General features: G+C 55.5%; 106 protein-coding genes (1 of these 106 running past the window's edge). 61 read left to right on the top strand and 45 right to left on the bottom strand.

The genetic code is table 11. The annotated features are described in order from the left end of the window. A protein-coding gene (locus HZS80_RS05275) for a GNAT family N-acetyltransferase (protein WP_035564928.1) crosses the window boundary here: on the top strand, positions 1–447 show its 3' portion. The gene continues 30 nt to the left of window position 1, outside the view; 447 of the gene's 477 nt are visible here — the last part of the coding sequence; its start codon lies beyond the left edge, outside the window; the stop codon is at positions 445–447. Positions 448–485: 38 nt separating this feature from the next. On the opposite strand, the gene zapB is transcribed toward HZS80_RS05275, so the two are convergent. Both zapB and rsmD read right to left on the bottom strand, forming a co-directional pair. Beyond that, positions 486–680, bottom strand: a complete 195-nt coding sequence (zapB, locus tag HZS80_RS05270) for a cell division protein ZapB (RefSeq protein WP_035564924.1) — start codon at positions 678–680, stop codon at positions 486–488. Positions 681–815: 135 nt separating this feature from the next. Continuing rightward, entirely contained in the window at positions 816–1,448 is a 633-nt protein-coding gene (rsmD, locus tag HZS80_RS05265) for a 16S rRNA (guanine(966)-N(2))-methyltransferase RsmD (RefSeq protein WP_035564922.1), read from the bottom strand. Between the two features lie 90 nt (positions 1,449–1,538). Here rsmD and ftsY point away from each other — a divergent pair, with 90 nt between their 5' ends. From ftsY to rpoH, 4 genes are all read left to right on the top strand, one after another. After that, entirely contained in the window at positions 1,539–2,873 is a 1,335-nt protein-coding gene (gene ftsY / locus HZS80_RS05260) for a signal recognition particle-docking protein FtsY (protein ID WP_179915364.1), read from the top strand. Further along, positions 2,870–3,538 carry a cell division ATP-binding protein FtsE gene (gene ftsE / locus HZS80_RS05255; protein WP_035564792.1) on the top strand — a complete coding sequence of 223 codons (669 nt, stop codon included), beginning with the start codon at positions 2,870–2,872 and terminating at the stop codon, positions 3,536–3,538. Before ftsY ends, ftsE begins: the two co-directional genes overlap by 4 nt. Next, on the top strand, positions 3,535–4,578 hold the full coding sequence (gene ftsX / locus HZS80_RS05250; protein WP_179915363.1) for a permease-like cell division protein FtsX: 1,044 nt from the start codon (positions 3,535–3,537) through the stop codon (positions 4,576–4,578). The genes ftsE and ftsX overlap by 4 nt, the downstream gene beginning before the upstream one ends. A gap of 133 nt (positions 4,579–4,711) precedes the next feature. Next, positions 4,712–5,578 (top strand): RNA polymerase sigma factor RpoH, encoded by an 867-nt coding sequence (gene rpoH / locus HZS80_RS05245; protein WP_035564787.1) that lies wholly within the window; start codon positions 4,712–4,714, stop codon positions 5,576–5,578. A gap of 129 nt (positions 5,579–5,707) precedes the next feature. Here the strand turns inward: rpoH and slmA are convergent, their stop codons facing one another. The 5 genes from slmA to coaBC all read right to left on the bottom strand — a co-directional run bounded on the left by slmA (position 5,708) and on the right by coaBC (position 10,654). Continuing rightward, complete coding sequence (gene slmA, locus HZS80_RS05240) at positions 5,708–6,316, bottom strand: nucleoid occlusion factor SlmA (RefSeq protein ID WP_035564785.1); 609 nt, start codon at positions 6,314–6,316, stop codon at positions 5,708–5,710. A gap of 18 nt (positions 6,317–6,334) precedes the next feature. Further along, entirely contained in the window at positions 6,335–7,234 is a 900-nt protein-coding gene (gene argB / locus HZS80_RS05235; protein ID WP_035564783.1) for an acetylglutamate kinase, read from the bottom strand. Between the two features lie 167 nt (positions 7,235–7,401). Next, entirely contained in the window at positions 7,402–8,787 is a 1,386-nt protein-coding gene (locus HZS80_RS05230) for a phosphomannomutase/phosphoglucomutase (RefSeq protein ID WP_179915362.1), read from the bottom strand. 74 nt (positions 8,788–8,861) lie between these two features. Further along, entirely contained in the window at positions 8,862–9,320 is a 459-nt protein-coding gene (gene dut / locus HZS80_RS05225) for a dUTP diphosphatase (RefSeq protein WP_101147431.1), read from the bottom strand. Continuing rightward, complete coding sequence (coaBC, locus tag HZS80_RS05220) at positions 9,317–10,654, bottom strand: bifunctional phosphopantothenoylcysteine decarboxylase/phosphopantothenate--cysteine ligase CoaBC (protein ID WP_179915361.1); 1,338 nt, start codon at positions 10,652–10,654, stop codon at positions 9,317–9,319. The genes dut and coaBC overlap by 4 nt, the downstream gene beginning before the upstream one ends. Positions 10,655–10,826: 172 nt before the next feature. Between coaBC and radC the strand changes: the two genes are divergently transcribed. From radC to ald, 7 genes are all read left to right on the top strand, one after another. Beyond that, positions 10,827–11,501: a RadC family protein gene (gene radC / locus HZS80_RS05215; RefSeq protein WP_035564777.1), complete on the top strand. Its 675-nt coding sequence runs from the start codon at positions 10,827–10,829 to the stop codon at positions 11,499–11,501. A 258-nt stretch (positions 11,502–11,759) separates the two neighbouring features. Beyond that, entirely contained in the window at positions 11,760–11,996 is a 237-nt protein-coding gene (gene rpmB, locus HZS80_RS05210) for a 50S ribosomal protein L28 (RefSeq protein WP_008959893.1), read from the top strand. Positions 11,997–12,047: 51 nt separating this feature from the next. Continuing rightward, entirely contained in the window at positions 12,048–12,203 is a 156-nt protein-coding gene (gene rpmG, locus HZS80_RS05205; protein WP_007111734.1) for a 50S ribosomal protein L33, read from the top strand. Positions 12,204–12,360: 157 nt separating this feature from the next. Further along, the gene (mutM, locus tag HZS80_RS05200) at positions 12,361–13,203 is read left to right on the top strand and encodes a bifunctional DNA-formamidopyrimidine glycosylase/DNA-(apurinic or apyrimidinic site) lyase (protein WP_179915360.1); all 843 of its coding nucleotides are present in this window, start codon (positions 12,361–12,363) and stop codon (positions 13,201–13,203) included. A 142-nt stretch (positions 13,204–13,345) separates the two neighbouring features. After that, the gene (locus tag HZS80_RS05195) at positions 13,346–14,536 is read left to right on the top strand and encodes a class I SAM-dependent rRNA methyltransferase (RefSeq protein WP_008959891.1); all 1,191 of its coding nucleotides are present in this window, start codon (positions 13,346–13,348) and stop codon (positions 14,534–14,536) included. A 32-nt stretch (positions 14,537–14,568) separates the two neighbouring features. Continuing rightward, a complete protein-coding gene (locus HZS80_RS05190) occupies positions 14,569–15,048 on the top strand; it encodes an acyl-CoA thioesterase (RefSeq protein ID WP_179915359.1) in 480 nt (159 codons plus the stop codon). A 130-nt stretch (positions 15,049–15,178) separates the two neighbouring features. Next, positions 15,179–16,297, top strand: coding sequence for an alanine dehydrogenase (gene ald, locus HZS80_RS05185; RefSeq protein ID WP_179915358.1), 1,119 nt, complete (start codon positions 15,179–15,181; stop codon positions 16,295–16,297). Between the two features lie 31 nt (positions 16,298–16,328). Here the strand turns inward: ald and HZS80_RS05180 are convergent, their stop codons facing one another. Continuing rightward, the gene (locus tag HZS80_RS05180; RefSeq protein ID WP_179915357.1) at positions 16,329–16,577 is read right to left on the bottom strand and encodes a SlyX family protein; all 249 of its coding nucleotides are present in this window, start codon (positions 16,575–16,577) and stop codon (positions 16,329–16,331) included. A 112-nt stretch (positions 16,578–16,689) separates the two neighbouring features. On the opposite strand from HZS80_RS05180, the gene HZS80_RS23815 reads away from it, so the two are divergent. Continuing rightward, complete coding sequence (locus HZS80_RS23815; protein ID WP_035564769.1) at positions 16,690–17,235, top strand: cold-shock protein; 546 nt, start codon at positions 16,690–16,692, stop codon at positions 17,233–17,235. A 78-nt stretch (positions 17,236–17,313) separates the two neighbouring features. Here the strand turns inward: HZS80_RS23815 and HZS80_RS05170 are convergent, their stop codons facing one another. From HZS80_RS05170 to map, 7 genes are all read right to left on the bottom strand, one after another. Next, positions 17,314–17,703, bottom strand: a complete 390-nt coding sequence (locus HZS80_RS05170; protein ID WP_179915356.1) for a hypothetical protein — start codon at positions 17,701–17,703, stop codon at positions 17,314–17,316. After that, positions 17,700–18,872, bottom strand: coding sequence for a succinyl-diaminopimelate desuccinylase (gene dapE / locus HZS80_RS05165; RefSeq protein ID WP_035564765.1), 1,173 nt, complete (start codon positions 18,870–18,872; stop codon positions 17,700–17,702). The genes HZS80_RS05170 and dapE overlap by 4 nt, the downstream gene beginning before the upstream one ends. Next, positions 18,859–19,884 (bottom strand): 2,3,4,5-tetrahydropyridine-2,6-dicarboxylate N-succinyltransferase, encoded by a 1,026-nt coding sequence (gene dapD, locus HZS80_RS05160; protein WP_179915355.1) that lies wholly within the window; start codon positions 19,882–19,884, stop codon positions 18,859–18,861. Before dapD ends, dapE begins: the two co-directional genes overlap by 14 nt. 57 nt (positions 19,885–19,941) lie before the next feature. Next, a complete protein-coding gene (locus HZS80_RS05155) occupies positions 19,942–20,286 on the bottom strand; it encodes a Spx/MgsR family RNA polymerase-binding regulatory protein (RefSeq protein ID WP_179915354.1) in 345 nt (114 codons plus the stop codon). Positions 20,287–20,317: 31 nt separating this feature from the next. Further along, positions 20,318–21,514 carry a succinyldiaminopimelate transaminase gene (dapC, locus tag HZS80_RS05150; protein ID WP_179915353.1) on the bottom strand — a complete coding sequence of 399 codons (1,197 nt, stop codon included), beginning with the start codon at positions 21,512–21,514 and terminating at the stop codon, positions 20,318–20,320. A gap of 274 nt (positions 21,515–21,788) precedes the next feature. After that, on the bottom strand, positions 21,789–24,464 hold the full coding sequence (locus HZS80_RS05145) for a [protein-PII] uridylyltransferase (protein WP_179915352.1): 2,676 nt from the start codon (positions 24,462–24,464) through the stop codon (positions 21,789–21,791). Beyond that, the gene (gene map / locus HZS80_RS05140) at positions 24,464–25,255 is read right to left on the bottom strand and encodes a type I methionyl aminopeptidase (RefSeq protein WP_179915351.1); all 792 of its coding nucleotides are present in this window, start codon (positions 25,253–25,255) and stop codon (positions 24,464–24,466) included. Before map ends, HZS80_RS05145 begins: the two co-directional genes overlap by 1 nt. 333 nt (positions 25,256–25,588) lie before the next feature. Between map and rpsB the strand changes: the two genes are divergently transcribed. The 18 genes from rpsB (at position 25,589) to tilS (ending at position 46,481) form a co-directional block, all read left to right on the top strand. Then, complete coding sequence (gene rpsB, locus HZS80_RS05135) at positions 25,589–26,338, top strand: 30S ribosomal protein S2 (RefSeq protein WP_179915350.1); 750 nt, start codon at positions 25,589–25,591, stop codon at positions 26,336–26,338. A gap of 228 nt (positions 26,339–26,566) precedes the next feature. Continuing rightward, positions 26,567–27,436 carry a translation elongation factor Ts gene (gene tsf, locus HZS80_RS05130; RefSeq protein ID WP_179915349.1) on the top strand — a complete coding sequence of 290 codons (870 nt, stop codon included), beginning with the start codon at positions 26,567–26,569 and terminating at the stop codon, positions 27,434–27,436. A 178-nt stretch (positions 27,437–27,614) separates the two neighbouring features. Beyond that, positions 27,615–28,394 carry a UMP kinase gene (gene pyrH / locus HZS80_RS05125; protein ID WP_176302523.1) on the top strand — a complete coding sequence of 260 codons (780 nt, stop codon included), beginning with the start codon at positions 27,615–27,617 and terminating at the stop codon, positions 28,392–28,394. 4 nt (positions 28,395–28,398) lie between these two features. Then, complete coding sequence (gene frr / locus HZS80_RS05120; protein ID WP_008959876.1) at positions 28,399–28,956, top strand: ribosome recycling factor; 558 nt, start codon at positions 28,399–28,401, stop codon at positions 28,954–28,956. 93 nt (positions 28,957–29,049) lie between these two features. Beyond that, entirely contained in the window at positions 29,050–29,838 is a 789-nt protein-coding gene (gene uppS / locus HZS80_RS05115; RefSeq protein ID WP_179915348.1) for a polyprenyl diphosphate synthase, read from the top strand. Next, entirely contained in the window at positions 29,831–30,661 is an 831-nt protein-coding gene (locus HZS80_RS05110) for a phosphatidate cytidylyltransferase (RefSeq protein ID WP_179915347.1), read from the top strand. The genes uppS and HZS80_RS05110 overlap by 8 nt, the downstream gene beginning before the upstream one ends. Continuing rightward, positions 30,658–31,875 (top strand): 1-deoxy-D-xylulose-5-phosphate reductoisomerase, encoded by a 1,218-nt coding sequence (gene ispC, locus HZS80_RS05105; RefSeq protein ID WP_179915346.1) that lies wholly within the window; start codon positions 30,658–30,660, stop codon positions 31,873–31,875. Before HZS80_RS05110 ends, ispC begins: the two co-directional genes overlap by 4 nt. Before the next feature lie 47 nt (positions 31,876–31,922). Further along, positions 31,923–33,281, top strand: a complete 1,359-nt coding sequence (gene rseP / locus HZS80_RS05100) for an RIP metalloprotease RseP (RefSeq protein ID WP_035564742.1) — start codon at positions 31,923–31,925, stop codon at positions 33,279–33,281. A 100-nt stretch (positions 33,282–33,381) separates the two neighbouring features. Then, positions 33,382–35,733 (top strand): outer membrane protein assembly factor BamA, encoded by a 2,352-nt coding sequence (gene bamA, locus HZS80_RS05095; protein ID WP_374730584.1) that lies wholly within the window; start codon positions 33,382–33,384, stop codon positions 35,731–35,733. 59 nt (positions 35,734–35,792) lie between these two features. After that, the gene (locus tag HZS80_RS05090) at positions 35,793–36,293 is read left to right on the top strand and encodes an OmpH/Skp family outer membrane protein (protein WP_133731095.1); all 501 of its coding nucleotides are present in this window, start codon (positions 35,793–35,795) and stop codon (positions 36,291–36,293) included. Positions 36,294–36,346: 53 nt separating this feature from the next. Next, on the top strand, positions 36,347–37,381 hold the full coding sequence (gene lpxD / locus HZS80_RS05085; protein WP_179915345.1) for a UDP-3-O-(3-hydroxymyristoyl)glucosamine N-acyltransferase: 1,035 nt from the start codon (positions 36,347–36,349) through the stop codon (positions 37,379–37,381). A gap of 139 nt (positions 37,382–37,520) precedes the next feature. Beyond that, positions 37,521–37,964, top strand: coding sequence for a 3-hydroxyacyl-ACP dehydratase FabZ (gene fabZ / locus HZS80_RS05080; RefSeq protein ID WP_133730950.1), 444 nt, complete (start codon positions 37,521–37,523; stop codon positions 37,962–37,964). After that, positions 37,961–38,728, top strand: coding sequence for an acyl-ACP--UDP-N-acetylglucosamine O-acyltransferase (gene lpxA, locus HZS80_RS05075; RefSeq protein ID WP_179915344.1), 768 nt, complete (start codon positions 37,961–37,963; stop codon positions 38,726–38,728). The genes fabZ and lpxA overlap by 4 nt, the downstream gene beginning before the upstream one ends. 17 nt (positions 38,729–38,745) lie before the next feature. Continuing rightward, the gene (gene lpxB / locus HZS80_RS05070) at positions 38,746–39,918 is read left to right on the top strand and encodes a lipid-A-disaccharide synthase (RefSeq protein ID WP_179915343.1); all 1,173 of its coding nucleotides are present in this window, start codon (positions 38,746–38,748) and stop codon (positions 39,916–39,918) included. After that, positions 39,908–40,540 carry a ribonuclease HII gene (rnhB, locus tag HZS80_RS05065; protein WP_179915342.1) on the top strand — a complete coding sequence of 211 codons (633 nt, stop codon included), beginning with the start codon at positions 39,908–39,910 and terminating at the stop codon, positions 40,538–40,540. The genes lpxB and rnhB overlap by 11 nt, the downstream gene beginning before the upstream one ends. 38 nt (positions 40,541–40,578) lie before the next feature. Continuing rightward, positions 40,579–44,085, top strand: a complete 3,507-nt coding sequence (gene dnaE / locus HZS80_RS05060; protein WP_179915341.1) for a DNA polymerase III subunit alpha — start codon at positions 40,579–40,581, stop codon at positions 44,083–44,085. A gap of 118 nt (positions 44,086–44,203) precedes the next feature. Continuing rightward, the gene (gene accA / locus HZS80_RS05055; protein ID WP_179915340.1) at positions 44,204–45,160 is read left to right on the top strand and encodes an acetyl-CoA carboxylase carboxyl transferase subunit alpha; all 957 of its coding nucleotides are present in this window, start codon (positions 44,204–44,206) and stop codon (positions 45,158–45,160) included. Further along, complete coding sequence (gene tilS, locus HZS80_RS05050) at positions 45,141–46,481, top strand: tRNA lysidine(34) synthetase TilS (RefSeq protein ID WP_179915339.1); 1,341 nt, start codon at positions 45,141–45,143, stop codon at positions 46,479–46,481. The genes accA and tilS overlap by 20 nt, the downstream gene beginning before the upstream one ends. On the opposite strand, the gene ppx is transcribed toward tilS, so the two are convergent. After that, positions 46,444–47,997: an exopolyphosphatase gene (gene ppx, locus HZS80_RS05045; RefSeq protein WP_179915338.1), complete on the bottom strand. Its 1,554-nt coding sequence runs from the start codon at positions 47,995–47,997 to the stop codon at positions 46,444–46,446. The two genes, tilS and ppx, sit on opposite strands and share 38 nt — an antisense overlap. A gap of 547 nt (positions 47,998–48,544) precedes the next feature. Here ppx and rho point away from each other — a divergent pair. The 8 genes from rho to HZS80_RS05010 all read left to right on the top strand — a co-directional run bounded on the left by rho (position 48,545) and on the right by HZS80_RS05010 (position 55,343). Continuing rightward, entirely contained in the window at positions 48,545–49,804 is a 1,260-nt protein-coding gene (rho, locus tag HZS80_RS05040; protein WP_008959860.1) for a transcription termination factor Rho, read from the top strand. Positions 49,805–49,861: 57 nt separating this feature from the next. Then, the gene (ubiD, locus tag HZS80_RS05035; RefSeq protein ID WP_035564725.1) at positions 49,862–51,352 is read left to right on the top strand and encodes a 4-hydroxy-3-polyprenylbenzoate decarboxylase; all 1,491 of its coding nucleotides are present in this window, start codon (positions 49,862–49,864) and stop codon (positions 51,350–51,352) included. Positions 51,353–51,413: 61 nt separating this feature from the next. Further along, complete coding sequence (locus HZS80_RS05030; protein ID WP_035564723.1) at positions 51,414–52,154, top strand: FAD-binding oxidoreductase; 741 nt, start codon at positions 51,414–51,416, stop codon at positions 52,152–52,154. Between the two features lie 59 nt (positions 52,155–52,213). Continuing rightward, the gene (locus HZS80_RS23810; RefSeq protein ID WP_008959857.1) at positions 52,214–52,342 is read left to right on the top strand and encodes a hypothetical protein; all 129 of its coding nucleotides are present in this window, start codon (positions 52,214–52,216) and stop codon (positions 52,340–52,342) included. Between the two features lie 387 nt (positions 52,343–52,729). Further along, entirely contained in the window at positions 52,730–52,888 is a 159-nt protein-coding gene (locus tag HZS80_RS05025; protein ID WP_179915337.1) for a hypothetical protein, read from the top strand. A 2-nt stretch (positions 52,889–52,890) separates the two neighbouring features. Continuing rightward, the gene (locus HZS80_RS05020) at positions 52,891–53,976 is read left to right on the top strand and encodes a 3-deoxy-7-phosphoheptulonate synthase (protein WP_179915336.1); all 1,086 of its coding nucleotides are present in this window, start codon (positions 52,891–52,893) and stop codon (positions 53,974–53,976) included. Between the two features lie 77 nt (positions 53,977–54,053). After that, complete coding sequence (locus tag HZS80_RS05015; RefSeq protein WP_035564719.1) at positions 54,054–54,566, top strand: DUF3087 family protein; 513 nt, start codon at positions 54,054–54,056, stop codon at positions 54,564–54,566. A gap of 45 nt (positions 54,567–54,611) precedes the next feature. Continuing rightward, complete coding sequence (locus HZS80_RS05010; protein ID WP_035564717.1) at positions 54,612–55,343, top strand: MliC family protein; 732 nt, start codon at positions 54,612–54,614, stop codon at positions 55,341–55,343. Positions 55,344–55,361: 18 nt separating this feature from the next. Here HZS80_RS05010 and HZS80_RS05005 read toward each other — a convergent pair whose 3' ends face one another. Further along, positions 55,362–56,432, bottom strand: coding sequence for a metal-dependent hydrolase (locus HZS80_RS05005; protein WP_179915335.1), 1,071 nt, complete (start codon positions 56,430–56,432; stop codon positions 55,362–55,364). A gap of 127 nt (positions 56,433–56,559) precedes the next feature. On the opposite strand from HZS80_RS05005, the gene gloA reads away from it, so the two are divergent. Beyond that, a complete protein-coding gene (gloA, locus tag HZS80_RS05000; RefSeq protein ID WP_008959851.1) occupies positions 56,560–57,000 on the top strand; it encodes a lactoylglutathione lyase in 441 nt (146 codons plus the stop codon). 37 nt (positions 57,001–57,037) lie between these two features. Continuing rightward, complete coding sequence (locus HZS80_RS04995; RefSeq protein WP_035564714.1) at positions 57,038–57,499, top strand: META domain-containing protein; 462 nt, start codon at positions 57,038–57,040, stop codon at positions 57,497–57,499. A gap of 9 nt (positions 57,500–57,508) precedes the next feature. Here HZS80_RS04995 and HZS80_RS04990 read toward each other — a convergent pair whose 3' ends face one another. Then, positions 57,509–58,648 (bottom strand): FAD-dependent oxidoreductase, encoded by a 1,140-nt coding sequence (locus HZS80_RS04990; RefSeq protein ID WP_035564713.1) that lies wholly within the window; start codon positions 58,646–58,648, stop codon positions 57,509–57,511. 40 nt (positions 58,649–58,688) lie between these two features. Further along, entirely contained in the window at positions 58,689–60,086 is a 1,398-nt protein-coding gene (locus HZS80_RS04985; protein WP_246361724.1) for a GGDEF domain-containing protein, read from the bottom strand. A 138-nt stretch (positions 60,087–60,224) separates the two neighbouring features. On the opposite strand from HZS80_RS04985, the gene HZS80_RS04980 reads away from it, so the two are divergent. After that, positions 60,225–60,629, top strand: a complete 405-nt coding sequence (locus HZS80_RS04980; RefSeq protein ID WP_179915334.1) for a transcriptional regulator — start codon at positions 60,225–60,227, stop codon at positions 60,627–60,629. Here the strand turns inward: HZS80_RS04980 and HZS80_RS04975 are convergent. The 12 genes from HZS80_RS04975 to HZS80_RS04920 all read right to left on the bottom strand — a co-directional run bounded on the left by HZS80_RS04975 (position 60,626) and on the right by HZS80_RS04920 (position 76,547). Next, positions 60,626–62,770 (bottom strand): FAD-dependent oxidoreductase, encoded by a 2,145-nt coding sequence (locus HZS80_RS04975; protein WP_179915333.1) that lies wholly within the window; start codon positions 62,768–62,770, stop codon positions 60,626–60,628. The two genes, HZS80_RS04980 and HZS80_RS04975, sit on opposite strands and share 4 nt — an antisense overlap. 66 nt (positions 62,771–62,836) lie before the next feature. Continuing rightward, the gene (locus tag HZS80_RS04970; RefSeq protein ID WP_179915332.1) at positions 62,837–63,451 is read right to left on the bottom strand and encodes a TIGR04282 family arsenosugar biosynthesis glycosyltransferase; all 615 of its coding nucleotides are present in this window, start codon (positions 63,449–63,451) and stop codon (positions 62,837–62,839) included. After that, positions 63,441–64,163: a TIGR04283 family arsenosugar biosynthesis glycosyltransferase gene (locus HZS80_RS04965; protein WP_246361722.1), complete on the bottom strand. Its 723-nt coding sequence runs from the start codon at positions 64,161–64,163 to the stop codon at positions 63,441–63,443. The genes HZS80_RS04970 and HZS80_RS04965 overlap by 11 nt, the downstream gene beginning before the upstream one ends. Continuing rightward, a complete protein-coding gene (locus HZS80_RS04960; protein ID WP_179915330.1) occupies positions 64,150–64,788 on the bottom strand; it encodes an ATP-binding cassette domain-containing protein in 639 nt (212 codons plus the stop codon). Before HZS80_RS04960 ends, HZS80_RS04965 begins: the two co-directional genes overlap by 14 nt. 10 nt (positions 64,789–64,798) lie before the next feature. Further along, the gene (locus tag HZS80_RS04955) at positions 64,799–66,472 is read right to left on the bottom strand and encodes an ABC transporter permease (RefSeq protein ID WP_035564706.1); all 1,674 of its coding nucleotides are present in this window, start codon (positions 66,470–66,472) and stop codon (positions 64,799–64,801) included. Between the two features lie 3 nt (positions 66,473–66,475). After that, a complete protein-coding gene (locus HZS80_RS04950; RefSeq protein WP_179915329.1) occupies positions 66,476–67,696 on the bottom strand; it encodes an ABC transporter substrate-binding protein in 1,221 nt (406 codons plus the stop codon). A 30-nt stretch (positions 67,697–67,726) separates the two neighbouring features. Further along, on the bottom strand, positions 67,727–68,770 hold the full coding sequence (locus HZS80_RS04945; RefSeq protein ID WP_179915328.1) for an aminoglycoside phosphotransferase family protein: 1,044 nt from the start codon (positions 68,768–68,770) through the stop codon (positions 67,727–67,729). A gap of 232 nt (positions 68,771–69,002) precedes the next feature. Beyond that, a complete protein-coding gene (locus HZS80_RS04940) occupies positions 69,003–71,849 on the bottom strand; it encodes a valine--tRNA ligase (RefSeq protein WP_179915327.1) in 2,847 nt (948 codons plus the stop codon). Between the two features lie 104 nt (positions 71,850–71,953). Then, the gene (locus tag HZS80_RS04935; protein WP_035564698.1) at positions 71,954–73,165 is read right to left on the bottom strand and encodes an MFS transporter; all 1,212 of its coding nucleotides are present in this window, start codon (positions 73,163–73,165) and stop codon (positions 71,954–71,956) included. 41 nt (positions 73,166–73,206) lie between these two features. Further along, positions 73,207–73,638, bottom strand: a complete 432-nt coding sequence (locus HZS80_RS04930) for a DNA polymerase III subunit chi (protein ID WP_179915326.1) — start codon at positions 73,636–73,638, stop codon at positions 73,207–73,209. Between the two features lie 100 nt (positions 73,639–73,738). Next, entirely contained in the window at positions 73,739–74,860 is a 1,122-nt protein-coding gene (locus HZS80_RS04925; protein ID WP_035564695.1) for a branched-chain amino acid aminotransferase, read from the bottom strand. Between the two features lie 166 nt (positions 74,861–75,026). After that, entirely contained in the window at positions 75,027–76,547 is a 1,521-nt protein-coding gene (locus tag HZS80_RS04920; RefSeq protein ID WP_179915325.1) for a leucyl aminopeptidase, read from the bottom strand. A gap of 146 nt (positions 76,548–76,693) precedes the next feature. On the opposite strand from HZS80_RS04920, the gene lptF reads away from it, so the two are divergent. The 6 genes from lptF to HZS80_RS04890 all read left to right on the top strand — a co-directional run bounded on the left by lptF (position 76,694) and on the right by HZS80_RS04890 (position 82,961). Further along, on the top strand, positions 76,694–77,773 hold the full coding sequence (lptF, locus tag HZS80_RS04915) for an LPS export ABC transporter permease LptF (protein WP_179915324.1): 1,080 nt from the start codon (positions 76,694–76,696) through the stop codon (positions 77,771–77,773). Then, complete coding sequence (lptG, locus tag HZS80_RS04910; RefSeq protein WP_035564690.1) at positions 77,773–78,837, top strand: LPS export ABC transporter permease LptG; 1,065 nt, start codon at positions 77,773–77,775, stop codon at positions 78,835–78,837. Before lptF ends, lptG begins: the two co-directional genes overlap by 1 nt. A gap of 85 nt (positions 78,838–78,922) precedes the next feature. Next, complete coding sequence (locus HZS80_RS04905) at positions 78,923–79,396, top strand: RDD family protein (RefSeq protein ID WP_035564688.1); 474 nt, start codon at positions 78,923–78,925, stop codon at positions 79,394–79,396. Between the two features lie 169 nt (positions 79,397–79,565). Next, positions 79,566–79,772 carry a (2Fe-2S)-binding protein gene (locus HZS80_RS04900; protein WP_035564686.1) on the top strand — a complete coding sequence of 69 codons (207 nt, stop codon included), beginning with the start codon at positions 79,566–79,568 and terminating at the stop codon, positions 79,770–79,772. Between the two features lie 191 nt (positions 79,773–79,963). Continuing rightward, positions 79,964–80,446, top strand: coding sequence for a bacterioferritin (bfr, locus tag HZS80_RS04895; protein ID WP_009288515.1), 483 nt, complete (start codon positions 79,964–79,966; stop codon positions 80,444–80,446). 343 nt (positions 80,447–80,789) lie between these two features. After that, the gene (locus HZS80_RS04890; protein WP_179915323.1) at positions 80,790–82,961 is read left to right on the top strand and encodes an esterase-like activity of phytase family protein; all 2,172 of its coding nucleotides are present in this window, start codon (positions 80,790–80,792) and stop codon (positions 82,959–82,961) included. Positions 82,962–83,173: 212 nt separating this feature from the next. On the opposite strand, the gene HZS80_RS04885 is transcribed toward HZS80_RS04890, so the two are convergent. The 9 genes from HZS80_RS04885 to HZS80_RS04845 all read right to left on the bottom strand — a co-directional run bounded on the left by HZS80_RS04885 (position 83,174) and on the right by HZS80_RS04845 (position 93,608). Beyond that, positions 83,174–84,643, bottom strand: coding sequence for a carbon starvation CstA family protein (locus HZS80_RS04885; protein WP_179915322.1), 1,470 nt, complete (start codon positions 84,641–84,643; stop codon positions 83,174–83,176). Between the two features lie 188 nt (positions 84,644–84,831). After that, positions 84,832–85,377, bottom strand: coding sequence for a superoxide dismutase family protein (gene sodC, locus HZS80_RS04880; protein ID WP_179915321.1), 546 nt, complete (start codon positions 85,375–85,377; stop codon positions 84,832–84,834). A 154-nt stretch (positions 85,378–85,531) separates the two neighbouring features. After that, the gene (locus tag HZS80_RS04875) at positions 85,532–86,689 is read right to left on the bottom strand and encodes a M20 family metallopeptidase (protein ID WP_179915320.1); all 1,158 of its coding nucleotides are present in this window, start codon (positions 86,687–86,689) and stop codon (positions 85,532–85,534) included. Next, positions 86,674–88,095 carry a M20 family metallopeptidase gene (locus HZS80_RS04870; protein ID WP_179915319.1) on the bottom strand — a complete coding sequence of 474 codons (1,422 nt, stop codon included), beginning with the start codon at positions 88,093–88,095 and terminating at the stop codon, positions 86,674–86,676. Before HZS80_RS04870 ends, HZS80_RS04875 begins: the two co-directional genes overlap by 16 nt. Positions 88,096–88,133: 38 nt before the next feature. After that, positions 88,134–89,138: an ABC transporter ATP-binding protein gene (locus HZS80_RS04865; RefSeq protein WP_179915318.1), complete on the bottom strand. Its 1,005-nt coding sequence runs from the start codon at positions 89,136–89,138 to the stop codon at positions 88,134–88,136. Next, positions 89,135–90,184 (bottom strand): ABC transporter ATP-binding protein, encoded by a 1,050-nt coding sequence (locus HZS80_RS04860; protein ID WP_179915317.1) that lies wholly within the window; start codon positions 90,182–90,184, stop codon positions 89,135–89,137. Before HZS80_RS04860 ends, HZS80_RS04865 begins: the two co-directional genes overlap by 4 nt. Continuing rightward, entirely contained in the window at positions 90,177–91,085 is a 909-nt protein-coding gene (locus HZS80_RS04855) for an ABC transporter permease (protein WP_179915316.1), read from the bottom strand. Before HZS80_RS04855 ends, HZS80_RS04860 begins: the two co-directional genes overlap by 8 nt. A gap of 11 nt (positions 91,086–91,096) precedes the next feature. Continuing rightward, complete coding sequence (locus HZS80_RS04850) at positions 91,097–92,014, bottom strand: ABC transporter permease (RefSeq protein WP_179915315.1); 918 nt, start codon at positions 92,012–92,014, stop codon at positions 91,097–91,099. A 76-nt stretch (positions 92,015–92,090) separates the two neighbouring features. Then, positions 92,091–93,608, bottom strand: a complete 1,518-nt coding sequence (locus HZS80_RS04845) for an ABC transporter substrate-binding protein (protein ID WP_179915314.1) — start codon at positions 93,606–93,608, stop codon at positions 92,091–92,093. Between the two features lie 182 nt (positions 93,609–93,790). Between HZS80_RS04845 and HZS80_RS04840 the strand changes: the two genes are divergently transcribed. The 5 genes from HZS80_RS04840 to HZS80_RS04820 all read left to right on the top strand — a co-directional run bounded on the left by HZS80_RS04840 (position 93,791) and on the right by HZS80_RS04820 (position 98,805). Further along, on the top strand, positions 93,791–94,756 hold the full coding sequence (locus HZS80_RS04840; RefSeq protein ID WP_179915313.1) for a LysR family transcriptional regulator: 966 nt from the start codon (positions 93,791–93,793) through the stop codon (positions 94,754–94,756). Positions 94,757–94,871: 115 nt separating this feature from the next. Next, complete coding sequence (locus HZS80_RS04835; protein WP_179915312.1) at positions 94,872–95,645, top strand: pseudouridine synthase; 774 nt, start codon at positions 94,872–94,874, stop codon at positions 95,643–95,645. A gap of 10 nt (positions 95,646–95,655) precedes the next feature. After that, complete coding sequence (gene tcdA / locus HZS80_RS04830) at positions 95,656–96,546, top strand: tRNA cyclic N6-threonylcarbamoyladenosine(37) synthase TcdA (protein ID WP_218927584.1); 891 nt, start codon at positions 95,656–95,658, stop codon at positions 96,544–96,546. After that, positions 96,543–96,761, top strand: a complete 219-nt coding sequence (locus tag HZS80_RS04825; RefSeq protein WP_179915311.1) for a DUF1653 domain-containing protein — start codon at positions 96,543–96,545, stop codon at positions 96,759–96,761. The genes tcdA and HZS80_RS04825 overlap by 4 nt, the downstream gene beginning before the upstream one ends. A gap of 28 nt (positions 96,762–96,789) precedes the next feature. Further along, complete coding sequence (locus HZS80_RS04820) at positions 96,790–98,805, top strand: RecQ family ATP-dependent DNA helicase (protein WP_179915310.1); 2,016 nt, start codon at positions 96,790–96,792, stop codon at positions 98,803–98,805. A 38-nt stretch (positions 98,806–98,843) separates the two neighbouring features. Here the strand turns inward: HZS80_RS04820 and zigA are convergent, their stop codons facing one another. Next, a complete protein-coding gene (gene zigA / locus HZS80_RS04815; protein ID WP_179915309.1) occupies positions 98,844–100,070 on the bottom strand; it encodes a zinc metallochaperone GTPase ZigA in 1,227 nt (408 codons plus the stop codon). 314 nt (positions 100,071–100,384) lie between these two features. On the opposite strand from zigA, the gene HZS80_RS04810 reads away from it, so the two are divergent. The 7 genes from HZS80_RS04810 (at position 100,385) to HZS80_RS04780 (ending at position 111,207) form a co-directional block, all read left to right on the top strand. Then, entirely contained in the window at positions 100,385–103,129 is a 2,745-nt protein-coding gene (locus tag HZS80_RS04810; protein ID WP_179915308.1) for a type I restriction-modification system subunit M, read from the top strand. Continuing rightward, the gene (locus HZS80_RS04805) at positions 103,122–104,468 is read left to right on the top strand and encodes a restriction endonuclease subunit S (RefSeq protein ID WP_179915307.1); all 1,347 of its coding nucleotides are present in this window, start codon (positions 103,122–103,124) and stop codon (positions 104,466–104,468) included. Before HZS80_RS04810 ends, HZS80_RS04805 begins: the two co-directional genes overlap by 8 nt. 114 nt (positions 104,469–104,582) lie before the next feature. After that, positions 104,583–105,044 (top strand): type II toxin-antitoxin system antitoxin DNA ADP-ribosyl glycohydrolase DarG, encoded by a 462-nt coding sequence (gene darG, locus HZS80_RS04800; RefSeq protein ID WP_179915306.1) that lies wholly within the window; start codon positions 104,583–104,585, stop codon positions 105,042–105,044. A 195-nt stretch (positions 105,045–105,239) separates the two neighbouring features. Beyond that, on the top strand, positions 105,240–106,511 hold the full coding sequence (locus HZS80_RS04795; protein WP_179915305.1) for an AAA family ATPase: 1,272 nt from the start codon (positions 105,240–105,242) through the stop codon (positions 106,509–106,511). Next, the gene (locus tag HZS80_RS04790; protein WP_179915304.1) at positions 106,511–107,182 is read left to right on the top strand and encodes an RloB family protein; all 672 of its coding nucleotides are present in this window, start codon (positions 106,511–106,513) and stop codon (positions 107,180–107,182) included. The genes HZS80_RS04795 and HZS80_RS04790 overlap by 1 nt, the downstream gene beginning before the upstream one ends. Positions 107,183–107,218: 36 nt before the next feature. Next, positions 107,219–110,503 carry a type I restriction endonuclease subunit R gene (locus tag HZS80_RS04785; protein WP_179915303.1) on the top strand — a complete coding sequence of 1,095 codons (3,285 nt, stop codon included), beginning with the start codon at positions 107,219–107,221 and terminating at the stop codon, positions 110,501–110,503. Then, a complete protein-coding gene (locus tag HZS80_RS04780) occupies positions 110,500–111,207 on the top strand; it encodes a M48 family metallopeptidase (protein WP_179915302.1) in 708 nt (235 codons plus the stop codon). Before HZS80_RS04785 ends, HZS80_RS04780 begins: the two co-directional genes overlap by 4 nt. 98 nt (positions 111,208–111,305) lie before the next feature. Here the strand turns inward: HZS80_RS04780 and HZS80_RS04775 are convergent, their stop codons facing one another. The 4 genes from HZS80_RS04775 to HZS80_RS04760 all read right to left on the bottom strand — a co-directional run bounded on the left by HZS80_RS04775 (position 111,306) and on the right by HZS80_RS04760 (position 114,334). Next, positions 111,306–111,581: a TIGR03643 family protein gene (locus HZS80_RS04775; RefSeq protein WP_179915301.1), complete on the bottom strand. Its 276-nt coding sequence runs from the start codon at positions 111,579–111,581 to the stop codon at positions 111,306–111,308. Positions 111,582–111,584: 3 nt separating this feature from the next. Next, positions 111,585–112,973, bottom strand: coding sequence for a PepSY-associated TM helix domain-containing protein (locus HZS80_RS04770; RefSeq protein WP_179915300.1), 1,389 nt, complete (start codon positions 112,971–112,973; stop codon positions 111,585–111,587). Positions 112,974–113,069: 96 nt separating this feature from the next. Then, positions 113,070–113,702 carry a class I SAM-dependent methyltransferase gene (locus HZS80_RS04765; protein WP_179915299.1) on the bottom strand — a complete coding sequence of 211 codons (633 nt, stop codon included), beginning with the start codon at positions 113,700–113,702 and terminating at the stop codon, positions 113,070–113,072. A gap of 284 nt (positions 113,703–113,986) precedes the next feature. Beyond that, the gene (locus HZS80_RS04760; protein WP_179915298.1) at positions 113,987–114,334 is read right to left on the bottom strand and encodes a helix-turn-helix domain-containing protein; all 348 of its coding nucleotides are present in this window, start codon (positions 114,332–114,334) and stop codon (positions 113,987–113,989) included. A 488-nt stretch (positions 114,335–114,822) separates the two neighbouring features. Here HZS80_RS04760 and HZS80_RS04755 point away from each other — a divergent pair, with 488 nt between their 5' ends. Further along, positions 114,823–115,242: a GAF domain-containing protein gene (locus HZS80_RS04755; RefSeq protein WP_246361720.1), complete on the top strand. Its 420-nt coding sequence runs from the start codon at positions 114,823–114,825 to the stop codon at positions 115,240–115,242. Positions 115,243–115,343: the final 101 nt, after the last annotated feature.

The raw sequence follows: 115,343 nt of genomic DNA, 5'->3' as shown, positions 1-115,343 counted from the left end.
GCCTTATTGAAGGCACTGGAGGGTCAGGCACAAAGCGGTACCTCCGACTCGCAAATGCTGGAAGCGCTGGGCAGCCAAGACACCTGTGTAGTGGGCTGGTGGCAGGATGAAAAGCTGCTGGGTTACGCCATCGTGGCGCGACTGCCGTTTGAGGCGGAACTTCAAACGATAGGGGTTGTGCCTGAGTGCCGCCGAAGTGGGGCGGGCTTTGCATTAATGGAAGCCGTTTTAACGCAGGCTAAGCGCTGGTCAAGTGAGCGTCTGCTGCTGGAAGTGCGAGTGGGAAATCTAAACGCTATTCGGCTCTATCAGCGCATGGGGCTTACCGAAGACGGGTACCGGAAAGGATACTACCCGGCTCAGGCCGCTCATTCGGCCCAAAGCGACCCGGCGGCACAAAGTACCGCCGGGCGCGAGGATGCACTGCTGATGTCGCGAACCCTCTAAGCTGGTCGTGAGACTCTGTCGGTCGCGAGTGGCGTCGATTAAGAGGCGCTGGCCGTGTCGAGACTATCGAATTTGCTGAGTAGGCTATTGAGGCGACGCTCCCACTCTTCGCGCTCCTCTTTCAGCTTGTCGTTTTCGCCACGCAGTTCTTCATTTTCCAGTTTCATCATTTCCAGCGCGTCAACAGTATCGGTGACTTTCTGTTCAAGCTGATTAAATAGTTCCAAACTCATGTATATCTCCCTAGCGTAAAAACGAGAACCCAAAAAAAGGTAGTCAAAAAGTACCCAAAAAAACAAGCGGAAAGCTTGTCTGCAGGGACGAATGAAGCGAGCGTAACGCCACCACCGCGCGGCGGCAAGCGCTGTTTACCGCTGTTGACGTTGATAAAGCCGTGCGGTGCTTTCACCCGCCTGGGTTTCGCGGTGTAACTGCCAGTTGGCGGGGACCTCTGGGGCAAGCGATGTCTCGGTTTCAAGGTAAATCATTGCCCCGTCACTCAGCCAGCCGCCACTCTCCAACGCCTTACAGCACGGTTCGGCCAACTGCTGATGAAAGGGTGGGTCGAGGAACACCAGTGAATAGGGCTGTGCAGGGCGTGTCAGGTAGGCCTGAACATCGTTAATATGCACCGTGCTTGAGGTAATATGCAGAGAGGCCAGATTAGTCGACAGCTGCGCTGCCACGCGTGGGTCGCGCTCGACAAAATCGACACAGGCCGCACCGCGAGAGACCGCTTCAATACCGAGTGCGCCGGTACCGGCGAAGAGGTCGAGCACCTGCTGACTATAAAGCTGCTGTCCTAGCCAATTGAACAGCGTTTCACGCACGCGGTCAGGTGTTGGACGCAGGCCTGGGCTATCCAATATGGGCAGCTGACGGCGGCGAAACTCACCACCGATAATGCGCAGTTTGCCAAGTGATTTACCAAGCGGCTTGCCACCTCGCTGAGCAGGCGTGCGGCGGGAGGCGGATGAGCGAGAGGAGCGTTGTCGTGTCATGAGGCGGATTGTAGCGGGCTGCTTATCCAAAGTCTCGGGTTAGGGTGTTAGCATAACCTTAATGTTCACTATTTATATCGAGTAACACACATGTTTGGTTTTTTTAAGCGTAAGAATAAGCAAGACCCGCAGCAGGCGCCCCAAGACTCGCAGCAGGCGCCAGAGGAAGAGCAGCGTCTAAAAGATCAGCCTCAAGAGCGAGCTGATGAGGGGGACATTGAGGCTCCAGATACCTCTTCGGAAGCCGTTGAAGAGACTCCGCCCGTGCCGGAAACTTTGCCAGAGCCAGAGCCAGAGCCAGAGCCAGAGCCAGAGCCAGAGCCAGAGCCAGAGCCAGAGCCAGAGCCAGAGCCAGAGCCAGAGCCAGAGCCAGAGCCAGAGCCAGAGCCAGAGCCAGAGCCAGAGCCCGTTCGTGAAACGGCGCAACGTCCTGCTTTACAGGAAAAGCCAGTCGCCGAAAAAAGTGAACAGCAAGGCGAACAGAAAGGCTGGTTTGCACGTATCAAATCAGGCCTGGGGAAAACCCGTGCCAATCTAACCGACGGCATCGCCGATCTGTTTTTAGGCAAAAAACAGATTGATGACGAGCTGCTGGAAGATCTGGAAACGCAGCTGCTAATGGCCGATGTCGGTATTGACGCGACGACCGAGATTATTGGGCGCCTGGAAGCGCGCGTCTCACGTAAAGAGCTAAATAACCCTGAGGCGCTTTACCGTGGCTTGCAGGAAGAGCTGTCCACCATGCTGGCGCCGGTCGCCAAGCCGCTGGTGCTGGAGAAGGCGGGCAAGGGGCCGTTTGTTATTTTAGTGGTAGGCGTTAACGGCGTGGGTAAAACCACCACCATTGGCAAACTTACCCAGCGTTTTCAGCGCGAAGGCAAAAGCGTCATGTTGGCCGCCGGTGACACCTTCCGTGCCGCCGCTGTCGAACAGCTTAAAGTCTGGGGTGAACGCAACCGTGTGCCGGTGATCGCCCAACACACCGGTGCGGACAGCGCCTCGGTGATTTACGATGCGGTAGCGGCTGCCACTGCGCGAGGTGTTGATGTGCTGATCGCCGACACTGCCGGGCGGCTGCACAACAAAAGCCACCTGATGGAAGAGCTGAAAAAAGTCCATCGGGTGATGCAGAAGCTAGATGACACCGCGCCACACGAGGTGATGCTGGTGTTGGATGCAGGCACCGGACAAAACGCTATTTCCCAGGCCAGCACCTTTAATGATGCCGTGCCAGTTAGCGGGATCACGCTAACCAAACTGGATGGCACCGCCAAAGGTGGCATTATCTTTGCACTGGCCAAACAGTTGGAAACACCCATTCGCTTTATCGGCGTAGGGGAGGGTATCGACGATCTGCGCCCCTTCGAGGCTAATGATTTTGTCCACGCGCTGTTTGACCGCCAAGGGGACGATGCCAACGCATGATCGCCTTTGAGCATGTGGGAAAACGCTACGGCGGTCGTTTCGAAGCCCTGGCGCATCTCAACTTTCGGGTCGCTCGGGGCGAGATGGTGTTTCTGACTGGCCACTCCGGCGCGGGTAAAAGCTCGCTACTACGCTTAGTGATGCGTCTTGAGAAACCTAGTCGCGGGCGCGTCGTCGTTGCGGGTCATGATATTGCCCAACTGCATGCCAGCCAGGTGCCGTTCTATCGGCGTCAGATTGGCGTGGTCTTTCAGGATCACCAGCTGCTATTTGATCGCAGTATTTTCCACAATGTTTCGCTGCCACTGGAGATCCAGGGGGTTGAGCCCCGTGAAGCCGCCCGTCGCGTGCGCGCAGCGTTAGATAAAGTGGGGCTGCTGCACCGTGAAAAGGCTTTGCCGATAGAGCTGTCGGGTGGCGAGCAGCAGCGCGTCGGCATTGCCCGGGCGGTGGTCAACAAGCCTGCGCTACTGCTTGCCGATGAGCCTACGGGTAATCTGGATCCACAGCTTTCAGCGGACATTATGGCGCTATTTGAGGATTTTAACCGAATTGGTACCACGGTAATGATCGCCAGCCACGACTTGGCCCTGATTGCCCGGTTGCGCCACCGCATCCTGCGTTTAAGCGATGGTCGTTTGGTGGCCGACGAGGGGGCAGCATGAAGTCCTCCGCGACGCCAAGGCGTCAGCAGGGAGCGGCATTAAAAACGCCGCGTAAAGCTGCTGCTAAACCACCGGCCGATAAACCCTCACAGCGAGGTGCACGTTCCCAACAAACGCGCTTTTCCAGCCGTCTGCGGGCCTGGGGACGCCACCATCGCAGCATGGCGTGGGATAGTTTTCAGCGCTTGGTACGTTATCCCTTGGGTAATCTGCTAACGATGTTAGCCATCGCCATTGCCCTGGTGCTGCCCGCTGCGCTGTGGTTGACCCTGGACAGTGCGCGTCTGCTGGATGCCGAGCTTGATGAAAGCGCCACGCTCACCGTTTATCTGGAATTGAGCACCGATGATGCCCAGGCGCAGCGTATCGAAGAGGCGGTCAACGCTGAGCAGAGCGTGCTTGAGACGCAGTTGATCAGCGCTGAACAGGGCATGGCGGAGTTTCAGGAGTCGCTGGGGCTGGATAATGCCTTGGCGGGTTTGGAGAGCAACCCGCTGCCCATCAGTATCGTGGTGCACCCGTCAAGCATCGAACCGGCCGCCATGCAGCAGTTAGCTGCTACGCTTGAAGCCTTTTCCGGGGTTGATGAGGTGCGTCTTGATCTGGCCTGGGTGGAGCGGCTGAGAAACCTGGCTGAACTGGGAAGGCGCGTTGCGCTGGCGCTGGGAGCGCTGTTTGGCCTGGGCGTTTTGCTGGTGGTTGGTAACACTATTCGCCTGTCGGTGGAAAGTCGCCGCCGCGAGATCGAAGTGGTGATGCTGATTGGTGCCACTCACGCCTTTGTCAGACGCCCATTCCTATACAGTGGGGCTTGGTACGGTATTGGTGGTGGGTTGTTAGCGCTCGGGTTGCTGGGCGTGGGGAACCACTGGCTGTCACTGCCGGTGGCCGCCCTGGCGGCGAGCTACGGTGCCAGCTTCTCGTTACCTCAACTCGACGTGACAGGCTCTACAATTCTGCTATCTTGCAGTACACTACTAGGCTGGTTGGGTGCTTGGTTGGCGGTAACTCGCCATCTCTCAAGTATCCGCCCAAAATGATTCAGCAGGCCGATTCAATAGCGCGTGAACCTTATTCTTGCGATAAGGTCTTTGTAAGACAGAATCATGGTAATGAGTTATTAATAAACGTGCTACGTCAACCACGATGGGTTACAGGGGAGACCACCTGCACATGAGCACTAGTCTTATACCGGTGGGGCAGCTTTCACCCGGCGGTGATTTGGGCGGTTATATCCGCGCAGTCAATGGAATTTCGGTTTTAACCGCCGATGAAGAGCGAGAGCTCGCCTATCGTCTTTACGATGACGGTGATCTAGAAGCTGCTCGGCGTTTAGTGATGTCACATCTGCGCTTTGTGGTGCACATTGCGCGTAGTTATTCTGGCTATGGGTTACCGCAGGCGGATTTAATTCAAGAAGGTAACGTCGGCTTAATGAAAGCCGTCAAGCGCTTCGATCCTAATCAAGGCGTTCGTTTGGTCTCTTTTGCCGTGCATTGGATCAAAGCGGAAATTCACGAATTTGTGCTGCGTAACTGGCGCATCGTCAAGATTGCCACCACCAAAGCGCAACGTAAGTTGTTCTTCAACCTGCGTAGCGCGAAGAAGCGCTTGGCGTGGCTGAGCAACGACGAAGTGTCCGCCATCGCCAAGGATCTCGACGTCAAGCCTGAGATCGTGCGCGATATGGAAGGGCGTCTCTCCTCTTACGATGCCGGTTTCGATGCGCCCGCAGGCGATGATGAAGAGAGTACCTATCAGGCGCCGGTGTACTTTCTGGATGACGCAGCATCAGACCCTGCCACGCAGTTGGAAGATAGTAACTTCGAGGAAGACTCGACGCGTCGGTTGCAGGTCGCTCTTGAGGGGCTTGATGAGCGCTCGCGGGATATCCTACAGCGCCGCTGGTTAGCCGATAGTAAAGAGACACTGCACGACCTGGCCGATGTCTATGGGGTCAGCGCTGAGCGTATTCGTCAGCTTGAAAAGAATGCGATGAAAAAGCTGCGCCAGAAAATGGGCGAGCCGATGGTAGCCTAACGACGTACTTGCTTATGCACTGATAAATAGTGTTGCCGCATGATCTTTCGTTTTGTTAGATGTTAAAAAACCGGCTCCTTTGTTAGGAGCCGGTTTTTTTATCGCCACCACTGCAACCGTTATTGTTGCCTAAGCAGGCTGCACCGAAGCGCGCAGTAATTGCGCAGAAAGTAGTGACCACTGATCTTCCCAGTGTTCGGTTGGCAGACGCTTGAAGTCGCTACGCACATACTGTGAAATGCGCCCCTCGGCCTGGGCTGCAAGCAGGTTTGCTGCGGCAGAAGCAGGGATGGTGGGACGCAGTCCTTCCCGTAGTTCGGCTTCGCGCAGTATCTGCTTGAGCTGCATCTCCAGGCGTTCAAAAAGCTGATTTATCCGCTGGCGTAGCCTTGCTGTTTCGCCGGTGAGTACGTCGCCTCCCATCACCCGGGCTAGCCCAGGATTTTTCTCGGCGAAGCCCAGCAGCAGCGCGAGGATTGTGCCGCAGCGGGTAGTGGCGTCGGGTACGTCGTCTAAAATGCGCGTAATGCGTTCAAAGATGCTCTCTTCAATAAAATCAATCAGCCCCTCAAACATGCGTGCTTTGCTTGGGAAATGACGGTAGAGCGCTGCTTCTGAAACACCTACCTGACGAGCGAGAGCGGCGGTCGTAATGCGTTTGCCACTGTCTTCTTCAAGCATTAATGCCAGTGCTTGGAGTATCTGCTCGCGGCGTCGAGGTTTTTGATCTTCGCTCATGATGTGCCTCCGTCGCGGTTAGCTCGCGTCCGTGATTAGGGTGCCCACCCCAGCATTGGTGAAAATTTCCAGCAATACCGCGTGGGGGACACGGCCATCAATAATGTGCGAGCTATTTACACCGCCTTTCACCGCATCCAGCGCGCAGCGAATTTTGGGCAGCATGCCGCCATAAATAGTGCCATCTTCGATCAGGGCATCGACTTGTATGGTGGTTAAGCCGGTGAGCACCTCGCCTTCAGCGTTCATTAAGCCGGCAACGTTAGTGAGCAGCATCAGCTTTTCAGCGTTAAGCGCTTCGGCAATCTTGCCCGCTACCAGGTCAGCATTGATGTTGTAGCTATGGCCCGCAGCGTCGACGCCAATCGGGGCGATCACCGGGATAAAGTCGCGCGCCGCCAGCATCTCAATCAGCTCGGTTGAGATTGACTCCACTTCGCCCACGTGGCCGATATCGATAATTTCCGGGGCCGTCATTTCAGGGCTTTGGTGCTCGACCTTGAGTTGGCGGGCACGAATTTGCGCGCCGTCCTTGCCGGTCAGGCCGATCGCCTTGCCGCCGCTCTGGTTGATCAGGTTGACGATGCTTTTATTAACCAAACCGCCCAGCACCATCTCAACCACGTCCATGGTTTGCGAGTCGGTGACCCGCATGCCGTTGACGAAGCGCGACTCGATGTTGAGCTTTTTGAGTAGGTCACCTATTTGCGGTCCGCCGCCGTGCACCACTACCGGGTTGATGCCGACTTCCTTCATTAACACGATGTCGCGGGCAAAGGAGTCAATCAGGGTGCTTTCGGTCATGGCATTACCGCCGTACTTGACCACCACCGTTTTGCCTGAAAACTGCTGAATGTAGGGGAGGGCTTCGGAAAGCACCTCCACAACGACCTGCGGGTCGCGACTGGTTGAACTCATGAGGTTGTCCCTTGCGAACGTTTATTATGCAGCTAACGTTTATGCTAATTGAGTAGTGAGGGTCGCACTTTCTAAGCGCGCGATCCCTTCAGCGCCTGACTTTGTGAAGAGCTATGTGAAAAGCTATTTGAATAGCTATTTCAAGAGCTATCTATCCAGCAATTTGCTTACTGGGGCAGCTCAATATCTGGCGCGACGCGCTGTAGCGCGTTATTAAAAACTGTTTTAATGCGCGCTAGCGCGGCATCGGTCTTACCTTCAAAGCGCATAACCAGAGCTGGTGTGGTGTTAGAGGCGCGACATAATCCCCAGCCATCCGGGTAATCAACGCGAATACCGTCCAGCGTAGTTTTGATACCTTCGCCGAAGTCGCCCTCGCGAGCAAGCTTATCCATTAGAGAAAATTTGTTAGCGTCGGTAACCGCAATATTAATCTCTGGGGTACCAACGTCTTGGGGAAATGTGGCGAAAAAAGTATCCGCATCGTCAGGCTGGTTGGCGAGAATTTCTACCAGCCTAGCGGCGGCATAGAGGCCATCGTCAAAACCGTACCAGCGCTCTTGGAAAAAAATATGCCCGCTCATCTCTCCACCCAGTTGTGCGCCCGTCTCCTTCATACGTGCCTTGATGAGCGAGTGGCCGGTACGCCACATCTCAGGCTCGCCTCCAGCCTCACTAATCACTTTAACTAGATTGCCGGTGCACTTGATATCAAAAATAACCTTGGCGCCGGGCTGGCGGGCGAGCAGGTCGGTGGCAAATACCATCAGCAGGTGGTCAGGATAAATCAGCTTGCCGGTGGGTGTGACCACGCCTACTCGGTCGCCATCGCCATCAAAGGCAAGCCCAATGTCAGCGCCCGTTTCTTGCACCTTGCGCATCAGGTCCTGCATGTTTTCCGGCTTGCCAGGATCCGGGTGGTGATTGGGAAAGTGGCCATCGATCTCATCGAACAGCGCAGTCGTATCAATGCCGAGGCGGGTTAGTAGCTGCGGGCCAAGCTCCCCGGCTACGCCATTGCCGCAGTCAACCACCGCTTTGATTGGTCGATTGATCTTAACGTCAGCTAAGATGCGCGCTAAATACGTTTCGCGGAGATCCTGCTGGCTGACACTGCCTTGACCGCTCTCCAGATCGCCGGACTGAATGCGCTCAAACAGAGCGGTAATCGCGGCACCAGAGAGTGTTTCGCCGCTCAGCACGATTTTAAAGCCGTTGTAGTCAGGCGGGTTGTGGCTGCCGGTAACCATCACACCTGACTGGGTGTTTGGCAAGATGTGGGTGGCGAAGTACAGCACCGGCGTGGGCACCATGCCGATATCAATAACGTCTCGTCCTGCAGCATTTAGGCCACGCATAAGCGCTGCTTGCAGCCGAGCGCCTGAAAGGCGACCGTCGCGTGCGACTACCACGCTGGATTCTCCCCGGGCGGCGGCTTCAGAGCCCACGGCGCGTCCGATCATTTCTACCGTCTCTTCGGTGAGCGTGTCGTCAACGATACCGCGGATATCGTAGGCGCGAAAAATCGAAGCGGGTACGGTCTGTGCGTTCATAAGCTTCCCAGCTAAACAGAAATTGCCTTGCAAAGGTTTCTTAACCACATCCTGCCAATCGCTACTGCTAATGGCTACTGACTGCCGGTGCTGCCAAACCCGCCGCTGCCCCGCAGGGAGTCTTCAAACGCGTCCACAAGAGCGAGTTCGGCTTGCACAACAGGCACAAGCACGTACTGTGCCAGGCGGTCGAAGGGAGCAAGGGTAAAGTCGCTCTGGCCCCGGTTCCAGACCGAAATCATCAGCTCGCCCTGGTAATCGGAGTCGATCAAGCCCACCAAGTTGCCCAGTACAATACCGTGCTTATGCCCCAAACCGGAGCGCGGCAGAATCATGCCCGCAAGGCTGGGGTCTTCAATATAGATGGCAATGCCCGTGCGCACGAGCTGGCAGTCGCCGGGCGCCAAGGTCAGTGGCGCGTCCAGCAGTGCCCGTAGATCCATGCCGGCAGAGCCTGCCGTTGCATAGGTGGGGAGATAATCGTGCAAGCGCTCATCTAACACTTTGCACTGCAGGCGGGGGCGGGCACTCATTGGGATTCTCCAGAAGCGTTAGTAGAGGTTGTTTCAGGTGCTGTCGTCGATAGCAGGGCGAGCGCCTGATGAATGATCGTAGCGGCCAGCTGGGTTTTTGGCTGGGGTGCTTCCGCCCGGCTTTCAACGCCTTCCGCGGTGCGCCACAGTAACCAGGCGGCATTCTGGTCGCTGCCAAACCCTAGGCCCGCCTGGGAAACATCGTTAGCCACGATCATGTCCAGCCCTTTACGTTGCAGTTTATCCTGCGCGTAGCGCTCTATTTCTTGGGTTTCGGCGGCAAAGCCAACTACCAGCGGGCGCTGCCCAGCGGGAAGCGCCGCTATGCTGGCGATAATGTCAGGATTTTTCACCAGGGTCAGGGTGAGAGTGTCGCTATCGTCCTGCTTCTTGAGCTTGTGCTCGGCGGGGGCTGGCGCACGATAGTCAGCAACCGCCGCGCAGCCGATAAATAGCGCCGCTTGGGGCGCTAACCGCTGTGCTTCACGGTGCATCTGCTCGGCTGACTCAACGTCAATTCGTGTAGCGCCCGGCGGGGTGGGTAAATTAACTGGCCCGCTGATCAACGTCACTTTAGCGCCTTGCGCCACTGCCGCTGCAGCTAAAGCAAAGCCCATTTTCCCCGAACTGTGATTGGAAATATAGCGCACCGGGTCCAGCGGCTCGCGAGTTGGGCCAGCGGTGATCACTACATGAGGGGCGCTGGCGGAGGAGTTGTAATAAGGAGAAGGTGGCGCTGCAAACAGTGCCATCACAGCGCTAAATATCTCTTCAGGCTCACTCATGCGGCCAGGCCCCACATCGCCACAAGCCTGATCACCCGCGTCCGGGCCTATTTGCTGCCAGCCATCTTGCTGCAGCTGCGTCACATTGCGCTGAGTGGCAGGGTGGCGCCACATCGCCTGGTTCATGGCTGGGGCAATTAGTTTAGGCGCTTCTGACGCCAGACAAAGCGTGGTGAGCAAATCATCAGCCATGCCGTGCACCAAGCGGGCGATTAAGTCGGCGGTGGCGGGGGCGATCAGCACCGCATCCGCCCAGCGGGCTAGTTCAATATGGCCCATGCCCGCTTCGGCTTCCGGGTCGAGTAAGGAGGTGCGCACCGGCTCGCCGGAGAGCGCCTGCAGAGTGAGCGGCGTAATAAAGGCCTGAGCCCCATCGGTCATCACCACTCGCACCTCGCAGCCCGCTTGTTTGAGCAGGCGCACAAGCAATGCGCTCTTGTAAGCAGCAATACCTGCGCTAACCCCGAGTAGCACCCGTTTGCCGGCGAGTGTTGAGGCAGTGGTGAAAGCGTTTATCTGGGTGCTTGTTGTGTCAGCAACAGAAGCCATGTTCAGTCATCCACATCAGCGTTCGTGAGGAGGCTTACCATACCACTGGCACCACCAATTTGGCATATTGAGGGGAAACAAGGGTAAGCTAGGTTTACTGAGGCTGATCGCGTGATTGGGTTTGAAGGCGGTTTGCGTTAATTACCAAGGGCGGACAACGCGGGAAGGTGCGATGGGAATCAATCACTGGCCAGAGGGTGAGCGGCCGCGGGAGAAGTTATTAAACACAGGCGCTCAGGCGCTTTCAGATGCGGAGTTGCTGGCGATTTTTTTGCGCGTCGGCGTGCAGGGGCGCTCAGCGGTTGATTTAGCGCGGGATTTGCTCACAAGCTTTGGTGGCTTACGCCAACTGCTCGAGGCTGATCAAGCAAGCTTCTGCGCTGCCCATGGGCTAGGTACCGCTAAGTATGCCCAACTACAGGCTACGCTTGAGTTGTCACGGCGCCATTTGGCTAGCCAGTTGGCGCGTGGCAATGCACTGACATCGCCTGCCTTGGTGCGCCACTATCTGAGCTCCCAGCTGCGTCATTTAGGCCATGAAGAGTTTGCGGTGCTTTTTTTGGATACGCAGCACCGAATTATTCGCTATGAATCGCTGTTTCGCGGTACCCTAGACAGCGCATCTGTTTACCCCCGCGAAGTTGCCAAGCGCGCTTTAGAACTTAGCGCTGGCGCTGTTATCCTGGCTCACAATCACCCATCGGGTGTAGCAGAGCCAAGCGATGCTGATCGACGAATCACCGAACGCTTGAAAGACGCGCTCGCACTGTTTGAAGTGCGCGTGTTGGATCATTTCGTGGTGGGAGATGGAGAAGTGGTCTCTTTTGCCGAGCGTGGCTGGCTATAAACAGAATCGACGCGCAGTACATTGCGCGACATTGTCTAAGTTAAGTGAGCAAAAAGGCGCTTATTTAACCTTTTTAGTGGGTTTTGCTTGCTGCTAGTCGGGTGCTCTGGTATAAAGTGCCACCTTTAAACTTGGGTTGAATAACGGATTTGGATAAAGCTTGGCGGTTAACGGCGCCGACACCTTCCCTGCTCCGGTTTGCCCGACAGTTTTGAACACTCAGGTTCTTATATCCTGGCCAAGCAGTTGGAGGCTCTAATGTCCAAAGTATGTCAGGTTACCGGCAAGCGTCCGGTAACTGGAAATAACGTTTCACACTCAATGCGTAAGACACGTCGTCGTTTCTTGCCGAACCTGCATACCCATCGTTTTTGGGTTGAGTCTGAAAACCGCTTCGTCAAGCTGCGCGTTTCCACTAAAGGAATGCGCATTATTGATAAAAACGGTATCGACGCAGTGTTGGTTGATATTCGTAAGCGCGGCGACGCTATCTAAGCCAGCTTTTGGCCAAGCGTTTCGGACCAAGCATTTTGGAAGGATTAAACCATGCGCGATAAAATCAAGCTGGTGTCTAGTGCCGGTACAGGTCACTTCTACACTACTGATAAGAACAAGCGGAATACCCCGGATAAGTTCGAATTCAAGAAATTCGACCCGGTTGTCCGTAAGCACGTTATCTACAAGGAAGCCAAGATCAAGTAATCGCGTAAGCGATGATGATCGGCTTTCTCTGCAGGCGAGCGTCTGTTCAAAAACCCGGCCTCAAGCCGGGTTTTTGCATGCATGCTTTTTATGCGCAGCATGCCTAGCGAACCCATCTTCATTAGGCTGTCATCACAAGCCGTTACGATGCTTAAATATGCCCGAACTCCCCGAAGTTGAAACCACCCGCCGCGGGATTGCGCCTTATATTGAAGGTCAGGAAGTCACCGAAGTACTGGTGCGTCAGCCGCGGCTGCGTGTTCCCGTGCCGGATGACTTGGCTGAACGGTTGGTGGGCGCGCGCATTGGCGTATTGAAGCGGCGGGCCAAATACCTGCAAATACCCATTCACTCTACACCGCCATCCGGTGGTAGTGCTGATGCTACGCTGCTGTGGCATTTGGGCATGTCGGGTAGCCTGCGTATTGCCCAGGTGGGGGATTTGCCTAAAAAGCATGACCATGTCGATGTGGTCACCGCTAACGGCTATGTATTGCGCTATCACGACCCTCGTCGGTTTGGCTTTGTGGATTGGCAGGCCGAGGACGAAGCGCAGGATAAGCGTCTTGCGCATTTGGGCCCCGAGCCATTGTCTGATGCGTTTAATGGCAAGTGGCTTTACACTCGCTCGCGCAATAAACGCGTGGCGGTAAAGCCATTTCTGATGGACAACCAGATAGTGGTGGGGGCCGGTAATATCTATGCTGCGGAAGCGCTGTTTATGGCGGGCATTGATCCGCGCCGTGCGGCAGGGAGAGTTTCCCGAGCCCGCTATGACGCCTTAGCCCTTGCCGTGAAAGAGGTATTGGCAGCAGCGATTACCCAGGGCGGCACTACGCTGAGAGACTTTGTTAGCGGCCAGGGCGAGCCCGGCTACTTTGCTCAGCGGCTAAATGTTTACGGCCGCCACGGTCAGCCCTGTTTGCGCTGCGGCGCGGAGCTTCGCCGCATTACGCTTGGCCAGCGCGCCAGTGTGTTTTGTCCCGGTTGCCAACGCTAATGCCTGCCTAATAAGTGCTAACGTTTTACTTAATTTTTACCTTGCCTTATTTTTGCTTTGTCCATGTTTTTAAGACCATGTTTTTTTGAGGCAAAGTTTTTAAAGACAAGGTTTTGAAAGACTAAGCTTTTTGGAGATTGCTGTGACCCAACGCCTGCGCCTGAATAAAAATGCTGACCGCCGCCTGAAAGCGGGCCATCTCTGGATCTACTCCAATGAAGTAGATATCAAAGAGACGCCGCTGAAAAACTTTGCGGCAGGCGAAACCGCCCTGGTAGAAGCCTCCAACGGAAAAGTCATGGCGGTGGCTTACGTTAATCCCCATTCGTTAATCGCGGCCCGGGTCATGTCGCGTGACCCTGAAATGCGCTTGGATCGTTCGCTGTTTGTGCACCGCTTTAACCAAGCGCTAGCGCTACGTCAGCGTCTTTATGAGCAGCCGTATTACCGCTTGATTCACGGTGAAGGCGATTTGCTGCCAGGCTTGGTGATTGATCGTTTTGGCGATGTTCTCGTCGTGCAGCTCAATACGGCTGGCATGCAGGCGTTGGCTGATGAGATTGTTGATGCGCTTGAAAAAGTCGTCAAGCCTGAAGTGATCGTTTTCCGTAACGACACTGGCGGTCGTCGTCAGGAGGGTCTCGAGGCCCACGTTGATGTTATCAAGGGCACATTGCCTGACGAAGTGGTGCTGGAAGAGAACGGCGCCCGCTTTGTCGTGCCGGTACTTAATGGCCAGAAAACCGGCTGGTTCTTCGATCACCGCGTTAATCGCGAATGGCTCAATCGCCAAGTGGCCGGTAAACGCGTGCTGGATGTCTTCAGCTACGTGGGCGGCTGGGGCGTACAGGCAGCCGTTCACGGCGCGAAAGAGGTGATTTGCCTAGACTCTTCGGGTCCAGCGCTAGATCAGGTCGCACGTAACGCCGAGCTCAATGGCGTTCAGGAAAAAGTGGCTGTTAGTGAAGGCGATGCATTTGAAGCCTTAGCAGCACTGAAGGCAGAGGGCGAGGAGTTCGACGTAGTCATTTTGGACCCGCCAGCGTTTATCAAAAAGCGCAAGGATATCCCTAACGGCGAGCGTGCCTATGCCCGCTTGAACCGCGAAGCTATGCGCTTGCTGGGTCGCGACGGCCTGTTGATGTCCGCCTCCTGCTCAATGCACCTAGCGCCCGAGCGGTTGATGGATGTGGTGCGTGGCGCTGTTCGCCACCAGGATCGTCATGGTCAGGTGATTTTTCAAGGCCATCAAGGTCCTGATCACCCAGTACACCCAGCCATTCCTGAAACGTCTTACCTGAAAGCGTTGGGTGTGCGCGTGTTCCGCGACTAGTCGACGGGAGCCAGGGTGCAGGGAGTTAGTCGATGGAGTGGGCGTTGCCCGATCCTTTTGTGATCGATATCCGTGTCGCTGATGAGGCAATTGATGCTTATCAGCACGTTAACAACAGCGAGTACCTGCGCTGGGTTGAGCAGATTAGCTGGGCGCACTCGGTTGCGCTTGGCCTCTCGCTTGAGCGTTACCGAGAGCTTGACCGTGCGATGGTGGTTCACCGTCATGAGCTAGATTACCTCGCGCCTGCTTTTGCAGGGGATGAGCTACAGTTGGCGACCTGGATTGTCGATTGCGATGAGCGCTTCAGCCTGACGCGGCGTTTTCAGCTAGCGCGCACTAGCGATTCCAAAACACTGCTCTATGCCCGCACGCGCTTTGCCTGCGTGGCGCTCTCAACGGGGCGGCCCAAACGCTTGCCCGAGGAGTATCGGCGCATCTATGGCGGCGCCGTTATCGTTGAGTGTTTGAAAGAAGAGTGGAATTTTTCGTGCAGAACCGGCAATCGTTAGATTTTTCTCCTAAAAAACGCCTTAACCGGCGTTTTTTTTGTTTTGCTTTGCTGGGGTGGTGGTCAACGTTAGCTGTGCTGTAATTTGCTTAACAAGACGACTGACCTTTAAAAGCACAGGGAAAAAACCAATGAAAATCGCCGTCCCCAAAGAGATCAAAAATCACGAGTATCGTGTCGCGTTGACGCCCACTGGTGCGCGTGAGTTAGCCGGTCGTGGTCACCAGGTCAGCGTTCAAGCTAGTGCCGGTGAAGGCGCTGGCTTTACCGATGCCGATTACCAGGCCGCCGGTGCTCAGATCGAAGCCGATGTGGACACACTGTGGTGCAATGCCGAGCTAATCCTCAAGGTGAAAGAGCCCCAGCCTGACGAGGTGGCGCGGCTCACTCCGCAGCATACCCTGTTCACCTATCTTCATCTGGCCGCCGAAGAGCCCCTTACCCGTGGGTTGATGAAAAGCGGCGCCACCTGCATCGCCTATGAGACGATTACCGATGCCCGTGGCGGCTTGCCACTACTCGCGCCGATGAGCACCGTAGCAGGGCGAATGGCCGTTCAAGCCGGTGCCCATAGCCTGGAAAAAGCCCAGGGCGGTGCAGGCGTGCTGCTGCCCGGTGTGCCCGGTGTGGCGCCGGGGAAAGTGACGGTCATCGGTGGTGGCGTCGTCGGTGAAAACGCTGCTCGCATGGCATTGGGGTTAGGCGCAGAAGTCACCATTCTGGATAAATCTCTGGCGCGGCTGGAAGTGCTGGATGACCGCTATCAAGGACGCATCAAAACGGTTTATTCCACCGCCGATGCACTTGAAACGGCCACCCGTGAGTCGGATATGATCATTGGCGCGGTGCTAGTGCCCGGCGCCGCTGCGCCAAAGCTGATCACCCGCCGCATGCTGGCCGATATGAAGCCTGGTAGCGTGTTGGTCGATGTGGCGATTGATCAGGGCGGCTGCTTTGAAACCAGTAAGCCCACCACCCACGCCGAACCGACCTATATCGTTGATGGCATTGTTCACTACTGTGTCGCCAATATGCCCGGCGCCGTGGCCCGTACCTCTACCCAGGGGCTGACTAACGCCACGCTGCCCTTCGTGCTTGCCCTGGCGGATAAAGGCTGGCAGCAGGCGCTACGTGACGACCCGCACTTCCTGCCCGGTCTTAATGTGCATGCTGGTCAAGTTACTTATCAAGCCGTGGCAGACGCCTTTGGGCTGGAAAGTAGTAATCCCGCGAGTGTTGTTGGAAGCTAATAAATACGCAGTCGTTGGCGCTACCATTGGCTTAATAGTGTGGCGGAAGTTCATCCTCGGGGCGTTGGCCGCTCTGGGGTTCGCTTGCTTGAAGTGCTTGATGCTGCTCGCGCAGGCGTTCGCGCATCAGCCCACTCAACTGCTCCAGTTTTTCCAGGCGGCGCTCCTGCTGAATCACCGCTTGGTCCAGCGTGTCCAGCCAGTGTTCTTGATGCGCTAAGCGGCTTTCTAAAGATTCCACAAGCTGGGTTAGCTCGGCAGGCGATAATTCGTGGGTCATGATAACATTGCAACCTTATGTAGTAGTATGCCAGTACTATTGGGAATGGGCCTGATAGTGCGGGTATTGTCCTTCGTCTGTTACCCATACAACAAGAGAGCTTTTTTTTTCTATGAACCCAAAAGTTGTGTTTCGCTGTTTCTTAATCAGTGTATTACTTGCCGCCCCCACGCCACTTTTGCTGGCGGGGATTGTTCATTTAACCGATAGTGCCCTCGCCGAGCTGTGGATGGCCGAGCTGGCAATCAGTGGAGTTAGCGGTGTCTATATTGCCGTTGCCATAGGTAGTTTTATTGTTCTGTGTATTGGCACATTAGCGTCTGCCGCTTTTGCGCCCTCAATCGTGGTGGCGTCCGATGCTGTGGTTCGTCCCAAGCCAGCACCGCGCCAACCTCAAGCGGCTGCTCCCATGGACGATGATGAGGAAGAAGATATTATTGACCCCAATGATGGCCGTGAAGAGGGGGAAGTGAAGTGGTTCAATACTAACAAAGGCTATGGTTTTATTACCCGCGATAATGGTGAAGATGTCTTTGTACACTTTCGCGCCATTCGTGGCCGTGGCCCGCGTATGTTAGCTGAAGGCCAAATTGTGCGTTATCACGTGATTAAAAATGAGCGTGGTTTGCAGGCCGACGATGTGAGCATTATTGAGTAAGCTTAACGGCTAGCTAAATTGATCTTAGTATCGTAAACGACCCCGCTTCGGCGGGGTCGTTTACGTTTATAGGGTCTGTTAACGGCCAGAATCAGGCCACTCGATGGCTCCCTCTTTACCGCCTGGAAGCACTTGCCAGAAGCGGTCAGGGTCATCGCCGGGGTTCCAGCCGCCCAATGAGCATCGCACCTCGGTCTGAAGCGCCTCTGCGGCTTGTTGGGCGCACTCTTGGTCGGTCATCCAAGGGGTGTGGTTGCTATCAATCCATAGGCTGGCAAAGCCATCGGCGGCTTTGTCTACTAATAATACCGGCACGCAGTCGCCCTGATACTGACCTCGGGTTTGCCATTTGCCTTTGCCTGCCGGGCTGAGCGGCGGTGCGATTAGCGTGCTTTTTAGCCACTCATTGAGTGCCTCCAGCGAGACGCTAGCCAGGTAGATTTCTATATCGGGGTAACGCTCCATCATACGTTTACCTCGCCGGAGATAAGCAGCGCTTGCAGCGTCGCTTCGTAAATCCGGCTTAAGTCGTCGAGGTCGCTAGCGCGAACGCGCTCATTGACCTTGTGGATGGTGTCGTTCAGCGGGCCTAGCTCGACCACCTGAGCGCCCAGGGTAGCAATGAAGCGGCCATCCGAGGTGCCACCGCTGGTAGAAAGCGCTGGGCGCTCGCCAGTCACCGCTTTAACGCCTTTGATGGCGGCATCGACAAGCTCGCCTTCGGCGGTCAAGAAAGGCTCGCCGTTAAGCGTCCAGTCTATCTGATACTCCAGGCCATGCTGAGTGAGAATGGTTTCCGTGCGCGCTTTGAGCTCATCAGAGGTCACCTCGGTGGAGAAGCGAAAGTTAAACACCACTTCCACATCGCCAGGGATCACGTTGGTGGCCCCGGTGCCTGCGCGCAGATTGGAAATCTGAAAGCTGGTAGCGGGAAAAAAGTCGTTGCCCGCGTCCCAGTGCTCGTTGACCAGTGCATCCAGCGCTGGCATCGCCTGGTGAATGGGGTTGCGCGCTAAATGCGGATAGGCCACGTGACCCTGCACGCCTTTAATGTGCAACGTAGCTCCCAGTGAGCCGCGGCGACCGTTTTTGATCACATCGCCCAGGCGCGTGGTCGAGGATGGCTCGCCGACAATACAGTAATCGAGGCGTTCATTGCGCTCGCGCAGATGCTCAACCACCGCGCGGGTGCCGTCGACCGCCGGGCCCTCTTCATCGGAAGTGATCAGAAAGGCAATGCGGCCGTCGTGCTCTGGATAATTCGCGACAAAGCGTTCAACGGCGGTCAGCATGGAAGCGAGGCTGCCTTTCATATCGGCAGCGCCACGCCCGCACAGCATTCCCTCTGCGTCGATGCAGGGCTCGAACGGTGGGTACTGCCAGTTGATATAGGGGCCGCTGGGCACCACATCGGTGTGGCCCGCGAAAGCCACGACGGGGCCGTGATGACCGCGCACTGCCCAAAAATTCTTTACATCGCCAAATGGCAGCCGCTCAACATTGAAACCGAGCGCTGTTAAACGCTCGATCATGAGTTCCTGGCAACCTTCGTCGTCCGGCGTTACCGAGGCTCGGCTGAGCAGCTCAAAGGCAAGTTGCAGCGTCGGCGACAGCGCTTCAGGCTCAGTTGTGGGCATGCAACGCCTCGTTCAGGGCGATGGCACTTTTGTTGGTCAGGCACTCAATGCGACCGTTCTGCGAGTTGCGGCGCCACAGCTGATCGTCCTGGCTTGCCAGCTCGCGGGCAGAAACGGTTTTTACTTCCTGGCCCTGATCATCCAGCAGCGTTACTTTGGAGCCAGCAGTAATATAGAGACCCGCTTCTACCGTGCAGCGGTCACCCAGGGGAATGCCGATGCCAGCGTTGGCGCCGATTAAGCAGCCTTCGCCGACTTTAATGACGATATTGCCGCCGCCGGAGAGGGTGCCCATGGTCGAGCAGCCGCCACCGAGGTCTGAACCTTTGCCGACCATCACACCCGCCGAAATGCGGCCTTCGATCATGCCGGGGCCTTCGGCGCCTGCATTGAAGTTGACGAAGCCTTCGTGCATCACGGTGGTGCCTTCGCCCAAGTAAGCACCCAGGCGCACGCGGGCAGTGTCGCCGATGCGGATACCGGTAGGCACCACGTAGTCGGTCATTTTGGGGAATTTGTCCACGCAGTCCACGGAGAGCGCGCGCCCCGCCATGCGCGCCTTCAAACGGCGTGCAGGTAGCTCTTCGACATCAATCGCGCCTTCGCTGGTCCAGGCTATGTTACGTAGCAGGCCAAACATGCCGGTCAGATCCAATCCATGGGGCTTCACCAGGCGGTGGGAAAGCAGATGGAGTTTGAGGTAGACCTCGGGAGCGGTCTGCGGCGGCTGATCGGCGTCCAGAAACATGGCAACCAGTGGGCGCTGGCTAGCGGAAAGCGCTTCAGCAAGCTCTGCCTGGGCGGAGTGGCCAGCGGCCTCTAAGGCTTTTGCCAGGCGTGTGCAGTCTTCAGGCAAAAAGCTAATCGCAGCGTTGCCTTGCGGTGCATCCAGCGCTTGCTGAGCAGCGGTTACCAAGCTCGCATCGGGGTTGAACAGCGGTGCCGGGTAGTAGATTTCCAGCCAATCGCCCTGAGTGTTTTGGGTGCCAATTCCAAGCGCAAAGCTCAGCATAAGAGAGTGTCCTGTAGTGATGGGTAGTGGAGAATGAAGAATGAGTGCGGCTAGCGACTAACCACTCAGCTTGTCGTAATCGCCGTCGCGGTAGCCAACCAACATGGTTGAGTCGTCTACTTCTAGTAGCGGCCGCTTCAGTAGCGTGGGATGTTTCACCAGCATCTGGCGGGCTGACGTATCAAAGGCGTCTTTCTCTTCCTGAGGGAGGTCGCGCCAGGTTTTACTGCGCTTATTGACGACATCGACAAGCGGTACACGCTCTAAAATATGCTCAAGCAGGCCCGCCGAAAGGCCATCTTTGCGCAGGTCGTAGGTCTTGAACGCAATCCCTTTGCCTTCCAAGGCTTTGCGCGCCTTACGGCAGGTGTCGCAGGTATTAATCATATAGAGCGTCAGCATACAGCCTCCTTTAAGCAAAGCGTCAACGCGGTTAGCCGCGCTCAATAAGATGACGAATACGCTGCGCCGCTTCCAGCGTAGGTGTCAACTCAGCTACCAGTGCTAATCGCACACGTCCTGCGCCAGGGTTAGTGCCGTTTCCCCCCGTGCGCCCCATTAAGCTGCCGGGTAGTACGCTTACATGCTGCTCGGCAAACAGACGCTGGGTGAAAGCAATGTCGTCGCCGCCCGGTACCGCAGGCCAGAGATAGAAACTGGCTTGAGGAACTGGGAAGCTCATGACAGGCGCAAGCACATCGGTCACCGCGCTAAATTTTTCCCGGTAGGCATCGCGGTTAGCACGCACGTGGTGCTCATCCTGCCAGGCGGCAATAGAGGCGTGCTGGAGGGGCAGCGACATGGCGCAGCCATGATAGGTGCGGTAGCGCTTGAAGGGGGTTAGCAGGGCTGCATCGCCCGCCACAAAACCCGAACGCAGGCCGGGCAAGTTAGAGCGCTTGGAGAGCGAGTGAAATACTACGCAACGCCGATAATCGTTACGGCCCAGTTCGGCGCAGGCTTGTAATAGGCCGGGCGGTGGGGCGGTCTCGTCCAGATAAAGTTCCGAATAGCACTCGTCTGAGGCGATGATGAAGTCGTGCTCATCGGCCAGTGCAATGAGTTGCTTGAACTCCTCAATGGGAGTGACTGCCCCGGTGGGGTTGCCCGGTGAACAGATAAACACCATCTGCACCTCGCGCCACATAGCGGCAGGCACCGCACTAAAGTCCGGCCGAAAATTGTTCTCAGCGGTGCAGTCTAAGTAGAGCGGTTCACCGCCTGCCAGCAGCGTCGCGCCTTCGTAAATCTGATAAAACGGGTTGGGTACCGCGACTTTCGCAGGGCGCGTGCGATCCAGGGCTGCCTGCACAAAGGCAAAAATTGCTTCCCGAGTGCCGTTGACCGGAACGATATGTTGTTCGCTGTCGAGGTTGCGTAGCTGAAAGCGCTGTGTTGCCCAATTAGCGATGGCTTCACGAAGCGCTGGCAGGCCGTTGGTGGCCGGGTAGCGGGCCATTTCCAATTGGTGCGCTACTAGGGCATCAAGCGCTGCTGGGTAGGGCGCGTGCTGAGGTTCGCCAATGGTCAGCGGTATATGGGCGAGCTCGGTGGGCGGGGTGAGCGTCGCCTTTAGCGCCGCCAGCTTTTCAAACGGGTAGGGATGCAGGGCGTCGAGGTCGGCGTTCATGATGTGTCCGTTAGTGGCTGGCTGGCGTAAGACGACGATTATAGGCAAGCCCCGGTGCAGGCTCAAACCTAACGAGGGTGTGATTTTGCAATGAATGCTTTTACAGACACCTGATAGACGGGAGCGAGGGTAGGTTGGAGCGAGGGTCTTTCGCCATGGATGGCGAAAGTAGCGCCCATGGAGGGGTTCACAGCGCCCTCGCGGAAACCTACCCTCGCCCCCAGGCTTGGCACTACAATCTCTGCGTCAGCCTCGGGGTTCGGTGTATTACCTTTTAAACCCCTAACACTTCAATCAGCCGCTCGCGTAGCTGCTGTTGGCGTTCAGGGTCGGTCAGTGGTTCGCCAGCCTTGGTGGTAATGAAAAAGACGTCTTCCACCCGCTCGCCGAGGGTGGCGATTTTCGCCGCTGAAAGGGAAATATCCTGCTCCATAAAGATTCGACCCACGCGAGCCAACAGGCCGGGGCGGTCGGGGGCGGTTAGCTCCAGCAGCGTGCGTTCGTTGGCCGGGTCCTGCTCAATCAACACTTCCGTGGGTACCTTGAAATGCTTGAGCTGGCGCGGCGTGTGACGTGTCACGATAGTGGGGTAGTCGTCGGGGTCATCCAGCTCTTCGACCAAGTGCTGGCGCATCTCTTCGATGTGGTTCGGGTCACGAATGGGCTGGCCGTGACTATCGAGCACAATAAAGGTATTCAGCGTCCAGTCGTTGTGGGAAGTGGCGATGCGTGCGTCGTGGATCGACAGACCCAGCTGCTCCATGGCGGCTGCCGTTGCGGCGAACAGGTCATCCACCGAGCGAGTGTGGATAAACACCTTGGTGCCGCCTTCGGCCATGTCGGCGGTGGGCGCGCTGATCAGTACCAGCGGCAGCGGCGACTGGTTGTGATTGAGGATGCCTTGGGTCTGCCAGACAATCTCGCTGGGCGCATACTGGAGAAAGTAGTCCTCTCCTAACGATTCCCAGAGCTGATCGATTTGGGCCCGATTAATCCCGATAGTTTGTAGCAGCGAGCGCGCTTCGGTGCGTGTTTCGCGTACCCAGTCATCTCTGTCAGGGGGGTTGTTCAGGCCACGGCGCAAAGCGCGCTTGGTCTCAGCATGCAGTTGGCGCAGCAGTGTCGCCCGCCAGCCGTTCCACAGCGTTGGGTTGGTCGCGTTGATATCGGCAACGGTGAGCACATAAAGGTAATCCAGGCGGGTTTCATTACGCACCACCAGGGCAAAGTCGCGAATCACATCGGGGTCGCTGATATCGCGCTTTTGTGCGGTCATCGACATCAGCAGGTGGTGCTCCACCAGCCAGCTGACCAGGTTTGTATCGTGAGGCGAGACGTGATGCCGCTGGCAGAACTGTTCTACGTCCCGGGCGCCAATTTCCGAGTGGTCGCCGCCACGGCCCTTGCCGATATCGTGAAATAGCCCGGCAATCCACAGTAGGTCCAGCTTGGGAAGCTGCTGCATGAGCGCTGCCGCCACGGGAAAGTCGCCTTTCGCTTCCGGCTTACGGAAACCGTGCAGAAACTTGAGCAGCCGCAGAGTGTGGGCGTCAACGGTATAGATATGAAACAGGTCGTGCTGCATCAGCCCCACGGCACGGCCAAACTCGGGCAGGTACTTGCCCAAAATGCCGTAGCGGTTCATACGCCGCAACTGGCGCGGTACGTTGCCTGGGGCGCGCATAATGGCCATAAACAGCCGCTGGTGGCGCGGGTCTTCCCGGTAGTGGTCGTCAATCTGGTGGCGGTGATCGCGGATCAGCCGGATGGTGTCGGCGCGTACCCCTTCAATTTCGGGGTGCTTGGCCATCAGCAAAAACAGCTCGAGCATGGCGGCAGGCCGTTCGCGGAACAGGTTGCGTGAGCGAACCTGAATATAGCCGCCTTTGGTCTCGAAGCGCTCATTCAGCTTGACGGTTTCCAGTGCCTCTTTGCCGCGCAAAATCACTTCGTCGAAATGCTGCAGCAGCATATCGTTAAGGCCCGCGAGCGCGGTGACGTGGCGGTAGTAGCGCTTCATAAACTGCTCGACCGCGAGGCGCTCAGGCGTATCGCGGAAGCCAAACATCTCGGCAATCGTGCGCTGATGGTCAAACAGCAGGCGGTCTTCGGCGCGGTCGGTGAGCATATGCAGGGCGTAGCGCACTTGCCATAAAAATGCCTGCCCCTGGCTCAAAATGCGCAGTTCGGCGTCATTCATAAAGCCGTTAGCGACGATGTCGGTGTACTGTTCGGTGCCAAAGTGGCGTTTGGCTACCCAGCCGATCATCTGAATATCGCGCAACCCACCGGGGGAACTTTTGAGATTTGGCTCCAGGTGGTACTCAGAGTTGTTGTAACGGTAGTGGCGGGAGATCTGCTCCTGCCACTTGGCCTCAAAGAAGCGGTCGGCGGGCCAAATGTGCTCGGCGCTGAGGCGCTCGCGCATGGATTCACGCAATGCCTCCGGCCCCGCGATCAAACGTGATTCGAGCAGGTTGGTAATCACGGTCACGTCCGCTTCGGCTTCCCGTTCGCAGTCGTTGAGCGAGCGCACGCTGTGCCCGATCTCCAGGCCAATATCCCACAAAAACGTGATAAAGGCGGTGAGCGGTTCACGGTAGGCGGTGTCGTCGTCCTGCTTTAGCAACAGCAGCAGGTCAATGTCGGAGTGTGGGTGCAGCTCGCCCCGGCCATAGCCGCCAACTGCGACCAGCGCGATGCCATCATCGGGCCACTCATGCTGCGCCCAGGCAATAGCGAGTAGCTGGTCAAGATACCAAGCGCGGCCGCGCACCAGATCACGGATATCCGCTCCGGCGCGAAACTGGTCATCGAAGCGTGCCTGCAGTTCGCGCAGCGCGGCTTTGAAAGGGGCGACCGGGGAGCGCGAGCCTGCAAGCTCGGTGCGAAACAGGTCTAAATCGAAAAGCGAGGTGTCCGGTTCAAACCGGTAGTGGTGAAGAAGCATCAGTTGTTCAAAAAACTGAAGTCTTCGTCGCGACGCGCGGTCAGCACTTCAACACCGGATTCAGTGACCAGTAGCGTGTGTTCCCACTGGGCGGAGAGACTGCGGTCCTTGGTGACGGCGGTCCAGCCATCGCGCAGTACCTTGGTTTTATAGTCACCGACATTAATCATCGGTTCGATGGTGAAGCACATACCGGCAGCAAGCTTGATGTCGGCGTCCGGCGCGTAGCCGTCGTAGTGCAAAAACTGCGGCTCCTCATGGAAATCAGCACCGATACCATGGCCGCAGAAGTCGCGCACCACCGAGTAACCGTGCTCTTCGGCGTGCTTTTGGATCACTCGAGCCAGTTCGGAAAGGCGTACGCCAGGTTTCACCAGTTCAATGCTCTTGTACAGGCACTCCTGGGTGATGCGGCACAGCCGTTCGCCCTGAATAGTCTCGCCGACCACAAACATCACGCTGGAGTCGCCGTGGTAGCCGTCCTTGGTCTTGACGGTGATATCCAGGTTCATGATGTCGCCGTTTTTGAGCTTCTTGGCATCGTCAGGAATGCCGTGGCACACCACATGATTAATGGAGGTGCAGGTTGCCTTGGGAAAGCCGTGGTAGTTCAGCGGTGCCGGGGCCGACCCCAGTTCGTTAACGATATAGTCGTGGCAAAGACGGTCGATTTCCCCCGTACTGACCCCTACCTGGACATGAGGGGTGATCATTTCGATAACGCTAGCCGCTTGGCGCCCGGCTTCGCGCATGTGTTCGATTTCAGAAGGCGTCTTGATAGGAACGTTCATGAATACTCGATATGAATTCAGAATGGAAAAATTGAATGGCGCAATTTAAGACCGTCAAACGGGGTGCGACTTCATCTTGGCAATGATCTATGGTATAAAGCCGCGCGCTTTCCTGCAATCGTGATTCCGAGCTTCTTGGCTGGGAAAGACGGCAGTAGGGCAGGGCGATGAATCCGCAGCGAGCCCGTTAAAGGGCACACTGCTTACTATCAAGCCTTAAAAACACACATGCACCGGCACATGGTCCCGGGTGCCGCTGGCAGCGTTTTACGCAGTCAACGGTCGGATCCATGGGGTGCGTGGAGGCCTAACCCGAGTTTGAGGAGTTTTACCATGTCTCACGTTAATATGCGTGACCTGCTGAAAGCAGGCGCTCACTTTGGTCACCAGACCAAGTACTGGAACCCGAAGATGAGCAAGTTTATCTTCGGCGCGCGCAACAAGATTCACATCATCAACCTTGAGCACACCCTTCCGGCGCTGAATGAAGCGATCGATGTGGTCGAGAAGATGGCGGCATCCAACAACAAAATTTTGTTTGTTGGCACCAAGCGCAGCGCTAGCAAGGTAATTAAAGAAGAAGCAAACCGTGCAGGTCAGCACTTCGTCAACCATCGCTGGTTGGGCGGCATGTTGACTAACTTCAAGACCATCCGTCAGTCGATTAAGCGTCTGCGCGATCTTGAAACCATGCGCGAAGACGGCACGTTCGAGAAGCTGACCAAGAAAGAAGTTTTGGTTGCAACTCGCGAGCAAGAAAAGCTTGAGCGTTCTATCGGCGGTATCAAGAACATGGGCGGCCTGCCGGACGCACTGTTCGTGATCGACGTTGACCACGAGCGTATCGCGATCAACGAAGCCAACAAGCTGGGTATCCCGGTTATCGGCGTGGTGGACACTAACTCCAACCCCGATGGCGTTGATTACGTAATCCCAGGCAACGATGACTCCATTCGCGCTATCCAGATTTACGTTAAAGCGATTGCGGATGCGTGTGGTCGTGCCAAAGAAGGCAACGCGCAAGAGTTTGTTGAAGTGACCGAAGAGGCCGCTGCAGCTGAAGACAAGACTGCCGCCGAGTAATCGCAGCAGTGGGTGCGGTAAGCAGATGTGCCGCATCAAGATAAAGGGGGCTATGCCCCCTTTTTCCCGCGACAGATGAACTGTCTGAGCGGACGAATTTGCCGGCGCTCAATACCGGCCCCGTAATACAGAGAGACATAGGGCAGTGTGATACATGATGGTCATTTATCATGCCTATACTCTGTGTTGCGTTTAACTCTCATAGAACCATTTCAGAGGTGAATTCTCATGGCAGCTATCAGCGCCTCTCAGGTCAAGGAACTTCGCGAACGTACCGGTCTCGGCATGATGGAGTGTAAAAAAGCACTCACCGAATCCGACGGCGACATCGAAGTTGCGATTGAAAACCTGCGCAAAAACTCAGGTCTAAAAGCGGCTAAGAAAGCCGACCGCATCGCCGCCGAAGGTGTTGTGGTAACGCGTGTAGCGGAAGACGGCAGCTACGGCGTAATGGTCGAAATCAACTCCGAGACTGACTTTGTTGCTCGTGATGACAACTTCATCACGTTTGCCGACAAGATCGCCGGTGCTTTCTTCACTGCGAAAAGTGAAGATGTCGCCGCTGTTATGGCGGGCGAGCTGGAAACTGCTCGTGAGCAGTTGGTTCAGAAAATCGGTGAAAACATCGGCGTACGTCGTGCCGTGGTTGTTAACGCTGCAGACAGTGGTTTAGTAGGTGAATACGTCCACGGTGGCCGCATTGGCGTTCTAACCGTACTGACCGGTGGCACTTCGCAAGTCGCTAAAGACGTTGCGATGCACGTAGCCGCGATCAATCCTGCGGTTGCGCACCCTGCTGATATGCCCCAAGAGCAGCTGGATCAGGAAAAAGCGATTATTCTGGCGCAGCCGGATATGGCCGGTAAACCGGAGCAGATCGCTGAGAAGATGGTCCAGGGTCGCTTGAAAAAGTACCTGGCGGAAAACAGCCTAACCGAACAGCCGTTTGTTAAAGACCCGAACCAAACCGTTGCTGAGTTCGTCAAAGCGGCAGGCGGCGAAGTGGTTGGCTTTACGCGCTTTGAAGTTGGCGAAGGCATCGAGAAAGAAGAAGTCGACTTTGCTAAAGAAGTTATGGAACAGGCTGGCCGTCGCTGAGGTCAGAGGTTTCAGAAAGAAGATGGCGTGCGCGCGAGCGCACGCCTTCGCGTATCCGGCCTCTGTATAATTGATGCTAGTATGACCGGCTCTTTTTTATCGGTTTTATACGTTATCAGTTTTATACATAGGGGCTGCACCGCCTGCCTGTGTTCAGGTCTGCCTCAGGAGAGATGCCATGTCACGTGATGTTCAAGAGCCTACCCCCCACGTAGCACCCAGCAAAGGCACTGCTGAGAGTTCGAAGTCAAAATACAAACGTATTTTGCTCAAGCTTTCTGGCGAAGCGTTGATGGGTGAACACGATTTTGGGATTGACCCCAAGGTGCTTGACCGCATGGCGCTGGAAATAGGTCAGCTAGTCGGCATTGGGGTGCAAGTCGGTATCGTGATTGGCGGTGGTAACTTGTTCCGCGGCGCGGCGCTCAATGAAGCCGGTATGGATCGCGTCACGGGTGACCACATGGGCATGTTAGCCACCGTGATGAACGCGTTGGCTATGCGCGACGCCTTAGAGCGCTCTAATATCCGTTCGCGGGTGATGTCTGCTATCCCGATGAGCGGTGTGGTAGAGCATTATGACCGCCGAACCGCTATTCGTTATTTAACCTCCGGGGACGTAGTGCTGTTCTCTGCAGGGACGGGTAATCCCTTCTTCACCACCGATTCGGCTGCTTGCTTACGCGGCATTGAAGTGGACGCAGATGTGGTCATTAAAGCGACCAAAGTGGATGGCGTCTACAATAAAGACCCGGTAAAACACCCAGATGCTGTGAAGTATGACCAGCTCTCTTACGATGACGCCTTGGATCAAAAGTTGGGCGTGATGGATTTGACCGCAATCTGCCTGGTACGTGACCATAATATGCCGGTGCGGGTATTTGATATGAATAAGCCTGGTGCTCTACTGAATATGGTTGTAGGGGGCAAGGAAGGCACGCTGATATACAGAGGTTAATGACGTGATTAACGATATTAAGAAAGATGCCGAATCGCGCATGAAAAAAAGCGTTGAGGCGCTGAATAGTAACTTCAACAAGATTCGTACCGGCCGTGCTCACCCGAGTATTTTAGACGCCGTTACGGTGGAGTATTACGGCAGCCAGGTGCCGCTTAGCCAAGTGGCGTCGGTTAACGTTGAAGATGCTCGCACGCTGAGTATTGTACCGTGGGAGCAGGGCATGGTGCCGAAAATTGAAAAGGCCATCATGACCTCTGACCTTGGCTTGAACCCGGCCAGCGCCGGTACGGTGATTCGGGTGCCGATGCCGATGCTCACCGAAGAAACCCGCAAAGGTTACATTAAGCAAGCACGTAGCGAAGCCGAAAATGCTCGCGTTGCGGTGCGCAATGTACGTCGTGATGCCAACGGTGATTTTAAGTCGTTATTGAAAGATAAAGACATTACCGAAGATGATCAGCGTGAAGGCGAAGACGCCATCCAAAAGCTGACCGACAAGTATATCGCTGAGATCGATAAAGCGCTGACTGCAAAAGAGCAGGATTTGATGCAGGTATAAACCTGTGTTTTATGCAGCCACGGGCAGCTTATGCTGCCCGTTTTGCCACACTCTGGCTGGTTTTTTTATGACTGATCTTTGGTGCGAGAAACCATGACGTCACCGCAGTTTCCTGAAGAACAGCAGGACGAGACCGGTGCACTTTCTCAGGCCGGGGAGGCGCCGCCGGCACACGTTGCTATCATTATGGATGGCAATAATCGCTGGGCGCGCGCGCGTGGGCTTTCAGGCGTACGTGGGCACCGCGCGGGGGTAGAAACGGTGCGTGCAGTGATACAGCGGGCCGCCGAGCGCGAGGTGAAAACGCTGAGTCTGTTTGCCTTCTCCAGCGAAAACTGGAAGCGCCCCGCCGCAGAAGTTAATGCCTTGATGGAGCTGTTTTTGATGGCGCTCAAGCGTGAAGTCAAAAAGCTCAACGAGCGCAATGTTCGCCTCTCGATTATTGGTGAACAGCGTGGTTTCTCCCATGCGATACAAAAGCATATTCAGCGTGCTGAAGTGTTAACTGCACAGAATACCGGCATGCACTTGGTGATTGCCGCTAACTATGGTGGCCAATGGGACATCGCCCGCGCGGCGCGCTCCCTGGCCGAGCAAGTCGCGGCAGGCGATTTAGCGCCCTCGGATATTGACGAGGTCTGCTTTGATAAAGCGATGGGGGTTGATAATGTGCCGCCCATCGATCTGTGTATTCGCACCAGTGGTGAGCAGCGACTATCTAATTTTATGCTTTGGCAAATGGCCTATGCCGAGCTGCATTTTTCACCGCTGCTATGGCCTGATTTCGGTGCTGATGCATTCGATGGGGCATTAAACGACTTCTGTCAGCGCCGTCGTCGCTTTGGGATGACGGATGAACAAATAGAGGCGCAAGGTGCTTAAACAGCGGATTATCACCGCAGCCTGGCTAGCGCCGCTGGTGCTAGCTGGCCTGTTTGGATTGGACGGTGGCGCCTTTGCGCTGTTTACGGCGCTGATTGTGCTACTCGGCACCTGGGAGTGGGCCAATTTAGCCGGTATCACCCGCACAGCGCAGCGTGCTCAGTTAGTGGTCGTGATGGCCGCGTTAATGCTGGTGATGTGGCTAATAGATGCCGCAACCTCGGCATGGCCGCTTTGGCTGGCCGCAGCAGGCTGGCTGATAAATCTTTATTGGGTTACCCGCTACCCTGCCGCTGGTCAGCAATGGCAAGCTACCCCGCGACGATTGGTGATGGGCTTGTGGGTGCTATTGCCTTGCTGGGTCGGTTTTAACGTGCTGCGTGAGAGCGGTATGACGTGGCTGTTGTTTGTGCTGTTGCTGGTGTGGTGTGCTGATATCGGCGCCTACTTTGTGGGCCGCAACTGGGGCAAGCGCAAGCTAGCGCCTAATGTAAGCCCAGGCAAATCCTGGGAGGGCGTGTACGGCGGTTTAGCAGCAACGGCTATGCTGGCCATTGTGTTTGCCGTGTGGCTTTCACTGGGTATGGCCAGTAGCCTCATGCTTATCCTCGTGACAGCAGTCGTCACATTGACCTCTGTGCTTGGGGATCTGCTGGAGAGCATGCTCAAACGTCACCGCAATATCAAAGATTCAAGCCAGCTGCTGCCAGGCCACGGCGGGGTGATGGATCGCATTGATAGTCTGACGGCGGCGATTCCGCTATTTGCGCTGTTTTATCTTGAAGTGCTTATGCCGATGCTGGTTCAGGGGCAGTCGCTATGAGTCAACGGCAGCATCCGCAAACTAAACCACCTACGCAGCGTGTGACGGTGCTTGGATCAACAGGATCCATCGGCACTAGCACGCTGGATGTGATTGGTCGTCATCCCGACCGCTATAGCGTCCATGCGCTTACCGCGCATACTTCAAAAGAGTCCCTGTTAGCTCAGTGTTTAACGCACCGTCCTGCAGTGGCCGTGCTGGATGATGATGTTGATGCTGCTTGGCTACGCCAAGAGCTCAAACTTGCAGGCCTGCCAACCGAAGTGAACGCGGGGCGAGAGGCGCTGTGTGAGGTTGCCCGTGACGCTAGTGTAGATTGCGTGATGGCGGCTATCGTGGGTGCCGCAGGCTTGCTGCCTGCACTGGCCGCCGCCGAAGCGGGCAAACGCGTGTTGCTGGCCAATAAAGAGGCACTGGTGATGAGCGGCGCACTGTTTATGGACGCTGTTTTGCGTTCGGGTGCGACGCTATTACCGATTGATTCCGAACATAATGCCATTTACCAGTGTCTACCTGCAGAGCATCGCGGCGGCTTGGCGCGCCACGGCATTAGCCAACTGCTGCTGACGGCCTCCGGCGGGCCGTTTCGTACCTGGAGCCAGGCTGATATTAATAACGTCACACCCGAGCAAGCCTGCGCTCATCCAAACTGGTCAATGGGGCGTAAAATCTCCGTTGATAGCGCCACGCTGATGAACAAAGGGCTAGAACTCATTGAAGCTTGCTGGCTGTTTGATGCGACGCCTGAGCAGATCCAGGTGGTGGTGCACCCACAAAGCGTGATTCACTCCATGGCGGCGTATCATGATGGCTCGGTGATTGCGCAGCTAGGTAATCCCGATATGCGCACGCCCATCGCCTATGGGTTAGCGTGGCCTGAACGTATTGATGCTGGGGTCGAAACGCTGGATCTTTTTCAGGTGGCGCGGCTAGATTTTGAAGCACCTGATGAATTTCGTTTCCCGTGTTTGGGACTTGCCCGTGAAGCGATGCAGCAGGGTGGTATGGCGCCAGTAGTACTGAACGCGGCTAATGAAATAGCGGTTGATGCTTTTCTACAGCGTAAGCTCAGTTTTACGGCGATTGGACAACTGGTGGCCGAGGTCTTATCGCGCCCCTATGAAGGCCGGGTCGACAGCCTTGAAAGCGTTTTAGCAACCGATCAATGGGCGCGACAACAGGCGTTGGAACTGGTAACAAGGTGGTCCGCTTAAGCATTCGCTGGGCTGGTCGTTAAGCGCGGGTCGTTAAGGAGTGCAGTGTGGGCCTGATACAGAATATTTTAGCGGTCATTGTGGTGCTGGGCCTGTTGGTAACCTTCCATGAGTTTGGCCACTTTTGGGTGGCGAGACGCTGTGGCGTCAAAGTACTGCGTTTTTCGGTAGGGTTTGGCAAGCCGCTATGGTCTCGTGTTGACCGTCAAGGCACGGAATATGCGATAGCCGCTATTCCGCTGGGCGGCTATGTCAAAATGCTCGATGAGCGTGAGGCGCCGGTACCCGAAGATCAACTCGACCAGGCATTTAATCGTAAGACTGTATGGCAGCGCATTGCTATTGTAGCCGCGGGGCCAATCGCTAACTTTCTGCTGGCGATTGTTGCCTACTGGGCACTGTTTGTGGCGGGTACCACGGTGGTTTCGCCGATGGTGGGCAGCATCGTGCCTGACTCGCCAGCCGCCGAGGCCGGGCTTGCCAATGGCGATGAGATTATTGCCATTCAGGGCGATGAAATGCGCTCTTGGGAAGATGTTAATCTGAAGCTAGTGTCTATTATTGGCTTCAGTGGTGAGTTGGCTATCGACGCACGTTCTGAGGGTGCCACTGACATACAGCGCTTTGAACTACCTGTTACCGATTTTTTGGTGCGCCAAGATCCGCCCCAGCCGCTGCAAACATTGGGTATTACGCCTTGGCAGCCAGAATTTCCGGCTATTTTGGGCCAAGTCGTCAGTGGGGAGGCCGCCGAACAAGCGGGCCTCATGGCTGGCGACACCATGGTCGCCATTAACGGCGAGCCAGTGGATGATTGGATGCACTTCGTTAATATTGTGCGAGGTAATCCTAACGAAACGCTGGAGCTCACCTACGAGCGTGATGGCGAGCGAGCAACCGTAGATTTAACGCCCGGGCGTAACAGCTTAGATACTGGGGTGGAAATTGGTTATATCGGTGCTGGTGCCGAGCAAGTTGAGTGGCCGGCTGCGTTTCAGCGTGAGATTCGCTATGGTCCTATCGAAGCGGTAGGCCAAGCGTTATCACGTACCGGTGAGATGACGTTACTGACCGTTGACGCCATTCGAAAGATGTTGGTGGGGCTTATTTCGCCTTCCAATCTCTCGGGGCCCATTACTATTGCTCAGATCTCTGGCGATTCGGCTCGTGCTGGGATAGAAGCGTTTATTGGCTTTCTAGCGTATCTTTCTATCAGTCTTGGGGTGCTTAACTTACTGCCTATCCCGGTGCTCGATGGTGGTCACTTGCTTTATTATTTTATGGAGGTCGTGCGTGGACGACCAGTATCTGAAAAAACACAAGCTGTAGGATTGCGCATTGGGCTTGCCATGGTCGGCACCCTGATGTTGATGGCCCTCTATTTTGATCTGATGCGCCTGTGGTAATGACGCGTGTAGCGCGCAGGATGCCTTGTCATCTGCCTGCACAAATGTATATGGTGCCTTTCTGGAATGAACGGCAGACCAACGCGAGCGAATTGACTGCATGAAAATCAAGACCCTTGGAATGGCGGCACTCTTGCTGGCAGGCGCCAGCGGCGCCCAAGCACAATCCTTTGATGTTTCTGACATTCGAGTGGAAGGACTGCAGCGGGTATCCGCCGCCTCGGTCTTCAATGCATTTCCGGTGAGCGCCAATGAGCGTGTCAGTGAGGCGCAGTTGGCCGCCGCTGCCCGTGACTTATTTGCCACAGGGCTCTTTGACGACGTCTCCTTGGCACGCGAGGGTGATGTACTGGTTATTCAGGTCGTCGAGCGCCCGACCATTGCCCGACTACAGATCAGTGGCAACGATCAGATCTCCGAAGAAGATTTGCGCAATGGTTTGCGTGAATCAGGGCTCTCGGAAGGCCAGGTACTGGAGCTTTCCACGCTGGAAGAGATTCAGCGTGAACTGGAAGGCGTTTACCAGTCACAGGGCCGCTACAGCGCCAGCATCGATACCGAAGTTGAAGAGGTTGATGAGGGGCGGGTACAGGTCAATATCAATATCAACGAAGGCGAAGTCGCTAAGATTCGTCAAATCAATATCGTTGGTAACGAAGCTTTTGATGACGAAACGCTGCGCGAGGTGTTTGAGCTCAATGATCGGCCAGGACGCCTTTTCGGCTGGTTCTCAAGCGATGAGTACTCCCGTGAAGCGCTTGCCGGTGATATTGAGCGGCTACGTTCGTTCTACCTCGATCGCGGCTACGTCAACTTCGATGTCACCTCGACCCAGGTGTCGATTGGCCCGGAAAAATCCGAAATCTTTATCACCCTCAACGTCGATGAAGGCGCCCAGTACCGGGTAGGTGATATTCGTTTCGCGGGTGACCTACAGATCAGCGAGAACGAAGCTCGCCAGCTGCTCACCGTTAAAGAGGGAGAGATTTTCTCCCGCGGCGATGTGAATGCCTCCACCGAAGCCTTGCGCCAGCGTTTGGGTGCCGAAGGCTTCGCATTTGCTGATATTCAAGGCGTGCCTGAAATGGCAGAGGACGGGGAAACGGTCGATCTGGTGATTGCCGTCAATCCCGGTGAACGTGCCTACGTTCGCCGTATCGAGTTCTACGGTAATACCACTACCCAGGATGAAGTGCTGCGACGTGAAATGATTCAGTTGGAGGGCGCACCCGCTTCCACCGACGCCATTACGCAATCGCGTCAGCGTCTTGAACGCCTGGGCTTCTTTAGCCAAGTAGAGGTGGATACTCAGCCTGTGCCCGGTGAGCCGGATTTGCTCGACGTTACTTATAATGTCGAAGAGCAGCCTTCAGGCTCGGTCTCGGCAAGCGTTGGTTTCTCCCAGAGTGCCGGGGTTATTTACGGGGTAGGGCTGTCGCAGAATAACTTCCTGGGTACGGGCAATCGCGTCAACGTAGGTGCTCAGCGCAGCGACACTTTCACCAGCGTTAACTTTGGCTTCACAGATCCTTACTGGACCTTGGATGGTATTTCCCGCGGCTATAACCTGTTCTACCGCGAAACCGACTATGCCGATTCGGATATTTCGACGTTCTCGACAGATGCCTACGGTGCAGGGATTAACTTTGGTTATCCCGTCAGTGAGCTGTCGCGGCTTAACTTTGGGGCCAGCGTTGAAGACCTAACGGTGAAAACCTACTTCGACACGGCCTCAGAAATTCGTCGCTACGTGGAAGATCAGGGCGAAGATGCGCAAAGCCTGAAGCTGACCGCCAGCTGGACACGCAATAATCTTAACCGCGGTATTATGCCTACCGATGGCAGCTATCAGCGCCTGTCGCTGGAAACCGGCGTGCCGGGCAGTGATTCGGAGTACTACAAGCTGCGCGCGCGAGCTCAACAGCTCTTCCCGATTAACGATGACGAGTCCTGGGCGTTCAAATTTACCGGCAACGTCGGCTATGCCGATACGCTGGGCGGCAACGATCCTTACCCCTTCTATGAAAACTTCTACGCCGGCGGTCTAGGCTCGGTACGTGGCTTCACCTCGAATACGCTTGGGCAGCGCACTACGCCAGCAACAGAAGGCGGCCGTGACCGCACCCTGGGCGGTAACGTTTCAGTAGAAGGTAGCGCCGAGATCATTTTCCCGCTGCCCTTTGTTGAAGATCAGCGTGCGCTGCAAACATCGCTATTCCTGGATGGCGGTAATACCTTCCTGACCTCTTGCTACGATGTGCTTGCAGAAGACGCAGGACGTCAGCAGTGCAACTCCGGCGTTGATCTAGGCGATTTGCGCTACAGTGCCGGTATCGGCCTTTCTTGGCTAACGCCGGTGGGGCCGCTGACCTTCAGCGTTGCCGAACCATTGAACGATGAGAGCGGTGACGATACCCAATTCTTCCAGTTCTCACTCGGCCAATCGTTCTAATTTTGCTAGACCGCGTGCCATGGCGGCGCGCGGCTGGCGTGACCTAAGGAGATAACATGATGCGTAGACTAACAGCGGTGGTATGCCTGTTGGGCGCGATGATTTTGCCCGCTCATGCGGCAGAAGTAGCGGTATTAGACTGGCGAGCAGCATTGATGAATACCCAGTCGGCACAGGCCTCAATGAGTACTCTGGAAGGGCAGATCGGCAATCAGCAGCGTGAAGCACAGAACCTGGGTAATGAGCTACAGCAATTACAGCAGCGTTTGCAGAACGAAGGCGAAACCATGGCCCAGTCTCAGCGTGAGTCGCTGATTAGCGAACTACAAGAGAAGGGCAGTCGTTTTGAGCAGCTTCGCCGGGAAGTCATGCAGGCCCAGCAGAGCTCTGAGCAGCAGTTTTTAGAAAGCGCTGAACCGAAGTTGGAGCAAGCCGTCGCACAGGTACTGGAACGCCACGGTATTGATGTACTGGTTGAGCCCCAGGGCGTACTGCACTCAGGTGTGGATCTGCCCAATGTGACCGACGAAGTCACGCAGATTTTTGATACCCTGAACTAAATTTAAACGATGATTGGTGTGGCTTGACCACACCAAAGCTTCCCTGGGCTCCCATGACGCACGCTTCTCATCACCTAACCCTCGCAGACATTGCGCGCCAATTGGACATTGCCGTTAGCGGCAACGCCCAGCAGCCGATACGTGGCTTGGCGACGTTAAAAGAAGCGCAGCCGGATCAAGTCGCTTTTCTGGCCAATCGCGCCTATCTGAAAGATCTGGCGACGACCAAGGCGGCCGCTGTATTACTGCACCCTGAGCACGGTAAACACTGCCCGGTAGCGCGTCTGGAAATTGATAATCCTTACCTAGGCTATGCCAAGCTATCGCAGCTGTTTGACCCATTGCCCGCCCGCGATATTGTTGGTATTCACCCTACCGCAGTCGTAGCGGAAGATGCTCAGATAGGCGCCGATGTCTGTATTCAGGCTCACGCTGTGATTGAAGCGGGTGTGGTGCTGGGCGACCGCGTAGCGATTGGAGCAGGGAGCGTGGTTGGGGCCGACAGCATTATCGGCGAAGCAACACGACTGCATGCCAATGTCACGGTGTGTCATGGTGTGGTGGTAGGTAAGCGAGTCATCCTGCAAAGTGGTTGTGTTATCGGCGGTGACGGATTTGGTTTTGCCCACGACGGTGCTGGCTGGCATAAAATTGCCCAGCTGGGAGGCGTTGTGCTGGGCGATGACGTTGAGGTGGGCAGTTGCTCCAGCATCGATCGGGGCGCACTGGGTGATACGGTGATTGGTGATGACGTCAAAATCGATAGTCAGGTACAAATTGCTCATAACGTCATCATTGGCGATCACAGCGCCTTAGCGGGCTGTGTGGGCATTGCCGGCTCTACCAAGGTCGGTAAACACTGCATGCTGGGTGGCGGCGTTGGTTTGTCCGGCCATCTAACGATTTGCGATGGCGTTCAGGTGACGGGAATGAGCTTGGTGACAAACTCAATCCATGAACCGGGGGTCTACTCCTCAGGTACCGGCGCTATGGCCAATACCCAGTGGCGTAAAAACGCGGTGCGTTTTAAACAGCTCGATGATATCGCTAAGCGCCTAGCAAGATTGGAAAAAAAACAGCGTGATTGATTTATGCTGAATGAAATTTACCTGCCACTGACTTGAGGCTGAATAGCAGCAGGTTATAATCCACTGCTTTTTGGCCAGCAGGGGTGCTGGTATTTGCCTGAGAGTCATTAGGCGTTTTGTTATTTTAGAGGTCGCTACGATGGTTATGGATATCAATGAAATTCGCGAGTACTTGCCCCACCGCTACCCTTTTTTGCTGGTGGATCGAGTAACGGAACTAGCCATCGGTGAATCCATCGTTGCGTACAAGAATGTCAGCATCAACGAGCCGTTTTTCAACGGCCATTTTCCGCATCACCCGATTATGCCTGGTGTGCTGGTGATTGAAGCACTGGCCCAAGTTTGCGGTATTCTCGGCTTTAAAACGGTCAATAAACTGCCCGCCGATGGCTATGTATACTACCTGGTAGGCAGTGACAAGGTGCGCTTTAAGCGCCCGGTAATGCCGGGTGACAAGCTCACCTTAGAGGCCGACGTGATTAAAGGTAAACGCGGTATTTGGAAATTTGCATGCCGTGCCTCGGTTGACGGTGAGCTGGCCTGCGAAGCGGAAATTATTTGTGCCGAGAGGAAGGTGGCTTGATACATCCTACTGCACTGGTCGACCCGACGGCGCGCCTTGCCGACGACGTTGAGGTAGGCCCTTTTAGCATTATCGGCCCCGGCGTCACGATCGGCGCGGGCTCGGTAATTGGCCCCCATGTGGTGGTTAAAGGCCCCACCACGCTGGGTGAGCGCACGCGTATCTTTCAGTTCGCCTCGGTAGGCGAAGACTGCCAGGACAAGAAATACGCAGGCGAGCCGACACGTTTAGTGATGGGTGACGATAATGTCATTCGTGAAGGTGCCACCATTCACCGTGGCACCGTTCAGGATCGTAGTGAAACCACCATTGGTTCGCGTAACCTGTTAATGGCCTACGTTCATGTCGGCCATGACTGCGTTATTGGTAATGACTGTATTTTGGCCAACCAGGTCACCTTGGCGGGGCATGTCACCGTCGGCAACCATGTAATTCTGGGTGGTTTGGCGGCAGTACACCAGTTCTGCCATTTTGGCGATCACGCCATGGCGGGTGGAGGCTCGATTATCACCAAAGACACCCCCGCCTATATCATGATTAATGGCAACCCTGCCGAAGCACGTGGCCTTAACCTGGTGGGCTTAAAGCGCCGTGGCTTTAGCCGCGAAGCGATTAATGCTTTAACCGCCGCCTATAAGATGGTCTATCGCCAAGGGTTGACCACTGAGCAGGCACTTGCCGAAATGCGTAACCGCTTTGAGCTACCCGAAGTCGAGCATTTTGCCGCCTCTATTGAGCGTTCGACCCGCGGCATTACCCGCTAACCCATGCTGATCTGCCTATGACCCTGCAACGCGTCTACCTCGTGGCCGGAGAGCTATCTGGCGATATTCTTGGTGCTGGGCTGATGCGCGAACTGAAAGCACGCCATCCCGACGTCGAGTTTCGTGGTATTGGTGGGCCGCGCATGCAAGCAGAAGGCATGGAGAGCCGCTTCCCTTTAGAGACCCTCGCGGTAATGGGGTTGGTTGAAGTGCTCAAGCACCTCCCCGAACTGATCCGCGTGCGTCGAACCCTAAAAGCCGAAGCCTTGGCCTGGCAGCCAGATATTATGCTCGGTATTGATGCCCCTGACTTCAATTTAGGTCTGGAACGCCAGCTCCGCGAAGCGGGTATTACCACCGCCCACTACGTGAGTCCTTCCGTATGGGCGTGGCGCCAGGGGCGGGTAAAAGGCATCGCTAAATCGGTAAACGGCATGCTAACACTGCTCCCTTTTGAAGCCGCCTTCTATCGCGAACACCGTGTCCCCGTCGCCTTTGTGGGCCATCCTCTGGCCGACGAGATGCCGCTGGAAAATGACCGTGTTGCCACCCGTCAAGCGCTGGAGCTAGCGCCTGATAGCCAAGTGTTGGCGCTGTTGCCCGGTTCCCGGGCCAATGAAATTCGCTTTTTGGGTGATACTTTTCTTAACGCTGCCGAACAGCTGTGCCAGCGCCACCCGGCGCTGCAGGTGTTGATTCCTGCGGCCACTGCTGATCGCCGCCGGGAAATCAGCGCACTGCTGGCTAATTACCCGCTACTGGCTGAGCGTACTGCGTTGCTCGATGGCCAGGCCCGTGAAGCCATGGTGGCGAGCGATGTGGTACTGCTGGCCTCGGGTACCGCCGCGTTGGAAGCCATGCTGTGTCACCGCAGCATGCTAGTGGCCTACAAAATGGCCCCCGCCACCCACTGGCTGGCTAAACGAATGGTAAAAACCCAGTGGGTGTCGCTGCCCAATTTGATTGCCCAGGCCACGCTGGTGCCCGAACTGATTCAAGAGGCCGCCTCACCCGAGGCGATTGCCGACCAGCTTAGTGCCATGCTGTCAGATGAGGCAGGCCGCCATGCGTTGGAAGCGCGCTTTGCCGAGATGCACGCTACGCTCCAGCGCAACGCCAGCCGTCGCGCCGCCGAGGCAATTAGCCAGCTAGCAGCAGGCCAGCCACTGGAGACTGTTGATGGCAATTGAGCATTGGTTGATCGAGCACAAGGATTTTCAACCGCTAAAAATTGCCTACCGTGGTGAGCGTCTGGCAGGGGTTGATGAGGTGGGACGTGGGCCGCTGATAGGCAGTGTGGTAGCCGCTGCGGTAATTCTTGACCCCGCTCAGCCGATTGACGGTCTTACCGACTCTAAAAAATTGACGGCGCGCAAGCGTGAAGCGCTGGACAGTCAGATTCGCGAGCGGGCGTTAGCCTTTGCCGTGGCAGAAGCCAGCGCTGCCGAAGTGGATGCACTGAATATTTACCACGCTACCCACTTAGCCATGCGTCGAGCCATTGATGCATTGGCACCGGCGGCGGAATATCTACTTGTCGATGGCAATAAATTACCTGGCCATCTGCTGCCTGGGCAGGCCGTGGTGAAGGGCGATGCGCGTCACGCGGCCATCGCCGCCGCATCGATTCTGGCCAAGGTTGCCCGGGATGCCCAAATGGTTGCCTTGGATGAGTGCTATCCTGAGTATGGTTTTGCGCGCCATAAAGGCTACCCGACCAAAGAACACCTGACGGCGCTTGCAGCTCACGGGCCACTGGCCGACCATCGTCGTAGCTTTGCGCCGGTGCAGCGTCAGTTGGCGCTGCTTTAACGTATTTCTTCTTCATCTAGCGTATTTCTGAGAGTCTCATGACGGTCCCGTTCGTTCATTTACGTTTGCACAGTGAATACTCCCTGGTCGACGGCCTGGTTAAGCTCAAATCACTGGTCAGCACAACCGCTGAGCGGGCGATGCCAGCGCTGGCCTTGACTGATGAGACCAACCTGTTTGGTTTGGTCAAGTTTTATAAAGCCGCCCAGGGGGCGGGGTTGAAGCCGATCATCGGCAGCGATTTATGGCTGCAAAACCCCCACGACGAATCGCACCCCTATCGGCTAACGCTGCTGGCCATGAATGACGTTGGCTATCGCAACCTTACCGAGTTGATCTCTAAAGGCTGGACCCATGGCCAGCGCCAGGGGCGGGCCATTCTCGATAAACAGTGGGTGTTAGAGCAGAGCGAAGGGCTGATAGCGCTTTCCGGTGCGCGGGAGGGTGAGATTGGCCGACACCTGCTCTCTGATCATGAGCCTGAAGCACGCCAGTTACTTGAAGAGTGGCAGGCAGCGTTTCCCGAACGTTTTTATTTAGAGCTAGTGCGCACCGGGCGCCCATTGGAAGAGGCCTGCGTTCACGCCAGCGTCAAGCTGGCCATTGAGACAGGCACACCGGTGGTGGCGACCAACGACGTTCGCTTTTTAGAGCGCGACGATTACTGGGCCCACGAAACCCGCGTCGCTATCGGCGAAGGTAAAGCGCTGGATGACCCACGTCGTGAACGCCGCTACACCGAAGAGCAGTACCTAAAAAGCCCTGACGAGATGGCGGCGCTGTTTGCGGATATTCCCGAAGCGCTGGAAAACAGCGTTATGATCGCCGAGCGCTGCAGCGTGAACGTGCGTTTGGGTGAGATTTTCCTACCCGAATTCGAAATTCCTGAGGGCATGACCCAGGATGAGTTCTTCCGCAAGGTCTCTCACGATGGCCTGACGGATCGACTCGATTTTCTTTTCCCTGCTGAGCGCTATCCCCGCGACAGCGACGAGTACAAGGCGATCGACCAGCGCTACCGCGATCGGCTGGAGTTTGAGCTCAACGTTATTATCCAGATGGGCTTTCCTGGCTACTTCCTGATCGTAATGGACTTTATCCAGTGGGCAAAAGATAACAGCGTCCCTGTAGGCCCAGGGCGCGGCTCGGGTGCTGGTTCGCTGGTGGCCTATGCGCAAAAGATCACCGATCTGGATCCAATTGGTTACGATCTGCTGTTTGAGCGCTTCCTGAACCCGGAACGTGTCTCCATGCCCGACTTTGACGTCGATTTCTGTATGGAGAAACGCGATAAGGTCATTGAGTACGTGGCCGAGCGTTACGGACGCAATGCGGTATCTCAGATCGTGACGTTTGGCACCATGGCCGCCAAGGCCGTGGTGCGTGATGTTGCCCGCGCTCAGGGGCGGCCCTACTCTCTTGGGGATAAGCTCTCCAAGTTGATTCCCTTTGAAGTGGGCATGACCCTGGCCAAAGCCATCGAGCAGGAACCCGCGCTCAAAGAGTTTATCGGTAACGATGAAGAAGCTGAGGAAATCTGGGAGATGGCCCTCAAGCTCGAGGGCACCACCCGGGGTACCGGTAAGCACGCCGGGGGCGTGGTCATTGCGCCGACCAAACTGACGGACTTCTCGCCGCTGTTGTGCGACGAAGACGGCTCAGGCTTGGTCGTTCAGTTCGATAAAAACGATATCGAAGAGGCGGGGCTGGTCAAGTTTGACTTCCTGGGCCTACGCACGCTGACGATTATCGACTGGGCGCTGGAGATGGTCGATAAGGTGCGCAGCGTTAACGGTCAGGGACCGCTCAGTATCGAGAGCATCCCACTGGACGACGCGCCGACCTTTGAAATGCTCAAGCGCGCCGAAACCACCGCGGTGTTCCAGCTTGAATCCCGCGGCATGAAAGAGCTGATCAAGCGTCTGCTGCCCGACTCGCTGGACGATATGATCGCCCTGGTGGCGCTGTTCCGCCCCGGCCCGCTGCAGTCGGGCATGGTTGATGACTTTATCAATCGTAAGCACGGCCGAGCCGAAGTCTCTTATCCACACCCGGATTACCAACACGAACTGTTGAAGCCGGTGCTGGCGCCTACCTACGGCATCATTCTTTACCAAGAGCAGGTCATGCAGATCGCTCAGGTAATGGCAGGCTATAGCCTCGGCCAAGCCGATATGTTGCGCCGGGCCATGGGTAAGAAAAAGCCTGAAGAAATGGCCAAACAGCGCGACGGCTTTATGGAAGGTTGTGCCGCCAACGGTATCGATAAAGACCTCGCCGGTAACATCTTTGACTTGGTGGAAAAATTCGCCGGTTACGGTTTTAACAAGTCGCACTCGGCCGCCTACGCCTTGGTTTCCTATCAAACGGCGTGGCTAAAAGCCCACTATCCAGGGCCTTTCATGGCCGCGGTGATGTCCACAGAGATGGACAACCTGGATAAGGTGGTACCGCTGATTGAGGAGTGTCGCAACCTCAAACTCACGGTGACCCCACCGAACGTTAACGTCGGTGGCTATAAATTCACCGTCGATACCGATGCGCGGGTGGTTTATGGCCTGGGCGCGATTCGTGGCGTGGGCGAAGGACCGATTGGTGCCATTGTTGAAGCCCGTGAGGCAGACGGTCCGTTTAAGGATATCTTCGACTTCTGTCGCCGCATGGATCCCAAACGGATGAATAAGCGCACCCTGGAAGCACTGATTCGCTCCGGCGCGCTGGATACCATCGGTCCCAACCGCGCGGTGCTATTCGCTGCCATGGAAGACGCGCTGAAAGCCGCCGCCCAGAACCATACCAATCAAAACCTGGGTATGCTGGATATGTTCGGCGACGCCTTCGTTGAAGCCGACGACAGTGATAGCAACGTTTACGCCGAATATATCAACGCCCGAGAGTGGACCGATCGCGAGCGCCTCTCGGGGGAGAAAGATACCCTGGGGCTTTATCTGACGGGGCACCCGATTGATGAGTACGAGCGCGAATTAAAGCGCTTCGTGTCTACGCGAATCAGCGATTTAAAGCCCTCCCGCGACCCCCAGCGTGTGGCAGGTCTCGTGGTCGGCGTGCGTACCATGAAGTCCAAACGCGGCGATACCATGGCGTTTATTACCCTGGACGACCGCACCGGGCGCATTGAAGCCTCGCTGTTTGGGGAGTTATTCGAGCAGTTGCGCGGTCAGATTGAGGCCGACCAAGTGCTCATCGTAGAGGGCGAGGTTTCCAGCGATGAATTCTCTGGCGGCCTGCGCCTGCGCGGTAAAGACGTCACACCGATGGTGACAGCACGTATTCGCTACGGCCAAGCGGTGGAGCTGGCGCTGGACGCCGCCCAAATCAATGGTCGCTTAATTGAAACCCTGCGCGACAGCCTGACGCCGTATCGCGATCAAGAGGGCTTGCCGGTGCGCCTACAGTATCGACACCCGGCAGCTGTCGCGTGGCTGGAACTTGCCGATGAGTGGAAAGTCGCGCCAAGCGACGATTTACTGCTGGCGCTGCGGGATGTGCAGGGCCAGGCAGGCGTTCAGCTACGTTATCGTTAAAAGTATCGTTAACGGGTAAACGGGCGAACACCCACCTTGCGCAGCAGGGTCAGGGTGCGATAATGCTCTTTATACTCTCTACACACATATGCATGCTTATTTTGACCAGGCAGAGCCGATGAATCCTAATTATCTCGATTTTGAACAGCCCATTGCCGAACTTCAGGCAAAAATTGAAGAGCTGCGTTTGGTCAGCTCTGATAGCCAAGTGAACCTTTCTGACGAGATCTCTCGGCTGGAAGAGAAAAGCCGTAAGCTGACGGAATCGATCTTCAAGGATTTGACTCCCTGGCAGGTTTCTCAAATATCTCGTCACCCCCAGCGCCCCTATACGTTGGACTATCTCGAACACATCTTCACCGACTTTGACGAGTTACACGGCGATCGTAATTTCGCCGATGATGCGGCGCTAGTGGGTGGCATTGCACGGTTGAACGATGCGCCGGTGATGGTGATTGGTCATCAAAAAGGCCGCGATGTAAAAGAGAAGGTGCGCCGTAACTTCGGTATGCCGCGCCCAGAAGGCTACCGCAAAGCGTGCCGCCTGATGGAAATGGCTGAGCGCTTCAAGATGCCGATTCTGACCTTTATCGATACGCCTGGGGCTTATCCCGGCATCGACGCGGAAGAGCGCGGCCAGTCAGAGGCCATCGCCTATAATCTGGCCGTTATGTCGCGACTGAAAACACCGATTATCTCCACCGTGGTGGGCGAGGGCGGCTCCGGTGGCGCGTTGGCCATCGGTGTATGCGATGAACTGCAAATGCTGCAGTACTCCACCTACTCGGTGATCTCACCGGAAGGCTGCGCCTCGATTCTATGGAAGAGTGCCACCAAGGCTTCTGATGCCGCGCAGGCCATGGGGATCACAGCCGAGCGCTTGAAGGAGCTGGGTTTTGTCGATTCGCTGATCAAAGAGCCGTTAGGCGGCTCTCATCGCCATCCTCTCTCTACCGCCGAGCGCGTCAAGGAAGCGCTCACCGCGAGCCTGGAGCGTTTGCAGGCGATGGATACCGATGCGCTGCTAGAGCGCCGCTATAAGCGGTTAATGAGCTATGGCGCCCCAGCCGCATAATTTACTGCAAGGCTTGCTCAACGACGCCCTGGCGGAAACCCCGTCGGGGCGCTCTATTTGGGTGGCACTCTCGGGCGGTTTGGACTCTTGTCTGCTGCTCGCGTTAGCCGCACAGGTCTGTGAACAAGCAGAACGTCCCCTGCGAGCCATTCATGTCAATCATGGCCTGCAAGCGGCAGCATCGACATTTGAAGCTCACTGTCGGGGGCTTTGTGAGCGTGCCAACGTTCCCCTCACAGTCGCCGAGGTGGCAGTGGATACCCAAGGCGAGGGCATTGAAGGGGCGGCGCGCAACGCTCGTTATGAGGCTTTCTTCGCCACTCTTCCCGCCGGTGACACGCTTTGGCTCGCCCAGCATCAGGACGATCAGGCGGAAACCTTCCTGCTTGCTGCCCTGCGCGGCAGTGGCGTACGCGGCCTGGCGGGTATGCCCTATCGGCGTGATGCCCACGATATTACGCTGCTGCGCCCGTGGCTTACGGTAGGGCGGGCCGCGCTTGAGAAAGCCGCGCAGTCACTTGATCTCTGCTGGTGCGAAGACCCTACCAACAGGGATATCAGCCTTGATCGCAACCGCCTGCGCCACCGGGTGCTGCCGACGCTTCGCGAACGTTGGCCAGGGGCAGATGAGGCCTTGGCGAGTAGCGCCCAACATGCCAGCGAAGCCGACAACTTGCTGAGTGAGTATGCCCAGCAAGAGCTGCAAGCGTTACTTACCATTGATGACCAATGCGTCGATAACCAATACTTGAACGCCGCAGCGCTAAGCGCGCGTTCGCGCCCCCGTCAGCGGCTGTTGGTGCGTACGCTCTGCCAGCAGCAAGGGTTGCCGACGCCGCCGCAAAAGCGCCTAGAGAGCCTGCTGGATCAATTAACAGCGAAGGTGGATGCCAAGGTATGCGTCGAGTGGCAGGGCGCTCAAGCGCGCCTGTGGCGTCAGCGGCTCTATCTGATGGCACCTCTTGAGCCGCTACCGGCGTGGGAGGCTAATTGGGATGGTCAAGCGCCCCTGGAAACGCCCATCGGTCCGCTGGGCTGGCAAGTATCTTCGTTACCAGCGTCCTCCCAGCCGTCGTCTCAACCGCTTAGGGTCACTTGGCGACAGGGAGGCGAGGTCATTCAACTACTAGCGCGGGGTAGGCGCGATGTAAAGCGGCTTCTTCAGGAGGCAGAGGTACCGCCCTGGGAGCGCGAACGGTTGGTGGTGATCATGCAGGCATCAGCGTGTATCGGAGTAATTGCCCCCCCTGGCAAGCTGCTATGGCAAGCCGAGGGGGCGCGCTTCATCCGTCAGACTTTCCCTGCTGTATCAAAAGCTTGAAACCGGCGGCTTCCATAAATGCCTGCTCCTGCTCCAAGTCGGTACTCAGCAGGGTGGGTTCATCACTGGCAGGCAGCGTAATTGTCAGGCTATCGCTGTCAGCGCTTATCTCCGGCAGCGAGGGAGCGGTTTCAGGGCGCGAATGGTTGAGCAGTACGGCTAAACGTAGCAGCCGGGCGAGCTTCTGCGTCACTCCCTGTTGCGCGTCGGGCAAAGCCTGCCACTCTTTAAGCGGAAATTTGCGTCGATGAGCGCGCACTAAAAACGCCAGCCGACGCTGTTCAGGGCGGGAGAAGCCGGCGAGATCGGAGTGCTCCAGCAGATATGCACCGTGACGATGGAACTGGCTGTGGGAAATCGCCAAGCCGATTTCATGCACATGGCTAGCCCACTGCAAATAGCGCTCTTGATCGGGGTTGAGCGACCACGCTTGGCGTATCTGATGAAATAAGCGCTCAGCGGTGTCGGCGACATTAAGTCCCTGGCGAGTATCGACATCGTAGGTGCGTTGCAGCGACTCCAGGCTTTTCGAGCGTGAATCTTCTGCGGTATTACGCCCGGCCATATCGTAAAGAACGCCTTCGCGCAGAGCGCCATCGGCAAAGCGCATCTGGGTTAAATCAAAGGCTTCAAAGATCGCACCAAGGATGGCAATACCCGCCGGAAAGACTTTAGCGCGGTCAGCTTTTAGGCCATCCAGCGCGACTTTATCCAGCTGCTTGCACTTTAGCAGCCGTTCGCGCAGCTTCTTCAAACCACCACGCGTAATCACACCTTCGTGGGGCGTATCGCCATAGGCATGCAGTACGCTGGCGGCGGCCTTGATTGTACCGCTTGAACCGACGGGGTCATCCCAGCCCAGGCGCTGGTAAGGACGCTGAATATTGGCAAGCTCCGAAAGGGCGGCTAGCTCGGCGCGGCGCATACGTTTTTCGTTTAACTCGCCGTCGGGGAAGAAGCGCCGGGAAAAAGTGACGCAGCCCATGCGTAGGCTTTCCAACGCCTTGGGTTCAAACGCCTCGCCGATGATAAATTCGGTCGAGCCGCCGCCAATATCGACGATTAATCGACGGCCACTTTCGGCCAGGGCGTGGGCGGCGCCCAAATAAATCAGCCGAGCCTCTTCGCGCCCAGCAATAATTTCGATGGCGTGACCTAATTGGGCCTCGGCGCGCTCTATAAACGCTTGGCTATTATGTGCATCGCGTAACGCGTTAGTGCCCACAATACGCAAATTGGCGTTGGTAATATCGCTTAAAAAGGGCGCGAAGCGGCCTAAGCAGTCTAGCGCGCGCTGCATAGCGGCCTCGCTCAGCATGCCGTCATCGTCTACGCCTGCGGCGAGCTGCACTTTTTCACCCAAGCGGGCCACCACCTGGAGGCGTTCATGCTGGTAGTTGGCCACCAGTAGATGAAAGCTGTTAGAGCCCAGGTCAATGGCGGCGAAGCGCTGTGGCGCACCGCTGTCTGCCACGGTGTTAGAGGCGGCAATGGGGAGCGAAATGTCCTTGGGCATGAGCTTTCCTTCGTGTTGGCTGTGCCAAGGTTGCGGTGACCTTTATCTATTGTCAATTGCAAAGACTTGCGTTTGTCGCGAGGCTTGACTACCATCGACCTACTGGCTTGATCTGACCTGGTTAGTTAGTGTGTCCACAAGTACTTCGTTGTTAAGATAGTTTGGCTAGACCGTTTAGATAGACGGCTTAAATAGACAGTTTAGATAAATCATCTTGCATGCGTCGTTCAAGTACGGCACCTTGGTCGCCCCAGACGTTATTCATTGTTTATCCCGTTAGCGTCAGCCAGAATTCCAAGTCGTCAGATAGCCCACTGGTTCAAACTCTTCCTGTGTGAACCAGAGTAGACAAGTGTTAGCACCCTCGAGTTGAGTCTTAATAACAACTAGTAGCAGCGTTGTTAGTTAAGTCCAACGCCGTTCCTTTCATCTTCGAGCGCGTGCCTTTACCGGGGTCTGAACGCATCACACGGCGTCACTTTCACGCCTCCTGTCTTACTCCCGGCGCCTGGCGCCCAGCTTCCATGAGCAACTTTCTAACACACCGATGAATCTCACTGAACTCAAGCAAAAAACCGTTCCCGAGCTCCTCGATATCGCCCGTGAAATGGGTATTGATAACTTGGCCCGTTCGCGCAAGCAGGACATCATTTTCGCCATCCTCAAGAAACACGCCAAAAGTGGCGAGGATATTTACGGCGACGGTGTGCTGGAAATTCTTCAGGATGGCTTCGGCTTCCTGCGTAGCGCTGACAGCTCCTATCTCGCCGGTCCCGACGATATCTACATATCGCCTTCGCAGATTCGCCGTTTCAATCTGCGTAAGGGTGACTCCATTTCCGGCAAAATCCGTCCGCCGAAGGAGGGTGAGCGTTATTTCGCCCTGCTGAAGGTCAGTCAAATCAACTTTGACCGTCCGGAGAATGCCAAGCACAAGATCCTGTTTGAGAACTTAACACCGCTGTTCCCAGACGATCGTATGCGTATGGAGATCGGTAACGGCTCCACGGAAGACCTTACCGCGCGGATCATCGATCTGACCGCGCCGATCGGTAAAGGCCAACGTGGTTTGCTGGTATCGCCGCCCAAGGCGGGTAAAACGCTGATGTTGCAAAACATCGCGACCTCCATCACGCGCAACAACCCAGAGTGTCATCTGATCGTACTGCTGATCGATGAGCGCCCTGAGGAAGTCACCGAAATGTCGCGCACCGTGCGTGGCGAAGTAGTGGCGTCAACCTTCGATGAGCCGCCGGCGCGTCACGTGCAAGTGGCTGAAATGGTTATCGAGAAAGCCAAGCGTTTGGTTGAGCACAAGAAAGATGTGGTCATCCTGCTCGACTCGATTACCCGTCTGGCGCGTGCCTACAACACCGTGGTGCCCAGCTCCGGCAAAGTGCTCACCGGTGGTGTCGATGCCCATGCGCTTGAGAAGCCGAAGCGCTTCTTTGGTGCGGCGCGTAATATCGAAGAGGGTGGCAGCCTGACGATTATCGCCACGGCGCTGGTCGACACCGGCTCCAAGATGGACGAAGTCATCTTCGAAGAGTTCAAGGGTACCGGCAACATGGAAGCCCACCTGGACCGCAAACTGGCCGAGCGTCGCGTATTCCCGGCGATCAACATCCGCCGCAGCGGCACCCGTCGTGAAGACCTGTTGGCATCCGAGGAAGAAATGCAGCGCATGTGGATTCTGCGCAAGCTGCTCAACCCGATGGAAGACACCGCCGCGACTGAATTCCTGATTGACCGTCTGAAAGATACCAAGACCAATCTTGAGTTCTTTGAAGCAATGAAGCGCCGCTAGCTTGTAGTCCAAAAGAGCGCCGCTAACGCGGCGCATTCGCCAGTCAGGGAGCGTGCCTTGAAGTACAAAGACTTGCGCGAGTTCATCGCGGCGCTTGAAGCGCAGGGTGAACTCAAGCGTATCCATGTCGAAGTCGATCCTTACCTGGAAATCACCGAAATTTGCGACCGCACGCTGCGTGCCGGTGGCCCGGCGTTGCTGTTTGAGAACGTCAAAGGCCACGACATGCCGCTGTTGGGCAACCTGTTTGGCACGCCCAAACGGGTTGCGCTGGGCATGGGGCAGGATTCGGTAGAAGCACTGCGCGAAGTCGGTAAGCTGCTGGCGTTTTTAAAAGAGCCTGATCCACCTAAAGGCTTGAAAGATGCCTGGGACAAGCTGCCGATCTTTAAGCAGGTGCTCAGTATGGGCCCCAAAAACGTCAAGCATGCACCGGTGCAAGAGGTGGTGTATGAAGGTGACGAGGTCGATCTTGGCCTGCTGCCGATTCAGCACTGCTGGCCGGGCGATGCAGGGCCGCTGGTGACTTGGCCATTGGTCATTACCAAGGGACCGAATAAGAAACGCCAAAATTTGGGTATCTATCGTCAGCAGAAAATCGGCAAAAACCGCCTGATTATGCGCTGGCTTTCCCATCGTGGTGGCGCCTTGGATTTTCTGGAGTTTCAAAAGGCTCACCCTGGCGAACCTTTTCCCGTGGCGGTAGCGCTAGGCGCCGACCCAGCGACGATTTTGGGCGCCGTGACGCCGGTGCCAGATTCACTTTCAGAATATGCTTTTGCAGGGCTGCTGCGCGGTTCACGGACGGAGTTGGTGAAGTGCGGTCATGCGGATCTTGATGTGCCTGCATCAAGCGAGATTATCCTCGAAGGCTTTATTTACCCCGATGATATGGCCGCGGAAGGCCCCTTTGGTGACCATACCGGTTATTACAATGAGGTCGATCACTTTCCAGTATTTACCGTCACCCGCATGACCATGCGCCGTGATGCGATTTACCACTCGACCTACACCGGGCGCCCGCCGGACGAACCGGCCATTCTGGGCGTTGCCCTGAACGAAGTGTTTGTGCCCATTCTATGCAAGCAGTTTCCCGAAATTGTCGACTTCTATCTACCTCCGGAAGGCTGCTCTTATCGTATGGCGGTCGTGACGATGAAGAAGCAGTACCCAGGACACGCCAAGCGCGTAATGATGGGTGTCTGGAGTTTCCTCCGCCAGTTTATGTACACCAAGTTTGTGATCGTGCTGGATGATGATGTGGATGCGCGTAACTGGGAAGATGTGATCTGGGCGATCACCACGCGGATGGACCCCGCACGGGACACCGTGATGGTCGAAAATACGCCGATCGATTACCTCGATTTCGCCTCGCCGGTCTCAGGCCTTGGCTCGAAAATGGGGCTTGATGCTACCAACAAGTGGCCGGGAGAGACCGACCGCGAATGGGGCACCCCCATTGTGATGGACGAAGCGGTTAAAGCGCGGGTAGATGAACGCTGGGAAGCACTGGGCATTGGCCTGGAGTTACCGCCCTCTCGCCTTTGATAGACTGAAGACAGCCGTTGATCATGCGTATCGCTGACCAAATTTGTAAAAAGAGGCTTTCATGAGTGCAAGGACGTTGACTTGCCAAGTCACCGAGGTTGAGAACTTAAACCCCGATGTGTTTGGCGTAACGCTAGCCGGGCGCGCCGAGGCCATGCAGCATGCGCCGGGGCAATATTTAGAACTGAAGATAGACGACACAACCTGGGTACCGTTTTCGATTGCCAGTGCCGATCGCAGCGATGGTGTTATCGAGCTGCATATTCAGCACTGGCCGGAGCGGGATAACTCCGCGCGGCTGCGTGAGCTGCTTCAGGTGGCCAACCAGCTCACCTTGCGTTTGCCGGGTGGAGATTGCGTGTTGGATCGTCAGAGCGAGCGGCCGCTAATGCTGGTAGCCGCTGGCACCGGTTTCTCGCAGATGAAAGCGATTATTGAAGCAGCACTCCACGAGCAGCCTGAGCGTGAAATTTCGCTATGGTGGGCAGCGCGTGAACATCGCGACCTGTACTTGGAGCAATTGGCGAGTTCATGGGCGCAAACCCATGCCAACGTTTCGTTTCATGCAGTGACCGAGCTTGCGTTAGAAGAGCCGATGGCAGTGGGTGAGCGGATCAACCACCACCAGGGGCGTATTGACCAGGTCTTGAAAGACGCAGAGATAACGCCGGACACCCATGATGTATATATCTCGGGTTCACCAGGCATGGTATATGCCTGCTTGGATGTGCTCGACACGAAAGGCGTGAAGCTTGAGCGAGTGTTTTCGGATGTGTTTGCCTACGCCCCTCGAACTACTTAATATGGCCGCAGGTTTTTTGAGACTCCCCTGATATAGCGTTGATAAAAAAGGAGGCTAACATGGCCCATCACGACGAAGACTATAAAGACGAATCTGGCTTTTTATCCATTTTTCTCGGCATAGTGGTATTGGTTAGCATGGCAGCACTGCCCGCGACGATTGGCTGGGTACAAGCTTTTAGCGGTTGAGTGTTGCCATTTGCAGCGCTTGCAGGCAGGATAAAAACCACAACATCATTGCGGCAGCCTTAGCGGACGATTCTCTCGGGCGAGCTATTACTAACGGAAAATAAAGACATGCAGCGACTCACCACGCCACACACGATGAAACCACTGCCAGACATGGCTGATGGCGTGTGTGCGCTCATGAGTAGCGCAGGCTCTTATTGGTATTGGTTTAGCCACGGAGTGCCCTTGGCCGACGCCTAACGTCGCGCCACCAGGCACACCACACGGTTGCCTGCCGCAAGCACAGAAGCCCCGGTCGGTAACCCCGCCGGGGCTTTTGGCGTTTTTAGTCCCTGCTACTGACGGGGTCGGTTAACTTTCATCACTATTTCATCGAGGAGCAGCATCATGATTTATCGTGCACTGACTAACGCGTTCGCTACCGGCTATGTGGGCTATGGCTATGGTTGGCGATTTAGCGACGCGTGGTCGGTGCTAGCTGCCACCTCCGACCGCGTGCGCCTGGGTGGTCACCTAGTCAAACGATGTACGATTGCGGAGAATTAATCATGAATGCGCCCATCAGCTCTGTTGTAAATAAACCAGCCGTCAATACTACCCAGGTCACTTCGCGGCTTACGCCTACCACCCCCAAAAGGCTGCCTACCCCCGCCGAACTGCGTCAGCGTATCTCGTTAAGCGACCCGCTAAGCGAGCAAATTGCCCGCCAGCGTCACGCTATACAGCAAATTCTAAGCGGTCACGATGACCGTCTACTCGTGGTGGTCGGCCCCTGCTCGGTGCACGACCCTGATGCCGCGCTTGAATACGCCGACCGCTTGGCAGCACTCAGTGAAGAAGTGAGCGGGCAGATATTAACTGTGATGCGTGTCTACATTGAAAAACCCCGCACCACCGTGGGCTGGAAAGGGCTGGCCTATGATCCTGGTTTAGATGGCAGTGGCGATATGCCCCGCGGCCTGGCGCTCTCCCGTGAACTAATGCACGCCGTGGCGGCGCGTGGCCTGCCGGTGGCCACCGAGCTTCTGCAGCCGATGCTGGCACCTTACCTGGACGATTTGCTGAGCTGGGTCGCCATAGGCGCGCGCACCACTGAATCGCAGCTGCACCGGGAACTTGCCAGTGATTTAGCCGCGGCGGTGGGGTTCAAGAATGCTACCAGTGGCGATGTTCAAGTCGCGATTGATGCCATGAGTGCCGCAGCCCACCCGCATCAGCGTTTCGCCGTCGATTCTCAAGGCCATCCGATCGTCCAGCAAACCACGGGCAACCCACACACCCACGTAGTACTACGCGGTGGTCACGGTGAACCCAACTACCAGACTCAGCACGTACGTGCAGCTACCACTGCGCTACGTAACGCGGGCCAAAACCCACGGCTGATGGTTGATTGCAGCCACGCTAACGCACGTAAGGATCACCGTCGCCAGAGCGAAGTGATGCTGGATGTGCTCGCCCAGCGCCAGTCGGGGGAAGCCAATCTGGTGGCATTGATGTTGGAAAGCCATCTATTCGAAGGCAAGCAGCCGCTCAAGCCAGGTGCCATGCGCTACGGTGTTTCGGTGACCGATGCCTGCGTGGGCTGGGAAACCACCGAACACTTACTCAAAATGGCGGCGGAGCGTTTGAGTTAAGCCTCGCTAACACTAGTACTTGTTTGCCATGGCCAGCCCCGTATCATAAGAAACTTATTTTGATGATGAGGCTGGCCATGGTATTTGCCCTAGAAGATCACGACCCTGAGACTTACCGCCGTAAAGCCCGCATGATCAGTTTTGCCATGGCAGGGCAACTGATTATTTTTGGCCTGCTGTTCTCCATGCTGCTCACGACCACCTTTGGCAGCAGTCTTTGGCTCAACGCCCTTGGCGTACTACTTGGGTTACTGGCCACCAGTGCACTTTTTGCCGTGCTGCGTGAGCGCCCGTGGATGACCGAAGTACGCTATGTCTGGCAGCTCAAACATCACTTGTCGCAAGTCAGCGGCTACCTTTCCCAGCTACGTAAAGCAGTGGAAGAGAATAATCGCACAGCCTTGGACCTGCTCACCTTCTACCACCAAGGCATGGCGCAGTTGGCAGAGCTTAACGGGCGTACCACCGACGACGACTCGGAGCGGCTGGCTGAAAAAATGCAGGTTAAGATTAAACGCGAAGAGCTGGGGATGCCCCCGCAGGTGGAGAGTATCGATACCCATGACCTGCAGGCGTTCAAGCGCGGATAAACACTATAGACAGCAAGAGCACCTGACACAAAGGGAGCGCGGTGTATGAAGAGATTAAAAGCATGGGGTGGCGCCATTGCCGCAGCAGGCATAACGGTTGTCATTGGCGGCTGTGCAGCGACGCCTTCCGCCGAAACGACGACAGCCAATCAAGCCACACTGGATAACCGAGCCCCCTTTTTACCATCGGCACTTTTTCCCGGCTCGGCGCAGGGCTTTGATGCGTGGCATTGTAGCCCAGCGCGTCAGAATTTAATCACCGCTGTCGACGGCGAAACGCTGCGTCTTTGGTCGCTGCATGGCGCCTGGCACTTGCCGCAAGCGGTGGTGGCCAGCGGTGCTCGCTATCAAGACGGTGAAATCAGCTTCTGGAATCGCGGTGAGCAGGCATTGGTCGAAACGCCCCGTGGTCAACTCAAATGCGCGCTGGCCGCTAGCCGTGATGCCTCAACCCGGAAGGATCACCCTGGGGTCATGTTCCGCGGGCAGGGCAATGAACCCGGCTGGTCGGTTGCCTTGGCGAACGATACGCCAACGCTGACGATGGAACTCAACTATGGGGAAGAACGTGTCCAACAACCCTATATGATCAGCGTGATGGACAACGAAGCAGGCAGAGTCGTCATTGAAAACGCGGATGTGGAACCTTTCTTCCGCGTTCGCATTGAAGCTGGCGCCTGCTTTGACGGCATGAGCGGCAAGCCTTTCCCTGCCAGGGTCACACTAACCTACGGTGGGGAGCAATATAGTGGCTGTGGCCAAGGCATTGCTCCCTAATGGGTTGAGTAGCTTAGTTTAGCAGCGATAGATAACACGCTCGGCCCGCCACTCTTGTGTCACAAAGTCGCTGGCGCATAGTGCCGAGGTGTTGCCAGCGGCACGAGCGGCAAGCCGGGAGAGCGTTGTCATCTGAATGCCGCGCGAACTTTCCACTTGTTCGCTCACCGCCAGCGGTACCCAGCGCTCCTCTTCTAACGTAGCCAGGGTGAAACTAAACGGATGAAACCCTGGAAAGCCGAGCCGTATATCGGTGGCAATAAGCGTCTCTTTACCGTCCATCCAACGCGCTTCATAGCGCAGAAAAGGCCCAGCGAACCACGCCAAGCGCTGCCCTTGCAGGCTGGCCAAAAGAGGGGCTTCTAACGCTGCGTTACGAATCAGTGGTTCCAGGCGGGGCTGGCTATTACCGTCAAACACACTGATCAAACTTTCATAATAGCGATCCCCATCCATCACCGTGGCGCGCCATAGCACAATATTGAACGGGGTTGGCTGTATCAGCAGAGGAGCCTCCTGCAGTCCCTGCTCCGCCAGCACCGGGGCGATCCGCTGTTCAATCATTACTTTCGCCCCAGCCGCCATGGTCAGATAAACACAGCTGATGACCAGCCCCCAGGTGCAGGCCTTTCTTACCCGCAAAGAGACCAAACCGAACCCCAGGGCGATTAGCAAGGCAAGGGTATAAAGCGGGTCGATAATGAAAATGATTGGCCAGGCCGCAGGCGTTACATCAAGTGGCCACAACAGCTGGGTACCGTAGGTGGTAAGGGCATCAAGCAGCGGGTGCGTGACCAGAATAAGTGTATAAAAGCACCACCAGCGGGGTAGGCTAATCGCCGTGATAGGCGCAAAGCGTGCGCTCATTAGTGCCAGCAGCGTGGCCAAGCCCGTCAGCACAAACAGTGAATGGCTAAAGCCGCGATGCTCGGTAACATTGGCCACGGCGTCGCCGTAATCGATTATCACATCAAGGTCAGGCAGGGTGCCCAGCACGGCGCCAATGAGAATGGCTTTTCGGCCCAAGCGCCGGCCCAGCACGGCACCGCCAATGGCTGCGCCAAGCGCAGCTTGCGTGACTGAATCCACAGGTTTCTCCGACGGGTAAACCCAGCTAAGATAAACGTTATGGTTTAATTGTACAGCGTTGCGGCGTTTTATGTACGCTGTCACGTTTTTGTAAAGTATGGCTACGGTCGTTTTTTGAGGAGTCGATATGCAATACCTACATACCATGGTACGTGTGAGTGACCTAGATGCTTCGCTACGTTTTTACTGCGATCTGCTGGGCCTTAAAGAAGTCCGCCGTAAAGAAAACGAGAAGGGCCGCTTTACGCTGGTGTTCCTTGCCGCCTCCTTTGATGAAGCGCGCTCGGCGCGTCTCACCGCTCCTGAGCTAGAGCTGACCTACAACTGGGATCCTGAAGAGTATACGGGCGGGCGCAACTTCGGCCACTTGGCTTACCGCGTCGACGATATTTATGCACTTTGCCAAAAGCTTCAAGACAACGGTGTAACCATCAACCGTCCGCCTCGCGATGGCCACATGGCGTTTGTAAAATCACCAGACGGTATCTCGGTTGAACTGCTGCAAAAAGGCGATGCACTCGAGCCGCAAGAACCCTGGGCGTCGATGGAAAATACCGGTAGCTGGTAATTATTCCTGAAAGACTATCAAACAAGGACGATTCACCATGACCATGAAAGGTTGGCGTTTATTGCCACTGCTCGCCTCCACTGTGCTCCTTTTAAGCGCCTGTAGCAGTGCGCCAGGGCCAAGCACTGCGCCGCAACCAGGGCAGAGTGGCTCCTCGCTTTCTGGCGCGATCGTCGATCAGCGTTGGAATTTATTGCTGGTAGGCACCGATGAGCGTATCTCCATGCCGGAAACGCCTTTTTTCAGCATTGCAAATAATGGGAAAGTCAGCGGCCATGACGGCTGTAACCGCTTTAGTGGTGAAGTAACCCTGGGTGAGAATCAGCGTATAGAGTTTAGCCAACTGGCCACCACCCGTATGGCGTGCCCGCAAATGGCCGATGCCAAACGGGTCACGGATATGTTGGAAACTGCCTATCGGTATTTGATTGACCATGATCGGTTGGTCTTCTTTGGCCCTGATAGTCGCGTGCTAGGCGGCTGGCGCGAAGGCAACTAATACAGTCGGTTAGTTCTCAACAGGCGGATTGAAGCGGGCGATAAAGCGCGCATCAATCCGCTTTTTCCATTGCCATACCCACTTGCCGGATACCCCAAAGCCACCGCGGCTGGCAATGGCGCGGCCGTCGCCAGTGCCAATCAGTGCCAACACCCGTTCGGGTGGCTGCCAGGGGAGTAACGGTTCGTTATGGCAGGCACGGCGGAGGTTGTCTGCTAAGTGGGGGCCCATACGCACTGCATATACACCCGCATTGGGTAGCGCTGGGGTCAATGCTGCACAGTCGCCCGCGGCAAAAATAGTCGGCTGGCCGGTGACTTCCAACGTGTTTTCTACCTGAATAAAGTTGTGTTTATCCAGTGGCAGCGAGGTGTTTGCAAGCCAAGAGTGGCCGATAGCCCCGGTTGCCCAGAGCACAATGTCCGCATCAATGCGAGTACCGTCCTGGGTGGTTACCCCGCCTTCCACCAAGGTTTCGCCGCGTTGCTCAACGTGAACGGTAATGCCTGCCTTTGAGAGCGCGCGTCGGGTAAGCCAGCGTGGCAAGCGCCCGGCCTCGGGCAAGAGTGCATCAGCGGCAGTGAGTAAGTGCCCCTCCCAATCAATATCCGGGCGCTGCTTGCGCAGCTGGGTCAGTACACTCATCAATGTTTCGCAGCCTGCCGCACCGCCCCCAACGCCTAGAACTCGTTGGACACCGCCGCTGGGCAAGTGGCTAAGCTCATTTTTCACTACTTGCCAGCGCTGGTGTAGGCTGCTTAGTGGTCGCATGGCGAGTAGCTTGGGGAGGTTCTCCCCATGCTGCTGGGGGCGCGCCAGGGTCGAGCCGATATTGAAGGAGACCACATCAAAATTAACGCGCTCGCCATTCGCCAGCGCTACGTAACGCGCCTGGGTATTGATGCTACTCGCTGGGGAAAGAATCAGTCGAGCGTTGGTCCGTTGGCATAACGCTGCCACGTCGATTTGCGTCTCGCGCAGCGTGCACTCTCCCGCTAGCCATGCGGGTACACTGCCGGAGTAAGCGGCTAAGGGGCTATCACTCACGACAGTAATGGCAATATCTGAAGCGGGCTGTTGGGCAAAGGCTTCGAGCACAAAGGCGTGGGCATGGCCCGCACCAATCAGTAATAATTGCGGCATGGGCATCGCCTATACGCCTATAGAGAAGCAAGGAGCTATGGGATGTTTAGCAGACAAAAACTTGGTTTTTACCTGCCATTTTGGCCAGATACATGCCTTGATCTGCCCGTTCAAACAGCTGTCGAGGCTGGTCGCCGGGCTGTAATAGAGTCAGGCCGATACTCACCGTTAAATGGTCGGCGATGGAGAAGGTGTGCTGCTCCACGCTGCGGCAGAGCCGGTTAGCCAGCTTCAAGCTGGCGTCTTGATCAAGCTCCTTGGATATGATGACGAACTCTTCGCCTCCCCAGCGACCAAGGTGGTCATTAGCTCTCAGCGTCTCCTGCACTAACTGCGCTATATCACACAAGATATCATCCCCGATGGCGTGACCATAGGTATCGTTAATATTTTTAAAATCATCAATATCAAACATCAACATGGCGAAACTGACAGAGGAGTGGATCAAATCCTCGATCACCAATTCGGTGTAGTAGCGGTTCCAGCATTTCGTTAAGGGATCGGTGTGGGCCAAGCCCTCAAGGCGCTGATTGGTCTTGGTTAACTGGCGGTTGAGGCGAGCGACCTCCAGAGCCGTTATGGCCACTGCTATATCGTCAGCCAACTCGATGATCATGGAAGCTTCCAGAGGCATCCAATAGCTCAAGGCGTCTTGGAGCTTTGTATCCGCTACCCGTGCAGTGATGAGCGATTGTTGGCGAAACAGTAGCAACCAGCCTAGGGGAGCATTCGCGACACTAAGAGGGGCAGCCAAGCCGTCTTGGCAGTTGCTATTCAGCTCGATAATTTCGTCATGGGTGTTTTGCTGATTCAACTGCTGTAATTGATGAAACAGCTGGTGCTTGGTGGGGCACTCGCCAAAGCAGTGAAGATCGCCCTGATAGGCCAGCGCAATGCCTTCGGCCTGAAATATATCGCACCAGCTGGCGCCATGATGCTGCAAAATATCATCGATGGAGGTGAGTCGTTTAATATCTCTGGACAGCAATCTGCGGCGAGACTTTAAACCAGAGTGGCGAGCAGCTATGCGCTCTGCTTTTAACAGGCGTAAGCGTTGGGATGCAATGTCGACAAGTAGCTGGATCCACTTGCCAAGCCCGGGATGAACCGTAGGCGGATGTCCAATATACCCCCACACCTCCTGTTCGCCCTGTAGCTCATAAAGTTGCAGGTTTGAGGTCGCCAGGTCGTCGTCACAACGAATAGCGAGCAACTCGTGATGGGAGGTCAGCGTACTTTCCAGCGGATAGCAGTATGCCAAACGGAGGTCGCCTGTACTTAAGCGGCGATAAAGTACCACGGGTTGACCCTGGGTAAGCGCGTGGAGCGTTTTGGCCAGCAGTTCAAAAAGCTCCAGAGGCGTTGCCAAGTCGCATAGTAGCGCCAGCTTTTGGCACAGGTTGTCGAGATTTTGCACCGATAGAGATAGTGTGCCACTCATCATGAATGACTCCTCAAGCGCCGCATCTCAGCGCTTAGCATAGCAACTCGCCTAAGCGAAAACTCGAAATTGAATTAATGATTCAATCAAAAGGTGAACTGTTATTCAACTATTATTGAACAATCGCTTCACATTGGCGGCATGAATGAAAAAATCATGTTCGCTGAGCGTCTGAAGTCAGCACTCGAAGCAGCCGGCTACGAAGCGCGACCATCGGTGCTTGAGCGGGAATTTAACCTGCGCTACTGGGGAAAGCCGATTACATTTCAGGCCGTAAGGCGGTGGTTACGAGGTGACTCAATCCCCAGTCAGGACAAGCTTCAGGTATTAGCACGCTGGCTGCTAGTGGATCCGCACCAATTGCGTTATGGCGACAGCGCTTATAATAGTGTCAGTGAGCCAACGCCAACCTGGGAGGTTTCATCTTCAAGTGACGAGTGGCAGGTTCTTTTACTGTATCGGGGGCTGCCTGCCGCGCAGAAAAAGGTCGTGCGCGACATCATCGAAACATTTGCTAAAGCACATCCACCGAAAGACGGCTGTTAAACTTTATCACCGCGCCGCCAATTGAAGTAGCGCTTCAATAGTGCCAGTACCCGCTCGGGCTTATGAGCGTTTTTCCATACGCCCGCCGTGGCCTTGGCCGCTTCGCACAGTGTTGGGTAGGGGTGAATGGTGCCCAACAGCTTGTTGAGGCCCAAGCCGTGCTTCATGGCGATGGTCAATTCGCCTAGCCACTCGCCAGCGTTTTCGGCAACGATAGTGGCGCCCAGGATTTTGTCTTTGCCAGGCACGGTAAGTACCTTGATAAAGCCATGGGTCGCACCTTCGGCAATGGCGCGGTCACTTTCGCTCATGGCGTAGCGGGTGATCTCAAAGGCAATACCTTGTGCTTTGGCCTCCTTTTCATTCAGCCCAACTCTGGCGACTTCCGGCTGCATATAGGTGACTGCAGGCATATAGCGGTAGTCCACTGAGAAGCTTTTCAGTTCGCCGAACAGGGCATTGACTGCCGCATGCCACGCCTGGTGCGCGGCAGCGTGGGTAAGCTGATAAGGCCCGGCTAAATCACCACAGGCCCAGATATTGGGTAGGCGGGTTTGCAGTCGCTCGTTAAGTTCAAGAGTGCCTGCTTGGGTGGTCGTGATCCCCAGCGCTTCTAGCCCTAAGCCCTCAATATTGGCCTGGCGACCCACGCTCACCAGCAAATAGTCAAAGGAGAGTAATTTGCGCTCGCCATGTTGCTCCACCGCTAGCTGATAGCCGCCATCCTCGTTAAGAACTTCCAGCGCTGTGGCGTCGGTCATTACCATCACACCTTCGTCAGCCAAAGTGCTTTCAGCCAGCTCACTAACCTCTTGATCCTCACGATTCAGTAGTTGGGAAAGCCCTTCCACCAGCGTAACCTGACTGCCCAAACGGGCGAAGCTCTGACTCAGCTCACAGCCAATGGCCCCGCCACCCAGTACCACTAAGTGTTTGGGCAGCTCGGTCAGCGACCAGAGGTTTTCGGACGTTAAAACAGGGGCGCTCTCCATACCTGGCAGCGAGGGCACCCGGGGCCGTGCGCCGGTTGCCAGCACAATATGGCGGACGGTCAGGGTTTTATCGCCGACCTGAACTTCCCATGGCGAAGTGAGTTTAGCGTGCTCCTGGTAGACCTCAACGCCCAAGCCACTATAGCGCTCCACGCTGTCGTGGGGTTCGATATCGCTAATCGCCTGTTTGACGTGGCCCATTACCTTGGCAAAGTCGATCTCTGGCTCGCTGGCGGTCACCCCGAAGCGGTGGGCAGTTCGTATTTCATGGGCGGCACGGGCAGCGCGAATCAACGCTTTGGAGGGCACGCAGCCGGTGTTCAGACAGTCGCCGCCCATTTTATGTTTTTCCACCAGCGCCACCTTGGCTTTTACGGCACTGGCGATATAGCTGGTGACCAGCCCCGCCGAACCGCCCCCAATGACCACAAGGTCGTAGTCAAAGTGGGCGGGTCGGGTAAAACCTTTATATGTCTTGCGCTGTTGCACCAGCAGCACAATGCGCCGGGCGATCCAGGGGAAGATGGCCAGCAGCAAAAACGAGGCGATAAGCGTGGGTGAGAGGATGCCTCCCAAACTCTCCAAGTCACCCAACTGCCCACCCGCATTCACATAAATAGCGGTACCGGGCAGCATGGCGACCTGGCTTACCCAGTAAAAGGTGACGGTCTTGATCCGCGTCAGGCCCATGACCAGATTGATCATGAAAAATGGAAACACCGGCACCAAACGCAGGGTGAATAGGTAAAGGGCACCGTCCCGCTCAACACCGCGATTCACGGCTGCGAACTGGCGGGGAAATCGCTTTTCGATAGGGTTACGGAATAGACAGCGCGAGAGTAAAAAGGCCAGGGTGGCGCCCATGGTGCTGGCGAAGGAGATAATCAACAGCCCCCAGCCAAGCCCAAACAGAGCTCCACCTAGCAGGGTTAATAGCGTGGCTCCAGGCAGTGAAAGGGCCGTCATCACGACATAAACGGCAAAGAAGGCGCCCGCCACCTGCCACGGGTATTGGTTAAACGCTGCTTGAAAGTCGCTTTGGTACGTCTTTAGGGTTTCCAGGGTGAACCATTGGTGGGCGCCGCTGAGGAAAAACACGCCAATGGCAGTGATCAGTAGCGCTGTAATCATCAAACGTTGTCGGGTCACAATAAAAGCTCCAGCGCTAATAAGGTCAGTATTGGTGGTGACTTTGTGAAAGGGTCGCCCGTTTCCTTACACTGATATGGGAGCACTTTTCCAGCGCTGCCAGTCTTCTGGGCGATCCACATCCCAAATGGTTTCGGGGTAGGCGGCGCTCAGCCCCAGTTGTCTAATGCGCTGTTTAGTGATGCTCAGTACGCTTTTAGTACCCCATGGAATGTCTTCAAACAGTGCGGGATAGTCTTGCCGGGTGCCCACAAGGCCGTAGCCGCCATCTTCGGCGGGTAACAGCACCACATCAAAACGGGCCAGTTGCTGCGCGCAGGCAGTGATCAGTGTGCTGGTGATGCTTGGGCAGTCACTGCCCATCAGCATGGCGGGCCCTGGCGTACTGTTCAGGGCATAGCGAACCCTTGCGCCTAAATCACCCTCTGGTTGAGCGCTTAGCGCCACACCAAAGGCTTCGCGAAGCTCGATAAACAGCGGGTGTACGTGATCCAGCGCCGTCCATAGCGTGACGTTTTCAGCAGGCAGCGCTTTGCAAGCGCTGGCGGCGCAGTGACGAACCAGCTCCGCGTGGGCACAGGCAGCCCCTTCTAAACCTAGCAGGGGGGCCAAGCGCGTTTTGGCCTGCCCCGCCAGCGGTGCTTTGGCGAGCAGGTGCAGGTGGGGCGTTTCAGCGGGCATCGCGATACTCCTTGGCGAGTTGGGTTGCGCTCACGCCGCGCCAGTAGCGATAGCGCAGTCGCCACATCAGGCGGATGGTTTTCCAAGCGCCGAACTCATCCCAGCGCCTGCCCGAGCTTATCACTTTCGCCGTTAGGCAGGCGGGGCGCGATACCTGTTTAAGCCGTTTAGACAGTTCAATATCTTCCATCAGTGGCTGTTCGGGAAAACCACCGACGGCCCTGAAGGCGCTGGTGCGGACAAAGATTCCCTGGTCGCCGGTGGCCATCCCGGTCAGTCGCGAGCGCTGATTCATCATCCAGCTCACCACGGGCAGCCAGCGGCTGCGGCCTGAAAGCTGAATAGCAAAGCGCCCCCAGGCGTGGCGGTTAAGCCCCCGTGTTATCTGTTCAACGGCACCATCGGGCAGTTGAGTATCCGCATGCAGAAACAGCAGCGCAGGCGCTCGGGCATGCTGCGCGCCCAGGTTCATTTGTTCACCTCGGCCGGATGAGCTGCCGAGCACGCGGTCAGCCAGGGGTGTGGCGATGCGAACGCTGCTGTCGCCACTGCCGCCATCGACCACAATGACTTCGACCAGTGCCGAAAGGCGCTGAGCGCGTAGTAACTGTAGCGGCAACAGTGTTGCCTCAATACCGGCTGCCTCGTTAAGTACCGGTATCACGATGCTGAGTTGAGGTGCCTTTTCAATCGAGTTTTCAACCGAGTTCAAGCACAGGCCCTCCTGCTGCCTTGGCATCTGCGAGGTCGTGGGTGACCAGCAGTGCAGGCAGGCCTGCGTCGCGCAGTTGGTTAAACACGAGGGTGCGCATTTCCTGGCGCAGTGCCGTATCCAGCTTGGAAAACGGCTCGTCCAGCAGCACGGCGCGCGGCTTGGAGAGCAGCAGGCGCATCAATGCCACGCGAGCCTGCTGGCCGCCAGAAAGGGTGGCGGGGCCGCGCGCTTCAAAGCCTGCCAGCCCCACTTGTTTAAGCGCTTGGGTGACCTGTTGGTGTTTATCTTGAATATGGCGAGGTAGCCCAAAACGCAAATTGCCGCCCACGCTTAGGTGCGGAAACAGCAGCGGATCCTGAAACAAAAGCCCGATGCCGCGCTTTTCAGCGGGGAGGCTTAGCAGGTCTTGCTCGCCCAGCCATACGCCGCCACTGGCGCTAAAATCTCGAGTAATAAAGCCCGCAATATACGCCAGCAGGGTCGATTTTCCTGAGCCCGATGGACCCATTACGGTGAGCACCTCGCCAGGGACTATGGTGGCATCCACTGCCAGTAACTCGCGGCCCGCAAGGGCGATGCTAATCTGCTCAAGGCGCAGCGACGCGCTGAAATAAACTGTCACAATGTCCCTCTTAGGTAGCCAGTTCACGGCGGTGGGAGCCCAATAAGCGGGGCAGCCCCAGAGCAAGCATAAAGCCGATCAGTGGCAGGCCCGCCTGCACTAATGCCCAAACGCCGATTAAGCGTCGGTTACTGCCTGCGGCAAGCGCCACCGCCTCGGTCGTTACCGTAGTGACACGCCCGGCTCCCAGCAGTTGGGTGGGTAAGTATTGGCCAATACTTACCGCCAGGCCCACCGCAAAGGCCGTTAATAGCGGCGCTAATAGTAGCGGGAGGCGCACTTTCCAAAATGCAGCACTGCGTGACACACCCAGGGAGCGCGCTACCTGTAGCCAGCGTGGATCCAGGCGACGATACGCCTCGGCTAATGATAGATAGACATAAGGCAGCACAAACAGCAGGTGACCTGCGATCACCAAGCCTAGTTGGGGGCGAACGCCCAAACTCTCCGCTGCCACAATCAGACCAAACAGAAAGGCAATTTGCGGCACCAGTAGCGGTAGATAGAGCAGCCATAGTGCGCGCCTCGGTTGAATGTGCTGGCGATGCTCGTTTTCCAGCGTCGTTAACACCAGCGCCGTGGCCAGCGTCGTTGAAATCAGCCCAATCAGCGCGGTATTGACAAGCGGTGTGACCAGCATAGGGCCGCTGCGTTGCCAGTGATCCAGCGTTAGCATCTGCGGTAACAGCTCAGGAAAACGCCAAAAACCGGCCAGCGAAAATAGCCCCAACCCGACCAAGGCCGCCAGCGCCGTGATACTTGCAAATAGTAACGCCGAGCGGCCCACTACGCGCAGGGCGATTTCACCTCGCTGGCGGCTGCCATTGGTCAGCCAGCCTCGCGCCAGCAGGCGGGTCAGTTGTTCCAGTAGCCACCAGCAGAGCAGCGCGGCGATGGTGACCCCCAGTTGTAGTACTGCCGCCGCCGAGGCCATAAAGCGGTGGCTAATATCGGGGTCGTTGAACCAGCGCAAGATAGACACGCTCAGCGTGGGAGGCAAGGTCGGGCCGAGAATCAGCGCCATATCGACGACCGAGGTGGCGTAGGCGATCACCGCATACACGGGCAGGCGAATCAGCGGGTAGAGCGAAGGCAGCACGGTTTTTAACCACGCAATGGTAGGTGAATAGCCCAGTGATCGCGCCAGCATTAAGCGCTTTTCAGGCACTAGCTGCGGCAGCGCTGCCAGGCTCATTAGCAGTAGGAACGGCACTTCTTTTAGCACCAGCCCCGCGATCAGGGAAAGCCCCCAAGGATCGTTGATGATCAGCGCATCCGGCGGGCGCTCCCAGCCGGTTAGCGATGGCGATATGAGCCGCGCCAACAAGCCCGAAGGGGCAATCAGAAAGGCAAATCCAAACGCGATAGCGGCATGGGGGATGGCGAGTAGAGGCGAAACCAGCCGCCGAATGCTGCGGTCTAGCCATGTGCCCCGGCTGGCGGCCAAAAACAGCACCACAATAACCAGCGCTATGGCTGCGCTGACTAACCCGCTGGTAAAGCTCACCGCCACCGAACGCCAAAGCCCCGGCTGGGCGAACAGCATCTGCCAGGGGGCTAAACTACCGCCATGTCCGCCTAGCGCGGGCAAGTAGCCAAATGCTGGCAGCAGCACCATCAGTAGCCCTGCGGCTACCGGCAGTACTAGCAGGGCAATGATGAGCGCCGGGGCCAGTCGCAGCATGGTCTAGTTAACGCCGTAACGCTCAAGCCAGGCATCTTGCAGGGCGGTCATCCAGCTGGGGTGCGGTTCGGGTAGGGTGTTAGACAGCGCGTCCGCGGGTAGTTCTGAAGGGTGACGATCTCCCTGCTCAAACAGCGCTTGGGCGTCAGTGTCTAGCTGGTTGATATCCAGCACGCTGTGGTCGCCCCACATCGCTAACGACTGTTTTTCGGCCTGGGCTTCCGTTGAAAGTAGATAGTTGGCGAGCACCATGGCCCCAGCTTTATGCGGTGAGTTATAGGGAATTGCCACAAAGTGGACGTTACCCAGGGTGCCGCCTTCCAGCACATAGCTGCGCACGCTATCGGGTAATTCATACTCCATGACCGCCACGGCAGCATCAGTGGGGTAGAAAGAAAACGCTAGACTTAGCTCACCATCGCTCATCAATGTACGCAAGTGGGGGCCGGAGTCGGGAAAGCTGCGCCCGCTGCGCCATAGGTGCGGGTGCAGCGCATCTAAATAGGTCCACAGCGGTTCTGTCACGGTCTCGAAATCGCTCTCTGAGAGCGGCTGGTAAAGCGCCTCATCCTGCTCGGTAAGCTCGATCAGTGCTTGTTTCAAAAAGGTGCTCCCGGTGAAGTCGGGAATACGTGGATAACTAAACTGGCCCGGGTTGGCTCGAGCCCAGGCGAGTAGCGACTGTATATCCTTGGGGGGAGTCTCGGTTTGGGCGCTGTCGTAATAGAAGGTGATTTGCGCTTTTCCCCAGGGCGACTCGTAGCCTTCGGTAGGCAGTGTGAAGTCGGTGACAACCTCGGGGTTTTCGTCGGCGTTGGTGAGCGCAAAATGGGGCAGCGCCTCGGCGAAGGGGCCGAACAGCAGATCGTTGTCGCGCATGGCTGCGAAGTTCTCGCCGTTGATCCAAATCAGATCAATACTGCCCTCGTCGTGGTTACCTGCCTGCTTTTCGCCTAGCACCCGCGCCACCGCGCTGCCGGTATCGTCCAGCTTAACGTGCTCCACATCGACGCCGTACTGGGCCTGCATTTGCTCCGCCACCCAGTCAATATAACGGTTGGTGCGCGTATCACCCCCCCAGGCATTCCAGTAAACGGTTTGGCCTTCGGCTTGTGCCACGACGCTTTGCCAGTCGTCCGGATCAGGGTTGGCCATGGCAGGAAGCGCAAGGCCTAACAGCGTGGTGGCGATCGTGAAGCGTATAGGGTGACGGTTAATCGGCATCGCATATCTCTTGGGTAGGAAGCACAAACGTTATAGGGAAGCTTGCAAGCACTGCAGCTCGCTATGGACGTGATCAATAATCGGCAGCGAGAGGTAGTGCTCAACGCGGTCACGCACGTGGTCAATCACGGCAGGGTCGGTGAGTTCTGCCGACCAGTCTTCTCCCCGTTGCTGGGCATCTTTAGCGTTTAGGTGCTGGGCGCGCCATTTCGCGCACCAGGTTAATGACCACAGCCAGGTAGCGCGACGGCAGGCGACCAGGGAGTCGGTATCGGGTGATTCACTCATGGCTGCTTGCCAGCGGCGGTAAAAATTAATCACGTCATTCAGCGATAGCACCGCTTGGCTGTTTACATCCCAGGTAGTGGAGGTGTAGAGGCTGGTGTGGGCGAGATCAATGCCCGGCAGGCCGTAGCGACACTTCTCTAAATCCACCAACACCGCGCGGCCATCGTCGCGGATTAAGAAGTTGCCAGGGTGGGTGTCAAAGCTAATCAGCGTCGCGGTTTCATCGTTTAGGCGGGGCGGAAGTAAGTCCAGTTCCTGCTTAATCCGCTGGGTCACTTTACTCGAAAGCTGCGCATCGCCTAGCCAGTTAGCCTGCTGGCGCACTTCATCCACCATCGCCTGCCACGGATTTTTAGGAGCGAGCAGTGGCGCCCGTGCCGCGAGAGCGGGCAGCGGTTGACGGTGCAGGCTGGCAAGAGCATCTGCAATGGCAGGCAGGTCTTCCGGCAGGCTGGCCAGACGGCCGCGGATCGCCTCAACCAACAACCCGCCACGAGGCAGCGATTCGCCTGGCGGCAGGGTGTCATACAGCACAGGCGTGTGTCCGCCAGGGCTAGAGCGCTGATAACAGGCGGCCTGATAGGCAAGGTTCGCTTCCGGCGGCAGGTTCATCTGGCTCTGTTTCGGTAGCCGCGCCACCCAATCATCGCCATCGTTGCGATGCACCCATACATGGTCATGAGCTAGCCCGGTATCCGCCATTGGCGAAAGCTCGCGGTACGCAATCCCGGCCCGCTCAAGTTCGGTCGCCAGCGCCTCTAATCGCGCCACAGTTGGTGTCGGCATAGAGCAGTCCGTATTGTTGCTGAATCAGCGATGCCACTTGGTGGCTGTTCTTGTACCAACCTTACACGTTTCGTAAGAAAATGTGATTAGGTGTGGTGTAAGGAGGAGGAAAAGCTTTGTATTAACTCACTCTAAACTTTGAAGTGGTCTGACAAAGTCAACAGAGCGTTCCCAAACAAAAACGGCACCCTGACGGTGCCGTTTTTGTTTCAGCTATTGTTACTAACCAACTTTATAAAGCCTCAATCTTCGCCTTTTGCTCTTCCAGCAGCTGCTTGGTGGCTTGGAACTCGTCCAGCTTGCCTCGCTCTTTATCCACCACGGCGACGGGGGCTTTGGCGATAAAGCCGTCGTTGCCAAGCTTCTTCTCGATGCCGCCGATCAGTTTGTCCTGTTTCTCGATCTCTTTACTGAGGCGAGCGATTTCGGCATCTCTGTCGATGAGATCCGCCATCGGCACCAATACTTCCATATCACCTACCAACTGCGTGGCTGAGAGCGGGGCATCATCAGGGTTGTCGAGCCATGTCACGCTTTCCAGCTTGGCGAGCTTGGAAAGGAAGTGGCGGTTGCTTTCCAGGCGCTCGGCATCTTCGGGCTTGCCTTTGGTCAGCAGCACGTCGAGGGGTTTGCCAGGGGCGATGTTCATTTCGGCGCGGATGTTACGCACGGCGATAATGACGCCTTTGAGCCACTCAATATCCAGGCTGGCCTGTTCGTCGATTTTACTCTCATCGGCTTCTGGCCAAGCTTGCAGCATGATCGATGCGTCGTCACCCATAAACACACCTGCCAGCGGCGAGACGCGTTGCCAGATCTCTTCGGTGATATAGGGCATCATCGGATGGGCCAAGCGCAGGATAGCTTCGAGTACGCGCACCAACGTGCGGCGAGTGCCGCGCTTGGCTTCGGCCGTCGCATTTTCGTCCCACAGTACGGGCTTGGATAGTTCCAAATACCAGTCGCAGTACTCGTTCCAGATGAATTCATACAGCGCTTGGGCGGCGTGGTCAAAGCGGTACTCGTCCAGCGCCTTGGTGACCTGGGCTTCGGTTTTCTGTAGCTGCGAGATGATCCAGCGGTCGGCGAGGGAAAGCTCAACTTCCTCTCCGCTCGTACCGCAATCTTCGCCTTCGGCGTTCATCAGCACGTAGCGTGAGGCATTCCACAGTTTGTTGCAGAAATTGCGGTAGCCATCCAAGCGGTTCATATCAAACTTGATATCGCGCCCGGTGGTGGCCTGGGAGAGGAACGTAAAGCGCAGCGCATCGGTGCCATGGGCTTCGATGCCGTCTTTGAACTCATCCTTGGTGGCTTTGGCAATCGCCTTGGCCTGTTTGGGTTGCATCATATTGCCGGTGCGCTTTTCGAGTAGCTCATCCAGCGTGATGCCGTCGATCAGGTCGATGGGGTCGAGCACGTTGCCCTTGGATTTGGACATCTTCTGGCCCTGGCCGTCGCGTACCAAACCGTGCACATAAACCGTCTTAAATGGCACCTCTTTGGTGAACTTCAGGGTCATCATGATCATCCGGGCTACCCAGAAAAAGATGATGTCAAAGCCAGTGACCAGCACACTAGAGGGATGGAAGGTCTCAAGCTCTGGGGTTTTTTCCGGCCAACCGAGAGTACCGAAGGTCCATAATCCCGAACTAAACCACGTATCGAGTACGTCTTCATCCTGCGTCAGCACGACATCGGGTTCGAGTGCATGCTTCTCGCGGGCTTCTTCTTCGCTACGGGCAACGTAAACATTGCCTTCCGCGTCGTACCAGGCGGGAATGCGGTGGCCCCACCACAGCTGGCGGGAAATACACCAATCTTGCAGGTCACGCATCCAGGCGAAGTACATGTTTTCGTAGTTTTTAGGCACGAACTGGATATCGCCGTTTTCCACCGCTTCGATGGCGGGCTTGGCGAGGCTTTCCACCGCCACAAACCACTGGTCGGTTAGCAACGGCTCAATGACATCGCCAGAGCGATCACCATAGGGCAGGGTGTTGTTAACGGCTTCGACTTGCTCCAGCAGGCCCAGCGCCTCCATATCAGCAACGATCTGCTTGCGCGCTTCAAAGCGGTCAAGCCCAGCGTACTTGGCGGGCAGCGTGGCGTCTTCGTCGGGCTGGGGCTGGCCTTTTAGGTCAAAGATCTCAGCTTGCTCAAGGATCGTCGCATCTTTGGAGAAGACGTTGATCAGCAGATGATTCTGACGCTTGCCGACCGCGTAGTCGTTGAAGTCGTGAGCCGGGGTGATCTTGACGCAGCCGGAGCCTTTCTCCATATCGGCATGCTCATCCGCCACCACCGGAATACGGCGGCCTACCAGTGGCAGCTCGATAAACTTGCCGACCAGTGAGGCGTAGCGCTCATCTTCCGGGTTGACCGCCACACCGGTGTCGCCCAGTAGCGTTTCCGGGCGGGTGGTGGCGACCACTACGTAATCCTTACCGTCAGCGGTTTTAACTCCATCCGCTAGCGGGTAGCGGAAGTGCCAGAAGCTGCCTTGCTGCTCTTTGTTTTCCACTTCCAAATCAGAAATGGCGGTATGCAGGGTAGGATCCCAGTTGACCAACCGCTTGCCGCGGTAGACCAGCTTTTCTTCGTGCAGGCGCACGAACACTTCCTGCACCGCTTTATAGAAGCCGTCGTCCATGGTGAAGCGCTCGCGGCTCCAATCCACGCTGGCGCCCATGCGGCGCAGCTGGCGGGTGATATGGCCCCCAGACTCTTCTTTCCACTCCCACACCTTGTCGATAAACGCATCGCGGCCAAGATCGTGGCGGGTCTTGCCCTCTTCAGCCGCTATTTTACGCTCGACCAGCATTTGCGTGGCGATACCCGCATGGTCGGTGCCTACCTGCCACAGGGTATTGTTGCCCTGCATCCGTTTCCAGCGCGTCAGGGTATCCATAATGGTGTCCTGAAACGCGTGACCCATGTGCAGGCTGCCGGTCACGTTGGGCGGTGGAATCATGATCGAAAAGGGCTCGCCCTGGCCGGAAGGGGCGAAACGGTTGTCGGCCTCCCAGCGTTCGTACCAGCGGGTTTCGATCTGTTCGGGTTGGTAGGTCTTTTCCATGGAGAGTCGGCTCACGGCTGGCAAAAAATGTGAAATTGTATAGCGCGAGAGTATACAGCGTGAGTGCCGGGGTCGTCAGGTGCTACTCACGCTCGTTGTTAATGTTAACGGTTGCCGCGCACCGTCTTTACAAGGTGCTGATGCGAAGAAAACCCGCGCATGGCGATGAGCCCCAGGATAGGACCTGGCACTAGCCACCAGATCACCGCCAGCGACTGGCTCGACCACAGCGCGGTAACCAGCGCAATCGAAGGAATGGTGAGCCCAAAGCCGATAGCGTTCATCATCGCCAGCGCTGCCCCCAGTCGCTCGACTGGGGCGGTGGCCGATGCAAGCGCTGAAAACTGAGCAGAATCGGCAATCACGCTAACGCCCCATACGCCGAGAAGCGCTAGCAACAGCCAGGGCGATGCGCTGCCCAAAAGCGGATAAACCAAACACAACGTGCCCGAGACAGCCAACGCCACGCAGGCCACGCGGTCGCTGCCAATGTGACGGCTCCATTTGCCCGCGAGTACGCAGCCGGGCAAGCCCAACGCAATCACGGCAAAGCTTAGCCATGGCTGGGCGCCGTTGGCAGCGCCAAGACGTTCCAATTCCCTAGCGACCAGAAACGGCACCAGCGCCCATAGCGCATACAGCTCCCAACAATGGCCGAAATAACCTAGCGCGGCGGCGCGAAAACGCGGCTGTTTAAACGCGGCCAGCCCTGCCCAAGGGCGCCCGCTTTTGGCGGTGGCCGGGAGGTGTGGGCCTACGCCCAGTCTGAAAATCAACAGCGCGGCGACCAGCGCCAACAATGAGGCCAACAGCAGCGGCCACTGCCAGGGCAGGTGCAGCGTTAACCCGCGTAGCAGGTGTGGGGAAGCAATGCCCAAGGTCAGCATGCCCACCAGCCAACCCAGCGCTGCCCCGGCGTGGCTGGGAGTCCAGCTCACCACCAGTTTCATACCCAGCGGATAGATACCGGCCAGGCAAAGCCCTGTTGCAAAGCGCGCCACGGCTGCCAGCGTGACGCTCTCGGCCACGCCGATAAAAGCGGCGTTGATCAGTGCGCCAAGAACGGCAGAAAACGCAAACAGGTGGCTGGCACGAATTCGGTCAGCAAGGCCGGTGGTGGCGATCAGCAGCGTGCCGCTAATAAACCCGGCCTGAACGGCGATAGTGAGCAGACCCAAATCGCTTTCACTAAGGCCCACGGCCTCCTGCAGCGCCAGACCAACGCCATTAACGCTAAACCATAGCGAAGTGCCGAACAGTTGGGCGATGACGATAACGGCCAGGGGAGTGCGGGCTAAAAAGGTGTGAAACTGCATGGGCGCTCTCGTGCGTTGAGTTATTGTTGTTAAAAGATTAGTTAACCGAGCTTATGCGGCACGACCTCATGGCCCATTTCTTTATAGCGCTGCCAGCAGGTGCGTTTGGCGACCAGCACTTGTTGGTGCTGATTGATGATCTCGGCGATTCGCGCGTAGCGTTCTACACCTTCGGGAATATCGGGGTGCAAATTAAGCAGGGCGGTTTCTTCTGTCGGCACCGGCAGCTGCTGCCAGCCTAGCGTGATCGGTACGCTGGCGGCCATTTCGCTATCTTCCAGGGCGTGGGGTAAATAGGCATCCGGACGAAAATTCCACAGCGCGCTATCGGCCTGCTCGGCGAGGGCTCTGTCTTCGCAGTGTAGATGCAGGCGGTAGCCTTTACGCCAGATGGTCTCGGCCAGTTTGCAGGCAAACTGCAAGCGCGCCTCCAAGGTCGTATCGGGCAGAATGTAGAAATCAATACGGGCCATTGGCGGCTCCAGCGATTGCAGATAAATGTACTACTTACAAACAGCGCCGCCGCAAACGTTGCGGCGGCGTTGAACGGTGAAGCGTGGGTTTTAAACCCGCTTAAACCAGCTGGGTTAGCCAGCCGTACTTATCTTCACTGCGGCCGTACTGCAGGTCGAGCAGTTTGGTACGGATGCGCATGGCGATTTCATTATTGCCGCCCGCGGTGAGCTTGATACGCTCGTTTTCAGTGACCAGTTCACCTACCGGAGTGATGACCGCGGCGGTACCGCAGGCAAACACTTCGGTGATCTCACCAGATGCCGCCCCTTCGCGCCACTCGTCAATGCTGATAGCGCGCTCTTCTGGCGTTAGACCTTCATCTTTGGCCAGTGTGAGTACGGAGTTGCGCGTCACGCCTTCGAGAATGGTGTCGGTCAGACGCGGGGTCACCAAACGGCCGTCTTTGAAGACGAAGAACAGGTTCATGCCACCCAGCTCTTCCACCCACTTGTTTTCAGCCGCATCGAGAAACGCGACCTGACCACACTGGTGGGCTTCGGCTTCTTTTTGCGCGGCCAATGAAGCGGCGTAGTTGCCGCCACACTTGGCAAAGCCGGTGCCACCGGGGGCTGCACGCTTGTAGTTCGAGGAGAGCCAGATCGACACCGGGGCAATACCGCCTTTAAAGTACGCCGCGGCGGGGGAGGCGATCACGTAGTAATCGACTTCCTGTGAGGGGCGTACGCCAAGAAATGCTTCAGAAGCGATCATAAACGGGCGCAGGTAGAGGCTGCACTCATCAGAGGCGCTGGCAGGCGTAGGTACCCAAGCCTGATCCTGGGCGAGCAGCGCTTTCAGCGAGCCGATGAAATCCTCATCGGACAGTTCCGGCAGCGCCAAGCGGCGGGCGCTGCGGCGGAAGCGCTCGGCGTTTTTCTCAGGGCGGAATGTCCAGATTGAGCCGTCGGCGTGGCGATAGGCTTTGATGCCCTCAAAAATCTCCTGGCCGTAATGCAGTACAGAGGCAGCCGGGTCGAGGGTTAGCGGGCCGTAAGGGCGCACCTGATGGCCGTGCCAGTCGGCGTCCACGGTCCAACGAATATGGGCCATGTGGTCGGTAAAGTAGCGACCAAAACCGGGGTTTTTAAGGATGTTTTCACGGATCTCATCGGCCGTCGGCTGGTTGGACGGCAGTATTTCAAAACGCGATTCTGACTGGTTATTTGAAGCTGTGGGCACGGCGTGTCGTCTCCGCTAGAGCCAGACCCCGAAGGGCAAAAGTAAGCAGTGTATGTAAGTACGGCGTGTGTCCAAGGACAGGGTGCACGCTCATGTATTCAGGTTTAACGGTTGCCGCGCTGAAAGGCAACCGTTGAACGAGGGATCGTGGTGCCGAGTGATGATATTAGCCGTCGCTGTTTTCTACTTGGGCATCGGTTTCACGGTCCAACAGGTACTGGGTTAATAGCCCAACCGGCCGGCCGGTGGCGCCTTTTTGCTTGCCTGAGTGCCAAGCAGTGCCCGCGATATCCAGGTGCGCCCAGGGGAAGTGATCGGCGAAGCGTGATAAAAAACACGCGGCGGTAATCGTACCCGCGGGGCGGCCGCCAATATTAGCCAGATCGGCAAAGTTGGAGTCTAACTGCTCTTGGTATTCATCCCACAGCGGCAGGTGCCAGGCGCGATCCCATGCCCCTTCGCCGGCATCCAGCAAATCCAGCGCTAGGTCGTCGTCGTTGGAGAGCAGGCCGGTGGCGTGATGGCCTAGGCCGACAATCACAGCGCCAGTAAGAGTGGCGATATCGACCACGCTGGCGGGAGTAAAGCGCTCGGCGTAGGTTAGCGCGTCGCACAGCACCAAGCGGCCTTCGGCGTCGGTATTGAGCACTTCGACGGTCAGCCCTTTTAGCGTTTTGATGATATCGCCGGGCTTGGTGGCGCGGCCGTCGGGCATGTTTTCGGCGGCGGCGACGATAAACACCAGATTGAGCTTCGGCTTGATATCCAACACCGCTTTGACGGTGCCGAATACGCTGGCAGCACCGCACATGTCGAACTTCATTTCGTCCATGCCTTCGCCGGGCTTGAGCGAAATGCCGCCAGTATCAAAGGTAATGCCTTTGCCGATTAGTACATGGGGCGCTTCTTCACCATTGTCGGCGCCCTGGTACTTCATGACGATCAAGCGTGTCGGTTCCTTGCTGCCGCGACCGACGGAAAGCAGCGAGCCTGCACCCAGAACTTCCAGCGCTTCTTCATCGAGAATGTCGACCTCAAGTGCGCCCTTTGAGTCGCGGCCCAGCTGCTCTGCCTGCTCGGCTAAATAGCGAGGCGTGCAGATATTGGCAGGCAGGTTGCCTAAGGTACGCGTGTAGTTGATGCCTTGGCCGATTGCATTGCCTATTAAGGCGCCCTGCTTAACCTGCGAAACAGCGTCAGCATCGCTGATCATTAACGTCAGCTTGGCTAGACTGAGGGCCGGTGCGGGCGATGATTTGAACTGATCAAAGCGATAAATGGCCCGCTCAGCTGCTTCCATCACCTTGCGCGCTTTCCAGGCAGGGTCGCGGTCGGCGAGTGGCACATCGCCGAATACCACGCTCGCTTCATCGATAGGTAGTTTTACCAACGCTGCCATGGCCGCATCCAGGGCCTTGATGAAGGCGGCTTCCTGGCATTTTTCGCGCTCACCCAAGCCCACTAGCAAGATGCGCTCAGCGCCCAGGCCCGGTGCAAAGGGCACTAATTGCACGTTGCCCAGCGCGGCGTCAAAGTCGCCGCGTTCCAGCAATTGGCCAATCAGGCGCTCGCTGGCGTCGTCCAGCTTGGCAACGGTGGGCAGAAGATCGCTCCCTTTGAAAACCGGTACCAAAAGGCAGGCCGTTTCGGTTTTGGCCGGGTTCGCAGTCTGAACGGAAAATTCCATGACGGCTCCAACAAGACAAGCAGCGAGGGATTCGGGATAATGCCCCGTTGCTTTTGATTGTGAAAAGGGACTGAGAATAATTTGTTTAGTGTACCCAAGCCATTCGCTTATTGCATGGCATCCTGCACGACTAGCCGGAGAGCGCGTTGATTTTATTTCGATATCTAACTCGCGAAGTGTTACTCACCATGTCGGCGGTCGCTGGCATCCTGTTGCTGGTGATTATGGGCAGCCGCTTTATCCGCTATTTTTCGGACGCAGCGGAAGGTGATATTCCGGTCACCATGTTAGGCAGCCTAATGATGTTTCACCTGCCCGGCTTTATGGAACTGATTTTACCGCTGTCTTTTTTTCTGGGCATCCTGCTGGCCTACGGGCAGCTCTACATGAATAGCGAAATTACCGTGATGGTCGCCTGCGGAATGAGCCCTACGCGGCTGTTGAAAGTGACCCTGCTACCCGCCAGCGTGGTGGCGGTGCTGGTAGGTATCTGCAGCCTGTGGCTGACCCCCTATGGCGCGCTGCAAACGGAAACTGCGCTGGAAGAGCAGCGTAGCCGCCTGGATGTTTCTGTGTTGGCGCCGGGGCGCTTTCAGGAATTTGGGGGTGGTCGTACCGCTTACATTGGCAGCTTTTCCAGCGATGGCACGGAAATGCAGGATGTATTGGTGCACGAGCAGAACCAGCAGGGCGATGAAGGTACCCACGACTACGTGACCCGCGCCGCATCGGGTTTTCAGGAAACGAGGCTTGAAACCGGTAGCCGATTTTTGGTGCTGGATGATGGTGAACGCTACGGGGTGACGCCAGGTGAGCAGAGCGCCGAGCGGCTCACGTTTGAGCGCTATACCCTGCGCCTGGGGTTAAGTCGCGACCGGCAGGAGCTTGATTCTCTGGAGTACGCGACCACGGCTGCGCTATGGAATAATCCAAGCCCCCGTGCCCAGGCTCAATGGCAGTGGCGGGCAGGGCTACCCTTAATGGTGTTTGTGCTGGCTTTGATGGCTCAGCCGCTGTCCCGCGTCAACCCCCGCCAGGGGCGCTTCGGCAAACTACTGCCCGCGGTCTTTTTATATGTTGCGTATCTCAGCCTGCTGCTGGCGGTGGTCGATGCGATTGGCAGCGGTACTTGGTCCATTATGCTGGGTGTGTGGCCGGTACATGGTTTGTTCTTGGGGTTGGGCCTGCTAATGCTGTGGCGCTCGCAACGTAAGGGGATGCGCTAATGGTACTTGACCGTCTCGATCGTTATATCGCCCGCAACGTGTTGGCGGCCATTGTCGTCGTTCAGTTTGTGCTGTTGGGTTTGGATATTACTATCGCCTATATCGATGATTTAGGCGATGTACAGGTGGGTTATACCGCTTTTGATGCGCTGCTTTACCTGTTAATGCGTACGCCCTGGCGCTTTTACCAATATGCGCCGGTGGCGGTGTTAATCGGCGCGCTGATTGGTTTGGGCAGCATGGCGTCCAGCAATGAGCTCACCGTTATGCGTGCGGCTGGGCGCTCCCTGGCGCGCATTGTGTGGGGCGTGATGAAGCCGGTGCTGGTGGTGGTGGTCGTGGTGCTGCTGGTTGCCGAATATGTTAGCCCGCGCACCGAGCAATACGCCGAAGCGTGGCGCTTGGAAAAACTCCAGGGTGAAGGCGCCATGTTGACCAGCCGCAGCGGCTGGCAAATCGAAGGCGACAGTGTTTACCGTTTTGGGGCGATTCGTGCGGATAACGTGGTGCTTGATTTAACTCGCTATCGCTTTGATGATCGCCAGCTAGTCGAAGCCACTTACGCACAGCGTGCTCGTTGGGAGGGCGAGGCGTGGCGGTTGGAAAACGTCGCTACCACGCGCATTTTCGACGATCACACGGAGTCGGATCAATCGGCAAGCATGGGCTGGGACACTGCGTTTACCCCGACCCAACTGGAGCGCTTGCTGCGCGATATCGAGAGCCAGGCACCCAGCGAGTTGTGGGCCTATGCCCAGTTCCTTGAGGAGCAGAACCTGCAGAATGACCAAGCGCTGCTGTATTTTTGGCAGAAGATGCTGATGCCGCTCACCATGGGCTCGCTAGTGCTGATTGCCGCCTCCTTTGTGTTTGGCCCACTGCGCACCGTGGCCGCGGGTACGCGCGTGTTTTACGGCGTGGTCACCGGGCTGAGCTTCAAGTATGTACAGGATTTGCTGGCGCCCGCCTCGACAATCTTTGGTTTTTCCCCTGTATGGGCCGTACTGGTGCCGACATTAGCGTGTGCCGGGGTAGGGATCTACTTTCTACGTCGCAATGGTTAATGCCGCAAGGGGTAGGCATAGTTCGCTAAGCCCAAATGAGACGTCATCACCACCAAGTGGCAAACAAGAACTAATAAGAGGAACTATGCGAATACGACGCTTTGCTCAGTTGGACAGCGTATGGCCAGCGGGTCTTGGACGCCGCCTGGGTGCCATGCTCTATGACGGCTTTTTGGTCACCGCGATCTGGATTGCCGTGACCGTCGCGCATATGGTTTTTTTCCGCTATGTGCTTGGCCAGCAGCCAGAAGAGATTGGCACCACGGCCGGTGATATCTGGAGCCTGCGTCTCTTGCTGCTGTTTTTTGTCACGCTGTTTTTCGTTTTTTCCTGGTCGCGTGGAGGAATGACGTTGGGCATGCAGGCGTGGCGGTTGCGGGTGCAAACACTGGATGGCTATTCGCTGAATTTGAGGCAGTGCCTCATTCGCTGCGCGGTGGCGTGGCTCTCGCTGCTGGCATTTGGTTTGGGCTACTTATGGGTACTGTTCGATAAGCAGCGGCGTAGCTGGCCGGATATTGCTTCTAACACGCAAACGGTGGTATTGCCGAAAAAATAATGGTCACTTGCGATATGCCTTATGAAGATAGAAAACATTGCTAAGTCAATAGGTTATCGTACTTTGTTTGTTCTTTAAGACGAATAGATACCAACAAGCAGTCATTTCTACTTGAAAAGACCTATGCGAATCATTTACATTCACCTCATGACTTTTATGAGGTATCGCCATGTACGTTTGCGTGTGCAAGGGAGTAACCGACCATCATATTCGCCAGCACGTTAGCGACGGAGCGCGCAGCTGGCGAGAAGTGCGTGAAGCAACCGGCTGCGCAACGCAGTGCGGCAAGTGCGCGTGCTATGCCAAATCTATTACCCGTGATGCAGTGTTTGAAGCGCGCCAAGAAGCCGATATGGGACTCGCTTATGCTGTGTGACGCGAATCACTATTGTTAGAGTTATCGTTAGCAAATATATGATTTACTTGAACTTTTAATCACCTTATCTATACTCTCAGAAACGCTGGGAGTATAGCTATTTGCGTCTATGCTCTTCTCCAAACGTAACTGCTTGATCGTATTGTCTAAACTAGATTAAACATCAGCATTACAGTAGAAAAGGTGACGTTATGAAAGGTGATACGAAAGTTATTGAGCATCTTAATAAGGCGCTCGGCAACGAACTCGTTGCGATCAATCAGTACTTTTTGCACGCCAAAATGTATAAAGATTGGGGGCTGAAAGCCCTCGCCAAATGGGAATACGATGAGTCCATTGAAGAGATGCAGCACGCTGACAAGATCATCGAGCGCATTCTATTCCTGGAAGGCATTCCCAACCTGCAAGACCTTGGCAAGCTGCACATTGGCGAAAACGTCAAAGAGATGCTCGAAAGCGATCTAAAAATTGAGCACGACGGCCGTAACGATTACATCGAGGCCATCACCTATTGCGAAAGCGTTAAAGATTACGTGACTCGCGATATGCTGCGTGACCTGCTTGCTGATGAAGAAGACCATATCGATCACATCGAAACAGAGCTGGGTTTGATCGACAAGGTAGGTATTCAGAATTACATGCAGCGCCAAATGCAGATGGCAGGCGACGAGTAAAACGCTATCGCGCGTATGTATAGAAGCAAGCTAGCAACCAAAACTAGCTAAAAAGCAGCCAGTCAGGGCTAACTGACTGGCTTCTTGCGTTCTAAAGTCTCCTTTAACCTATCGATTTTCCCGCTTCCCTTTTCCCCTATGTGTTCCTTCACTACTTACCCATCTAACATTTTCGCGGCAACCTGCGTTTAGCGCTGAGGTGTGCCGATAGCCAACGGCGCTAACTTAGCCAGTGAGTGTCATAAGACTGACATCGTCATGGTGTTGGATAGTTAATCGGACATATCAAATTTAATAACTTAATCAGTCGTTTCTGAAGCTTAAGCAAGGGATTAACTCCATCATGATACTCAAACGCAGACCAATACTGTTGGCGCTGGCTGCTGTGCTGGCCGCCACGCAAGCGGCAGGCGCGGCAGATAAACATTTCAACCGCATCGCCAGCTTCGCGGTTCCCGATAACATGGCCGAGGGCGAGGATCGTACACGCGAGACCGCGCCTGAAATCATTGCTGCCTCCGGTGATGGCATGACGCTGGTGTATACCGATAGCCCGCTGGGCGCGATTGGGCGCATTGATATCAGCGACCCGGCTAATCCGCAACCGCTGGGTAATATCGTTATGGACGGCGAGCCTACGGCCGTATCGGTGCTCGGCAATATGGCCTATGTCGGAGTGAATACATCGGTTTCCTACAGCGAGCCTTCCGGTGAGCTGCGCACGGTCGATTTAGCCAGTGGCGAGATACTCGCCTCCTGCCCGCTAGACGGACAGCCCGATAGTGTAGCTTCTGCTGCGGCACCCGATGGGCACTTTGTCGCTGTCGCCATTGAGAACGAACGCGACGAAGAGGCGGGCGATGGACGTGTACCGCAGATGCCCGGCGGTTCCGTGGCACTGGTGGAGATCAATGCGGCAGGGCTGGTTAACTGCGACAGCCTGCTCTACGCCGACGTAACCGGGCTCGCCGAGATCGCCCCCGAGGATCCCGAGCCGGAGTTTGTCGATATCAACACCCTGGGTGAGACCGTCGTTACCGTGCAGGAGAACAACCACCTGGTGGTGCTCGACTACGCCGGAAAGGTGGTGGCGGATTTCAGTGCCGGGACTGTCGAGCTGGACGGCATTGACGCCAGCGATGACGGTGCGCTGATTTTCAACGAGCAGCAAGCCAAGCGCCTGCGTGAGCCGGACGCTTTGCAGTGGATCGACAACGACCACTTCGCTATTGCCAACGAAGGCGATATGGATGGCGGCGCGCGCGGCTGGACGATCTTCAGCAAGCGCGGCGAGGTGGTATACGAGTCAGGTACTTCATTCGAGCGCGCGGTGATTGAAGCGGGTCATTACCCCGATAAACGTTCGGATGCCAAAGGCAGCGAGCCGGAGGGGATGGAGTTTGCGGTGTTCGAAGGTACGCCCTATGTCTTCCTGCTTTCCGAGCGCGGCTCGCTGGTGGGCGTTTATGACGTTAGCAATCTGGCCGAACCGCAGCTCACCCAGCTGCTGCCCTCGGGCCTGTCTCCCGAAGGCGCCGTGGCGATTCCCAGCCGTGGCCTGTTAGCCACCGCCAATGAAGGGGATCTGGGCAAAGACGGCGGCCCCCGCGCCCATGTCATGATTTATCAATATCAGGCTGCGCCAGCGGTCTATCCCACCCTGACCTCGGCGGGCGCTGATGAACTGATTGGCTGGGGCGCACTTTCCGGTTTGGTCGCTGCTGATGACATGCTCTACGCGGTTAGCGACAGCTTCTACAGCGCCCAGCCGCGCATCTTCACCATCGACCCATCAGCATCGCCGGCGCGGATTACGGCAGCGCTGGATGTGACCCGCAACGGTGAGCCTGCGCTAGGCCTGGATATGGAAGGTATTACCACCGATGGTGAAGGTGGCTTCTGGGTCGCTTCCGAAGGTAACGACAAAGGCCTTGCCAACACCCTTTATCATGTGGGTTCCGACGGCGAGATTATCCAAGGAATTGCACTGCCCGAGGCGCTCGCTCAACAGGCATTGAAGTGGGGATTAGAAGGCGTCACGCGCATTGATAATCAGCTGTGGCTGGCGGTACAGCGCCCCTGGCAGGATGACCCCGAAGGCATGGCCAAGCTACTGCGTTTTGATATCGACAGCGGTGAGTGGGGCGCTGTTCATTACCCGTTGGATAACGTGGAACAGGGTTGGATTGGCCTCTCCGAAATCACCGCCCATGGCGCTTGGCTTTATTTGATCGAGCGCGACAACCAGATCGGCGCCGAGGCGAAGGTTAAGCAAGTGACCCGCGTTGCCCTGGACGGCCTGGAACCCGCCCCGCTGGGCGGTGAGCTGCCGGTGGTCGAGAAACAGCTAGTACGCGACCTGATTCCCGACCTGGCCAGCTACAACGGCTTTGTGGTGGACAAGATTGAAGGAATGGCGATCAACGATAATGGCAACGCCTGGCTGGTCAGCGACAACGACGGTGTGGACGATAGCTCCGGCGAGACCTACTTCTGGTCGATACCGCTAGAGTAGTCCCTGCCTGTTTTCGTCTATACCGCAGCAGCATGGAAGCGATAAACATGAGGAGGAGGGGAGAACAGGTAGGATAAGAGAGATAGGGAAAGAAACGAGGGCACGCATCAAACACGGTTATGTGGCTGATGTGTGCCCTTTTTTGTGGCGTGGCTCGTGTTTGAAGAGCGTCCTGTTAAGAGAGTGTGGTGGTAACGTTATGGAGCGCCTAACTATTTAGCTGTAATCGCCTCTCCGCTGTCCACAAACTGGCTCGGTACCGCCGGCTCATCAACGGCAAAAGTTGCCCGGCTTAGACGACGGACACGCTTCATAAACAGCGCAATGCAAAGAAGCGTACCTAGCGCGGCTACCACATAGCTTAGCTGCAGCGGTAGACCAAAACCGATCGGCGCGTAGGCCAAGTAGGTAAACGTGGCCATGGTCATAAAGGTGGCTGGGATCGAGGTAATCCAGTGAGGCTTACGCGACAGCACTAAATACATAGTGCCAACCCATAGCGCGATAACGGCGGTGGTTTGGTTCGCCCATGAGAAGTAACGCCACAGTAGCGTGAAGTCCATATGGGTTAATGCATAGGACACTACAAACAGCGGTAGAGCGACCATGACGCGCTTCATAATCGGCTTTTGATCGATCTTAATGTAATCAGCAATGATCATTCGCGCGCTGCGGAAAGCGGTATCGCCCGAGGTGATCGGCAACACGATAACGCCGAGTACCGCCAGGGTGCCACCCACCGCGCCGAGCATGGTGGTAGACACTTCGCTAACCACCGCGGCAGGGCCACCAGCAGCCAGTACATCAGAGAGTGACTGGTCGCCATAGAACAGGCTCATGGCGGCAGCCGCCCAGATCATGGCGATAATGCCTTCGGTGATCATCATGCCGTAGAAGATTTTGCGTCCATTGGTTTCGTTTTGGGTGGTGCGCGAAATAATGGGGGTTTGAGTGGCATGGAAGCCGGAAAGTGCGCCACAGGAGATAGTTAAAAACAGCAGCGGGAAAATCGGTGCGGCGTCAGGGTGCATGTTCTGGAACGAGAGCTCGGGAATCGGCGCGCCAGTGATGATCAAGCCGATACCGATACCCGCCGCGCTGAACAGCAGCAGGGCGCCAAAATAGGGGTAGATACGGCCAATAACTTTATCGATCGGCAGCAGGGTGGCAATCAAGTAATAAATAAAGATAGCCACGATGATCAGCGTTAGCGACAGCGAGGTCATATTGGCCAGCAGCGCAGCAGGCGAGGTGACGAAGACCGTACCGACTAAAAGCAGCAAGAGAATCGCGAAGCCATTGACCACATGCTTCATCGCTTTGCCCAGGAACTTGCCGGCCAGTTGTGGCAAGTGAGCACCATGGTTGCGGATCGATATCATGCCGGTCAGGTAGTCGTGAACAGCACCGGCAAAGATGCAGCCAACCACAATCCACACAAACGCCACCGGGCCATACAGGGCACCGAGAATCGGGCCAAAAATAGGGCCGACACCGGCAATGTTTAATAACTGAATAAGCGAATTGCGCGTGGTGTTCATCGGCACGTAGTCGATGTTGTCGCGCATGCTGAAAGCGGGCGTCTGACGCTTGCGGTCAGTGACAAATACACGCTCCACGAATTTCCCATAGGTAAAGTAGCCCGCTATCAGCAGCAGGATCGATACGATAAAGGTGATCATCTAAGGTACCTAGAGCAGTGAGGGGGATGGACAAGCATGCTGGAGAGCATACAAGCAGGCGCTTCTTTAGTAGGAGTGAATGTACAGATAGCCACTATAAAATCACAGCTAGACTTTAGTGGGCTGTAAGCAAAAAAATGGACAGCCGAACGGCTGCCCATTTTGTCGATTAACAACTACGGTAACGTTTAAGACTCAACAACGCCGCAGGCCATCCGGGTGCCGCCGCCGCCCAGGTGGGGCTCATCTTCGTAGGTGTCGCCACCTTCATGGATCATCAGGCTGCGCCCCGGCATATCTTCCATGCTTAGGCGTGGGGCTAGAACGGGTAGATTGGCTTCGCCCTCTTCATTAACGGTGAGCACCGGCAGGTCGCCTAAATGACCTTCACCGTAAGGACCTTGGTGCGTGCCGGTTTCTTCGGGGTCATAGTGCCCCCCTGCAGACAGTGCAGCGGTCATTTCGCCACTATCATTCTCGGCAGGGTCGCAGCTGGCGTTCTGGTGGACGTGAAAACCGTAAAAACCGGGCTCAAGATCCGTCAGCGAAGGTGTCAGCAGTAAGCCATGATCCGTATGCTCTAAAGACACGGTACCAATCGACTCTTTGACTCCTTCGGCGCTGACTTTATGCATCTCCACATCAAGCGTTTCATTCGCTTGCGCCGCCGAGGTAGCGAGTAGCAGCGAGGCAGCCATAGCGGTAAGTGAATAGCGGGCAGTTGTATAGCGCATATTGATCTCTCCTTCCTAATCCATGGAAACGCATCTGTAGCGTTGCCTATTTAAGGTAGCTGCCGAGCGGCTACTTTGCCACCTGGCGAGTAATAGGCCACCGCGAGGTTGTATAAAAGCATCCTTTTAAATTCAAGCTTTTAAACCCAGCCTTTTAAGCCCAGTCTTTTAGGCTTAGTAAAGTAGCAGTGAGTGCTTGAGTGCGTGGCACTAGCGTATTGAGTAAGCAGTACTCCTCATCCGTGTGCATTTTGGCACCGACCGGGCCGAGGCCACACAGCGTGGGAATGCCCAAGCTGGCCGTCCAGCCCGCATCGGAACAGCCGCCGGTGAATTCGCCATCAACAGCAAAACCAATGTTTTTAGCCTGAGATTGGTAAAGCGCAAACAGTTCGCTGCTCATACGCTCTTCGAGCGGATAGAATTCCGATGTCTGCTCGATGGTTGCCTGGGTGCCAGGAATATCGGGTTCGGCGATTATCGCCTCAATGGCCTTATACAGCTGGTCACGCTGTGCTGTGGTGACAAAGCGAGTATCTAACTGAGCAGACGCGAAAGGCGCGACAGTGTTGCGAGATACGCCACCAGTGACAGTGCCCACATTGGTGGTGATGCCTGCCGCGTAATCGGTCAGTGCATGCAGCTTGATGATCTTGCGGGCCAGTGTTTCGATGGCGCTGGCGCCATCGGCATGGCTCACGCCGGAGTGGGCGGCTTTGCCGGTGACGTTGATCAAAAAACCAGCACCTCCTTTTCGGCCCGTGACTACATTGCCGCTGACGCGCCCAGGCTCGACGTTCAAGACGGCACGTGCTCCCTGGGCGGCGGCCTCGATGAACGCCCGCCCATCTGGCGAGCCAATCTCCTCATCAGCGGTAAACAGGGCGCGAACGGGCAGTGGGCAGTTGGGCAGGCGGCTTAACGCGCGCAGCACAAAGCAGTTCATCACCAGGCCGCTTTTCATATCGGCCACGCCAGGGCCAAAGCCAACCTCGTCTTGCTGGGTATAGCCCCGGCTAGCCACCGTGCCGGTGGGAAAAACCGTATCGCGGTGGCCCATTAAGAGCACATGGCCTTGGCCAGTTTCCCCCAGCTGTGCTTCTAAAATATCACCTGAGTCAGGGCGCGGGTGGCGTATGACAGTGATGCCATCCTGCTCCAGCCACTGGCTAATCAGGTCGGCCACCTTATCGTTACCCGCTTTGTCGTAGCTGTTGGAGTCGATATTGACCAGGGCCGCTAAGCAGTCAACCATTGCCTGCTGCTGGCCCTCCAGCCAATCACAGGCGTGTTGTATTAGTGGCTCTTGCATAACGTTCGCTCCTTGTAAATCTCTGCACCTTGAACACTCAAATCCCAAAATAGGCCCGCCATTAATATAAGCGCTTCTGAAGCGATACTCCCTAGCAGGTGTTCATCGGGGGCGTGTTGCGAACAGGCGGGGTAGGAGTGGGGAACCCATAACGTAGGTAAGCCCAGCGTTTCGGCAAATACATCGTTGGGCAATGATCCGCCTAGGTTAGGTAACAGCGTGGGCGTTTTGTTGGTCGATAGCTGCATCGAGGTTAACGCCCAGCTCACCCAAGGGTCTTCAGGGTCAAGCCGCGTAGCATTCATCTGCGACATGCGCGCCGCTCTCACCTCTATATCGCTAAAGCCATGTTGATCCAGATGGTGGCGTAAATGGGCAAGAAAGTTATCCTGATCGCTGCCTACTACATAGCGCAGCTGGCAGTGGGCGTAGGCGTAGGGGGGGATCGCATTGGCCGGGGCGTCCGGGTTGCCTGCCTTCATGGCCAGCACTTCTAAGGTGTTCCAGCCAAATAGGCGTTCAGCGGGGGACAGCCCTGGCTCACCCCAGTCGCTATCGATGGCGGGGGCATTATCACCGACACCTACCTTGAGTAAGGCTAGGGCGTTGCGCACGGCATCAGGAATCGGTGCCGGGCGTAACCCCTGGATCTGGATCACGCCGTTGGCATCCACCAGCGTAGCCAGGGCATTGGTTAATCGTACCGCCGGGTTTTTTAATACCCCGCCCCAGTTGCCCGAGTGGTGGGCGCCTTCCCGGGCCTGCAGCTTAAGATCGAAGTTGAACGATCCCCGCGAGCCTAAAAATAGCGTTGGCGATTCGGCGTCCAGGCGGGGCCCGTCCGAACCAACAAACACATCGGCTGCCAAGCGCTCCCGATAGCGGTGGCAAACCTCCTTTAGCCCCGGCGAACCGGTCTCTTCTCCCATCTCCAGCACCAGCTTGACGTTATAGCCCAGGTGCCCGCCGCTGGCTTTCAGCACACAGCCGAGCGCAGCTAAATTAATCGTGTGCTGGCCTTTGTTATCAGCGGTGCCGCGCCCATACCAGCGATCTCCCCGTTGGGTGATTTGCCATGGCGACAGCCCTTCGGCCCACTGATCATCGTAGCCGCGTATTACATCGCCATGGCCGTAGGTCAATACGCTGAACATGGCCCCGGTTTCAAGACGTTCAGCGAGCAGAAATGGGCCGAACCCAGGCACGGGGTTATCGACAATTTCCCATGTGAAACCGAGCTGCTCAATGTCTGGGATAATCTGTTCCGTCAGGTAAGCGTGCAGTTCCTCCTGCCTATTCGATTCCTGGCTTTCGCTGCGGATGGCAATACGCGGGGCAAGCTGAGCATAAAATTCGCCACTATCAAAATAGGCTTTGGCATTGTCTAAGGCTTGTTGGCGCGACATAAATATCCCTCTGAGTATTAGGCGTTCAGTAAGAGTGTTTAGGCAAAATGGCAGGCGACGCGTGGATGATTAGGCTGAGTAGTGCCTTGGGCTGCACTTTGAATAAGGTCGGTTAGCTTTGGCGACTGCTCTGAGCACTGGGGCTGTGCTATGGGGCATCGAGGGTGGAAAGCGCATCCTGATGGAGGTCGTGTTGGGTCGGGTTGTCCTGCCCCAAGACCGATATCAGGCACGCCTAAGCCGGGCTCTGGTGTCAGAGCGGATGCCAGCAGCGCTTGGGTGTAAGGGTGGCGAGGAGCGGTGAAGATTTGTTCACGAGTTCCTTCTTCGACAATCTTACCCAGGTACATCACTGCGAGCCGGTCCGCCAGATGCTCCACCACGGCGAGGTCGTGACTAATAAACAGGTAGGTAAGACCAAACTCATCCTTAAGGTCGAGCAAGAGGTTGAGGATTTGGGCTTGAACTGACACATCCAGGGCGGAGGTGGGTTCGTCACAAATCACCAAGTCAGGGCGCATAATAAGCGCCCGGGCAATCGCCACCCGCTGACGCTGCCCGCCAGACATTTGCCCTGGGTATTGCTGGGCGGCGCGTTTGGGCAGGCCAACCAGCTCCAGCATTTCATCGACTTTGGCTGCCTGCTCCTTCTGGGTGCCAATGCCATGAATGCGCAGCGGCAAGCCAACGATTTGGGCAATTCGTTGGCGCGGGTTAAGCGATGAGTAAGGGTCTTGGAAAATCGGCTGTATATGCCGGGCAAGCGCTTTTTGATTAGCATTGACAATTGCTTTGCCGTTGATCAGTACATCACCTTCGCTTGGGGGCGTGAGCCCTAGCAGTATTTTGGCTAGGGTGCTTTTGCCACAGCCCGATTCGCCCACCAGCCCCATCACCTGACCGCGGGGAACGCGCAGCGATACATTATTGACGGCTGTTAAGGTTTGACTCTTATGCAGCATGCCGCCGCCCAGTTTAAATGTTTTGGATAGCGCGCAGAGCTCCAGGGCAAGCGGCTTAAAATGGTTTGCGGCACTGCTCATAGCGTTACCTCCTGAGCGTTTATCGTTGCCGGATTTGCCAACTGGTGGGCAAAGTGACAGCGCGACAAGTGACCATCTGCGACAGTTTGCAAGGGCGGTGTGGTGTGACAAAGCTCATCCGCTTGGTCGCAGCGATTACAAAAGGCGCAGCCGTCAACTTTCTCTACCAAGTTGGGCACTACCCCTGGAATAGCCTGTAAGCGGCTGCCCGGCAGCGTTTTGCCGGGTGTCGGTATGCAGCGCAGTAATCCTTGGGTGTAGGGGTGGCTAGGGGCTTGAAAGAGCGCCTGGGCAGAGGCGGTTTCAATCACTTCACCGGCATACATCACGGCAACACGATCGGCGATGCGCGCGACGACGCCCAGGTCGTGGGTGATGAAGATAACCGCCGTGCCAAACTCCTGTTGCAGGTCGCGCAGCAGGTGCAGGATTTGCGCCTGAATAGTAACGTCCAAGGCCGTGGTGGGCTCATCGGCAATGATCAAATCGGGTTCGCACATTAGCGCCATGGCGATCATGACCCGTTGGCGCAGCCCGCCAGACAGCTGGTGGGGGTATTGGCGCATACGCTCTTCGGCGGCGCTGATACCTACCCGTTCGAGTAAATAGAGGGCGCGGTCATGGGCCGCTTTACGCGATACACGCTGATGACGGCGCAAGGCTTCGCATAGCTGATTGCCCAGCGTGTAGGCGGGGTTGAGAGCGGTCATGGGCTCTTGGAAAATCATCGCCATGCGCGCACCGCGCAGGTTGCTGCGCTCGCGATCGGAAACCGTCAGCAGATCAACGCCGTCAAAGTCGAGACAGTCGGCGTTTACCTGCGCCTTGCGTGGCAGTAGGCCCATTAATGCCAGCGAGGTCATGGATTTACCACAGCCCGATTCGCCCACCAGACAGAGCATTTCACCCCGTTCAACGTGAAAGTCGATTCCCCGTACGGCGTGAAGCGTGCCTTTTGCTACTGGCAAGTCGACACGTAGCTGTTTTACGGTGAGTAGTGGTGAGACTGGCGCTGTTGAGCGCTCAGCTGAGGAGAGATTACTCATTGCGGCCTCCTGGTGCGCTGAGGTCACGCAGTCCATCGCCTAGCAAGTTAATCGACAGCACTAGAATAAATAGTGCGCTGCCGGGAATCGTAATCACCCAGGGTTGGAAGAACATATAGGCTTTGCCTTCGGCGATCATCAGCCCCCAGGAGGGGGATGGTGGCTGCACGCCCATGCCCAGAAACGACAGCGTTGCTTCGAGCAAAATGGCGTTGGCGACCTCAAGCGTGGCGACCACAATCAACGCGCCAGCGATATTGGGCAGCACTTCGCGCAGTAAAATATACGGCAGCGAGCAGCCCAGTGCCTGGGCTGCCTGCACATACTCAGCATCGCGCAATTGCTGAGTCGCCGAGCGGGCAACGACCGCAAAGCGATCCCACAGCAGCAGCCCCAGTAGCAGCGTAACGCTCAGCATAGATCCCCCCATCAGCGAAGCCATGGCCAGCGCCACTAACACCACGGGCATGGCCAGGCGAGTGGTGAGCAGGTAACTCACTACGGCATCGACGCGACCGCCGAAGTAACCTGCCAGCACGCCAAGAGTGGTGCCAATCAGCCCTGAAATCAGCGCAACCACTAGCCCGATAAAGAGTGAAATCCGGGTGCCATAAATCAGTCGGCTCAGGTAGTCACGGCCGAGGCGGTCGGTGCCTAATGGGTGCGTCCAGCTACCGGTTTCGTGCCAAATAGGTGGCACCATGCGGTTAGCGGTGTTCTGTAAATAGGGATCATGGGGGGCTAGCCAAGGGGCCAGAAGCGCCACCAACCCTAGTGAAGTAATGATCAATAATCCTATGGTTAAGTTGCGGTTATTGAGCGTGCTGCGCAGTAAACGCGATTGCCAACTGCCGACGAAGTGTTGCTCTGCCGCCACCGGCGGGGAAAGGGTGTGTGCCATGGTGTTCTCCGTTAGCGCGCGCGTAGGCGTGGGTCTAAAACTGCGTTGAGAATGTCGGCAAGCAGCGTCAGCACGATATAGAACAGCGCAATGATCAGGACGATGGCTTGAACCACCGGGTAGTCATTGCGGGAAATCGCGTTCCAGGCCAGTTGCCCCAGCCCGCGCAGCGAAAAGACGGTCTCGATGACCACCGAACCGCCGAGCATAAATCCCAGCTCCACAGCGGCCAGCGCCACCACCGGAATCACTGCATTGCGTAGCGCGTGTTTGAAGATCACCGTGCCGGTGCGCAGCCCCTTGGCCCGTGCGGTGCGGATGTAGTCTGCCTCCAGGACTTCCAGCATGCCGCTGCGGGTTAGCCGCATCATGGCGGGGGTGGCGTAATAGCCCAGCGCTACGGCGGGCAGTACAAAGCCTTGCCAGCTATCGCTACCCGCCGCAGGAAACCACTGTAACTTGACGGCAAACAGGATGATTAGCGTTAAGCCAAACCAGAAGTTGGGCATTGCCTGGCCGGTAACCGCAATCGCCATGGCCGTGCGGTCTATCCAACTGCCGCGCTTCAGCGCGGCCACAACGCCGAGGGGAATAGACACGCCTAGCGCAATCGCCAACGCTAATATTCCTAGGGTCATCGTTACCGGTAGGCGCTCGACCACCAGATCCATGACCTCGCTCTGATAGTAGTAAGAGCGCCCAAAATCGAGCTGAACCGCCCCCCATAGCCACGTGGTAAATTGCTCAAGCACCGGGCGATCCAGACCGTACTCAACGCGGATTTGCTCAACCTGTTCAGCGGTGGCCTCGGGGCCGCCTATGGAAAGCGCCAAGTCCCCTGAGAGCTGCAGCAGACTAAAGCAGAGCACCGAAATAGTCAGCGCGACGCTAAGGGCTATCAGCGTGCGCTTGAAAACAAATGCCCACATAAAGCATCACTCCCTCGCTGCGGAAAGCGAGCCGTGGCGAGATTGCCACGGCTGCCGTTAAGTCGATCAGGCGCCGTTACTTCCAGCTCGCCTCGTAGAAACGGGGGAGTTCGTCAGGGTAGGCGGTGAAGTCGAGATCAGCGGTGTGAGCGTAATAGGTGGAGTAGGAGAACAGCGGCGCCCAGTACGCTTGCTCGGAAATGCGGGCGAATGCTTTTTGGTAGTGCTCTAAGCGCACATCAGGATCTACCGAGGTATCGGCGACTTGTAGCCACTCCTGCACCTGGGCGTCCTGCCAGAGATCGTCAATGCCGCCTGTGAAATAGACGCTAACGAAAGCCGATACATCGTTAATAGAGAAGGAACCCCAGGCTTTGAAAGCCATATCGGTTTGACCGTTGCGCTGAAGCTCCAACAACGCGGGGGAGGTCATAAAGCGCAGGTTGGCATTAATGCCCACTGCACGCAGGTCGCCAATCATTGCTTCGGCGTAATCCCGTTCACGGTAGGCGTGAAGGTCAATATCAAAGCCGTCGGCGTAACCCGCCTCGGCGAGTAGTTCGCGGGCTTTTTCGGGGTCGTACTCATACTCGATGACGTTCTCTGTTTCACAGCCAAACTGGGTGGGAAAGCAGGGGGCATAAAGAGGCTGGCTGCCACCGCGCACTAGATCATTAGCCAAGCCTTCCCGGTTCATGGCGTGGTTAATGGCCTGACGCACGCGGATATCATTTAACGGCGACTCTTCCCGCATGGCGGCATCCAAGCCGATATAGCCGACCCGCATGGTCTCGCCGCCTAGCACGCTGAGCTGTGGCATGCTCCCCAGCGATTCAGCTTGATCCGACGGCACGCGCCAAATCCAGTCGACTTGTCCTGACATTAACTGCGCCATGCGTGAGTCCGCATCGGCAATCGCTTTGAACTCGATGTTTGCTATTTCCGGCTGGCCAATCGGGCTGTCGGCAAAGTAGTCATCAAAGCGTGTCAGGCTGACGCCGTCGCCAGGGCGGACGTTGGTTATCCGGTAAGGGCCGGTACCTACGGGCTCACGACTAAAACCCTCGATACCCACTTCCTGGAAATACTCATCGGGATAAATTGGCATCGGGCCGGAAAGGTACTCGAGGGCGGCGGGGAAAGGTTCTTTAAGGTGAATGCGAACGTGATACTCATCAAGCTTCTCAACACTTTCGATCCAGTCAACATTTTGTCGCGTTACTACCCGTGATTCGGGGGATACCGCATAGTTAAAGGTAAATGCCACATCGTCGGCGTTGAAGGCCTCGCCGTTGTGAAAGGTCACGCCTTCGCGCAGGACAAGATCGAGGGTCTTATCATCTGCCCATTCCCATTCGGTGGCCAGACGCGGCTCATACTCGTTGGTTTGCGGGTTACGGTAGATCAGCGTATCCCAAGCCAAATGGGCGAGGATAACGCCTTCACGCAGATTATTGTGGTAGGGGCTAACGTTTTCAGGCTCGCTATCAGAGGCATAGACCAGTGTATCGTTGGCCTTGCCTGCTAAAGCAGGTGTCGCGATGCTGAGTAAAGCAAGTGACGTAACGCAACAAAGAGTTCTAGGTGTGTGCATGCCATACCTCGTTTTTTAATAAGAGAAGGTTATGAGCGTTTGGCGTACTGGCAGGGCTTCTTGTTTTTTAGATGAGCCGCCGCCTTGAATTAAAACTAAGCTATTAATCAGTCATGCCACCAGTGCAATGTTTAGAACTTATCATTGCCGTTTTGGCAATTCTGATGGAGAAGGGAGGCACAATGAATCCACGGGTGCTACAAGAAACCGCGTTACGTTATTTTTTAGAAGTGGTTCGCTGCGGCTCCATTAGTGAAGCCTCGGGCAAGTTAAATGTGGCGCCCTCGGCGATCAGCCGACAGATAGCCCGGCTCGAAAGTGAATTGGACACGTTGCTGTTCGAACGCCGAGCGCGTGGCATGGTACCGAGTGCTTCAGGCGAGCTATTGGCGGTACATGCCCGCCATATGCAGCTGGAAGCCGACCGAATAGGCAGTGAAATCCTGGCACTGCGGGGATTACAGCGTGGCAAGGTGCGTCTCGCCAGCTCAGAAGGGTTTGCCGTGGATTTTTTGCCCGCAGCCATTGCGGCTTTTCGAAAGCGCTACAGCGGCATTCATTTTCACTTGATGGTGGGATCACCTGCACAGGCGACCCGTCATGTCAGGGAGGGCGATGCGGACATCGGCATTACCTTCAGCCTAAAGCCTGAAGCAGATATTACTGTTTCTTTGAGACAACCAGCGCCGATTATGGCACTGGTTTCTCCTGACCATGAACTAGCTGCAAAAAAACACATAACGTTAGCGCAACTGCAGCGCTATCCGCTGGCGCTGCCCTCGCCAGAAACGACCCTGCGCCAGTTGTTCGATATCTGCTGTAGTCGCCAAAACCTAGCATTTGAATCCATTTTTAGCAGTGACTACACCGAGGCATTAATTAATTTTGCCATGCTGGGAGGAGGGGTGGCGCTTGCCGGCGAGATCTCTGTTCGTTATCGCATTCATCAACACCGAGTGGTCGCTATTCCTATTCGTGACCAGGGCATGGATTCACGCTTTATCGAGGTTCAGACCCTAGCTAATCGAACCTTACCGAGTGCCACTCAGGTTTTCTTGGCGTTTATTAAAGAGCACATTCCGCCTGGTAAATTACCGCTTTTACCAAATCCACAAGTGTTGACTGATATTCAGACGCCTCATAACTAAGCGGTGGGGGATGAGGGCATAGCGAGAAGATGACATCTCGCGGCCCAGCCACGACAATAGCGGGCCGTTTTTATAATGAACGACTTTTTTGTCGCCAGCTTTTCCAGGGAGCGTTATGACGCCACTCAACATCCTCTATCAGGATGAGCATCTCGTTGCAGTGCATAAGCCAGCAGGGCTTTTGGTGCATCGCTCGGCGTTGGCGCGTGGTGAAACCGAATTTCTACTTCAGCGCCTACGCGACCAGCTTGGCAAACGGGTCTATCCCGTTCACCGGCTGGATCGACCGACTTCGGGGGTGATCGTGTTTGCGCTATCTTCAGCCGTTGCTGGCCTGCTCAGCGAAGCGTTTAGTGAACGGCAGGTTGAGAAGCGCTACCTGGCGGTGGTGCGCGGTAAAGCGCCGGAAAGCGAACGTTTGGATTACCCGCTGCGGGAGGAGGATGGCACACGCCCCAAGGCGGAAATGCCCGCCATGCCAGCGATGACCGATATTCGCCGCCTTGATAGCGTTGAACTGCCGGTGCAAGTCGACCGCTATCCGGTGGCGCGCTATTCGCTGGTGGAAGCGCGGCCGATGACCGGGCGCCGCCATCAAATTCGCCGTCACCTCTCGCGGCGGGGCTATCCGATTATTGGCGATGCCAAGCACGGTAAAAGTGTCCACAACCGCTTTTTTGCCGACCAGATGGGCGCGCCACGCTTATTGCTCGCCGCGACCTATTTGGCTTTTGACCATCCCCTGTTAGACAAGCGTGTACAATTGAGCTGTGCCTTGGATGACACAATGATCGCGCTGTTTAATCAGCTTGGCTGGGCGGGTCATTTACCGCCGGATAGCGCGCGAACGCCGCCCATTGCCACGCCTTCCGCCTTGCAAGCACTGTGAGCCTGCCGTTATGTCATTGAATGAGACCATTATCTCTCCTGTTTCAGAATCGAGCGACCATGCTTCAAGTGGCTATGCGTCGAGCGATTATGAATTTCGCTTTGGCGGTATTCGCCGCCTGTATGGTCAGCGCGCTGCAGAGGCATTTCGCCGTGCTCATGTGGTCGTGGTTGGAGTAGGCGGCGTGGGTAGCTGGACGGTAGAGGCGCTGGCCCGTTCGGGCATTGGCAAGCTAACGCTGATAGACCTGGACGACGTCTGCGTTTCCAACGTTAACCGCCAGCTCCACGCATTGGATGGCACTATTGGACAGCCCAAAGTGGAAGTGCTTGCCGAGCGCTGCCGCTTGATTGCCCCGGAAATCGAGATTGTGGCTGACACCGCCTTCGTGACGCCCACCAACTTGGCTGAGCGTATCCCCGATGACGCCGATCACGTGGTGGATGCCATCGACAGCGTGATCGCCAAGGCCGCGCTGATCGCCTGGTGTAAGCGACGCAAAATGCCCATCACTGTCACCGGCGCGGCCGGTGGACAAACCGACCCCACGCGCATTCAAGTAGCGGATCTCACCCGCACAGAGCACGACCCGCTACTATCCAAAGTACGCTCGCGGCTGCGTCGGGATTACGGCTTTTCTCGCAATCCCAAACGGCGCTTCTCGGTGGAGTGTGTCTACTCCGATGAGCAGTTGATCTATCCCGGCGCCGACGGTGAAGTCTGCCTGCAAAAGCCCGGCAGTGGTGATGCCACGCGATTGGACTGCGCTTCGGGCTTTGGTGCGGCGACCTTCTTAACCGGCACCTTTGGTTTTGTCGCCGCTTCGAAGGTGCTCGAGCGCCTCGCCAAAAAAGCCAACCAGCCAGCCGACACAAACGCCACTCAAGAGGAGAGCCGATGACCGCCCCCGTTCCCGGTATTTACCGCCACTACAAAGGCAGCCTTTACGAAGTGCTCGGCACTGCTCAGCACAGCGAAAGCGAAGAGCCCCTGGTAGTCTACCGTGCCCTTTACGGTGAATACGGCCTCTGGGTGCGCCCGCTCGACATGTTTGTTGAAAAGGTGACTAACGAAGGTCACACCCAGCCGCGTTTTGCGCTAGAGAAAGCGTTTTAAGCCGGAATTTCGCTATCAAGGAGTCTTCATGCCCCCTATATCACCGCAGCAAACGCTGAAAGAGGTATTTGGTTTTGACGACTTTCGTGGCGGCCAGCAGGCGGTGGTGTCCAGGGTGTTGGCGGGGCACTCCACGGCGGCTATTTTCGCCACCGGCGCGGGAAAGTCACTTTGCTATCAGCTTCCTGCACTGCATTTGCCGCACTTAACCCTGGTGGTATCGCCGCTGCTGGCGCTGATGCAGGATCAGCTCGCTTTTCTGGCCCGCCACGGCGTGGCAGCGGCGAGTATTGACTCTACCCAAGACCGCGACACCACCCGGAATGTCATGGAGCGTGCCAAAAGCGGCGAGCTTAAAATATTGATGGTCTCGGTGGAGCGGCTCAAGAACGAGCGCTTCCGTCACTTTCTACGCCAGGTTCAGATATCGCTGCTGGTGGTCGACGAAGCTCACTGCCTCTCTGAATGGGGGCATAACTTCCGGCCCGATTATTTGAAGCTACCGAACTACCAGCGCGACTTTGCTATCCCCCAAGTCCTGCTGCTCACTGCCACGGCAACGCCCACCGTTATTGCCGATATGGGCGAGAAATTTGCCATCGCAGCGGACAACGTCATCACTACCGGTTTTTACCGTTCCAATCTGGAGCTGCTGGTGGCGCCTGCCATGGCTGACCGCCAGCAGCAGTTGATCAACTGGCTGAAGCCGCAGATGCAGCCGGGTAGCGAAGCGCCGACGATTATTTACGTCACCCTGCAACAAACCGCCGAGCGGGTGGCTAAGGCGCTGGCGGCACAGGGGATCGCAGCCCAGGCCTACCACGCAGGGTTGGATTCAAGCCGACGGGATGAGATTCAGCGCCAGTTTATGGGCGGCGAGTCGCCCTGCATCGTGGCCACTATTGCCTTTGGCATGGGTATCGATAAGGGTGATATCCGCAATGTGGTGCACTATGACTTGCCTAAATCCATCGAAAACTACAGCCAGGAGATTGGCCGGGCAGGGCGCGACGGCCAGCCTTCCACCTGCTTGACCATGGCCGGGCGGGACGGTCTGAGGGTGCTGGAAAACTTTGTGTATGGCGATACCCCAGAATATGCGGGCATTTATCGCCTATTGGAAGAGATCGCGGCGGCAGGCCAAGCGCCGGATCGCCAGTGGGAGGTGCTGCTCAATACGCTTTCCCGCGATACCAATATCCGCCCGCTGCCGCTAAAAACGCTGTTGGTGCGGCTGGAGATGCACGGCATTATCGCGCCGCGTTTCGCATTTCTAGCTGAGTACCGGCTGCGCTACCATCTCGATCCTAGTGCATTGGTAAACTATTTTGAAGGCGAACGGGCGGCCTTTGTGCGGCTTTTAGTCGATAATATTCCCATCGCACGCACCTGGGGCACGGTGGATTTTGACCGCCTGCACCAGGCGGGGCAGACGCAGCAGATTGATGCCTCCCGCGACAGAGTGATCACTGCGCTTGAGTACTTTCAGGATAAGGGCTGGCTGACTCTGGAAGGCAAGCGGATGACCGACGTCTACGAGATCTGCCAGCCGAACTTTACCATTGAGGTGCTGACGAGCCAGCTATACGACGACTGCCTGAATCGAGAGCGAATAGAGATTGAACGACTGCAGGCCATGCTGGCGCTGTTTGAGTCGGAGAGCTGCCTGACTCGGCGGTTAGCCGAGCACTTTGGCGATAGTACCTTTGGTAAAAGCCCCTTTGATACACCATCCAATGCCGAGCAGGGCCGCTGCGGGCATTGCTCGGTGTGTTATGGCCACCCGGTAAAACTACCGGATGCGCCGCCCGAGACACCGCTAACGGCGGCCGATTTTCAGCGCTACGCCACGCCTCTGATTGAGCGCCACACCGAACAGTTCGGCCAGCCGCCCAATGCCCAGCGGGTGGCGCATTTTCTGTGTGGCTTGACCATGCCGGTGTTTACCCCGCTCAAAGCCCGCAGCCTTAATGGCTTTGCTGTGTTCGAACAGCGCGCCTATCCCCAGGTGCGTGAGTGGGCTGCACGCCAGATAAACAAGTAAAGTAAACAGCCGATATCCTAATCAGTGCTGCTAGGTACTCATTCCCAGGACGGAAATGGATCGGGCAGTTTCTTCCACGCGCCCATACCAAGCAGCAGTTCGCCTTCGCTTAGCAGGCAGCCATCCAGCGCTTCACGCATTTTATCTTTATCCAGGTTCTGACCGATAAACACCAGTTCCTGGCGCATATCGCCAAACGGCTCCTGCCACTTCTCCATAATAAACTGACGCGTTTCTGGGTCTGTTGGCCAACGCTCTTCGGGAATGGCTTTCCAGAACACCCCGGCCGGGCCGTGGTGGGCGATGCCGCCTGCCTGGCTCCACTGACCAGCGGCTTGCGGGCGAGTGGCGAGCCAGAAAAAGCCTTTCGAGCGCAACAGGCCCTTACCAAACCACTCCTGGTTCAGCAGATCGTGGAATTTCTGCGGATGGAAGGGGCGACGGGCATGATAAGCAAAGCTGCCAATCCCGTACTCTTCGGTTTCTGGCACATGCTCGCCGCGCATCTCTTTTAGCCAGCCCGGTGCCAACTGGGCACGCTCGAAATTGAACTTGCCGGTATCCAGTACTTTATTGAGCGGCACGCCGCCTTGAGTGATGGGTACCAGCTCCGCGTCGGGGTTCAGCGAATGCAGGATAGCCTTCAGCGCTGCTAACTCATTCTCACTGATCAGGTCAGTCTTGCTGATCAACAGCACGTCGCAAAACTCGATTTGATCAACCAGCAGGTCGGCGACATTGCGCTCGTCGTCTTCGCCTAAGCTTTCGCCCGCTTCGGCGAGGCTTTGCGCTTCGCGGTACTGTTCAAGAAAGTTGGCGCCATCCACGACGGTCACTAACGTATCCAGCCGGGCGAGGTGGGAGAGGCTCTGGCCGCTTTCATCTTCAAAGGTGAAGGTTTCCGCCACGGGCAGCGGCTCGGAAATCCCGGTGGATTCAATGACCAGGTAATCGAACTTGCCCTCTCGAGCCAACTGGCTGACTTCCACTAGCAAGTCTTCGCGCAAGGTGCAGCAGATACATCCGTTACTCATCTCTACCAAGCGCTCTTCAGAGCGGTTCAGAGCAACATCGCCATCCAGCGTCGACTCACCAGGGCCACCCCGCACCAGTGCACCGTCGATATTCACCTCGCTCATATCGTTAACGATGACCGCCACCCGGCGGCCTTCACGATTGGCAAGAATATGATTGAGCACGGTGGTTTTACCGGCACCTAGAAAACCCGACAGCACCGTCACGGGTAGGGGGGGAAATGCGGTCATTGCTAGGTCACCTCTAAATGGGTTTATGTTATGTGATAATATAACAATAAAGAGATGAGTTTAGAATAGCCTAGTGTTAGTTCATGTGAGGCTACTAAAGCGCGAGTAAAACACTGAACCGTTTCATGCAGGTTAACGTGTATGCGTGATTTATTAGTAATGGAAAAGCTTTAAGCATTTTATTTTTAACTAAAACAATGGCTTGAAAGATTTTTGAGAGTTTTGCCGATCTGGCTGAGAGTCCCGTATAATCGTTCTCATATAGCAGGAAAGGGTGGTTGCCCATTCCGCGCACACTGGAACTGTAGGGCTCAATGAATCAAAAACTGACGCTTCCCCACCTAGAAAGCTTGCTGATGCGCGCCTGTGACGACTTGCGCGGCAGCATGGATGCCAGCGAATACAAAGAGTACATTTTTGGCATGCTGTTTCTGAAGCGTGCCAGCGACTTGTTTGACGAACGCAGAGAAGAACTGCGCCAGAAATTTACTGCTCAAGGCATGAACGAGGAAGACATTGCCACTGAGCTGGAAGACGCTGATCACTACTCAGGGAAATACTTTTACGTGCCGCGGCGGGCCCGCTGGAATGAACCTTGGCAAGAGGTAGTCATTAAAGATGGGCAAAAGCAGCTTATTCAACGCCCTGCGCTTAAACACGTAAAAGAAAATGTTGGTTCTGCGCTGAACAAGGCCTTGGGGGCGATTGAAGAGGCCAATCCGGACGCCCTTCAGGATGTGCTTAGCGGCATCAATTTCAACCGTAAAATCGGCCAGCGCACGCTGGATGACGATACTCTTGCCGACTTTGTACAAAACTTCGAGAAGATCCCGCTACGCGACGAAGATTTTGAATTCCCCGATTTGCTGGGCGCTGCCTATGAATGGCTGATCAAATACTTTGCCGATTCTGCGGGTAAAAAGGCAGGCGAGTTCTACACCCCGTGGGAAGTCGTGCGGCTATGTGCTGAGGTCTGTGATCCAGAAGAAGGCATGAGCGTCTATGACCCCACGGTGGGGTCTGGCGGCATGCTGATTCAAATGCGCGACTTCCTGCGCGAAAAAGGCGGTGATGCCCGCGAGTTGGCCCTTTACGGCCAGGAAAAGATCGGCACCACTTGGTCTATCTGTAAGATGAACATGCTGCTGCACGGTATTTCCCATGCCGATATTCGCCAGGAAGATACCATTCGTGAGCCTCAGCACTTTGACGAGACCAACGAGCTTAAGCGTTTTGATCGGGTGGTCGCTAACCCACCCTTTAGTCAGAACTATCTCAAAAAAGACCTGAAATCACCAGGACGCTTTCCGGTAATGATGCCGGAGAAGGGCAAAAAAGCGGATCTGATGTTTGTGCAGCATATGCTGGCTGTGCTTAAACACGATGGCCGCATGGCCACGGTGATGCCTCACGGCGTGCTATTTCGCGGCGGAGAAGAACGCGAAGCACGCAAGTATTTTATCGAGCAAGGGTATTTAGAAGCCATCATTGGCCTGCCAGGCAACCTGTTCTACGGCACGGGTATCCCCGCCTGTATTCTAGTGTTGAACAAGGCGGGAGCCGAACCGCGCCGTAGCGATCAAGGCAGTGTCCTGTTTATCAATGCTGATCGTGAGTATCGCGAAGGTAAGGCCCAGAACCATCTACGCCCGGAAGATATCGACAAAATCATCTATGCCTATCGCCAGGGGCAAGCGATTCCCGGCTATGCTCGTCCGGTACCCATTACTGAGCTTCATAGCGAAGATTACAACTGCAATATCCGCCGCTACGTGGACAACGCGCCACCACCTGAGCCGCATGATGTCCGCGCTCATCTACACGGTGGCGTGCCGGTGCGGGAAATCGATAGCCTGGATCACTACTGGCAGAACTACCAAAACCTCAAAGCAGCGCTATTTGTCGCACGTGACGCCGACTATATGGATTTCGCCCCGACGCTAGCGGATAAGCGCGAGATTGCCGGATTGATTAATCAGCACCACGGTGTCCAGGTTGCCAATCAAACTGTCATGGACGTGCTGGAAGCGTGGTGGGATGACAACTTACCGATAGTGGAAGCCTTGGCCCCTGATGCCGAAAACCAGCAGGCTCGGCCCCGCAATGTTTACGTGATGCGTAGCCAGTTACTGCAGGGTATCGAAATCGCCCTCGCCAATAACGGCTTGCTTACCCCGTTTCAGGTGCGTGGTGCCTTTGCGACCTATATAGATAGCCTCAAAGCAGACTTTAAATCCATTGCCGCCAGCGGGTGGGGGCCGGAACTGATACCCGACGACGAGATTCTACAAAGTCAATTCCCCGATGTGCTGGAAGAGCAGGAGCAGGCTCAAACGCGTCTGGCCGAACTACAAGCGCTGTTTGCCGCTGCTGATGAGGAAGAGTTCGAAGATAGTGACGATAGCGGCGTGCTGCCCAGCGATGAGGTCAAAACCAAAAAAGACGAGCTCAAAGCGTTCAACGCCGAATGGAAAGCCCAGCTTAAAACCATCAAAAGCCTAGCCAACAACCTGTTCATCGAACTTAAACATGCTGACCTGCTGCCCGCAGGCAGTAAAAAAGCTTTTTACAGCAGCGAGGGCCTGACCAACAAAGCGCCCGAATTTAGCAACGGGCTGCGCATCGTCGGGCTGGCTGAGCAGCAAGGCTACGGCAGTGAGTGGATTATCCCACTGCGTGAAGCAGTGAGCCAAGCCCAACGGGCATGGAAAAGCGCCCAGCGCGCTGAGGCTAGCCTGAGTCGCCACAAAGCACTGGAAGACGAAGCCAAAACGCTGAAAAAAACGCTGAAGACTATCGAGCAAAAACGCGATGAGCTGGTTGCTAGTGCGCGCAAGAAAATCTCGATTAACGAGGCGCGCACCGTCATTATTGAGCGCTTGAGAACCCGCCTACTGGCTATTTACAGCGGCTACCTGCGCAGCGAGCAGCGCGCCTGCATCAAAGCCATCGAAAACCTGTGGGCTAAATACGCCGTTACCGCCCGTCAGATCGAGTTCGAACGAGATCAAGCATCGCAGCAGTTGCAGGAATTCTTGGTGGAGTTGGGGTATGAGTGATTTAGCAACGATTCCGCTCGGCAATTTAGCGAGCCTGCGGCGTGGGATAACTTATACTGAGTCAGCTCTTCGTGATAATCCTGAAGACGGTATACCATATGTAAACATGAAATCCTTCCTCAAGAATGGAGGGTTTAATAATAATGGGCTTAAATATTATTCAGGATTCTTTACTGACCAAGATCTAGTAGGTAAGAGTGATATTTTGATTGCCAATACAGATGTCACAAGAGAAGGAGACATTATTGGGGTTCCAGCTCTTTTTTTAGGGAACGTAAATAGCAACCAAATTCTTTACTCTCATCACGTAACGCGACTTAGGCTAGATGGTGCGCAGAGCGTGAGCTATTTGTTCTACTTGTTTTGTACGGACAGATATCGCCGAGAAATGAAGAAATACGCTCGGGGCACAACTGTTTTAATGTTAGACATGAAAGGTTTGCAGCGTATTCCTGTTACCTATCACGTTAATATCGCCCAACAAGATAAAATAGCCCGCATTCTGCAAACCATCGACCAGGCGATCGAAAAAACCGACACTCTGATCGACAAGTACCAGCAGATCAAAGCAGGACTAATGCACGATCTGTTTACTCGTGGTATCGGATCCGACGGAAAACTGCGCCCGCCACGCGAGCAGGCCCCGGAACTGTACAAGGAAACTCCGATTGGGTGGATTCCGAAAGAGTGGAAGATATCAGCTATTTCCAGTGTTTTAGAGTCGGTAGTTGATGGGCCATTCGGCTCCAATTTAAAAACCGAGCATTATGTCGAAGACCCTGGCGTTCGGGTGGTTCGTCTACAAAATGTTTTAAAGTACGAATATAACGACTCAGATAGAGCATACGTTTCTGACAGGCATGCAGGGAAGCTAGTAAGAAATAAAGTTATTGGTGAGGATGTTTTAATTGCCGGGCTAGGGGATGATAAATTTCCTGTTGGTCGGTCATGTATGTACCCTAATGGCTTGCCTTCAGCTATCAATAAGGCCGATTGCTTTCGTGCTCGATGTGTCTCGAGTATTGCGATGAATAAGTTTTTCATGCTTTTTTTAAACAGTATGTTGGCCAGAGGGCAAGTTCGTCGATACGAACAGGGAGTAACTAGACCAAGAATCAATACAGGAAACTTGAAGCAGCTGAACATAGCTCTTCCTTCTATCAAAGAACAAGCGGCTATTTGTAGCAAATTTAATCGTATTCAAGACCTTGTGGAGGTTGAAAAGAGGAGGTTAGCTAAACTTCAAAAACAAAAATCCGGCCTAATGCATGATCTGCTTACTGGCAAAGTGCCAGTGCAGGTTGAGCCGGAAGCCAAGCCTGAGCCGGTCAATGCCTAATCATTACCCGAACCTTAACGTCGACCAGGTGCTGATTTGGCAGATTACCCATCGCAGAACCCCCGTGGATTCTTGTGGGCTGTTTACTCACTGCGTATATCAAAGGTGTCAGCTATGATTTCCTACACCACTGGCAACCTACTTGAATCTGATGTTGAAGCCCTGGTGAACACCGTTAATACGGTGGGTGTGATGGGCAAAGGCATCGCGCTGATGTTCAAGAAGCGCTTTCCAGCCAATTACACCGCTTATGTACACGCTTGCAAAGAGGGGCGAGTACAAACTGGCCGTATGTTTGTGACCGAAACCACAGAATTAGTGAATCCGTGCTGGGTCGTCAATTTTCCTACGAAACAGCACTGGCGCGATAAATCCCAAATGCAGTGGGTTATCGACGGTTTAGCTGACCTGCGTAGTTTTATAAAAGAGTACAAGGTTCGCTCTATAGCCATTCCTGCGCTGGGCGCCGGTAATGGCGGTTTGGAGTGGGAGCAGGTCAAGCCTCATATTGAGCAAGCCTTAAGCGACCTGGATGAGGTGGCAATTATCGTTTATGAGCCTTTTGGCCATTATTAGCTCTGTCGGGGGCTGAACCGGAACAGGCAGTCACGAACTAAGATGCAAGCGTCAATACCCATTTTTGCGTAGTGGGTGATTGTTAGGCTTTTTTTGACATTTAATGTCAAAAATGTGGTTTTAAATAGTTTTTGTGAATGTTAAGTGCTAGATTTTGACCAGTATTGTCATTTTCTAGAGTCAGGGGTGTGTTTGATGCTCATTGAGATGAGTGTGGCCAATTTTCGATCGTTCAGTGGGGAGCAGACGTTTAGCTTGGTGAAAGGCAAGGGTGACGAATTACTGTCCACCAATACGTTTGAAGCGACTGCGGTCAACAATATCGAATTGCTGCGCTCGGCAGCTATCTATGGCCCCAATGCCAGTGGCAAATCCAATCTCTTGTTGGCGTTGGGCACCATGAAGCAGGTCGTGCTGGAATCGGCGGTCAATCTGCAGCGGGGCGATAAGTTGCCGGTGATGCCGTTTCGCCTAAGCGCGGAAACGCGCCAACAGCCCAGCGAGTTTGAAGTGACCTTTGTGGTTGGTAGCGTGCGCTACCAGTACGGTTTTGCCGCCAGTACTGAACGCATCCATGAGGAGTGGTTGTTGGCCTACCCGAAGGGCCGTGCCCAGCGCTGGTTTGGTCGCGCTTGGAACGTTGACGATCAGCGTTATGATTGGGAACTGGGCAGCAACCTAACCGGTGAAAAGCAGCTCTGGCAAAAATCCACCCGTGCAAATGCGCTTTTTTTATCCACCGCGGTGCAGCTCAATAGTGAACAGCTACAGCCTATTTTCGACTGGTTTAAGAATACGCTTCGCCTAGCAAACGTAGGTGGTTGGGGGCCAGGATTCAGTGCCTCACTGTGTGAAAATAGTAGCAAATCACAGGTGATGGATTTTTTGCGCGCTGCAGATTTGCATATCGACGATATTGTGGTTGAGTCCAAGCCATTTGATCTTGAAACGCTGCCGGAAGGAATGCCGGAACCCCTCCGTGATGTTATCGCTGGGAATATGAAGGATAAGACGGTCCTTGATATTAAAACGGTGCATAAGGATAGCGACGGTAAGGCGGTTACGTTTGATTTTGAAGACGAGTCTGACGGCACACAAAAGCTATTTTCTTTCGCCGGGCCTTGGATCGACTCACTGACTAACGGCTATGTCCTGTTTATTGATGAGCTTCACGATAATCTCCACCCGCGCTTGGTGCAGTTTTTGGTGCAGCTGTTTCATAACCCAGAGACCAACCCGAACAATGCACAGTTGGTGTTCACTACTCACGAAACATCGATTCTGAACCAAGAAGTATTTCGGCGTGATCAAATCTGGTTCTGCGAGAAAGACGAGAGCCATGCGACAGCGTTGTATCCGCTGACAGATTTTAGCCCGCGCAAGGGACGAGAAAATCTGGAGCTGGCTTATCTTTCTGGGCGCTATGGCGCTTTACCCTTTATTCGGTCGCTAGAGCGGGCCAGTTGATGGGTACGGATAATCTGTTTCATAAACGTAAGGCAAAAAGCGCTAAAGGGTTACAGCGCCGTGCAGCAAAGCGCGATGCGTATGCCAAAGTGCTGATTGTCTGTGAGGGAGAAAAAACTGAGCCTCACTACTTCCATGGTCTTAGAAATTACTACGGGCTCAATACGGCCAACGTAGAAGTGTCTGGTGAAAGTGGCTCAGACCCAAACAGCGTGGTGAGATTTGCAAAGCAACGCTTCCGAGAAGAAAAGGACGCGGGTGATGCCTTTGATAAGGTATTTTGTGTGTTCGATAAGGATACTCACCATCACTATAGTGAGGCGCTGGGTTCAATAGCGGCTGCACAGCCTCGCGACACCTTCATCGCTATTAACTCAGTACCCTGTTTCGAGTATTGGTTGTTGCTACATTTTGTTTATAGCACTAAGCCGTATGTGGCTTTATCGGGCAATAGCGCGGGTAACCAAGTGCTCTCTGAGCTTCAAGCTTATCTGCCAGGTTATGAGAAAGGTTCGGAAGATATCTTTATGAGGTTGCTGGGCCAGTTGGAATTTGCCAAGAGTAACGCCGAGCGCTCACTGCGCCAAGCGGAGGCTAGTGGAACTGACAACCCGACGACCCGAATACATGAGCTGGTAGGTTTTTTACAGACGATCAATCAACCGATATGACACACAATAATACGCATAGATGTGGGAAGGGTGAACTTGTCTGAATACACCGAAGTAGAACAGCCGTTTCTGCACCAGTTGCAGGCGTTGGGTTGGGACGTCATTGACCAGGGGCAGGAAATACCGTCCGACCCGACCCGAAGCCATCGCGTCAATTTTCGTCAGTGGCTGCTGCCAGAGGTGTTTAACCGGGCAGTAGCGGCGCTCAATGTTGGTATCGAAAAGGGCACTTGGCTGACTGATAAGCAGCTAGTGGATTTGCACGAGCAGCTGTTGCGTCAACCGAATCGCACGCTGCTAGAAGCCAATGAGGCCGTGCAGAAGTTGTTGTTAAAAGCTCAGGTGGACGCCAACGAAGAGACTGGTGAACAAGATCCCGTCGTTCGTCTATTTGACTTTGATTCCCCTGAGAACAATCACTTTCTTGCCATTAATCAATTTCGTATTGATACCCCCGGCTGCGTCAAACAGTTCATCATTCCTGATGTCGTGCTGTTCGTGAACGGTCTTCCGCTGGCTGTGGTGGAGTGCAAAAAGGGTGGCCCCACTTGTGCTAACCCCATGGCTGAAGCTTATAGCCAACTTCAACGCTATATGAACCGGCGTGAAGATACCGCTCGGCAGGGACTGAAAGAGGGTGAACCCCGGCTTTTTCATAGCAATCTATTGCTAATTCGCAGCAGCGGCGTGGAAGCTGACTATGGCACGATCACCTCCGGCGAAGAGCACTTCTACCCATGGAAAGTAGGTGATTCTAAAAAGAAAAGAACCGGCGAGGATGCCGCAGCCGAGAGCATGAACCAGCAGCAGCAACTGATTAGCGGCATGCTCAATAAAGCCAACCTGCTGCGGATTTTACGTACCTCATCGGTGTTTATGGATACCGACGAAGGCTCCCGCATTAAAGTAGTGTGTCGCTATCAGCAGTTCCGTGCAGCGAATAAGATTATCGAACGACTGCGCAATGGCCAAGCCGTGGAGGATAGAAGTGGGGTGGTTTGGCACACCCAGGGCTCTGGTAAAAGCCTGACGATGGTGTTTGTGGCGCGGATGATTCGTGCCTCGACAGATTTGTACGATTACAAGTTGGTGCTTATTAATGATCGCACTGATCTAGAAGAGCAGCTGGCAGAAACCGCAACCCTGATTGGTGGGCGGGTGAATGTGATCGAGAACCGGCAAGCGTTACGCTCTGACCTGGCCACTGACCAGTCCGACGTTAATATGGTAATGGCACATAAGTTTCAGGTTGCCGACCAGAGCTTGCCGCTATCGGTAGCCGAAGCCTTGGGCACATATCAAGCGATTCCGAGCAAGAGTACGTTCGGTGTGGTCAATTTATCGAGCCGCATATTGCTGATGATTGACGAGGCCCACCGTACCCAAAGTTCAGAGTTGGGCGAGAACATCTTCGAGGCCTTCCCAAATGCCGCACGCATTGCCTTTACCGGTACGCCGTTGATCACCGAGCGTCATGGCGAGAAACGCACGGTTAAACGCTTCGGTGATTATATTGATAAATACAGGCTGATGGATGCAGTAGAGGATGGCACAACACTACAGATTCTTTATGAGGGGCGTACTTCGGATGCCGCGCTGAACGAGAAGCATGCTTTCGAAACGAAGTTCGAGAATCTATTTAAGGATCGCTCCGAAGAAGAGCTGCTGGCCATTAAGAAAAAGTACGGCGCTACGGGGGACATATTAGAGGCCGAGCAGCGAATTGAGGCGATAGCGAAAGATATGGTCGCGCATTACCTAGCGCATATTTTTCCGAATGGCTTTAAAGCACAAGTGGTGTGCCACTCCAAACTGGCGGCAGTGCGATACCAGAAAGCTATCCACCGGGCGCTTGCTGAGGCAGTAGCAAAGCAGCGTAATGAGCCTGTACCCGATGAGGAACGAATTCGCCGCATCCAATTCATCAAAGCGGCCGTCGTACTCTCTAGCGATGGTACTAACGAGGCCGCCTACATCACAGAAGCTCGCAAGCAGGCCAGGGCCTGGAACGCGGTAGAAAATTTCTGTAGACCTTTTGCTTTCGACGACCCGGATAAGCCCTATAGCGGTATCGCCTTTTTGATCGTGTGCGACATGCTGCTGACGGGCTTTGACGCGCCCATCGAACAGGTCATGTATCTGGATAAGAAAATTCGTGAACACACGCTGTTGCAAGCTATCGCTCGAACAAATCGGGTGAAAAAAGGTAAGCAACGTGGCTATGTGGTGGACTATGTAGGGCTAACCCACAGGCTTACCGAAGCATTAACGCTGTATGCTGCCACGGATGAACAGCAGGAACTCGCCAGTGGCTTGAAGAATATCACGTCTGAAATGCCTGTATTGCAAGAGCGCTATCAGCGTCTTTTGCAGATGTTTGCTACTCATCATTTGGTCGGTGTACAGGCTTTCGTAGAGGGCAAGTTGCCGGATGTTGAAGACGATGCCTCAGTCGTACATGCGGCGGTCACACTGCTTAAGGACGAGAAGCTTAGAGCGGATTTCGATGTCTACCTGAAAAAATTCTTGAGCAGCATGGATATTATTTTGCCTCATCGTGCTGGTCAGGCGTATCGCGTACCTGCCAAACGACTAGGCTATATTCAAAGCGTGGCCAAAGAGCGATACAAGGATGACTCTCTGAGTCTAGGTGATGCGGGGCAGAAGGTACGCGATTTAATCAATGAGCACCTTATCAGCCTGGGTATTAATCCTAAGGTGCCTCCGGTGGAGCTGCTGTCTGAAGATTTTCTAGATCAGTTAAACGCACACTCAGGCGATAATGCCGAAGCTAAAGCCAGTGAGATGGAGCATGCTATTCGCAAGCATTGCACTGTGCATCACGATGAAGATCCAGCGTTTTATAAAAGTCTCGCGGAGAAGGTAGAGCAACTCATCGATCGCCACCAGGGAGAGTGGGATAAGCTTGCTGAAGAACTGGTGAAACTGCGTAAAGTTGCGTCACAAGGCCGTCAAGCTGGCGATGCGGGGATGAGTAAAGAGGCGACCACTTTTTACGAGCACGTTGCTTTAGAAGCTTTTGACGGAGGCAAAATACCTGCCAGTGCACAGCCAAAGATTAAAGCACTCATGGAAGCGATTGTAGAAACCTTACAGCAGAGTATTGGCAGCATCGATTTTTGGCACAATGCCGACAAGCAGAAACGCACTAGAAGCGAGATTAAAACGGCGCTTACGCTCACTGGGATTGATGAGTTGAAAACCAGCCGAGAACGCCTCGCGGTTGAAATTATGAAATTGGCCAAAAATCGGCATGAAACATTACTCAGCGGCGCTAAGAGCGAAGAGAATCAGCAATGATCGCGAGAAAAGTAAGAGACATTGAGTATCATCTGCTTCCCAGTAGCACCCGAAAGACTACCGATATTGTGATTGAACGAAACGGGCAGGTGGTGGTGCGTCCTCCGGTTAACTACTCGCTGGAGCAGGTAGACGCATTAGTAGTCAGCAAGCGTTTGTGGATTTACCGCAACCTAGCAGAGTGGAAGGATTTAAATGCCACCGCTGTTACTCGGGAGTGGGTCAACGGAGAAACATTTCTCTATTTGGGCGGCGCTTATCGGCTGGCGTTGATATCCCATCAGGATAAGCCGTTAAAGCTCAAAGAAGGCCGCTTTTGTCTGAGCCGTGAACTCATCGAAACGGGTGGCACGGCCGCCGCAAGAGCCGCTTTTGAAAATTTCTATAGCGAAAAAGGCCAGCAGCGCTTCGCTGACAGAGTGGCTTTTTTCGCCCCCAAAGTGGGTGTAGAGAATCCTGCTATTAAAGTGAAGGATATGGGCTACCGCTGGGCCAGTTGCGGCCGCAGTGGCACGCTGAATTTTCATTGGAAATGCATGATGGCCCCGCCAAGAATCATCGACTACATCACCGTCCATGAGCTTTGCCACTTTCATCACCGCAATCATTCAGACGCTTTTTGGAATGAGGTTGATAAGGTCCTCTCTGATTGGCGTGAGCGTAAAGAGTGGCTACGCAAGCGCGGAGCTGGTTTAGATATATGATCGTTGATGTGCTTTAGGCATCGAAACCAACCAATGTTCCTCCATTGGGAGGATGGTTAAACTGTGTAGTTTCTGAAGAACAGCAAATTTATTAACGATTAGCGCTTATATTGTGTGGGACAGTAGCCGCGTAGAACATCCGGTGAACGCAAAGCGGTATGCTTTGTCGCGCGGCCAGTGACACGTTTACGCCATAGGCGAAACGAAGCGGGTTTGAGTTGGTGGCGCATTACCTCAATGACATCCTGTTCGGCTAAACCATATAGGGTTTCAATCGCTTCAAATGGCGTTCGATCTTCCCAGGCCATCTCGATAATGCGTGACTGCTCGTCATCGGGTAAGCGACGAAAGCGTTTAACGGGTGCTTTTGGCATCGATCACCTCGATGTATTGGAAGGGTGGGGTTTCAGGTTGCGGACAGTGTAGCGCTTTTTAACATACCAGCGCAGCGCATCAATCACGACGAAAATCGCCAAACTTACACCCAGTATGGGCAGTGCTACGCCAAGCACGATAGCGACGAACAGCACGCTGGATTGGGCCGTAAGCGGGAGCATGATCCAGGGCTCGGTTACCGTTGGAAAGCGCTGACCACTCGCCGTGCGCAGCCGCCGCCATGCCATTACGTAACCCCACACCATAAGCGTCACCAGCCCAGCGGCGATTAACGCCAACACTATTTGATTAGCGATACCAAACAGTACGCCCATATGCAGATCAATCCCCCAGCGGGTCAGCTTGGCGGCTAGCGGAAAGCTGGCGAAGTCGGTTTGATCGGTCACCGCCATGCTGCGCGGATGCAGCGCCACTTGGTCTACCTGCGTAGGCCACTGGCGGTCAATTTCTGCTATCCGCCACGCCTGCTGGGGGCCGCCCGGGGGCGTTAGTTGGATGCGCGCCGCGCTAATCCCCGCCTTACGAGCAGCGCTCATCGCCCGGTCAAAGTCCTCAAGCGTGATAGACGTGGCGACCATTGCCATATGGCCGTGATGCTCAGCATGTTCATCAGCTACCTGGCTATCGCTATCGATCAGTGTCGTTGAGGCACTTGGTGTGCCCCAGCCCCAGGCATGGCGAAGTTCTGCAATATTACCCCCTGCCCACTGTGACCAAGTGAGCCCTGTTGCCGAAAAGAACAGCAGCCCGAGGGAAAGCACTACGCCTAGTGTTGCGTGGCGCTGGCGTGTGGTGTGGGCACCTGAAAGCGCTTTCAGTGCACGGCGTTGGCGAATCCACAGCGTGATGCCACCCAGCGCGGCAAGCCAAAGCCATGAGGCAGCCAGCTCACTATAGAGACGCCCCGTCTCGCCCATTAACAGCTGGCGGTGAAAATGATCGATCGCTGTGCGTAGCGGTAAAATACCGCTGGTACCGTAAACCGTTGTATCACCAGTCACTTCCAGTGAAATAGGGTCGACAAACAGCGCACGATGTTCAGAAGGCCCCAGTCCTGGCTCGCTAAACATTAGCCGGGTAGTGTCGCCTAGTGTCGGTGCAGGGCGCACTGCGCTGGGCAGGGTTGGGGCGCCCAGGTGCCGCTGGGCAGCAGCGATCTGTTCAGCAAGTGGTTGAGGCTCACCCTGCGTAACGCCATACAGGGTGTCATGGTAGAGCCACTCTTCAAGGGGTGGGCTCAGTAAGTAAGCAATACCGGATAGTGCCGCGATGAGAATAAAAGGGCCGATAAAAAGGCCCGTATATAAGTGGAGGCGGCTAAGTAGGGCAAAAAGAAGTTTGCTAGTGCGGCTAGGGGAACGGGCTGTCATTCGCTGAATCCGAGTGGTATCGGTAAAGTAGTGCGACAGCTTAGATAGTTTACTTAACGATCGCTAGCCTTCACGCAGCGGTAAAAAGTCACACGATTAATGTTTAGAAGGCACAGGCTTGTAGGCTAGCAGTGCACGGAATAAGCCACTCATCAGTACCGGTTCATCATGACGAATCTGGAAGCCAGCCTTGGTGAGGAGTGGCTGCGCTTGACGAGTAATATCGGTCGCAAGCGCTGATGTTAGCTGGTTCAGGAGGCGCCGACCCGGCCCTGCCGGGTGTTCATCCGGCTGAAACTTATCCATCACACACAGCTGTCCGCCGGGTTTTAGCACACGGTGCGCTTCGGCAAGCCCTCGTTGAGGGTCAGGCATTACCGCAATAATCAAATGCATGATGACAGCATCAAAGTGCTCGTCGGGGTAGCTAAGCGCCTCGGCATCCATTACACAGCACTCAACATCGCGGCGAAGGGCTTCGGCCCTTTTAGCCGCGCGCTTCACCATGGCTGGAGCGATATCGGTGGCGTGCAATTCGATATCATGAGGCAGAAAAGGCAGGTCTAACCCTGTTCCGGCACCTATCAACAGCACTCGCATACCGGGCTCCCAATCCACTTGGCCAAGCGCAATACGCCGCGGTCTGCGAAACGCACGGGCGACTACCGTATCGTATAAAGGTGCGTACACGTTGTAGCGTAGGCGATTCCATGCGGTGGTGTTGAACATAACGCCTCTTTGCAGCGCAACGCTGCGATTGCTGAAGAGCGGGTGTCGACCATCTACATCAAACTACCTATAGCATGAAAGTAATTATTTAACCAATAGAGTATGTCCTTGTTGTATAGCTGATTTTATAAAAAAGTGTTGTAAAAATAATGCTATTCCTCTGTTTGTTTCGTTGCGTCTGATTTATAAGGTAGTAAAAGCCACATGAGCTTTTAATTGATTTTTTACTGCGATTGATGATTGGTTTTAAGGTTTTAGAAGAGAGCTCTTATCGCTGTGAATCATTAGCCTTTTTGTAGGCGTTTGGTTAAGTTTTCAACGATATCGATAACCAGCATGCGATCATCTTGATTTAAAGGCTCTAAAAGCTGTTTCAACCTGCTTGTTTGATCATCGATATGAGAACTTGCTTGCCCAAACAACTCCGCGGCTTCGCAGTTGAAAATTTCAGCAAGCTCTATTAGCCGCACAATGTTGGGAATCACCCGCCCGCGCTCAATTCGCGAAACGGCTTCATTACCAACACCTAAGCGCTCAGCAACTTCTTCTTGGGTCAATTGACTGCGCACCCTCTGCTTGGCAATGGCCCGGCCAATACTGCCCGCCAGCCGTTTCTGTTCTGTTTTATTCACAATGCCCTCCATTAGACCTAGATGGTTGAGGAACGACCTATTGACATGAAGGGCTGTTTAGGTTGAATATCATCTTCTAAGGTTGATTTGGATGCTGATAGTTACTTTTTGTTTCATTTGGCTACCTAGTGAAATGCATAATGAGCGATGTTAATTAAATTGTTCATTTAAAAAACAACCCTAAGTATGGAAATGAAAAAAACTGTAGCTATAAGGTGAATAGCTGGTCGTAGATTGAGAAATACACGAGATGATGATGTTTTTTAATAGCAATGTTTGAGTTCTTTTAATGATTTTTTTTGAAATTATTAAAAATTTTTTAAATTAATAGTTTTTGAGTGTTAAATAATATTCGTTTTATAAATTTTTAATGTTTTATCGACAGCTGAAAATGTTTACGCGGCGAGCGGGTGCGTTTTTTTTGCAAAAATACTTTTCAAAAAATCGGGTGAGAAGCTTGATGTGTAAATTCGAAGGCGCTTAATAACATGCTCCCTACTTCTGCTCCAGAGATTTTTCGACAGTTGGCGGATAAGTTATCTAACGTCAGTGAAGAAGGGTTTTTTCAACACCTTGTGAAGTCCTTGGCGGACATCCTTGGAGTTAATCATGTCGTTGTTGAACATGTCGATAGCCATCAGGGCATTTTGACAACGCTGGCGGTATGGTCTCAGGGCGAGTTCATTGAGACGGCCCCATATTCGCTACAAGGTACACCATGCCAACAGGTCGCCGAACACTCGCGACTTTATGTACCTTCTCAGGTTCGTCAGCAGTTCCCAGATGATCAACGCTTGGCCGCCTTGAGAGTTGAGGGGTATTTGGGTGTCGCTATCGCAGCACCTGGAGGGGGCTTCTTGGGCGTCATTGCGCTAATGCACTCCTCTGCTCCTGGATTCATAGAATAAGCGCAGCACTTTGGATCACAAGGTAGAGGCAGGAGGGCCAGCGCCGGTACCCTCTCTGCCTTACCTACCAAAGTGAAGCAGAGCATGGGATACCGACAACT

Source organism: Vreelandella glaciei (assembly GCF_013415125.1).
In the GTDB taxonomy this organism is placed as follows: domain Bacteria; phylum Pseudomonadota; class Gammaproteobacteria; order Pseudomonadales; family Halomonadaceae; genus Vreelandella; species Vreelandella glaciei.
Note: the sequence above shows the minus strand (reverse complement) of the source record. Positions and strands in the feature narration are given on the sequence as shown.

Coding starts and splice junctions, on each gene's coding strand:
- sodC (WP_179915321.1), bottom strand. CDS start 85,377: ATGCGCTATACAACTGCCCGCTATTCACTTACCGCTATGGCTGCCTCG.
- bfr (WP_009288515.1), top strand. CDS start 79,964: ATGAAAGGTGATACGAAAGTTATTGAGCATCTTAATAAGGCGCTCGGC.
- coaBC (WP_179915361.1), bottom strand. CDS start 10,654: ATGGCTTCTGTTGCTGACACAACAAGCACCCAGATAAACGCTTTCACC.
- pyrH (WP_176302523.1), top strand. CDS start 27,615: ATGTCACGTGATGTTCAAGAGCCTACCCCCCACGTAGCACCCAGCAAA.
- HZS80_RS04770 (WP_179915300.1), bottom strand. CDS start 112,973: ATGACAGCCCGTTCCCCTAGCCGCACTAGCAAACTTCTTTTTGCCCTA.
- HZS80_RS05170 (WP_179915356.1), bottom strand. CDS start 17,703: ATGATGGAGCGTTACCCCGATATAGAAATCTACCTGGCTAGCGTCTCG.
- HZS80_RS05015 (WP_035564719.1), top strand. CDS start 54,054: ATGGTATTTGCCCTAGAAGATCACGACCCTGAGACTTACCGCCGTAAA.
- HZS80_RS05190 (WP_179915359.1), top strand. CDS start 14,569: ATGGAGTGGGCGTTGCCCGATCCTTTTGTGATCGATATCCGTGTCGCT.
- HZS80_RS05090 (WP_133731095.1), top strand. CDS start 35,793: ATGCGTAGACTAACAGCGGTGGTATGCCTGTTGGGCGCGATGATTTTG.
- ftsY (WP_179915364.1), top strand. CDS start 1,539: ATGTTTGGTTTTTTTAAGCGTAAGAATAAGCAAGACCCGCAGCAGGCG.
- HZS80_RS04855 (WP_179915316.1), bottom strand. CDS start 91,085: ATGGCACACACCCTTTCCCCGCCGGTGGCGGCAGAGCAACACTTCGTC.
- lptG (WP_035564690.1), top strand. CDS start 77,773: ATGGTACTTGACCGTCTCGATCGTTATATCGCCCGCAACGTGTTGGCG.
- HZS80_RS05020 (WP_179915336.1), top strand. CDS start 52,891: ATGAATGCGCCCATCAGCTCTGTTGTAAATAAACCAGCCGTCAATACT.
- zigA (WP_179915309.1), bottom strand. CDS start 100,070: ATGACCGCATTTCCCCCCCTACCCGTGACGGTGCTGTCGGGTTTTCTA.
- rpsB (WP_179915350.1), top strand. CDS start 25,589: ATGTCTCACGTTAATATGCGTGACCTGCTGAAAGCAGGCGCTCACTTT.
- HZS80_RS05030 (WP_035564723.1), top strand. CDS start 51,414: ATGAGTGCAAGGACGTTGACTTGCCAAGTCACCGAGGTTGAGAACTTA.
- HZS80_RS04870 (WP_179915319.1), bottom strand. CDS start 88,095: ATGTCGCGCCAACAAGCCTTAGACAATGCCAAAGCCTATTTTGATAGT.
- HZS80_RS04905 (WP_035564688.1), top strand. CDS start 78,923: ATGCGAATACGACGCTTTGCTCAGTTGGACAGCGTATGGCCAGCGGGT.
- HZS80_RS04835 (WP_179915312.1), top strand. CDS start 94,872: ATGACGCCACTCAACATCCTCTATCAGGATGAGCATCTCGTTGCAGTG.
- rsmD (WP_035564922.1), bottom strand. CDS start 1,448: ATGACACGACAACGCTCCTCTCGCTCATCCGCCTCCCGCCGCACGCCT.
- HZS80_RS04840 (WP_179915313.1), top strand. CDS start 93,791: ATGAATCCACGGGTGCTACAAGAAACCGCGTTACGTTATTTTTTAGAA.
- HZS80_RS04755 (WP_246361720.1), top strand. CDS start 114,823: ATGCTCCCTACTTCTGCTCCAGAGATTTTTCGACAGTTGGCGGATAAG.
- HZS80_RS04990 (WP_035564713.1), bottom strand. CDS start 58,648: ATGCCCATGCCGCAATTATTACTGATTGGTGCGGGCCATGCCCACGCC.
- ftsX (WP_179915363.1), top strand. CDS start 3,535: ATGAAGTCCTCCGCGACGCCAAGGCGTCAGCAGGGAGCGGCATTAAAA.
- zapB (WP_035564924.1), bottom strand. CDS start 680: ATGAGTTTGGAACTATTTAATCAGCTTGAACAGAAAGTCACCGATACT.
- HZS80_RS05025 (WP_179915337.1), top strand. CDS start 52,730: ATGATTTATCGTGCACTGACTAACGCGTTCGCTACCGGCTATGTGGGC.
- HZS80_RS04930 (WP_179915326.1), bottom strand. CDS start 73,638: ATGGCCCGTATTGATTTCTACATTCTGCCCGATACGACCTTGGAGGCG.
- darG (WP_179915306.1), top strand. CDS start 104,583: ATGATTTCCTACACCACTGGCAACCTACTTGAATCTGATGTTGAAGCC.
- HZS80_RS05180 (WP_179915357.1), bottom strand. CDS start 16,577: ATGACCCACGAATTATCGCCTGCCGAGCTAACCCAGCTTGTGGAATCT.
- dapE (WP_035564765.1), bottom strand. CDS start 18,872: ATGCCCACAACTGAGCCTGAAGCGCTGTCGCCGACGCTGCAACTTGCC.
- HZS80_RS04810 (WP_179915308.1), top strand. CDS start 100,385: ATGAATCAAAAACTGACGCTTCCCCACCTAGAAAGCTTGCTGATGCGC.
- argB (WP_035564783.1), bottom strand. CDS start 7,234: ATGAGTTCAACCAGTCGCGACCCGCAGGTCGTTGTGGAGGTGCTTTCC.
- ispC (WP_179915346.1), top strand. CDS start 30,658: ATGAGTCAACGGCAGCATCCGCAAACTAAACCACCTACGCAGCGTGTG.
- lpxD (WP_179915345.1), top strand. CDS start 36,347: ATGACGCACGCTTCTCATCACCTAACCCTCGCAGACATTGCGCGCCAA.
- mutM (WP_179915360.1), top strand. CDS start 12,361: ATGCCCGAACTCCCCGAAGTTGAAACCACCCGCCGCGGGATTGCGCCT.
- HZS80_RS04845 (WP_179915314.1), bottom strand. CDS start 93,608: ATGCACACACCTAGAACTCTTTGTTGCGTTACGTCACTTGCTTTACTC.
- dapC (WP_179915353.1), bottom strand. CDS start 21,514: ATGAACGCCGACCTCGACGCCCTGCATCCCTACCCGTTTGAAAAGCTG.
- HZS80_RS04825 (WP_179915311.1), top strand. CDS start 96,543: ATGACCGCCCCCGTTCCCGGTATTTACCGCCACTACAAAGGCAGCCTT.
- HZS80_RS04995 (WP_035564714.1), top strand. CDS start 57,038: ATGACCATGAAAGGTTGGCGTTTATTGCCACTGCTCGCCTCCACTGTG.
- HZS80_RS04860 (WP_179915317.1), bottom strand. CDS start 90,184: ATGAGTAATCTCTCCTCAGCTGAGCGCTCAACAGCGCCAGTCTCACCA.
- HZS80_RS04950 (WP_179915329.1), bottom strand. CDS start 67,696: ATGCCGATTAACCGTCACCCTATACGCTTCACGATCGCCACCACGCTG.
- ald (WP_179915358.1), top strand. CDS start 15,179: ATGAAAATCGCCGTCCCCAAAGAGATCAAAAATCACGAGTATCGTGTC.
- tcdA (WP_218927584.1), top strand. CDS start 95,656: ATGTCATTGAATGAGACCATTATCTCTCCTGTTTCAGAATCGAGCGAC.
- lpxB (WP_179915343.1), top strand. CDS start 38,746: ATGACCCTGCAACGCGTCTACCTCGTGGCCGGAGAGCTATCTGGCGAT.
- HZS80_RS04780 (WP_179915302.1), top strand. CDS start 110,500: ATGATCGCGAGAAAAGTAAGAGACATTGAGTATCATCTGCTTCCCAGT.
- HZS80_RS04805 (WP_179915307.1), top strand. CDS start 103,122: ATGAGTGATTTAGCAACGATTCCGCTCGGCAATTTAGCGAGCCTGCGG.
- tsf (WP_179915349.1), top strand. CDS start 26,567: ATGGCAGCTATCAGCGCCTCTCAGGTCAAGGAACTTCGCGAACGTACC.
- HZS80_RS23815 (WP_035564769.1), top strand. CDS start 16,690: ATGAACCCAAAAGTTGTGTTTCGCTGTTTCTTAATCAGTGTATTACTT.
- HZS80_RS05145 (WP_179915352.1), bottom strand. CDS start 24,464: ATGCTTCTTCACCACTACCGGTTTGAACCGGACACCTCGCTTTTCGAT.
- gloA (WP_008959851.1), top strand. CDS start 56,560: ATGCAATACCTACATACCATGGTACGTGTGAGTGACCTAGATGCTTCG.
- HZS80_RS04765 (WP_179915299.1), bottom strand. CDS start 113,702: ATGTTCAACACCACCGCATGGAATCGCCTACGCTACAACGTGTACGCA.
- HZS80_RS05155 (WP_179915354.1), bottom strand. CDS start 20,286: ATGCTGACGCTCTATATGATTAATACCTGCGACACCTGCCGTAAGGCG.
- HZS80_RS04875 (WP_179915320.1), bottom strand. CDS start 86,689: ATGCAAGAGCCACTAATACAACACGCCTGTGATTGGCTGGAGGGCCAG.
- HZS80_RS04850 (WP_179915315.1), bottom strand. CDS start 92,014: ATGTGGGCATTTGTTTTCAAGCGCACGCTGATAGCCCTTAGCGTCGCG.
- rnhB (WP_179915342.1), top strand. CDS start 39,908: ATGGCAATTGAGCATTGGTTGATCGAGCACAAGGATTTTCAACCGCTA.
- HZS80_RS04885 (WP_179915322.1), bottom strand. CDS start 84,643: ATGATCACCTTTATCGTATCGATCCTGCTGCTGATAGCGGGCTACTTT.
- rpmB (WP_008959893.1), top strand. CDS start 11,760: ATGTCCAAAGTATGTCAGGTTACCGGCAAGCGTCCGGTAACTGGAAAT.
- ppx (WP_179915338.1), bottom strand. CDS start 47,997: ATGCCCAAGGACATTTCGCTCCCCATTGCCGCCTCTAACACCGTGGCA.
- HZS80_RS04980 (WP_179915334.1), top strand. CDS start 60,225: ATGAATGAAAAAATCATGTTCGCTGAGCGTCTGAAGTCAGCACTCGAA.
- HZS80_RS04900 (WP_035564686.1), top strand. CDS start 79,566: ATGTACGTTTGCGTGTGCAAGGGAGTAACCGACCATCATATTCGCCAG.
- dapD (WP_179915355.1), bottom strand. CDS start 19,884: ATGCTGAGCTTTGCGCTTGGAATTGGCACCCAAAACACTCAGGGCGAT.
- accA (WP_179915340.1), top strand. CDS start 44,204: ATGAATCCTAATTATCTCGATTTTGAACAGCCCATTGCCGAACTTCAG.
- HZS80_RS04890 (WP_179915323.1), top strand. CDS start 80,790: ATGATACTCAAACGCAGACCAATACTGTTGGCGCTGGCTGCTGTGCTG.
- rho (WP_008959860.1), top strand. CDS start 48,545: ATGAATCTCACTGAACTCAAGCAAAAAACCGTTCCCGAGCTCCTCGAT.
- tilS (WP_179915339.1), top strand. CDS start 45,141: ATGGCGCCCCAGCCGCATAATTTACTGCAAGGCTTGCTCAACGACGCC.
- dnaE (WP_179915341.1), top strand. CDS start 40,579: ATGACGGTCCCGTTCGTTCATTTACGTTTGCACAGTGAATACTCCCTG.
- rpmG (WP_007111734.1), top strand. CDS start 12,048: ATGCGCGATAAAATCAAGCTGGTGTCTAGTGCCGGTACAGGTCACTTC.
- HZS80_RS04935 (WP_035564698.1), bottom strand. CDS start 73,165: ATGCAGTTTCACACCTTTTTAGCCCGCACTCCCCTGGCCGTTATCGTC.
- HZS80_RS04940 (WP_179915327.1), bottom strand. CDS start 71,849: ATGGAAAAGACCTACCAACCCGAACAGATCGAAACCCGCTGGTACGAA.
- HZS80_RS04795 (WP_179915305.1), top strand. CDS start 105,240: ATGCTCATTGAGATGAGTGTGGCCAATTTTCGATCGTTCAGTGGGGAG.
- HZS80_RS04865 (WP_179915318.1), bottom strand. CDS start 89,138: ATGAGCAGTGCCGCAAACCATTTTAAGCCGCTTGCCCTGGAGCTCTGC.
- bamA (WP_374730584.1), top strand. CDS start 33,382: ATGAAAATCAAGACCCTTGGAATGGCGGCACTCTTGCTGGCAGGCGCC.
- HZS80_RS04945 (WP_179915328.1), bottom strand. CDS start 68,770: ATGCCGACACCAACTGTGGCGCGATTAGAGGCGCTGGCGACCGAACTT.
- map (WP_179915351.1), bottom strand. CDS start 25,255: ATGAACGTTCCTATCAAGACGCCTTCTGAAATCGAACACATGCGCGAA.
- slmA (WP_035564785.1), bottom strand. CDS start 6,316: ATGAGCGAAGATCAAAAACCTCGACGCCGCGAGCAGATACTCCAAGCA.
- HZS80_RS04985 (WP_246361724.1), bottom strand. CDS start 60,086: ATGATGAGTGGCACACTATCTCTATCGGTGCAAAATCTCGACAACCTG.
- fabZ (WP_133730950.1), top strand. CDS start 37,521: ATGGTTATGGATATCAATGAAATTCGCGAGTACTTGCCCCACCGCTAC.
- rpoH (WP_035564787.1), top strand. CDS start 4,712: ATGAGCACTAGTCTTATACCGGTGGGGCAGCTTTCACCCGGCGGTGAT.
- HZS80_RS04775 (WP_179915301.1), bottom strand. CDS start 111,581: ATGCCAAAAGCACCCGTTAAACGCTTTCGTCGCTTACCCGATGACGAG.
- radC (WP_035564777.1), top strand. CDS start 10,827: ATGGGAATCAATCACTGGCCAGAGGGTGAGCGGCCGCGGGAGAAGTTA.
- HZS80_RS04920 (WP_179915325.1), bottom strand. CDS start 76,547: ATGGAATTTTCCGTTCAGACTGCGAACCCGGCCAAAACCGAAACGGCC.
- HZS80_RS04955 (WP_035564706.1), bottom strand. CDS start 66,472: ATGCTGCGACTGGCCCCGGCGCTCATCATTGCCCTGCTAGTACTGCCG.
- HZS80_RS23810 (WP_008959857.1), top strand. CDS start 52,214: ATGGCCCATCACGACGAAGACTATAAAGACGAATCTGGCTTTTTATCC.
- HZS80_RS04790 (WP_179915304.1), top strand. CDS start 106,511: ATGGGTACGGATAATCTGTTTCATAAACGTAAGGCAAAAAGCGCTAAA.
- ftsE (WP_035564792.1), top strand. CDS start 2,870: ATGATCGCCTTTGAGCATGTGGGAAAACGCTACGGCGGTCGTTTCGAA.
- dut (WP_101147431.1), bottom strand. CDS start 9,320: ATGAGTGCCCGCCCCCGCCTGCAGTGCAAAGTGTTAGATGAGCGCTTG.
- HZS80_RS05010 (WP_035564717.1), top strand. CDS start 54,612: ATGAAGAGATTAAAAGCATGGGGTGGCGCCATTGCCGCAGCAGGCATA.
- HZS80_RS04820 (WP_179915310.1), top strand. CDS start 96,790: ATGCCCCCTATATCACCGCAGCAAACGCTGAAAGAGGTATTTGGTTTT.
- HZS80_RS05230 (WP_179915362.1), bottom strand. CDS start 8,787: ATGAACGCACAGACCGTACCCGCTTCGATTTTTCGCGCCTACGATATC.
- HZS80_RS04970 (WP_179915332.1), bottom strand. CDS start 63,451: ATGCCCGCTGAAACGCCCCACCTGCACCTGCTCGCCAAAGCACCGCTG.
- uppS (WP_179915348.1), top strand. CDS start 29,050: ATGACGTCACCGCAGTTTCCTGAAGAACAGCAGGACGAGACCGGTGCA.